The following is a 115,343-nucleotide window of genomic DNA, read 5'->3' as shown; positions in this document are numbered from 1 at the left end:
GTTATGCTGAGCGGTATCACTTCAAAATCATACTGCTGTTCCATCGCTAAATTCCGATCACACGTTGTGTCAATAATTAATTTTGTCAATTTATATTCACCTTATCCACTTGTATTTACCAAATTTTTTACCAGTATCATTTCTATTTTGACTCAGGATATGTTTCTTTCGTAAACTTTATACTAGCTTGTGCTAATTCTTTTAACACAGCTGGGTCAATATCAGAAATTTTTTTGATGTACAAACAGCTTTTCCCCATTTTGTACTTACCTAATCGGCTCAATTTTTCTGCTCTTTTTTCATCATCCGGTTGTGAAAGGTAAATGCTGAATTGTGTTTTTCTTGGAGAAAATCCAATCAGAGCCGCATCTCCTTCGTGTCCGCTTGGGTATTTATAATGATAGCGTCCGAAACCAATAATATCGGTCCCCCACATTTTAGGTTCATAACCCGAAGCGTCACTAAATAATTGAATCAACTGATGTGCATCTTGCCGCTTCTTTTCATCTTCGACTTTTTCTACAAATGCTGCAACACTTTCTGAAGTTTCTTGCGTTTTATTCTTAACCATCCTAAATCCTCCTCTTCCAAATTGGTATTAGTCGATCGTTAGCGTCTCATTTCAATCAGCGCTGCTGCTTCTTCAACAGTTAGCGATTGTGGGAAATAGTTATTCCAAATTAAAACCAAGTATTTCAAGTTGTACGTACCATAAATTTTTTGAGCATTTTCTAATTGTTGCAAAAAAAGCGATTGGTTTTTTAATTCTCCAACAACTGGAACTGGACTCATTTCACCTTTGATAGAAGAAATAAGTTCATTTGGTATGACAAGCGTCACGACATTCTTTACTTGAAAAGCCAATAAATAGCCTGATTCAATACTTGATTGGACAGCTCTAAGGGTTTCATCGGATACCACTAGTGAAGCAACTTTGGCTAGATCAGCAATTATTTGTGCTCCATTTTCATCCAACTGGGCAAAAAAATGCGCTGCATTTTTGATAATAACTGGTTTTAGCTGTTCAACCATTTTAGCTTTTGTAGCACTCTTGCGAACTGGTACCTGTTGTTTTTCAGCAATTTGTAGCAACTGACTTTTCTTGTAAGCTAATAATCCTTGCTCTAAATCACTGAAAGTTGTGCCTTTGATCAGTGGCACATTATGTATCTCTATCATTTTATCAACACTCCTATACTTTCCTCTTAGTTATAGACATTCTACCGCATTTAAGCCAATTCGTAAAATGACTAAAAAAGACGGAGTGGGAAAAAAACGTTTAGACCCGAAACTTCTAACGCCTACCTTATCTCTAAGTGGCTAGAGCCACAAGAGCAAGGGCAACTGGAATAACCATTCAAATATAGGAAAGAGGCTAGGATTTTGTCCAGCCTCTTCTCATTCTATCATTTAACTTTCCATGGCACTCATGTCCATGTACATGATTTCCCACAGATGTCCATCCAAGTCTTTGATTCGACGGTAATACATCATCTCTTCTTCCTCTTCACTCAAAGCAGTCGTCTTATCTTCACCACCATGCTCAATGGCTGTAGCAACAAATTTGTCTACCGCATCTTTTGATTCCACTTGCAAAGCTAAAATCACTTCATTTTCTTTTGAAGTATCTGCTATTTCCAGGTGAGTGAAACTGGTAAAGAATTCTTCAGTTAGCAACATCACAAAAATCGAATCATTAATGACTAAATTTGCGCCTTTATTGTCAGTAAATTCTTCATTAAATTCGAAACCAAGTGCTTTAAAAAATGAGATTGATTGTGCCAAATTTTTTACTGGCAAATTCACATAAATTGAACTTACTTTAATGGTCATTTTTCACACCTCCTTTATATGTACCTTGGTTCCTAACCTCAATTAAATTGTCTCTATTCAAGCCTAGTATACTCGTAATATTAATTTTTATCCAAGTACTTGTCCTCTTCTTTTGAACGGTATTTACTATAGCATAGGCGTTTTGTTTGATTCTTTAGCGTTAAAAGATTATGATTAGTATGCTAAACATCAAGTGGCACAAAAGTTTCGTTCAGTGCTAAAAAGGGGATAATTAATATGATTGATCCAGATATTACAATCGTTTCAGCTGCAGATGATGGTTTTGTTCCACACTTGGCTACCTTATTTTTATCGATTTTGAAAACAAAAAAAGACGAAACAAAAGTCAATTTTTACGTCATTGATGACGCTATTTCGTTGGTTTCTAAGGAAGCTTTAAACCGAATGGTAAATGAATACAATGCCTCTATTAGCTATTTGCAGATCAATACACTTAATTTTGAAGATATGGTCGAAAGTGATCGAATCCCTAGGACAGCTTACTTCAGAATTGCGATCCCTAATTATCTTAAGCATACGGACATCAAGCGTGCGATCTATTTAGACTGTGACATTGTGGCTAAAGACGATATTGAAGATATTTGGAATATCGACTTGGGCGATAATTTATTAGCAGCTGTTGAAGACGCTGGTTTCCACCAACGATTAGATGCTATGGAAATCGATGCTGAATCCAATACCTATTTTAATTCTGGTATGATGATCATCGATATCGAAAAATGGCGTGCTGAAAAAATATCCGAACAAGTATTAAAATTTGCTACTGAAAATTCAGATGAGTTGAGATTCCATGATCAGGATGCTTTAAATGCGATTCTGCATGACCGCTGGCTAGTGATGCATCCACGTTGGAATGCGCAAGCTTACATTATTACCAAAGAGAAAAAGCACCCAACCAAAATTGGCAACTTAGAGTATACCGAAGCTTGCAACGACCCAGCTTTGATTCACTATAGCGGTCATGTTAAGCCATGGCATAGCGAATCAGACCACCCTCTTCGCGATGAATACTTAAAAATTCGAGCAGAAACGCCTTTTGAAATGAAAGAAGTCTCAAACTAAAAAAAGGGAAGTGGGACAAAAAACGTTTAGACCCAAAATCTTCTAACGCATACCTTCTCTCTAAATTGGCTAAAGCCACAAGAGCTAGGGCAACTGGAACGAATAAGCGCAGTACGGTCACAGACCATCGAGCATTATTGTGGACTTTGGGTCTGCTTTTTGGAGCACGTTCTAAAATAGTTATTCGGATATAGGAAAGGGGGCTGGGAGTTTTATCCCAGCTCCCTTTTTCTATAGTTCCATTCGTTCAATGGAGTGGATCTCAACGTCTCCATTATCTTCAATTTCTTGAAGTACTTGATCCAAGATCTGCTGGCTTAATTTATGATTGTTGCTTACTACTGCAACCCCCAATACACCTTGATTCAACGTATCATGAGCTTCAACTTCAGAAATACTAACATTGAACTTGTTTTGGGTCTTTTTAATAATGCTTTTCACCACACTGCGCTTGTCTTTTAAAGAATACGAGTTGTAAATGAGAAACGATACTTTCATCCCTAAAATAATCATGCTCAACCTCCTTTAAATGGCTTATTATTCCACTATCGAACAATAAGAGCGACCGAATGAATCATGGGGTTAAATAAATGATCCTCTATTTTGAAGTTACTCTAATTAAGGCTCGTTCCCGCTACTCAAATGGAAAATCGACTTTGAGTTACTCGAACTAACCCTCGTTGCAATTACTCAAATAGAAATCGACTTTGAGTTGCTCGAACTAACGCCTGTTGTAGCTACTCGCCTCTTAAAAGATAGTTTTAAAACACACCCTAGTCAAACGGCTACTGCAACCTGAGCTTGTTTGACTAATAAACCGCTAAACAGTCGAATAACGGCTAAATCCAAGCTTATTTGTCCGATTTCGGCTAAAAATCATTTGAAATAAGGTTTCAATGACACTAGTTCTTCTGCATGCAATGCCCGATAGGCGCCAATGGGTAAGGTGTTGTCTAGTTGTAACGGTCCCATGGAAAGTCGTTTAAGGTAAATCACTTTTTTACCAACTGACAGAAACATCTTTTTCACTTGATGAAATTTGCCTTCGCTAATTTCAAGTAATACTCTACTTTCAGTATCGCTATGACTCAGGATAGTCAATTTAGCTGGTTTACATTTGACACCTCCGTCAAAGACGATGCCTTTTGTAAAAGCTGCTAGATCTTCGCTCGTGACTATTTCGTTAACTACCGCTTCATAAATCTTCGTCACTTCTTTTTTAGGGATCAACAATTGATAGCCCAACTGCCCATTATTTGTCAGCAAGAGCAGTCCTTCTGTGTCCTTATCCAGACGCCCTACCGGAAATAATCCAGGCACTCGCTGGGAAGGATCAATTAAATCAATCACCGTCTGATTCACCGCATCGGATACAGCGCTCACCACACCAGCTGGTTTATGAAGCATAAAATAGACATGCGGCTGATAATGAATCTGCTCCCCTGAGACTTTAACTTCCTGCAACTCTGGATCGACATTAAGATTATCCACCGCGATTATTTGTCCATTCACTTGAACTTGCTTGCTTTTGATCAATCGTTTGACCGTACGGCGTGAGCCGAATCCTGTCTCAAATAATAACTTATCTAACCGCATTCGCTTGCTCCTTTTTTTAACGTAACTGACTTGTTTTTTATACTTAGCATACGGGACGAAGCTTCGGATTGTCAACATACAGAATGAGAAAAGCTCAAAAACTATCCATTCATCAAAAAAGTGACCTTACTTGAATAATTTTTTGAATTCTTATTTTACAATACATACTCCCTAGGGTATAATGAAAGCTACTCAAATACTAATATACCGATGACAAACCAAAAGGAGATAGCAATGGCACAAGAATTCTATAAAAAAATCTATTCGGTCCAGGAATTTTATCCTATTCTTTATAAAGGGTTGCGGACAGTAAAGTACATGGTCAAAGCCAAAAAAGATAAATCATTGCATTCGGAACTCATTGAAAGAATCATGTTGGGTGTGACAGAGGTCAACGGTTGCGAAGTCTGTTCTTATGCTCACACGAAGATGGCTCTTGAACAAGGCTTTAGCAACGAAGAAATACAAAAGCTCTTGACCGGAACAGCTGACAGTATCCCTTCCGATGAAATGCCGGCTTTTTTGTTTGCTCAACACTACGCAGATACTCGCGGAAACCCGACTGAAGAATCATGGAACCGCATCGTATTGCTCTATGGAGAAGCCAAAGCAACAGGAATACTAGGCGCGATTCGTTCTATCATGATTGGAAATGTCCACGGCATTGCACTGAGTGCTTTATTCAGCCGTGTTAAAGGCAAAGCTATCAAAAAAAGTAGCCTTTCCTATGAGCTGAGTATGATTTTCAGCCTCATCCTTTATCTTCCTGTGGCTATTATTCAGATAATCATTTCCGATCTTTTAAAAAAACCAATCATCCAGTTCTCATAAGAAACCTGCTTGGATTATCAGAAAATTTTTATATATAAAAATTTTACTGATCTAAAAGAGGAACGAGTACCCGTCAAATAAAGGGTATTCGTTCCTCTTTTCTATTGATATATTTCGAGTTTATATAAAAAAAAGACGTTAAATACCTATTGGAAACACTAGATAATCCAACCGGTTTATACAGTATAAACTAGACAGGCGACTGGTAGTGAATTTGCTCTCCTGAGACTTTAACTTGCTTGCTTTTTAACAATCCTTTAACCGCATAGTGTAAGCCAAATCCTGTGTCAAGATTCTTCAAAGTAAGGTTCATCAAGCAAGATTGTTTTTTCATCAAAATTCACTGTTGCTTTTATTCCGTATGGTAGGGCACACTTTGGATACGCATGCCCAAAATTAATATTATACATAATTGGCAAGGTATCATCTCCTACCACTTTTAGATAAACCTCTTTATACTCTGCATAATAAGCTTCATCTTGAGGTTTCCCAACTATCAATCCGCTAATTACTGAAAAAATTCCTATTTCTTTCAACACATTCAGTTCTTTTTCTAATGTACTAGGAGTTGGTTTCTCTTCACAAGTTTCCAAAAATAGAATCTTACCTTTCCATTCGCTCAATGAAGGAAATAGCTGATATCTTTCACAAATTTCTACTTCATCTGGATACCTTTCTCCAGTTAAAATATCGTAAATACTTTCCAAACAACCGCCAAGCAACTTCCCGGTAACTACTCCACTTCCTTGCAAAACTTCATAACCATAATTTTCATCATACACCTTACGATTTTTCCCTAATGCCTGTTCGGAAAAATCTGTACGTTCTTCGTACCAAAAAGGACTCGACCGAATGTCTTGTTGCTCGCAACCTTCAAAATAACCTTGTAACGTCTCTTTTGTATACGGCAATAATTCTTCAGCTAGTTCGGCGATATCTGTAATAAAACTAGGTCCATAAAAGGAAACCATACCTAACTTGTAGAACATCAAATGATTGATCGTTGTATCAGAATACCCTGTAAACAATTTAGGATCCTCTTGTACATTATGTATAAAATTTTCATCTTCTAATAAATAAGGCAGTAACCGATAAGTATCGTCGCCCCCAATGGCAGCTATTATTCCTTTAATCGTTGCATCTTGAAAAGCCTCTTTTAAATCCTGTGCTCTTGCTTCAGGATGATTTTTCAAATAATCTGCCCCTTTAAGGGTGTTCGTCATAAATACAGGTTCTAGGCCCATTTCTCTTAATCTTTTCTTGCCCAAGTTAAGTTGATGTAAACATGATTCTTCCCCTAAAATTCCACTTGAAAGACTTACTACCGCTACTTTATCCCCTTTTTTCAACAAATGTGGTTTCTTCATGACTTACCTCCTATTTTTTCAACCCAATACAAATAAGTTTTTTGCTTGATTAAATTGATTTACCATATTTTATTATTAATTCAAAAATCATGGAATCAATTTATTGCATCGGTAAGGATCACTGAACCCTTAAGCCCTCTATATGTATAGAGGAAAAGATGGATTTGCCCATCATAGATAAATGCAGCTCTTCTTTCCTCAGAGGTAAGCCTTTAGCAAGATAAATAAACAGATTATTTTGTTGAATCAACGTAAAGTTATTATTTTGAGGTTCTTTATATGAAATATCCACATCTTCTTCACCCACGCAACAAGTAAGAGTTGCCTTAAGTGAAATAGCTATTATCGTCCGATTTTTCTTCTTCATCCACTCTTGTACTGCCTCATCCACTTTAATAGATATAGCCATCTTTTCATCACTGTCCTTTTTTTTAGAATGATCGGGATTTTATTCAATTGTATCACAAAAAATTTGGCCACTAAACTATACCCATATAAAGAGGAAGAGCGGAATCATATCTTGGACTAATAAAAAAGCTCTACCTAATAGAAACTTTAGGCAGAGCTTTTAGGACTAGAAAAATTGTATGAATAATCTATATCTATCCTCTATTCTGGAGATAATTCATCTTCTGTGACCCACTTGTGATTTTCGACCATTTCTCCACCATCAGTTGGTTGAAAGTCCAGCATATAAACGGTTGTCTCTTCAGCAGAATCTATGGTAGCAGTCACACCTTCCATGCCTTCCATATGGCTGGCCTCTAGCGTTACTTCTGTACCTTCGCTCAAAGGTTCTTCTTGATTGCGCGCTTCTGGTATTTCTTCTTTTAAGACCCATTTATGATTTTCTACTATAGAATCCCCGTTCGTCGGTTCATAAGTCACCTCATAAGCAACTGTATCAAATGCACCCACGACTGTTCCGGTAGCTCCCTCCATACCTTCCATATGATTGGTTTGAATAGTCACCCTATCTCCAACTGAATAAGTTGGATTTTCTGCTGCTTGCAAGCCTTCTGGTATTTCCCCTTCATCATCATGCATCATGTCGTCCATATCATTATACATATCTTCTGATTCATTCATCATTTGATAACCGGAACTGCTTTCAGATGACGACTGATTTTCATCTTCTTGAGGTGAGCAAGCCGCTAACAAAGCTAATGAGGATATGGTTATTACCCCGCTAATGATTCTCTTCTTATTCATAATCTACCTTCCTTTCTTCTCTTGTATACATTTAACGTTTTACTTTTATTATTGTTCCACTAGCTTATACAATTTGCCATTAAAGTCTACGATAATCAGTTCGCCTTGTTCATCCACACCAAAAGACGAAATCATCAAATCAGTATCTAATAACTCAACATTTTCTGCCTGCTGATTTTCATCTAACCACAAGCCCCAAATCGTACCAGAAATAAAATCGCCATAAATATAAACACCATTCAGACTTGGATTTTCTTCCCCGTAATAGGTGTAACCACCTGTTATGGACTGACCCAATGAACGGTCATATTCCCAAATGGGCTCTTCAAGTTCTGCTGAATCAATATCATCCGAAGCCTGATACTTCATCGTTCCTTCCATAATGTTCCAGCCATAGTTGCCGCCACTTTCGATCAAATTGATTTCTTCCATCGCGTTCTGACCCACGTCAGCTGCAAAAAGTAAGTCGCGGTTTTCATCAAAACTAAATTTCCACGGGTTTCTAAGGCCATAAGCAAAGATTTCTTCTACATATCCTGTTGTATTGCCGCTATAAGGATTGTCCTCTGGAATGCCATAATTTTTATCTCCGTCAGCCGTATCCACATCAATTCGTAATAATTTGCCATAGATTTTGGTCAGATCTTGTGCATTTCCTTGCGGATCACCGCTTGATCCTCCGTCCCCGGTCGCAATATACAAATACCCATCTGGACCAAATGCAAGATGTCCCCCATTATGATTTTGGTAAGGCTGAGGAAATTCTAACAGAATCTCTTCACTCGCTAAATCCGCTTCAGCCAGCGTGGCCGGGTCTGTTGTGAACCGAGAAATGACTGTATTATTTTCTGTTGTATAATTAACATAAAAATAGCCATTCTCTTCAAATTCCGGATGGAAAGCTAGTCCCAACAAGCCTTTTTCTTGGCCATTGAAATCAATTTTTGTGCTTAGATCAACAACTACTTTGGCTTCGGTTGCCTCTTCGTTATTTTCAAAAGTTTTGATTTCACCAGTTCGCTCAACGACAAAAACCTGATCTGTACCATCATCAGCGGTCGTATAATGTAGCGGTTGATCAAAAGAAAGATCCGGGTAAGCTTCAACTAGTTCATAATTAAGGGGCTCAAAAGAGTCTGTTTCAGTTGTTTGACTGCTTTCTTCACTGGATTCGGAGGACTTTTCGGATGAGCTAGAGCTAGATTCAGATGAGGCGACTTGACTCATGTCTTCCATTGGGGCACAGGCACCTAAAAGGACAACAGCACTTAACAAATAGATGCTCAAATATTTCATACTAAATAACTCCTTTCATATGAAATCAGCGATAACGTTTTCTTTAGTTTACCAATCATATCCTTCTATCTGCAACTCTTGGGTCTTAGCAAAACCTAAATGACAAAGAATTGCCTATCCTTACACCGATTTTCTTTATTCATGAATGAGTGAAGGCTTTTTGGGTGTTCACTTCTACGTGAAACTACCCTTGACGAATAAGTGAGGACTTTTTGCTGCGTCACTCATTCATGGCGAGCCGCTGCACGACGAAGTGACGCTGATTTTCTGCTCTACTTCTACGTGTAAGCCACTTTCACGAAAGAGTCGCCATATCTTTTTCTATCTACCCACTCTCGAGTCCTAGCAAGACTTAAATGATCAAGAAATGTCTCTTCTTACACCGATTTTCTTTATTCATGAATGAGTGAAGGCTTTTTGGGTGTTCACTTCTACGTGAAACTACCCTTGACGAATAAGTGAGGACTTTTTGCTGCGTCACTCATTCATGACGAGCCGCTGCACGACGAAGTGACGCTGATTTTCTGCTCTACTTCTACGTGTAAGCCACTTTCACGAAAGAGTTGCTCACCGCTCGCTTTCTTTTATCAAAGATCTAAGATCTTCAAGTTTGTCAAATGCATTCCAATCACTCTCCTAATAATTTCTGACGGAATTGGGTTGCTTGTAGCCGTGTAAAGGATTCAATGAGAATTACACAACGTTGGCGCTTCAGCGCTTACGCTGTGTTTGAAACTTGAAAGCTGGAAGACTTCTTTTTAGGCTTCAAGCGTACCCATGGCTCTCCACAAGCAAACCCGTCAATTCCAGAAGAAATTTTATTTTAAATCACTCTAATCCTTTAACCTAGAGCTTTTGACTTAAATACTTTGACCTAGATCCCTTGACCTAAATCCCCTGACCTAGATCCCTTGACCTTAATTCCTTGACCTAAATCCCTTGACCTAGAGCTTTTGACCTTAACCCTTTATTAAAAGTCCACAAAAAAAACAACCCATTCAAAGAATGAGTTGTTCGATTTGTGATTAGTCGCGGACAAGCAATGTAACACTTTCCACATGTGTTGTTTGAGGGAAAAGATCGACGGGTTGAACTTTTTTAACCGTATATCCACCTTCTGTTAGTAAAGCTAAATCACGTGATAACGTAGCTGGGTTACAACTTACGTAAATCATTTTAGTAGGTTTCATTGCAATAACAGCATCGGTAAATTCTTTTTCAAGACCTTTACGAGGAGGGTCAACAACTAATAAATCAGCTGTACGGCCTTCTTCAGCCCAGGCAACCATAACTTCTTCAGCAGCACCTGCTTCAAATGTTACATTATCAATGTTGTTCAATTCAGCATTTGCTTTAGCATTTTCAACTGCTGGTTCGATTACTTCGATTCCGTAAACATGTTTAGCATTTTTAGCTAATGTCAATGTGATGGTTCCGATTCCGCTGTATGCATCAATAACCGTTTCTTCGCCTGTCAATTCAGCAAAGTCTAAAACAGTTTGATACAATTTTTCTGTTTGAAGCGGGTTGACTTGATAGAATGAACGGTGAGAAATTTCAAAGGTATTGCCTAATAACGTATCTTTGAATTTGTCTTCGCCATATAAAACAATTGAGTCTTCGCCTAAAATGACATTTGTGTGTTTCGTGTTGACGTTTTGCACGATGCTGACAACTTCTGGAATAGCTTCAAGAATATCCGGAACGATTTTACTTGTTGGGAATAATTTAGCTGTTCTTGTTACAAGAACGACCATGATTTCCCCAGTGTAATACCCACGACGAACGATAATGTGACGCAAGTTCCCGATATTTTCATTTTCGTTATACGGTTTTACGCCGTATACACGCATGATATCACGGACCGCAATGATCGTTGCATCGATCTTAGGATCTTGAATGTAGAAGTTTTCCATTGGGATCACTTCATGGCTGTTTTTACGGAAAAAGCCAGTTGTCAATTTATCATCAATTTTACGTACTGGAATTTGCGCTTTGTTACGGTAACCTGATGGATTAGCCATCCCAATCGTATCATATACCGGTACATCTGGTAATTTTGCGATCCGTTGCAAGCTGTTGATCACTTGTTGTTTTTTAAAGTCTAATTGTGCAGGGTATCTCATGTGTTGTAACGGCGTGATGCCTACACGTGTGTAATTTTCATCTTGGATCACGACACGGTCTTCACTTGAGTTCAAACGGTTCATAACTTTCGCATAACCAAAAGATTTTCCCGTTTTGTGGATTTTAACTTCTACTTGTTCGCCAGGTAAGGCATTTTCGATAAAAAGTGAATAGCCTTTGATTCTGGCTACTCCAAAACCCTCATGTGTTAAATCTTCAATTTTAACGGTATGTTTTTCATTTTTTTGTACTGGTACTACTTTATCTGCTTTCATAAAAAGCTCCCTTCGATGACCTTATTTCATGTCTCTTGTTTATCCGATTGTATTTATTCTAGAACGTGTCCAAAAAGAAAAGCCACTCTCACTTCACGAATCAGGCTTCATAGTCTAGTGACCACAGCGCGCGACTCCTTTAGTTCATGCCGTTCTATCTTCTTTTTGGCACACTCCCTTTGTCAGTTAGTACGCCAGATATTTGATACTTTCTATCATCCACTTAACTGGGAGTGTTCCTGACTCGACCGGCTAAAACGGGATGGGATTAAAAATACGTCGTTATCTATTGATTCTAATCTACACGATCGCAATGACTTTTTAGTTAACTAAAAAATTTCTTCCATTTTCAAATATAGGAAAATGAGGTACTGACTCGTAATTATACAAGAAAAGCCGGCTTAATTCAAAGTTTTTTCACTATTTCTCATGAGCTTCTTTTTTTGATGAGTGAATTTCTCCGTCTCCGTTGATATCGGTGTTGGTCAATTCCTCCACTTCTTTGATAAAGGCATCTTCTAATCCTTCAGAAGCCTTATCTTTATCTTCCGTAGCATTTTGGAGATCGTCTGTAGATGCAATGATTTCAATGTGTTGGTGTAGATTTGAAAAAACTACTGGTGCGTTTCCGCCATATTCGCCATCCAAGTTGATCATCATCTTCGATGAGTTACCTGGACGTGCGATAATTTTGCTGGTTTTTTTGTATAAGATATTAGAATTGGACATGTGTTTGCCACCATTTAAAACTTGGGCTACTAAACGCAACACATCCGGTAAATTAGATGTTTTCACGATGATCAATGTGAATTTGCCATCATCTAATAAAGCATCCGGAGCAATTTGTTCAAAACCGCCAATTGAATTGGTGAGGGCGACTAAAAACATCGTTGCTTCTCCTTCAAACGTCCCATCATCGTATTCGATGTGCATCGGGATCGGCTTGATGCGTGGCAACATTTCAGCTCCTTTGACGAAGTAAGCCAAATAGCCAAAGATCGTTTTCAATTGTGACGGAACATCATAAGTTATTTCGGTCAGCATTCCGCCGCCACCAATATTGATGAAGTAGGATAACTTTTCTCCCATAACGGCTTCCCCAACATCCATAAAAAAGGTCTGCTCTTTTTGAATGATTTTTGCTGCTTCGACTAAATTATTTCGCGGGATGTGTAAAGCTCTAGCGTAGTCATTCGTTGTTCCGGCAGGGATGATTGCCAGTTTGGGTCTCTTGCTCAAACCAGCGATCCCATTTACGACTTCATTGATCGTGCCATCTCCACCTGCTGCTACAATCAAATCAAAGCCCGCTCTCGCTGCTCTTTCAGCTTCATTTTGAGCAGATTTCGGCTCAGGAGTGGTCGCATAAGCACTTGTTTCATATCCGGCTTCTTCATAAATTTGAAAGATTTCCACTAGATTTCTTTTGACTATTTCACGACCCGAAGTAGGATTATAGATTACTCTTGCTCGCATAAAATTTCTCCTTTGCTTTCACTCCAATATTAGCGTTTGCTTAATTCATCATTTAATAGTTTATTCACCACTCCAGGATTTGCTTGTCCTTTTGTCGCTTTCATAATTTGACCAACAAAGAAACCAACAGCGCGATCTTTGCCATTTTTAAAGTCTTCGATCGATTGAGCATTTTTATCTAAGATGTCATTGATAATTGGCAATAATTTCGCTGGATCACTTAATTGGACCCACCCATTTGCTTCAACGACTCCTTGAGCGTCTCCACCAGCTGTGATCAATTCGTGGAATACTTTTTTCGCTATTTTCGAACTGATCGTTCCATCGGCGATCAAATGGATCATGCCAGCTAAGTTCGCGGTTGTTAATTGCGTGTTATGCAATTCCAATTTTTCACTGTTCAAGTAAGCTGAAACTTCACCCATCAACCAGTTTGAAGCTTGTTTAGCATCTGCTCCATTAGCTAACGTGCCTTCAAAGAAATCAGACATTTCTTTTGTTGCCGTTAAGACCATAGCATCGTATTCTGGTAATCCTAGTTCACTGATGTAACGCGCACGACGATCTTTTGGCATTTCTGGAATCGTTGCTTTCACACGTTCGACCCATTTTTCATCGATCACAATATTTGGTAGATCTGGTTCCGGGAAATAACGGTAATCGCTTGAGCCTTCTTTAACACGCATCAAAACAGTATCTCCAGTTGCTTCATCGTAACGTCTTGTCTCTTGTTGGATGACTCCACCAGATAATAGAATTTTTTCTTGACGTTTTTCTTCAAAAGCTAAGCCACGGCGAACAAAGTTAAAGGAATTCAAGTTCTTCAATTCCGTTTTAGTCCCAAACATTTCTTGCCCGATTGGACGAATAGAAATATTGGCATCACAACGCATTGAGCCTTCTTCCATCTTCACATCACTTACGCCGGTGTATTGGACGATTTGCTTGATAGCTTCCAAATAAGCATACGCTTCTTCTGGCGAACGCATATCCGCTTCAGATACGATTTCGACTAGTGGTGTGCCTTGACGGTTTAAATCGACATATGAATAGCCATCGGTTCCATGAATATTTTTCCCAGCATCTTCTTCTAAATGCAATCGTTCAATGCGGATTTTCTTTTTCTTACCTGCTACTTCAATTTCGATCCAGCCATTATAACCAATGGGTTGGTCAAATTGTGAGATTTGGTATGCTTTTGGATTGTCTGGATAGAAATAGTTTTTGCGGTCAAATTTGGTATCTTGAGCGATTTCACAGTTCAAGGCTAAAGCAGCCTTCATACCAAACTCGATTGCGCCTTTATTGATGACGGGTAAAACACCTGGGTATCCCCAGTCAATAACATTTGTATTTGTGTTCGGTTCTGCACCAAAATGAGCTGGAGCAGGTGAGAACATTTTTGAGTCGGTTTTTAATTCTACGTGGACTTCTAGTCCGATTACTGTTTCAAAATTCATATCGATTCTCTCCTCCTACACACTTGGTTTTGCTTGATGAAAATCAGTTGCTTGTTCAAAAGCGTATGCCGCTTGATAAATCGTTTGTTCATCGAAATGATTTCCAATCAATTGTAAACCAACTGGTAGCTCATTTGAAAAACCACATGGAATAGAGATTGCTGGTACACCTGCTAAATTAACAGGTACCGTTAAAATATCGCTTAGGTACATCGCAATTGGATCATCGATTTGTTCACCAATGCCAAATGCAGTTGTAGGCGTTGTTGGCCCTAAAATCAAATCAAATTCTTTGAATACTTTATCAAAGTCTTGTCTGATCAAGGTTCTTGTTTGGCCAGCTTTTTTAAAGTGAGCATCATAAAAACCGGAGCTCAATGAGAAAGTCCCAAGCATGATACGACGTTTCACTTCCATACCAAAGCCTTCTGTTCGTGATTTTATGAAAACTTCATCAAGTGTTTTTGCTTCGGTTGAACGGTACCCATAACGAACGCCGTCAAAACGTTGCAAGTTTGAAGAAGCTTCAGATGAAGCGATGATGTAGTAAGCCGGTACACCATATTTTGAATGAGGCAAGCTAACTTCTTCAACGATTGCACCTAAAGATTTAAATGTTTCGATTGCTTTAAGAACCGCTTCTTTCACGCCTGTTTCTAAGCCTTTTTCATTCAAGTATTCTGTTGGGACACCAATTTTCATTCCTTTGACGCCTGCTTCAATGCCGGCAGTGAAGTCTGGAACTGTTCCTTCATAGCTCATAGAGTCATTTGCATCATGTCCGCTGATGGCATTTAAAACTAACGCATTATCTTTAACAGTGCGTGTCAATGGTCCGATTTGGTCCAAACTTGATCCAAAAGCGATCAAACCAAAACGTGATACACGGCCATAAGTTGGTTTCATCCCAACGATTCCGTTAAACGCTGCTGGTTGACGGATCGATCCACCCGTATCCGTACCTAAAGATGCTGGAATTTGACCTGCTGCTACTGCTGCTGCAGAGCCACCTGAAGAACCACCAGGTACTTTGTCCAGATTCCATGGGTTATGAGTTGTTTTATAGTAAGACGTCTCTGTACTTCCGCCCATAGCGAATTCATCCATGTTTAGTTTCCCAACAGAGATCATATTTACTTCTTTTAATTTTTTCGATACGGTTGCATCGTAAATTGGAACAAAGTCTTCCAAAATTTTACTACCGGCTGTTGTAAGTGTGCCATTGGTTACAATATTATCTTTGATCCCAATCGGTATACCCGAAAGAATATTCGTTGGGTCAATACCTGCTGCGTCAATTTCACGTGCTTGTTCAAGAGCTTTTTCTTCAGTCAGTGTAATAAAAGCGCCAATTTTTTCTTCTGTTTCGTTGATGCGGGCAAATACAGCTTTTACGACATCTTGAGCCGTCACTTCTTTTTTGACCAACAACTCATGCAATTCTTCTATTGTATAGTTTGTTATGTTCATATTATGCTCCTGCCTCCCCGTTATCCATTATTGCAGGAACTTTGATAAAGCCATCTTTTTCTGATTTTACATTTGTAAATAGCAATTCACGATCTGTTCCTTTAACCGCTTTGTCCTCGCGCATCACGTTATATGTACGCATGCCGTGGATCATGACCGGTACATTTTCAGTATCTAATTCTTCTAATTGTTCCACCATATGAATGATTGCATCCATTTGTTCTGTGAAATGAGCAATGCCTTTATCGCTAATTTCTAGTTTTGCTAATTTTGCGACGTGTTTTACGTCCTCTTCAGTAATAGCCATCGGTTTGTTCACTCGCTTTCTTAGGTAAATTATCTTAGTTCAAACTCCCTTACTATGATACCATAAACCACTTATATGCAGTATCTTAATTCTATTATAAATTTGCTACTATTTCTCTAGTAATCACAGCAGCGCTAAAAATATTGCTCAATCTGTTAATCTTTTCACTCAGTGACTCTTTTTTTTGCTATGATAACGTTGAGGTGGAAAAAATGAAAATAACCATTCGAAAAAGACTATTAGGAACCATACCCTTACTGGAAGTAGTGCCGAGCGAACAGCGCAATGATTTGCTGCCATTAGTGGTTTATTATCATGGCTGGCAGTCATCTAAAGAATTGAATGTGACGCAAGCCCGTTATTTAGCGCAACAAGGATTTCGAGTATTATTACCCGATGCCATCAATCACGGCGAACGCAAGCAACCTGTTTCAAAAATTCCTTCTCTAACCTTTTGGCAAAGCATTCAAACTAATTTGTTCGAATTCAGCTTTATCATCGATCATTTTCAAAAAAGCGGACTTGTTGGTGATGTGATTGGCGTTGGTGGAACGTCCATGGGTGGAATCACGACCTGCGCTTTGTTGACCCATCATCCGGAAATCAAGGCAGCGGCCTGCTTAATGGGTTCGCCAAAATTAGCTGCTTATAAAGACCGCATTGTGAAACATGCCAAAGAATTCAATCGGTACTTACCACAGGATTACCATGAATTACTAAATTGGATCCCCAATTATGATTTATCGCTGCATCCGGAAACATTAGACGGCCGGTCATTATTTATTTGGCATGGCAAACAAGATCTAATTGTCCCTTATCAAGACATGGCCGATTTTGCCGACGAGCACAAAGACCTAACAAATCTTTACTTCACAGACGAAGACGAAGGCCATCTCGTAAAAACAGATACCATGCGCGAAGTAACAACCTTTTTCGTGAACGAACTGCTGGAAAAAAGCCTTGACGAAGAAGTCGCACTCGAAAATGGTGCCACTCTTTCGTGAACTCGTGAAGTCGCACTTGACGAATCTGCCACTCTATCAACACTAAAAAGTATAAATCAACTAAAAGAGCCGAGACAAATAATTGTCTCGGCTCTTTTAGTTGTATAGCCAGTTCCAGTAACTTCCCTCTTTATCCCTTGAACATGGCGTCTTCCATTTTAACGGGGATCCATGTTCCAACTGCTTTTGCAATCAGTTTGCCCGTTTCTTTGTCTGTTACGGAGCATTCCACGATAATCAATAGGTTTCCTGGTTTGATCACTTCAGCCGTGGCGATAATTTCATCGGCAACCGCTGGACGAAGAAAATGCATAGTCAACTCCGAAGTCACAACTTGATAATTTTCGGGTACCATAGTAACGGCTGCCGCGCCCCCTGCTGAATCCGCCAATGCTGTGACGACTCCTCCGTGGAAATAGCCTAAATGTTGCGTCAACCATTCTTCTTTTTTCAAAGAGAGGATGGCTTTGCCTGATTCGATCTGTTCCAACTTCCCGCCAAGCGCCGTTAGAAAGGATTGCTTTTCGTTTTTACGTTTTTCATAGCGTGGATTCATAGAGACCTCTTTCCTTTAAGTTTTATTTTTTCCATTGCTTGCTGATTTTTCGCAAATGAAAATCAGGCGTTTCACCCATATTTTTTACCGATTCAGAAATACTTTTAAAATTTCTCAAAACATGATCTGCCGGAAGTGTGGCGAATCCAAAAATGCCGAGAACCCCATCAATGATTTCATTGGACACTTCCATTGCTTTAAACTTTAATTGTGTTACTTGGATCGTCGAAGGAGGCGTCTGAAGATTGATAAATGAAAAATAGTTTTCAGTGACTTCCAATTCAATTTTGTATTGTGCAAATTGCTGCTGGATATAGGGCGCGTCCATGAACCGCTGCCCAAAGCGATTGATTTCTAGCGCATGGTTGAGTCCTTGATCAAACACACTACGGGTGATGCCCAATAATTGCGCAGCCAGCAAGAGATTCCACATGTCGAGAACTTGATTGAACACCTCATGATTGTTTTGTAAACTGCCCAAAAAGTGAGCATCTCCTACAACTAGATTTTCAATCGTCAGTGCGCCGGTACGCAAAGAGCTTTCACTCTTTTTATTTTTACTATAGTGAACCGTGATACCCGGCATATTTTTTTCTAATAAAAAAAGACCATATTGATTGTTTCCTTGCGCTGAAAGTTTAATTTTTCCTAGTAAAAGGAAAAGGTCGGATTCTTGGGTACAGGCAACGTCTTCTTTCCCGCCATTAATAACCCAGCTGTCCACCTCTTTTATTGCAACCGTTTGCATTCTTCTTAATTCGAAACCGGCTTCAAGTTCTTTGCTGGCAAATGTTGCAAATAGATCTTCTTCGACTAATTTATCCAGATACATTTCTTTTTGTTTTTCTGTGGCGGAAAATTTCAATGCCAAGATCCCAAACAAAATTTTACTTAAAAAATAATACGACAAAGAAGGAAAATATTGCGCAAGCGTATAGATAAATTCACACAAAGCCGGAATGTTTTGTTCGGCCATCTTTTTTTCGGCAATTTCTTTAAATAAGCCTTTTTCTTTAAAATAATTTTTCCACTTTTGAAAATCTTCATAAGTATACGAGCGGTCAATCGTGTCTTTCTTTATTTTCTGCCCCAAGTCTCCTTGAAGAGCTTGCGTAAATGATTCAATAATAGCCATGTCCCTCACTCCTGTCCTAATCTGGGAATTCATTGGTAAAAGAATCGTATACAAACTTCTCTATACTGCTATACTTCTTTTTTACCGGAAAACACAAGACAGTCGTATAGGTGATTGGATCATTGAAGTGTTTTTCGACTACTCCGATATTGTCTAAATAATTGTAATACTTTTTAAAATTAGCTGAAGGCAGTAACGCAACCAGATTAGTACGCGTTGTGGATTCAACCATGTAATCCCAAGAATCAGACGTAATCAATACTTTTGTCTGGGATTTCACTTTTTTTAATTTGTCCATCACCATCGTATGTGTCGCAAAACCTTTATTAAATGTTGCTACGTACTGGTTGTCTAACATTCTCCAGTCCAACTTTTCTTCTTTAGTCAATGGATGATTGGGGTGCATAAAAGCGGTCACTTCACTTAAAGCCAATATGTGTTTTTCAAATTTATCTTGATGCAATTTAGTCGGATCATCCAATACAGCTGCATGAATGCGATTCTCGTTCAGCATAATGACTAATTCTTCATTATTTGCTTCGACGATATCAATTTTAATTCCGGGATTTTTCATCATGAATTTTGGAATAAATTTGGTGAAAAACAATCGCAGAATAATCGTGGAGATCCCTACTCTGATCGTTCCTTGTTGAATTTGCGCTTCTTGTTTCAACATTTCATGAAGATCATCATATTTATCGACTATTTCTAATGCCTTTTCATACAGTTTTTCCCCACTCGGTGTCAATCCGGTCAAACGACCATTTTTACGATGGAAAAGCTGTAATTCCTCTTCTCTTTCAAAATTGATGATGAATTGGCTTAGTGCGGATTGAGTCACGTGAATATTTTGTGCAGCCAACGTCAGATTTAACTTTGCATCGACAATGGCAATAAAATAATTAAGCTGTGCAATGTCTAACTTCATGTTTTCCTCCTCACAAAAATTGCTATAAAAGTGAGTACACTAGTTACTTGTACAACTTTAATTATACATCAAATCAAATACTCCCACATTAAGAATTCTAAATGAATGTGGGAGTAAAGTTCTCAATTTTTAGTTATACCCTTTTATCTTAAATATTCAAAAATTCCGGCCGCTCCCATACCCATTCCGATACACATAGTGACCATACCGTATTTGGTTTCAGGACGTTTCGCCATTTCGCCCAATAATTTGGCCGTTAAAATGGCTCCCGTTGCTCCTAGTGGATGACCTAACGCAATGCCTCCTCCGTTGACGTTCACGATGTCACGGTTCATGCCCAATTCATTCATCGAAGCGATCGCTTGTGCCGCAAAGGCTTCGTTGAATTCAATCAAGTCGATGTCTTCTAGTTCCATTCCAGCCAACTTCAAAGCCTTAGGAATGGCATACACTGGTCCGATGCCCATAAATTTAGGATCGACCCCTGCAACGTTGAAGGAGATAAAGCGGGCAATTGGTTTGACCCCCAATTCTTTTACTTTATCACCAGACATTAAGATAACAAATCCAGCTCCATCACTCACTTGAGAGGACGTTCCAGCTGTTACACTGCCATCTGCTTTAAAAACAGTGCGCAACTTCCCAAGAACATCTAGCGTTGTGTTCGGACGAATCCCTTCATCTTGATCAAACATTTCGGTTGTCACTTCCACATTGTCCCCAGTCGTTTTGACCCGATGGATCTCTACTGGAATGATTTCATCTTTAAACCGTCCGGCTGTTTGAGCATTATGTGCTTTTTGGTGACTTTCTACACTAAATTGATCTTGTTCATTTCTTGAAACATGGTATTTTTCAGCGACATTTTCTGCCGTCATGCCCATTGGGACAGCGATTTTCGGTCCATGTTCTTGCAAATACGGGCTATTTGATGGCTCGCTTCCACCCATTTGGGTCGAACTCATAAACTCGATGCCACCTGCTGCTAATACTTCTGCTTGACCAGCTATGATTGCGTTGGCTGCAGTAGCAATCGTTTGAAGTCCTGAAGAACAGAAGCGGTTCACCGTTTGACCGGCCACTGTTTCAGGCAACCCACTTCTAAGAGCAATAGCACGCGCGATATTGTTCCCTTGGAGCCCTTCTGGAGTTGAACACCCAACGATCACATCTTCAATAAGAGTCGGGTCGAAATCCCCTTCCACTCTATCGATAACCCCTTTTAAAACTTGAGCAGCGATATCTTCGGGCCGATCATAAAAATAGGCTCCGTCTTTTTTTCCTCTCGCTACAGCTGATCTTCCATATGCTACGATATAAGCTTCTTGCATTGTATCCAAATCCTTTCTGCTGACTGCGGAAAAATTCTGGTGCCTCTTTCTCCGCAGTATCCGATTAATTTCTTAGTGGTTTCTTTTTCTCTAGCATATGCACAATACGTTCATAGGTTTTTTCGTTCTTGCTCAATTTGACAAAATTATCTTCTGAAAGTTTTTGTAGCCATTTTTGATTGACTTTAGTGCCCAAAGGAACTTCTCCTCCAGCCAACACATCTGCAATAGCGCCGGTAACGACACCATCGTATTTAGAAGCAAAGTGTCCATCAATCAGTGAATCAATCTGAGCTGCTGCAATTGCTTTGAAGTTCGTTCCTAGCACCTCGTATTCAACCAAGTTGTTTGGAACATAATTATAAGCCGCTTTTAAACGCAACGTTTGCAAGGCTGCTTCAAATACAAGCTCTTCATTTTGAATGATCATGTCGGTCTCTTTCAAGAATCCGATTTGTTGTGCTTCATACGCACTCATCGTCACATGACCCATTGAAACTTTCGTTAAAATATCGGCCAATTGCCGTATTTTATCCGCTCTGGATACATCTTGACGATACACCCGGTCAGCCAATTCAGCCAGACCGCCGCCTCCAGGAATCAATCCAACCCCCGCTTCTACTAAACCAATATACGTTTCAGCCGCAGCCACTACGTAAGGTGAAGCCATCACTAGTTCTGCTCCGCCTCCAAGCGCTCTGCCTTTTACCGCTGTTACAATTGGTTTAGCAGCGAATTTCATGCGTCTGACGGCTTCATGGAATAATTCGGATCCTTTACGTGTTTCGGTATCGACCAGATTTTGATCGATCGCCATCTTCATATAGTAAAGATTGGCCCCTACACTGAAGTTTGGTCCATCTGAGTAAAGCAGCAATCCTTTATAATTTTCTTTTTCTAGCACATCGATTGCTTTGACGATGTCGCCTTCAAATCCCACCGTGATGGTATTATTTGGCGTTCTCATCGCTAACATCAAGAAGTTATCTTCCGTCGCAAATAATTCTGAATCCTCTTCTTTCCAGATTTGCTTATGGGCAAAATCTTCTGGTTTGGATGCTGGACTGATACTTTGACCTTCTTGGTAGAACGGTTCGTTACGTTCCTTGATCCATTCCGGCAGTTCACCCAATTCTTTTTCCATTCTGGCCTTCACTTTTTCTAGACCCATCATATCCCATAGTTGGAATGGTCCAACAGCCCAGTTGTATCCCCAGACCATAGCTCGATCTACATTGATGTAATCATTTGTCGCTTTAGGTACATTGCTTGCTGAGTAGTGCATCAAATTGCGCAGTGTTTCCCATAAGAAAATACCCACTTCGTCTTCCGACTCAAAAATAGTTGTTAAGTTTTTCGTCAAATCCCGACTAAATTCTTTTAAGATAGGCAATTCAACAGGCTTAGGTTCAACATACGTTTCAGTTTCCCCATCAAACACTAAGCGTTTTTTACCGTCTTTTTTGTAGAAACCTTGTTTTGTTTTATCCCCAAAATTACCCAGAACCACTAATTTTTCAACCAATTTCGGCATTTTGAAATAGGCTGCTTCTTCCGGATTAGACATCATGGTTTTTGTCACAAAGTAGCCAATATCGATTCCTACCATATCTAGTAATCTGAACGTTCCAGTCTTAGGCCGTCCAATGATTTTACCGGTGATGGCATCCACTTCGGTAATTGACAAGCCAAGTTGTTCTGCCCGATAGGCGATATCAGAAGCTGAATACGTTCCGATTCGATTCGCCACAAACCCGCTGACGTCATTGGTATCTACTGCCCCTTTGCCTAATACAGTTGAAACAAAATCTTTCAAATCTTCAACGACCACTTCATCAGTTGTTGCATGAGGAATGATTTCAACTAGCTTCATGTAACGCGGTGGATTGAAAAAATGCAAGCCTACAAATCTTGCTTTCGATTCTTTCTGAAGGGGTTGGGCAATGGCACCGATTGGAATACTGGAAGTATTAGTAGAAAGAATAGCTTCTTTCTTCGCAATAGCAGCCACTTTTTGCCACAAATCATGTTTAATAGCTAGCTTTTCAGTGACGGCTTCAATAAAGATATCGGAATCGTCGCCTTCTTTTAAATCATCTTCAAAGTTGCCATAAGTCAAATTTTTATTCCAATCGGCATTATAGAGCATGCTTTTTTTTGGATGTGTAATTCTGTCGTAGGCCCCTTTACTCAGTTTATTTTTATCGTCTTTATCTAAAACGATATCTAACAGTTTCACTTTTAGACCTGCATTGACTAGTAAGGCAGCTATTTGTGCTCCCATGGTTCCTGCGCCTAATACGGTTGCTTTTTTTATATTCATTTCTATACCTCCAAAAACTCAAGTTAATGACATTGGCATTACATTTTTGATGTAGCCTGCTTTTATAGCTTGTTCTCTCAGTTCCTCTCTGAAAGCTGGATCTGCGATTGAAATCATTTCTTCTACACGATCTTCGATACTTCTATTGAACATATCTGCTATCCCATGTTCAGTCACAATATACTGAACGTCAGCCCGTGGAACTGTTACTGGAGTAGCTTTTGGGAAAGAGAACACAATCGTAGAAGTCACTTCACCCGTTTTTTCATTTTTATTTGTAGACGGTAAACAGATAAAGCTTTGGCCACCTTTGGATTTTGTTGCTCCGCGTACGAAGTCATTGGCTCCACCAACCGAACTGATAAAGCGTGTGCCAGCTCCTTCTGAAACCACTTGCCCAGTTAAATCAGCCATCAAACAGCCATTAACAGAAACAAAGTTGTCGATTTGAGCAATTCTCGATGGATCATTTACAAGGTGCAACGGTTCGATACTGATTTGGCTATTTTTACCACTGAAGTCATACAATTTGCGCGTTCCCATTGCAAAACCGCCTCGTATCGGTCCGGAAATTACTCCTTTTTCAGTCAAATATACCATCGATTCCGTGATCATTTCAGTATGCACAGCTAAATCTTTTTTACTGTCCAGCCCATAACTGACAGCATTTGCCAAACCGCCGAACCCGATTTGGATAGTCGAACCGTCTCTGACATGAGGAACGATCCACTCAGCAATTTTTTTATCGATATTGCTGGAAGGCGTCTCTGGGACTTCAAGCAACTGTTCATCTTGTTCAACAATCATATCCACATCATCGATATGAATTTGATTATGGGTCCCATGAACGACTGGAACATTTTTGTTAACTTGAATAATAACTTTTTCAGCTACTTTACTGCCGACCTCTCCGATAGTGACGCCCATCGGCCCAAAGTTGAAATACCCGTCTGCATCCATTTCAGAAACAGTCGTAACAAATGTTGTCGGTTTGATCCGTTGTTCAATCAACAGTTTCAAATTAGAAAAGTTGACCGGATCTATCGAAAATGTACCGTATGGAATCAACTGACGTTCTAGAGGTCCCATGAAGAAAGAATGGTATCTGATTCGTTCCGCAACTTCCGGATTAGTGAAAAAATCAAACGGATGAATCACAAATGCAGAAAACAATTTGACATTTTCGTACTCTTTATACCGTTTAGTGATAGCAGTGATCAGTGAGATCGGCATAGCCGCAACTGGGTTAGACAAAATCACTTCATTGCTTTGAATCTGTGAAGCAGCTTCAGTCAGGCTTTTTAATTTAGCTTGATATTGATCATTAAAAGTCATCCTCTACACCTTCCAATCTATTTTATGCTGTTTCGCTTAAACGAAAGCAGATATACCAGTTAATTTACGTCCGATGATCAACGCATTCATTTCATGAGTACCTTCATAAGAATAGATTGCTTCTGCATCACAGAAGAATCGTGCGACATTTCTTTCAAGTGTAATACCGTTCCCACCACAAACTTCACGTCCAAGTGCAGCCGTTTCTCTTAAGCGTAAAGAGTTGTTCATTTTAGCAAGAGACGCATTGATTTCACTGAATTCGCCTCTTTCTTGTAACTCAGCTAACCGAGCACTTAAAGCTAATGCATTGACTGCATTTGCTTGCATTCTGGCTAGTTTTTCTTGTACCAGTTGGAAACTTGCGATTGGTTTGCCAAATTGAACCCGATTAGTTGTATATTCAAGAGCTGCCTCTAAAGATCCTGCCATCATCCCTGCTCCAGCATAAGCCACTCCAGCACGTGTTGCGTACAATACCTTCGCCACATCTTTGAACCCATTGATGTTTTGTAGACGATTGCTTTCAGCCACTTCCACGTTATCCAAATGAATATTTCCATTTTGAACGATGCGTAAAGCGATCTTGTCATCAATATCATCTACGCTCAACCCTTTTTGTCCTTTTTCTACAATAAAACATTTCACCTTGTTGTCAGCCAAATCACGCGCATATACTGGAATCAAATCAGCTGAGCTCGCTCCACCGACCCAACGTTTTTCACCATTTAAGATCCATTTATCTCCTTCACGGCTTGCAGTAGTTGCTAATCCTGCAGCTGTATCAGATCCATGTTCCGGTTCCGTTAAGGCAAAGCACGTTTGTAATTCGAAATTTTGCAGTTTAGGCAACCATCTCATTTGTTGTTCTGGGCTGCCGCCTAATAAGAAAGAGAAGTAGCCAAGTCCGGCGTGTACGCCAAAGAATGTTGCAATCGAGGCATCAAATTTGTACAAATCATATGCCAAGAATAAGAAGTAAGTGTTTCGCCACATAAATCGATTTGGTTGATTTTCAAACAGTGCAGGATCACTTATCAATCCTGTGTTCGCTACATGTTTAAATTCTTCAAACGGAAATTCTCCTTTTTTCCAGTAATCATTAATAACGGGTCTTAGATGTTCATCTACTGCTTTACGGACACGCTGAAGGACGACAATTTCGCCATCTGTTAAACTTTCCGAGAATTTCAAAATATCTTCTGGGTACATTTCCTTCAATATTTGTTCTCTATTTTCCAATTTCGACACTGGTTTTCTATTTTCCATGCGTACTACTTGTTCTCTATTTTCCATACTTGACACCCCTTATTTTTTATTATATAAGCGCTTACATTCTTATTATAATAGTCATTCTTTTACTTTTCTAATTACAATTTGTAATACTAAACATTACCTTTTTTAATGCTTAATTGAAAAAGCACTACTATCAAGTCTTTTGAGCCATTAGTTTAAGGAAATCGATCCATTAAAAATTAAAATTTACATAAAAAAAGAATCATCCGTTAACGATTGGATGATTCTTTTTTTTGATGTTTACTATTTTTATTTAGAGGTTTATTTTTATAACCGATAATTCATTCAAAAGGCGACTAATCTCTCTTTTGTCGATTTTACCGACTGAATTTACTGGAAATGTTTCTAAAAAAAGATACTGTTTCGGTGTTTTATACCCAGCTAAGTTGGCATATGCGTGTTGTTCCAACTCTGCTATGTTGGAACTATCTCCATCATAAATAAGAGCCGCCCCAACAGATTGTCCATATCTTGGGTGTTCATAGCCAACTACTACAGAATTCTTCACATAAGGATTGGCATTCAAAACTTCCTCTACTTCAGATGGAAAAACATTTTCTCCACCCGTGATGATCATTTCCTTTTTGCGGTCAACAATATAATAAAGCCCATTTTCATCCCTTTTCGCCAAGTCACCTGTTCTGACATATGCTCCCAAAAAGGCTTTTTGGGTTTCTTCATCTTTGTTCCAATATCCTTTGAAAGTATGTTGTCCTGCCAACAACAACTCACCTATTTGCCCCTGTTCAACTTCTTCATTATTCTCATCTACTATTTTTGCTTCAACAAAGAAGCTCGGATAGCCGATACTAAATGGCTGCTGCAAAGCGGTTTCGCTCGTTAATTTAAAATTATTAGGTCCTGCTTCTGTTAACCCGTACGAATTGATCAGTGGAATTTTTTCTTTTACAAAATAATTCACTACTCCTTTAAGCGGTGGAGAACCTCCAGCCACAAATGTGTGCACACTTTTCAAATTACTCTTACTGAAGTTCTCGGCGCTGATCAACCCATAATACATAGTGGGTACCATAAACAGCATCGTAGGTTTATATTGTTTGATTAGTTCATTCGTATGGACTCCATCAAAAAAGCGATTGATGATCACTTTTCCACCAATCAGCAACAAAGGAATAATAATACCGGAAAGGCCTGCTATATGAAACATCGGCGCACTGGCGATCGTGACATCATCATGCGTAATGTTCCAGCTCATGATCGTATTCATAGAATTGTTGACCATTCCGTTATGAGTAATGATTGCTCCTTTTGGATCACCGGTTGTTCCAGTCGTATAAATCAGCATAACTGGTGTATCCAACTCTAAGGATTCAGATTGGAATTCCACATGAGTCGAACTATCACATATATCATTGTACTTTTTACTATCAACATCTAGCGACAACAAAGAAGCCTCTACAAAAGACAAACGTTCACTGATTTGACTAGCATGCAAAATAAGTTTGGGTTCTGCATTTTCTAGTACTCTTTTGATTTCAATTGGTTTCAGACGCCAGTTCAATGGAATAAAAATGGCTCCTAATTTTATACATGCAAGCAAAACATCAAAGTAACTCAGATCATTTGGTGCATAAAGTGCAACTCTATCCCCTTTTACTACACCTTGTTGTCTAAGATAATGGGCTAAGTTCTCGGCGCGGACATTAAGGTCCTTGTATGTGCACTCTATTTTTTTTAATGGATCGACCAAAGCGGTTCTATCAGGTGTTAACACTGAACGTACTTTTATCCAATCTAAATTCACTACTATCCCTCCACAAAATTCAGAATTTTGTGTAAGCGCTTATATAAAATTATCATAACAGCATTTTTTTAATTTGTCTACCAGTATCTACCTTTCAAATATCCTTTTTAATACTCATAGATCCGGTGGATCACTTACTTTGAAAATTGCTGAAGGAATAGGGTTGCTTGTAGCCGTGTAAAGAATTCAATGCGAATTAAAGGGCATTAACGCTTCAGCGATTACGCCCTTTTTGAGGCTTGAAAGCATGAAGACTTGTTTTTGGCTTCATGCGATTCCACGGTCTATACAAGCAAACCCGTTATTCCGGAAGAAATTTTTATTTTAAACAATAACACTATTTAGCGAACAATCTATACTTTTCAATCAACTTTAAATAATTATTCCATTATACAAAAAAGGCATTAGGACAATTACCCTAATACCTTTGCTAAACAAATTTGTAATTCAACTTCATGTTTCCTGTCGAGGATAACCGACACACTCAGCATCTTCTGCGAGATTCTTTGTTTTTCTGTCGAGCCTTGACGTCGAACTCCGCATCCTAATCGAATATGTGTGAGTAGAATTCGGTTTCGCCTGCTTCTCGGGCTAGGAAGGATTCAGTTCCATTTATGGAGCCAATCGTTATTTCAATTGGAATATTTGGCACTAAGAATGAAGAAGCTTTCTCTGCAACATGTTGAGTAAAGGCAACAATTTCGCTTTCACCATAAAATTGAGTATTGATCGATAATCTCATTTCCACAATTTGGTCGTCAACGTAAAGCGCTTCTGCTGTTACTCCACTTAGATTTGGAAAGAAGTTCTCAATTTCAGCCTTGAAATTTTCAAAACTAGATAATTCATTGCTTTCCTCTCCACTTGCTGGAAAAATAACTTTCTTCTGATTAATTGTTTCCCAGTTTGTGAAACTAGTTGAGCCATTTTCACTGACTGATTCTGCAATGTAGACACCACCAGCTAAATTATCTTCAGTAGACTGTTCAAAGATACCAATTGCGATTGGAACGTCTCCAATACCTTCAGTTTCACGCAAACGTTGAACGATTTTATCAGCCATCGCTTTACCTTCTGCTAATATCTCTTCTTGTGAAATTTTTGTTTCAAAACTTGAACCGTATGCTTTTTTTGTGTAATAATCGACACTATTCATGGCTAAACCGATAGAAATTCCGCCAAGTTCAAATCCATCACCATTTTGGACCATGTAATTTTGCTCCAAAAATGAATCTAAATAAATCGGGTTGCGTTCGTCGGGTTCATTGTTTCCGTTATCTTCTGGATTCAAGCCATCTGGATTTTCTTCACTGACACGACCTAACCAGCTATTCGTTGTTCCACTATCAATGTATTGACCCTCTTGAAAATAATGAGAATCGGTTGAAAAATGTTCTTGCGATAAGTTCATCAATCCGGTCTCAAAGGCCTTCAAATTAATGGTTGAGTTTAGGCCTAACGTTATTCCTCTGTTCAAACTCGTTTGGTACGCATTATCGGTAATGATCGCACTATAATACTCATTTGATAGTTGGCTTGTTGTTTCCGTTTCTTCGGTAACCGTCTCAGTTTCATTTGTTACCTCTGCTGGTTGACAAGCACTTAACAGAAATACACTAGCAGCCAGTACAGCAATCGCTTTTTTGTTCATTGTTCTTATTCCTCTCCTTCTAATGTTTCCAACAACTGATCTTCGTCCCAGACAGAAATATTTAACGATTCGGCTTTTGCTAATTTGCTGCCGGCTTCTTCACCTGCAACCACAAAATCCGTTTTCTTAGAGACACTTCCGGTTACATTTCCTCCAAGATTTTCAATGCGTTCTTTAGCTTCCTCACGAGTGAAGTGCGTTAGTTTTCCAGTAAGTACAATAGTTTTTCCATTAAAATAAGAATCACCAGTCACGACTTCTTCCTTTTTCTTTCCTAAGTAAGTCATGTTTACTTGACTGTTTTTCAATTCCTGAATCAAAGCACTTACTTCTGGCAAACTGAAATAAGCGACCACACTTTCGGCGATAATTTCTCCGATACCTTCGATTGAAATAATGGTTTCTTTTTCAGCTTGCTGCACGGCATCTATCGTTTCAAAGCGTTCGGCGATCAATTTGGCCGCTTTAGCTCCGACATGACGAATACCCAAGCCAAATAGTAATCTCTCAAGTGAGTTGGTACGACTAGCATCAATGGCGGTCAACAAATTAGTAGCTGCTTTTTCTTTGATTTTATCTAATGTGACAAGTTGGTCAAAGGTTAACGTATATAGATCTGCCACATCATGGACCATCTCTTTTTCAAACATTTGCTGCAAAACTTTAATGCCTAATCCATCAATATTCATTGCGTTTCGCGAAACAAAGTGGGATAGACCCTCCGTAATTTGTGCTGGACATTTTGGATTCATGCAACGCAAGGCTACTTCTTCTTCCAAATGGATCAGCTCGCTGTCACAAGCTGGGCAATGGGTAGGAATCGCATAAGGCTGGCTATCTTTTGGTCGTTCATCCAAAATAACGCGGGTGACTTCCGGAATGATATCTCCTGCTTTATGCACGACAACCGTATCCAATAGACGGATATCGCGCTCGTGGATCAAATCTTCATTATGAAGACTTGCTCGTTGAACTGTGGTGCCTGCTAATTGGACGGGATCCATGATAGCGGTTGGTGTCACGACTCCCGTTCGGCCGACTGACCATTCAATGTCACGAATAACCGTGTGGGCTTCTTCGGCTTTGAATTTGTAGGCTATCGCCCATCTAGGTGCTTTAACCGTGAATCCAACTTCTTCTTGAACGGCAAATTCGTTTACTTTGATCACGATGCCGTCGATTTCGTACGGTAAGGCAGTTCTTTTTTCTTGAAATTCTTGCGTATACGCCCAAACTTCTTCAATCGTCTGGAATACTCTGCGATCATGATTGGTACGAATACCTAATTCATCCAATTGGTGAAGTGCATCTTCTTGACTGACAGCTGTTAACTCACCAAAATCACCAATCGTGTATAAAAAGGTATTTAAGTTTCGTTTAGCCGTTTCTTTTGGATCCAAATTGCGCAATCCACCAGCTGCTGCATTACGTGGATTAGCAAAAATCGCTTCGCCATTTTCTTCTCGTTCTTGATTCAATTTGATGAATGAAGCTTTAGGCATGTAACATTCGCCACGCACTTCAATCGAATAGGGATTTTTCAAGCGCAATGGAACGGATTTAACGGTACGAATATTTTGCGTCACGTTTTCGCCAACGGTCCCATCTCCGCGCGTTGCTGCACGAACAAGTTTTCCATCTTCATACTTTAACGATACTGCCAAACCATCTATTTTCAGTTCGCAGATATAACTAAACGGTTTATCCGTTAGCTTTTTGATGCGTCGATCAAAATCAAGCAAGTCGCCTTCGTCAAATGCATTCCCTAGACTTAACATAGGTGCTTCATGAATGACTTTTTCAAACCCGGGCAAAATCGTTCCACCTATGCGCTGCGTTGGAGAATCGCTACTGATTAAGTCCGGAAAAGCTTCTTCCAGAGCTACTAGTTCCTGATACAGCTTGTCGTAATCTGCATCGGCGATCGATGGTGCATCCTTCACATAATACTCATAGCTGTATCGATCTAATAATGTTCGCAAGTCGAAAACCCGTTGTTTCGCAGATTCAAAATCTTGTGTGGACATACCCCTAATTCCTTTCATACGTTAGATTTTATAAAAAACTACTAGTTACTTTTTTAAACAAACTGCGAACGGGACAAACGAGACCTTTAATTTCAGTTCTTTGTCTCAAACGCTGTCGAGCCTAAGCGTCGTTTTCTGCATCCTGTGCGTCTTTCAAGGTCTCTACGCCATCCTTTAGTTGAACTTCGTGTCTCATCCTCTCAAGAAAAAGATAAAACTTCTTCGTGGGAACAACACCCACTATGAATTTTTCCTGTTTTCTTGTCAAGGATAAACGAGACACTACGCATCCTATTTTAGTTGAGCATCAAACGACAGACTCTCGGAAAAAACATAATCTCTCCAAGGATGAAACATCCTCTACGAGATTCTTTGTTTTTCTTTCGAGCCTAAGCGTCGTTTTCTGCATCCTGTTGTTGAGCTACGTGACCCAGACACTTTGTAAAAAAGATGAATCCCGCCGAAGATGAAACATCTTCTCTGTGATTCCCTGTTTTTACTGTGTGTCTTTCAGGGTCACTCCGCATCCTGCTGTTTTTCGATGGGTGCGAAGGCGGCTAGTAGGCGTTTGATGCCTTGTTCTTTAAAGGCCACATCAAGTTGAAGGTCGTTAGCTGTACCGGTAACTTTGACAACTGTACCGACACCCCATTTTTTATGCACGGCTTTGTCGCCAACTTCCCAATCTAATTTATCTGCACCGCTTGAGGTTTTGTCGGCCACGGGTGCCTTATAAACTTGGCTGGTTGCTCGAGTTGCTTGATTGCGCTGGATAGAGCTGGTTGCTGAACGGCTAAATGGCGTATTCAACGTTTGCGCTTGCGGATTGCCGGATTCTAAGACTTCATCTGTGATTTCATTTATAAAACGTGATGCCGGATTGCTTTGTGTACGGCCATATAGCACGCGGGAATAAGCATTTGTAATGTATAATTTTTTCTCAGCTCGTGTGATTCCCACGTAGGCTAGACGACGCTCTTCTTCTAATTGATCTTCTTCCATCATCGAACGAGATAACGGGAAGATTCCTTCTTCTAATCCTATCAGGAAAACAATAGGAAATTCTAATCCCTTGGCTGCGTGAAGCGTCATTAACGTTACTTCACTTTGAGGTTCTTCTTCTAAATTATCTAAATCAGAAACCAATGCCAAATCGGTTAAGAACGTCAACAATGTTTTATCTTCCGTATTTTCTTTTTCAAATTGTTGGGTTACGGTCAGAAATTCTTGAATATTTTCTAAACGTGTCTCAGATTCAAGTGTGCGTTCTAATTCTAGCGATTTTTGGTAGCCGCTACGTTTTAAAACTTCTTGGACTAATTCCGTTACTGGAACATATTCTTGCATTTGGCGTAAGTCTTTCATCATGAAGCCAAATCCTTCAAGTTCACTCGCAGCTTTTCCGGAAATCGGTGTGATGGAAACATTTAAAGCTGTTTCTAAAAGAGACCAACCGTATTGGTTTGAAGCAGTCCTCAATTTTTCAATCGTACCGGGGCCAATACCGCGCTTAGGTACATTGACAACTCGTTCAAAACTCATATTGTCATCAGGATTAGCAATCAAACGTAGATATGCTAGGACATCTCTAATTTCTTTACGATCGTAGAATTTGTGTCCGCCAACCATTTTATAAGGAATATTTGATTTCAATAAACTATCCTCAATGACACGTGATTGGGCATTCGTGCGGTAAAGGACTGCAAAATCACCATAATTATAACGGTTTTCTTTCATTTCTTCTTGAATCTTAGAAATGACGTAACGCGATTCATCGCCTTCAGATTGTCCACGATAATACGTAATTTTTTCGCCATCGTGATTATCTGTCCACAGTTTTTTCACCTTACGCTTAGAGTTATTTCCAATTACGTCATTGGCTGCTTGTAAAATCAATTTAGTTGAACGGTAATTTTGTTCTAGCAAAACAGTCGTTGTATCTGGATAATCTTTTTCAAAATTCAAAATATTTTCCATGTTTGCTCCACGCCAGCCGTAAATACTTTGGTCAGCATCGCCAACAACACATAAGTTTTTAAATCGTTCAGCCAACATATTTACCAAGGTGTATTGTGCTTCATTTGTATCTTGATACTCATCAACATGGATGTAATGAAATTTATTTTGATAATAGTCTAATATTTCAGGACTTTCCTTGAACAAACGAATAGCCAGCATGATCAGATCATCAAAATCCAATGCTTGGTTGTGGCGCAGCTCTCTTTGGTAATCATCGTAGCAATCCGCAACGATTTTTTCAAAAAAGCTTCCTGCTCGTTTACGGTAATCGTCTGGTGTGTCTAGTTCATTTTTTGCATTGCTGATTTCACCTAAGATAGCTCTTGGGTTGTATTTTTTAGGATCGATATTACGTTCTTTTAAAATTCGTTTCATCAATGTTTGTTGTTCACTCGGATCACTGATGGTAAAGGCGCGCGTATACCCGATACGATCAATGTCGCGGCGTAAGATACGGACACACATTGAGTGAAAAGTAGATACCCAAACATCATTTCCGCCTTCTTCTAAGAGACGAACGACCCGTTCTTTCATTTCTTTAGCGGCTTTATTGGTAAATGTAATGGCTAAAATATTCCATGGGTTAACATTTTTCTCTTCAATCAAATAAGCGATGCGGTGTGTCAAGACGCGCGTTTTCCCACTTCCCGCACCGGCCATAATTAAAAGCGGCCCTTGTGTGCAAATAACGGCTTCTTTTTGTTTTGGATTCATTCCATTTAATAAGTCATCTCGTAATACCAATTCTTTACATCCTCTCTTATAACATCCTATTTTCTTACTCTAAAGATAGGATATGGACTTCCCTAGTCTAGCAAAATTTATTTAAATTTTGCATAATTTCTCAAGGATAATATTACCATAAATAAAGACACTTTGAGTGATAAATGAACAGTTTCAAATTAAGTAAGACAAAAGAAAAAAGATTCTTTAAAAAAAAGAATCTTTTTTCTTTTTGTTCTGCTCCGATTACACTTACTTTTAAATACCTTGGATCGCAATCAGACTAAGCTGGTTGACTAAAATGCGGACTTCTTTTCTAGCTAAAGGATAATCATTATTTTTTAAAAAAAGTACTATTTGATTAAAATGCTTTACTTTCGTTGATTGGATGAGTTGTAAATAATCTTTGATTTCTTCATTATTTTGTTCTTTTATACTCCTGAACGTATCCAAAAATAAAGATGTTGCATAGCTATTCTTTGCGTAACGAAAAAGACCTCTCATGTAATCAAATTCAATGGTTAAAAAAATATCTAAGTCTTTTTCATCAGCTACCCGGTTAATTTGATCAACCGTATTTTCTAAAGCATCTGTATCAAATTGAATTTCTTTGATCTGCAGAAAATGTAAATGATCAATTAGTACTAACTCCATAAAATCTAACTGTTCATGAAATTCTTGCAAGGAAATTTGTTTTTCTTGAATTCTTATTCCCTTATTGGGTTCAATGACTATATATCCTTCTTTTTCCAATCTCAAAAAAGCTTGTCGAATCGGAGTTCGGCTGATGCCTAATTCTTTAGCTAGGCCAATTTCTGTAATATGCGTTTGGGGCAACCACTGCCTGGTTAATATTTGATTTTTGCTATGCTGGTAGACTTTAGCTTCTAGTTTTTTTGGTTTAGACAATTTTACTCACCTGCCTATTTATATTATTTCCATTTCCAGTCTATACCAAAAGAATAAAATAAGGTCATTATATTTCGTGGACCTATATCAATTATAGGTTTTATCGTGCTCAATTTCAAGTTTACCACTTTATCCTGATTTTAAACCAGTCTGAAATAAAGGGGAATTCCAATAAATAACTAGACCTCTGAAGGGTGCCACTTCTTCTAATTGTTTTTTTATTTCGTCTTCTCTTTTATAGCAAAAGCTTCTTTATTTGACCATTTTATTCCTCCGATGAGCGTCGAACTCAAAATCAACAAGCCACCAATGACTTGTATGCCGCTCATTTTCTCACCTAAGAACAGGGCAGACATCGCTACTGCAGCAACAGGATCAATGTAACTCAACAGAGCAACGGTTTGACTTTTCAATTTTTGCATAGCTGAAAAATACAATACATAAGCTACGCCTGTATGAATAATCCCCAAAATGATGAGATAAGGAATCGAGGGTACTTCGATTGCTACTAAATCAAATCCTTGCGTAAAGAATACATAAGGAGCCAATGTTACAGAAGCCATCATCAATTGGATCATCGTACTCTCTAAACTGGTTAAATCTTTGACTAATTTATTCAACATGATTACACTTGCATACAAAACAGCTGCTCCTAAACCATATAGAATTCCTACCGAGTGCATATAGTTCCCACTAAGTTGTGTCCCTGTTCCAACGATTAAAAACATGCCAAGCATAGCTGCTAGAATACTAACAGCTTTATTTGGCTGCAACTTTTCTTTTAACAAAAAGGGAGAAAAGATCATGACAATTACTGGAGCAAAATAATAGCTTAATGTAGCATTCGCAATCGTTGTATAATTATAAGCTTCGAATAATAAAATCCAATTTAATCCAATCGCTGCTCCTGAAAAAAGCAAAATTAGTGCATTGCTTTTTAGTGCCATACGAGAGACCTTCTTTTTCTTTAGAAGCAAAAAGAGCAATAGAAATAAACTTCCTAGTACTCCACGATAAAGAGCGATTTCACTTGACGTCAGTTCAATATTTTTTACCATCAATCCGATTGACCCAAACAGCAGCATAGCTGTCACAACTTTCATCTTTGCTATTCCCATTTTCCCCCTCCTAACTTCTATGCTTAAATATAATAACATTAATTTTTTAATTTACTAGTGTTTTTGAGACAAGCAACTGCTTTTTTTGCTTCTGCTTGTCCTTTTTGCTCTCTTTTGGGACAAGCAACCAACTTTTTCGTCTCTGCTTGTCCTCTTTGCTCTCTTTTTGGACAAGCAAACCTATTTTTCACCTCTGCTTGTCCACCTTGTTCTCTTGCTGAACGACAAGCAGTTACGCTGTCCGTAGTTGCTCACCTTTAAAAAAGATGTTAAAAAAAGCATAAGAAAGTAAAATTTCTTATGCTTTTCCATTTTAGTTCGCTACTTTTTTTACTTGCTTTACTCTAGTATAGGTCATCCACGCAAATTTGCACGAATCATTACTCTCCTAAGCCAACTCTTTGAAAAATTTCGTCTACATTTCTTAAATGGTAATGATAATCAAAGGCATCGTCTAAATCTGCTGCAGTCAACACAGCTGTCACCTTTTCATCTTTTTCCAGTAACGGACGGAATAAGACCTGTTCATCCCACGAAATAGCCGTTTTTGGTTGGATCAGATCATAAGCTGCTTCACGGCTCATCCCTTTATCAATAAGTTTAAGCAGCACACGCTGGCTGTAGATCAGGCCAAAAGTTGCATCCATATTGCGTTTCATATTCTCCGGAAAAACAGTCAGATTTTTAGTGATCGTCCCGAAACGATTGAGCATGTAATCTAACAAAATAGTTGTATCGGGTAAGATAATGCGTTCTGCGGATGAATGAGAAATATCTCGTTCATGCCATAGTCCAACATTTTCGTACGCTGTCATCATGTGGCCTCTGATAACGCGAGCCAGGCCGGTCACATTTTCAGAACCGATAGGATTGCGTTTGTGCGGCATAGCAGAAGATCCCTTTTGACCTTTTGCAAAAAATTCTTCGACTTCGCGTGTTTCAGATTTTTGCAATCCACGGATTTCTGTAGCAAATTTTTCGATACTTGTTGCAATCAATGACATCGTGGCAACATATTCAGCATGTAGATCACGAGGAAGGACTTGCGTTGAAATTTCTTGCGCTCTCGTTCCTAAGTGCTCACAGACATACTTTTCAACAAAAGTTGGCACGTTCGCAAATGTTCCGACAGCTCCACTGATTTTTCCAGCTTCAACACCTTTTGCAGCATGTTCAAAGCGTTCAATATTGCGTTTCATCTCAGAGTACCAAAGAGCTAATTTCAAGCCAAAAGTAGTGGGTTCAGCATGCACGCCGTGAGTTCGACCCATCATTACAGTGTATTTATATTCTTTGGCTTTTTCACCAATAATTGCTAAAAAAGTTTGTAAATCTTGGCGTATCACGTCATTCACTTGTTTTAATTGATAGCCATAAGCCGTATCCACAACATCTGTACTGGTCAATCCATAATGGACCCACTTACGTTCTTCTCCTAATGATTCAGAAACTGAACGGGTGAAGGCGACAACATCATGCCTTGTTTCTTTTTCTATTTCTAAAATGCGCTCGACTTTAAATGACGCGTTCGCACGGATTTTCTTCACATCTTCTGCAGGTATTTCGCCTAATTCAACCCATGCTTCAACAGCCAATATTTCGACCTCTAACCAAGTATTATAACGATTTTCATCAGACCAAATGGCCGCCATTTCAGATCTCGTATACCGTTCTATCATCGTTTAGTAAGCTCCTTTTTGTTAAATCCCCGTATCTGTGATGGTGTCCAATGTCTTTTCGATATTTTTAGTTAATATAGTAATATGACCAATTTTTTGACCCTCTTTGGCTTGTTCCTTGCCATAATAATGAAAATTCCAATTTGGTTTTAATTGGATTTGGACTTTTGTTGCTTCTTCATGCTCAGCTAAAATAGTTGCCATAACGACTGGAGAAAGCAACTCTGTTTCAGGTAAAGGCCACCCGCAGATGGCACGAATATGAGCATCGTATTGCGACAAAGTACAAGCCTCAATGCTATAATTTCCTGAATGATGAGGTCTTGGAATAAGTTCGTTCACATATAAGGCTCCACTTGAAGTGATAAACATTTCAATTCCTAAAACACCTATCAATTCAATATTATCAGCCACAGTCCGAGCAATCCGTTCTATTTCTTCTACTACATAATCTTCGATGCGCGCGGGAACAATACTTTTAAGTAAAACGCCATTACGATGGATATTTTCTACTACTGGAAAAACGATTATTTGATTGGCTTGATTTCGTACAACTATTACAGATAATTCGCGTTCAAATGGGATCCATGCTTCTAATACACAAGTTCCTCTTTTTAATAAAAAAGCCGCTTTTGAAATATCTTCTTCACTTTGAAGAACACATCGGTCTTTTCCATTGTGACGTTCACTGATTGTCTTTAAGATACAAGGAAAGCCTATTTCGTCTATAGCTCCTTTAATATCATCAACAGTCACAATCGTGACATATGGAGCCAGGTTGATGTTGCTTGCTTCTAAATACGCTTTTTCCAATAATCGATCTTGGGTGATGGAAAGCAATTCAGCCCCTTGTGGAACAGAGACCGTTTTTTTCATTCTTGTGATAGCATCTGCATCACTATTATCATATGTGTACGTTACAACGTCACATGCCATGGCAAAATCCATTAACGCTTCTTGATCGTCATATTGAGCAGTTATTTCCCAATCTGCAACTTGTGCTGCTGGACAATCTTTTTCAGGATCCAGAACACCCACACGATAGCCCATCTTTTTAGCAGATAAAGCCATCATTCGTGCTATTTCTCCGCCGCCAATGATTCCAATTATTTTCCCAGGACTAACTAGATTAGACAAATTATCACTACCTTCTTAACGATTATTATTTTTCATTTGCTTGTTCCAAGTTTAGCAGTTATCTTGTCATCTGTCATTGACAACATTCACCATTTTCATCCTGGAACACAAATGGAATTTTGATGCGAAATGGTTAATTTTATTTTTGTTCTTCATCTCGAAGTTCTTTACGGCGTTTTTTTAATTTTCTTGTCCAAAAACCGCCATTGATGTATTTAGGTTCATAAGAGATAATAAACGATTTTGATTCAATCTCGCTGATTTGTTTGTATAATTTACGTTCTGTTTTTCTAGGTGTCAAGATTTCTAAGACCATTCGATCTCCTTCTCGGCCAAATGCCAAGCTCGTTGTCACGCCATATCCTAAATCACGTAGCTCTTCAGGCATTTTCGTTTGCACATCTGGAACAATAGCCGTGACCATAATGTATCCTAGAGCTAAAAATTCTTCTATTTTTATCCCCAGTGCGATTCCAACTCCGTATCCTAAAGCATAAACAGCAAGATTAAGGTAATTATCTAAACTATCTAATACCAATCCTAAACCAACGACATAAATCGTTACCTCAACCATTGATACGAGTGACGCAGCTAAGCGATAACTTTTCATGGTCAACATAAAACGGATCGTGTTCAAAGAAATATAAATAACATTGATGACAAAAATTAATAGTAAAAAAGGTAAATCAACTTCCATTTTTTTCTCTCCTAACTGCTCAGTAAAAATTTTATTATCCTGTCTAACATTATCAAATTTTATTTAAATAGCAAGTAAAATAACGAATAAATTCCATACTCCAATTTAAAAACTGCTCAAAAAGCAATTGTTCTACTTTTAGAGCAGCCTATTGTTAGTGATTTATTTTATTTCTTTTTCCATAAATTTTACTTGTCCTTCTTCGAATGCTCGAATACGTGCTAAAGAATAAACATCATAATTTTCTTCCTCAAGCAGCTTGCGACCAATTTGAAAAGATTTTTCAATCACGATTCCAACACCCATTACTTGAGCTTGTGCTTCGTGACATAATCTGATCAATCCTTTGGCTGCTTGACCATTAGCGAGAAAATCATCGATCAATAATACCCTATCGGTTTTCTCTAGAAACTTATTAGAAATCACGATCGTACTTGTCATTTTTTTAGTAAAGGAATACACCTCAGTAGAATAAAAATCGTCTGTTAATGTTAAACTTTTTTGTTTACGCGCAAATACTACTGGAACGCCTAAAGCCAATCCTGCGAAAACGGCTGGTGCAATACCGGATGACTCGATCGTTACGATTTTTGTGATCCCTTTATCGGAAAAATAGTTAGCAAACTCATTCCCGATAGATTGCATAAGTTTAGGATCAATTTGATGGTTCAAAAAGTTGTCTACTTTTAAAACTTCTCCTTTTAAAACAGTGCCATCTTTTAAAATACGTTCTTCTAATTCTTTCATGAAGTCCAACCTTTCTTTCTATTACTAATTTAAGCGCAGGATAAAAAAAAGCTTTTTCATTGCTTATTGATGCATAAGCAGCAAAAAAGACTTAACAATGGTTATCTACTCACCTTGAATATATGCTTTTTTACCTAAAAAGTCAATACTTTTAACGTTCATATCATCTATAAACGAAAAAACACGAATGATATTTATAATTAGGATTAAATATTTCGTTTTGAAATTTTCCAACTGTGATCACTACTTTGAAAATAGAAAAGATTGAAACCTCATTTTACTGCATTTTTATTGATTAGTATCTCACAAAAACGACTCCTAAAATAAACTAGAATTTCTATAGAGAATGCTATATTATTAAACTAAAGCGGTTAAAGGAAGGAGTTTAGCATGCGTAATAAAAATTCACTAGGATTCATTAAGCACTATTGGTATCTAGCCCTTTTATTTATCATTCTTGTTGTCGTTCTTGTTATTGGTACCACACAGGAAACAGCTTGGTCAACTAATCTTGCTGATTCTGAAACAAAATCAGCTGCTATAGAAGATAAATCTGCTGTTATTGAATCAAAGGCTAGTTCCGCTGAATCAAAAGATGAAGATGATGCTTCAAGGATAGATTCGGAATTATTTTTCTTGGAGGACTCTCAAACAGAAATTGAAGAGATAGAAATTGAAGAGACCGAAGAGGTAGCTGAGGTCGACTCTACTGAAAAAAATAATTCTAGCGATGACTATGACAATACTCAAACAAATAGAACTAACAGCTACACCCCTACTTATTCTAATGATTCTTACAGCAAACCTAAATCAAGTTTATCAACAAAAACTAAATCGACGCTCCAAACGACTCCCAAGCAATCAAGCGAAACACAGGGAGCTGAGTCAGAAGAAATAGAAGAATCGATACCTATTGTAGAATCACAACTAGAAGAAGTACCAGTAGTTGAAGATTCAGAATCAGCCGATTCAGAGCAACCAGTAGATTCTACTGTTCCAGAACAAAGCGATTCAGAAGAAACAGTAGAAGAAACCCCTACTGAAGAAAGCTCCACTATTGATACTTCCTCTATTGAAGAATAAAGGTTTTTCTCAATTCAAAAAAAGAAAGATGCGTTGTCGTTGGACAGCGCACCTTTCTTTTTTTGAGTTTTAATCCTTTAATGATTCTTTGTCTTCGTTATGATTTTCAGTATTCAATCGTTCGACATATAGACTAACGAGGCGTGAACCCTCAACTTTATTGGATTTAAGCAAATAGTTTTCGTATTCCACATTGGCATTATCACCCGGTTGAGGGATATTTCCATATTGGGTTATGAAATAACCTGCAATTGAATCCACATCGTTTGACTCTATTTCTGTTCCAAAAAATTCATTAAATTTTGATAATTGCGTTGAACCATCTACTAAGTAAATACTTTCAGATACTTTTTCGATCATCGTATACGTTTCATCGTATTCATCATCAATATCCCCAACTATTTCTTCAAGTAGATCTTCTAAGGTAACGATCCCAACTACTCCACCATATTCATCATTTAATATGGCCAATTGATTGCGCGTACGTCTTAATTCATACAATAAGTCATCCACGTGGATCGTTTCAGGAACAAACAATGGTGGATTTAAAATGTCTTTTAAATCAATATCATCAAGTTTAGTTGTTCGAGAAGCTTTCAATAAATTCTTAACATGGATGATTCCAATGATGCTATCTTTATCCTCAATATAAACCGGTACCCGAGAATAAGGAATATCTAATAATTGAGGAATGTTCACTTCATTTCCATCTTTATAATCGATCATAAAGGTATCGGTACGAGGGACCATAATTTCTCTGGCCATTTTAGTATCCATTGATAAAATACCTTTTAACATGGTAAATTCATCTGGATCGATAGCCCCAGCTAATTGACTGTTTTCTAGATAGACACGAAATTCATCACGTGTCATTTTTTCTTTCTCTTCCGTAAAATCTATCGGAGTTAATCTCTTTAAGATATTGGTTGAGAACGAGAGTAACTTTACAAATGGTCTAGCGATTTTTTGGACTACAAGAATAACACTAGAAGTCGCGCGAGCAACTTCTTCAGCTTTTTGCAAAGCAACTTGTTTTGGATATAACTCCCCAAAAACAAGGGTTACATAAGCTAGTACGATCGTTACAACTACTGTTGCTATTTGTGTCCCCCCAGGAATATTTGCTAAATATGGTTCTAGGCGAGTGGCAAAACTAGTTGCTGCTGATGCACTTGAAAAGAATCCTGCCAAGGTTATGGCTACTTGAATAGTAGCTAAGAAGTTGTCTGAATTGCTTAGCAGTTTCAAGATATTTAACGACTTCTTATCGCCTTTAGCTGCCTTTTCTCTTATTTTCCCTTGATCTATTGATACAAATGCCATTTCTGCTGATGCGAAGAACGCATTAATAGCTGTCAATATAACGATAATTAATATCTGTCCTATCATCGACTGACTATCGGGGTCTGAGTTCATTTATCATTGTCTCCTTTAAATTTTTCTGATTTCGTACAAAGTAAAAGTAATATACCATTTTTCAAAACTATTTTCAACTATCCATTCTCAGTACACACTTGTCATTATTGGAATGTATCCATTTTTTCAAGCATTGGAAGCATAGTATCGATAACTGAACCACTTGATTCTCCTTCAATCATGGCTAGCATCAAGTAATCACTATTTTCGGCATCAAAAGCTAGTAAGAAACCATTCGTTTCAGCATCTTCACCTTCTGTTTCAGCTTCTGTAGTTTCAGCTGTACCCGTTTTAGCTGCGATTTGTTGGTCAATAACGGCTAATTTATGCGAAGAACCGTACTCCTTTTCGACTGCCTGAATTAGATCCTCTTTGATTATAGCAGCCGACTCGGGTGTAACAGGTTCTTTCGACTCTGCTGTTTCTTGATCAGCAGTCAATTTAGGGTAAACCAGATTTCCACCATTTGCAAATGGTGTATACGATACCGCTTGCTGAATAGGATTAAGCAACAATTCGCCTTGCCCAAATGCTGTATCTGCCAAGTTTCCTTCTGAATTTAATGTACCACTATTTGATATTTGTGCTGGATTCATTGCGATCGGTAATTTTAAATCTTCGCCAAATATATATCTGCTTAAACCTGCTTCATATACTTCTTGACCCATTTCTAATGCTTCTCGTGCAAAATAAATATTATCTGAATACGCAAAAGCATCCGCTAAATTCACACTAGGAACATCTGTTACACGGGTGACGCGATAGTCTCCCCATGAAGCATCTTTTTGCCAAGATAATCCATCAATTGCCTGTGTTTCTTCTGGGATAATCGTTCCTGAATCTAGACCAATACCAGCTGTAATAACTTTAAAGGTTGATCCGGGTGCATATCCAGACGCATAACGTGCCAAAAATGGACTCGCTGGATCATCAACATAAGCTTGGTAATCTTCTGAACTGATGCCATTTGACATTCCGTTTGCATCATAAGAAGGCGTACTGACTAATGCTAGTAAGCTACCGTCTGTTGGATTCATGAAAACAGCTGATCCTTGCTCTCCCGTTAATTGATCGTAAGCAGCTTGTTGCATATCAGCATCAATAGTCAAAGTGATATCTTCGCCATCTTCAACTTCTGTTTCTTGCAATACCATTTTCAATTCGTCGTCACTTGTTTGAATCTCGATTCGGCCACCTTTTTGACCTCTTAACCGTTCATCATAAGTTGCTTCTAAACCAGACTTGCCAATGAGGTCTCCGGAGCTCAGTGTTGGATTTTCTTCAATATCTTCTGCGGAAGCATCTCCAACATAGCCAATCAAATGGGCAGCTGCTTCATTTAACGGATATGTGCGATTGGTTGTTTCTTGATAAAGCACTCCGGTAACTTGTGGCAGCTCTGCATCTTGAGCCAACAGTTTAAAAGGTACAAAGCTTTCTGGTGTTACCCAGCCTTGCTCTAACAAGCTCGTTAGTTCTTCCACTGTAACGTCATATGTTTCAGCAATTTCTTCTAAATTAGTTGTCCTTTGATCTCCTTCACCTAAAGCAACAGGCTGCAGACCCACTTGCCATGAGATTCCTTTAGTTGCCAATGGCGAACCATCTTTATCTAAGATTTCCCCTCGTTCACCTGCTGTTTTTACGATAGAAATTTTATCTGTTGGTTCCATATCTGGAAAAATAAGTTGTGTATTCCAATCAACTTGGTAATCGCTATCTACTTTAGAAAGGGTTGTTTCATACTGTTTTTCTTCTAATTCACCTAACGCCGTTTCCATATTTACCGTATAAGCAATCTCGTATTGATCTGTTTCCTCGTTCTGCGTAACAGCCAAATCGGATATGTCTAATTCCGCTGCTCCTATCCCACCGTACACTGTCGTATAGCGCTCTGACATTGATTCCCTTGTATAATCAATTGCGGTCAATGATTCTTCAGAAACAACCTGGCTCATAGCGGTATAATCTTGTTTTTCTAATGCTGCAATAAAGGTATCTGCCGTTGCTTGAGCGGCCTCTTCATCTCTGGCTGCAGACCAAGCGGTATATCCGATAACTCCCCCACCAATCAATGCAATCACTGCTACAATAATGCTGATTGTTGCCCATGTAGGAAGCTTTTTTCCTTTTGTGCTGCTATTTCTCATCTTTCCACACCCACTTTTAATTTTTGTTTTCTTCTTCTAACGCTTTTTGCTCATCGTAGTTAATTTCTTCTTGTTGACGGTATTTTTTCATTAAGGTGCTAAATAATTCCCCATTACTAGGCGGTGTGTACGTAATGGCATTTGCACCAGCAGCAATCGTTTCTTTGATACTTTCTTCTGTCGGTCCGCCTGTTGCAATGATTGGCACTTTTGGGAATTTCTTACGTATCTCACGCACAATATGAGCCGTTTTAGCTGCTCCGCTGATATTTAAAATATCCACACCGGCATCTAATTTTTCTTGAATATCCACATATTCTGAAACAACTGTTGATATGATAGGAATGTCAACCATTTTATTAACTTCTAGATACGTCTCATTTGGTGTAGGCGAGTTTAACACGACACCAATACAGCCGTGTGCTTCAGCAAATAGCGCAATGTTGGCCGAACGAAGCCCATTAGTGATCCCTCCGCCTACTCCAGCTAAAACGGGCATACTTGCCACATTTGTGATCCCTTGAATAACAGCTGGGTGTGGTGAGAATGGATAAACGGCAATGACTGCATCCGCATCATTATTCATAATAATAGCAATATCAGTCGTGAAGATAAGTGAACGAAATTTTTTTCCATTTATGATAATGCCACTAGCCGTATCAATTATTTCTGGAACGGTTACATAATGCTTTCTTAAATCAGTCGTAATACTTGGAGAATCTTTTTTAGCTACCATTTCCCCACCTCCATTGGTTGTCTTTATACCGCTTAGTTTAACGAATATCTGATTTGATTGCTATCACATTTTCCAATAAATAAAGCGATTACTTATCGCTAAGAGGAAAAGGTGAACTAATTTTTCTGACTCTCTTATGCTTTTTTATTCTTGATCGTACTGATTCAAGTTGTGTTGTTCAATCAATCGAATCAATTTATCTGGGTAATCAGGATCCGTAGCATAGCCGCTTTCTTGTAATGCATAAGCTGCTTCTTTGTAGTCCGTTGATGCTAAAACTTTCGCGTATTGATTTGCATTCCATGACGTTCCTGTAGTAAATAATTTAGAATGATCTTCCATTGATTCTTGCCATGTTGTATACTTCCTAAACTCTGCATTGACTTCGATCCATTCTCCATTAACAAATTCTTTAGTGGTCATTGTAACAGTTGGTTCAGCACTGTCTCCTTTGATTCCATAAAAATTATTGTTTTCCACTGAAAGTTCACTAGTGCCCCAATCTGATTCAAGTATGGCTTGAGCGATACTAATGCTTGGTAAGACACCATACCTCTTTTGTAGCTCTTTAGCGTAATCGGAAATTTGGATGATAAACCGATTTTCTTCATCTTGGCCGTTTTGAGGCACTTGGATGTCCGGTATTTCTTGTGCCAAAAAATAAAGGGTCCCAAAAAAGATGGATACAAAAATGAATAGCGTCATCAAGAAATGACTGGGCGTTATTCTTTTACTTTTCTTGTATTTCATTTTTTTGTAACTATTCTTTTTTTGCTTTTTAAGTGGCATAACTTTCTTCCTTTCAATGAAACAAACAGATTACCATAAATGAGTTTATCTGGGTTCTAGGTCAAATAGTATGGATGCTTCAAAATGAAATTTCTTCTGGAATGGGCGGTTTACTTGTGGTGCCATTTGATTTTTCACATGGCCACAAGCAACCTTATTCCTCCGAAAATTTTAGTTGAGAAATTTAATTGATTTATCAACACTAAAAATGATAGACCTTTTATTTGCCGGCCTCTTCTAATAATGCAATGTACTCTTCTAAGGCTAAATCATGCTCTTTCATATAAGCTGCATTTTCTTTTCCAACATATCGAAAATGCCATGATTCATATTCGATACCGGTCGCTTCTTTTTTGCCTTCAGGGAACCGCAAGACAAATCCATACTCAGCTGCGTGCTCCACTAACCATTGTTGCGATTCTTGCGTATCAAATTCGGCAATCAGTCCTTTGCCTGTATTCACCCATTCTGTATCCATCACGTCAATGGCAAGTCCAGTATGGTGTTCACTTCCACCTGGAATAGCAATGTAATCTTCCGTTAATTTAACGGCTTCTTCTTGAGACTTTCCTTCATCTAGATATTGTTGGATTCTACTATTGTAATTTGTGGTTTGCAGCTCCACCGAACGATACGTTGATACAGCTAGGATCTCATGACCCGCTTCTTTTCCAGCATCAATCATAGCGACATAATCAGGAATGATTCGTTCATCAACTAAAAATATCCGTTCATCGACCGGATAGCCCTCTGGCAATTCTTTTAAGGGTATTTCTACTGATTCATCTATTTTTGTCCAATTATTAACCAGGTTTAAATTCCAATCATCTGTTGAAACAGCTGGTAAAGTATCCAGCATGGCTTGTTGTTCAGCTTCAGCTGCTTGTTCTTGTTCTTCTTCTGGTGTTAGCGATTCAATAGAAGAACTGGTTTGTGAAACTTGATTAGGTTGTGAGCTAGATTCTTGATTGAATTGTTCGCACCCTCCTAATATACCGGTTGTGATCAATAGTAAGGCAAATTTTTTATTCATTATTATAAAGACTCCATTCTAATTTTGTATTTCATCTAAAAGAATCGTTTAACAACTAGTGTTGATGCTTCAAAAGAACGCTCTGTTGGAACAGAAAGTTCAGGTATGTGATTGAACCAATCCATCAACACTAAAAATTATAGACCTTTTAAGAACAACTTTATACTTAAGATAGTGTATTTTTGAGTTCACTCCTTTATAATAACATTAATATAGAATAAGGTTAACAGGAAATCTTTTGGAGGTTTGCACATGAAAAAAGAAACATTCACCGATCGACTTTACAAAGCATCCCAAGGTATTGCTGCAGCGGTTGTAGTAACTTTAGGTATTGGATTATTGATCCAAAGTATTGGAGAACTATTAGGTCTTACAACACTCGTTACCATTGGCGCTATCACAAAAACGCTATTGATTCCTGGACTAGGTATTGGGATCAGTTATTATTTAAAAACAGATATTTTAACCATGCTGAGCGCTACAGCAGCAGGTGTGATCGGTGGTCGCGCCTATATTTTGACAGATGGTGTTCTGTCTTTAAAAAGTGGTGAACCTGTTGGCGCTTTAGTAGCTATTGCCATCGCGATCGTCGTCGGTACGTTTTTATTTAATAAAACACGTTTCAACATGATTTTGGTGCCTTTTGTCAGTATATTGATCAGTGGAATAGCAGGTTATGCTTTATCCTCACCCATAGCTTTTATACTAACCTCAGTTTCATCATTGATCACTTCTTCTGTAGCCGGCTTCCCACTTTTATCTTCCATGGTTTTAGGCTTAGTTTTCGGTATGCTGATCCTATCACCCGCTTCATCAGCTGCCGTTGCTCTTGCTTTGCAATTAGATGGCTCTGCTGGAGCAGCTGCTTTAATTGGTTGCAGCGTTCAATTTACAGTCTTTGCTTTTCTCAGTCTGAAAGATAACGATGCGGGAACGTTCTTAGGTCACTTGATCATCACGCCAAAACTGCAAACTGGAAATATTATAAAACATCCTAAAGTTGCTTTATTCCCATTGTTATTGGGAACGATTTTAGCTCCTGTTGGGGTCTTAGTTTTTAATTTAGAAGCTTCCGCTGAAATTGCAGGTATGGGTCTATGTGCATTAGTATCCGTTTTTGGAATCGCCTCTTCCCAAGGACTGCCTGCAACATTTTCGTACCTTTTTGTAGTAATTATTTTACCAGGTCTATTAAGTATTTTATTCAAGCCTTTTCTGATCAAATCAAATCTATTGAAGCCCAATGAATTAAAAGTGACTATCTAATTCAAAGAAGTTACCAGAAATGTTTTCTGATAACTTCTTTTTAGTTCCGTAAATTACGGTGCGTTTAAAAAGGATTGGGAACTGAAATCAGAAATAGTTCCCTATCCCTTCTTTTTACTAGACTTGATCTTCAAAATTGTTTCTTTCTTTAACTGACCTTGTTCAGCTGTGTTCATCATACCAGGCGCAATGGTCGAAATCTGCCAGGCAATTCCAAACTGATCAACGACATTCCCATACAAAGGGCTCCAAAATGTCTCCTCAAGCGGCATCACTATTTTTCCGTCTACTTTTAATTGGTCAAAAACCTCACGTGTTTCCTCTGCTGTTTCATAAACTAAAGTGACAGATACGTTGTTGCCTTGTTTGTATCCCTGTTCACCTTCGAGCGGGTTATCGGAAAACATCAGATAGCTTCCATTTGTCAGCTGCAAGGTTGCATTCATTATCATATTTTGTAATTTCTCAGGCAAGACGGGATTTTCTGGGTTTGGCGGCATATCCTTGAATTTGCTGCTATCTAAAATCTCTGCTTTGAGAACAGTTGCATAAAAATTCAATGCTTCTTCTGCGTTGCCATTAAATATCAAGTACGGATAAGAATCGACCAACATATGAAGCCCCTCTTTCTTTATCTATTTTTCACCTTAAGGATAAGGTATTTCACTACTGTGGTCAAAAGAAAGCTCTTTAAAAATCAACTAATTTTCAAATTTGGTTGTGTCTCTCACTCTGATTTAACTGGTACTGGTATTTTAAAACAAATTTCTTCTGGAATTACGGGTTTGCTTGTGGAGAGCCATGGTAAAACCTGAAGCCTTGTTCTAGAACGTGTTCCAAAAAGCAGACCCACATCCACTTCACAAATAATGCTCATGACATTATCAATTTTCTAGTTAGTGTGTAAAATCAGATTAAAACTTGCTTTTTTTACTTTACCATTAAAAAAAGGATGAGACACACATCCTTTCTTAGTTGAGTTGTGTGTCTCATCCTTTCGAGAAAAAGATAAAACTTCTTTGTGGGAACAACACCCTCTACGAATTTTACCTATTTTCCTGTCGAGGATAAACGAGACACTTCACATCCTTTCCTCTGCGCGATTCTTTGTTTTTCCGTCAAGCCTTGACGTCGAACTCCGCATCCTGAATGTTTTTGTTGAACCATTCTAGTAGATTTAGTTTATCAGTTTTTATTTGTTGTTGGATGATTCCGGGTAAGCGTAATTCAATAATATCTTTGTAGCTCCAAAAATCATATTTAGTCTCAATAATAAGGATCGTTGTATTTTGTTTGCGGTGGTGTGCGGTCAGGTCTTCTTCAGTTTCTTTCTTGAATTCTAACTCAGCTGTACCGCTATTCACCCATTTTTGTGCTACATGAAATTTAATTGCTAGATATTCGTTCACGGGATTGGCTTTAACTTCTGGGAAAAATGTAGCGTTACGGCAAACTTTTTGTACTAGCATCCATTCGTATTCGGTAAACAAACGAGAAATTTTATTCATATTCTCAGACTTAAGTCCTTGGTTGCCTTTCTTCCAGCGGTCCCAGCTTTGTGGTGTGATGCCCAATTGTGAAGTGTAAAAAGCTTTTTCACTAATATATTGCTCCTTTATAGCTCTTAAAACAATTTCTACTAATGCTTCATGCATGATCAACATTCCCTTCCAATTAATGATTATTATCTAATAAGTGCTACCTTTATTTTACACCTATTACGTTAACTTTTAAATTTTAAACCCTTACCTTTATCGGTTTTTTGAAAAATAAAGATTTTGCTGACTTCTTCTTTCCCTCAACTGTTTTTCAATGGTAGAATACAGTTGATATTGTTTGAATAAATTTTGGGAGGCTTTCTATGAAAAAGTTAAATTGGGGAATTTTAGGTTTAGGTCAAATTGCAAATGAATTTGCAGAGACCTTTAGTGTTGAGAACGCATTATTATACGCTGCCGGTTCGCGAAATGATGAAAAAGCAGCTACATTTGCTAAAAAGTATGGTATCGAAAAATCTTATGGTTCATATGATGCATTGCTAGCAGATTCTTCTATTGATGTAGTTTATATTGCTACACCGCATAGCTATCACGCTGAATTGATTTTAAAAAGTCTAGCAGCTGGCAAACATGTTTTATCAGAAAAAGCAATCACAATGAATAATGATCAATTAACCCAAGCTATGGAATTGGCTGAAGAGAAAAAACTAGTCTTAGCTGAAGCCATGGTTATTTACCACATGCCGCTTTACCATAAATTAAAAGAGATTGCTCAAGAAGGCTCTCTTGGTAAGCTAAAAATGATTCAAGTCTCTTTTGGGAGTTTGAAAGAAGAAGATCCGACGAATCGTTTCTTCAACAAAAATCTTGCTGGTGGAGCGCTACTAGATATCGGAATTTATGCACTATCATTTACCCGCTTTTTCTTGACTAGCCAGCCACAAGAAATCCATACGACTATGAATTTTTACGAAACAGGTGTAGATGAGCAATCGGGTATTCTATTAAAAAATGATCACGATGAGCTAGCTACTATCTCGCTTACTTTTAGAGCTAAAATGCCGAAATTGGGAATTGTTGCATTTGAGAATGGTTTTTTCACGGTCAATGATTTTCCGCGTGCAGAAAGAGCTACTTTAACACACTCAGATGGCACAGTTGAAACAATTGAAGCTGGCGATACAAAACAAGCTATGAATTATGAAATAGCTGATATTACCAATTTGATTTTATCAAATCAACCAGATCCTTCGCTCCCTCTTACTCATGACGTAATGGAAATAATGGACACACTAAGAACTAAATGGGATCTTAAATACGATTTTGAATAATGCTTTCCTTTCACTCTTATAAAAAGCTAAAGAGGTCGAGACTTTTGTCTTGACCTCTTTTTTATAGCTGTATAATTATACTAGAACATGCTCCAAAAAGAATCTCGGACATTCTTTCTGCTTCAGCTATACGTCAAAGTGGTTTTCATAAGGAAGTGAAAAAAAGCACCTATACTCCTCCCATGAATAAAAATCGGAAGAACGTGGATACTTTTTTCGATAGCTCTCAGCGTGTACAGCTTCTATACCAGTTTTATGAACTCTATTAGTCTTTTAATTTATTACTTAAACAATCCTACGATAGCATCCCATATTTGACCAAAGAAATTGCCAACTTTATCTACTAAACCACTATCTTCGGCTTGCTGTAAGGCATCCCCAAATTTATCTTGAACGGTATCTGATAAGTTGCTTAATTGTTCTTTTACTTCGGCTGAGTCAATCGCACTTGTTTGTTGATACTTTTCAAATAAGGCCATCAATTGATCAATTTGATCTTGTGAAACGGCATTTTGTAAATCATTGTTTTCTAACGCTTCATTAATGATTCGCTCAACATCCTCTTTTGTAGCCAATTCACCTTGCTGTTCTTTTAAGTCTGCTAAGCTTTGTTTGATATCAATGATCGCTTGGTCAAATTTGGCTGTATCAAAGCCTTCATCTTCAACGTTTTCTTGTGCGATTTCATTAGTTGTTTCTAATTCATTTTGGGCTACTTCCATGCGTTCTTGGTCTAATTCTTCTCCGTTAACGTCGAAAGCTTTATAAATTCCAGTTAAAGCACTTTCTCCCGTTACCTTGCTAACACTTGCTACTTCGATTTTTACATCACTGACTCCTGCAGTAATCGCTGCATTTGCGTATTGGTCTTGTGTGATTTGGCTGATATTTTCTGGATTAACGATTTCGACATCGACACCTTCACCAGTATCTTGTTTCTGTACCATTACGGATGAAATCATGCTGGCTGTATTTCCAGATCCCTCGCCTAAGTAATCAATCAAATCCTGTCCTGAAACGCTACTGACAGCTACATTCTCAGAATTTTCAATCCCTAATAGCGCTTCTGTCTCAGTTATTTGACTTTCTGATAATCCACCACCGTAGATAAAAGTAGGTTTTCCCCATTTTTCATCAACAACCGTTGTATCGATCCCATCCGTTGTGGCACCGGCAGATTGTGGCAAGACAACTAAAGTTGCTCCCATTAAGCTCATTGCAGTTAAAGTTGTTAAACTCAGTTTTTTAAATCGATTCATTTTAGGATCCTCCATCATACGTTTTTTATTACTTGTTCTATCTTTAGTATACTCAATTCTTATTAAGAAATAACTAAGCTTTCTAATAAGTATTTGTACAAAAAATGACTCAGGATATAATTATCCTGAATCATTCACAACAAACTATGTGCAAGCATTACCTCTCCAAAGCAATTTTTTATGAAATGATTTAAATAAGCTATAATGATAATTGCTATTTTAAAAAAATTGTAGGGTTATTCGCTTAATATAATTACTATGTACCTTTAGAATAACAAACTCTTCTAAAGTTGTCCAAGGAAAATTTAAGGTTTTCTTAAAGAATCATTAAAAAATGATCAAACTAGTTTTAATAACGTCTTTACTTTTAACTAAACACATAAAAAAAATAGCGGATTGATAGCATTTCTAAGCTTATTTTTATTCATCATTTATTTAGTCAAAATTTTGTCACTTTTCAGAATTTATTTCAAAGTAAGCGGATTATGAAACGTTTGTTTTTTTTGAAAACTAGTTAAATAATAATCTGATTTTCATTTTCTTTTTTAGCTTGATTTAATTTCATATCCGCTATACCTTTTTCTCTTCTATGCTGACTAATAAAATCTATTTTTCTTGAATTTCTATTAAAATAATAATCGTTTTTTTAATTTTATATTTCATTATTTTCGGTTTTTGTATCGAAATTTTTCCGTTCAATTGTTCCCCATTTTTTACTACCTTTACGATAATTAAAAAATGCTGTCACTCTCCACCATACCGTCAATGGACGATAATAGAACTGCTCTAAAATACTAACCATGAATAGCAATAAAATATCTTTCAAATTGCTGTAACGTTTATAAGAAATTTCTTCAAACAGAATAGCCGAATAAGAAAATAAAATCCCCATCAAACAGGTTAGCAAAAAGATAATACCGACATAAGAAGAGAGGATGTCTAAATAAATAGCTAGTCCCATTACAATGTATCCTATCATTTCAATCATCGGTCCAAACAGCTCTACTAAAAAGAAGTAGGGCATTGAAGCTAGACCAACAGACCCGTATTTAGGATTACCCAACATTTTTTGATGTCTATTCAAAGAATCAAATAGACCTCTATGCCACCTCACCCGTTGACTTTTCAAATCTTTATAACTGTCAGGTGCTTGTGTCCAGCAAACGGCATCTGAAGCAAAATCAATGCGGTAAGGTTCACTGTTTTGATGGAACTTTTCATGTAATCTTAAAACAAGTTCCATATCTTCCCCAATCGTTCGTTCAAATCCCCCAACTTCTAATACAGCAGATTTTTTAAATAGGCCAAATGCTCCTGAAATGATCATTAGTGCATTGAATCGTTGCCAACCGACACGACTCGTTAAGAAAGCTCGAAAATATTCAATAACTTGAAACCGTTCAATCATTTTCTTAGGAACTTTGGTTTGAATGATTTCCCCATTTTTTATAGTACTGCCATTTGCGATTCGAACCATCCCGCCTACTGCAATCGTTTCTTCATATTTAAGAAATGGTGAAACAATCCGTAACAAAGCATCTTTTTCAATGATACAATCAGCATCGATCGCACAAAACAATGGGTACAAAGAGACATTTATGCCGGCATTCAATGCATCTGCTTTGCCGCCATTTTCTTTATCTAATAAAATCAAACCTGAATTTTGATGAGATTTATAAGCTTGTTTGATAAGGTTTGTTTCGATCTTTATATCACTATCTAGTTCTACAGGATATAAATCAAAAAAATGAATCAGTTTAGCCATTGTCTCATCTGTTGATCCATCGTTAACGACGATCACTTCAAATTCTGGGTAGTCTAACTGTAAAAAAGAGCGGACACTTTCCACAATTGTTTGTTCTTCATTATAAGCCGGTACAACAATAGAAATTGGTTTAGTATAATGACTGACACTTGTAATATTTGTTTGAATGATTTCAATAAATTCTCTTAATCGTTTCCAAGAAACAAGGATAAGAATAAGATACAAGGTTGTGACTATAATAGAATACCCTAAAATAAACAAACTAAAGTAGTAAATGAAATTTTCTATCAGCATCATTCAGTCCCACTTCCTTTCATTTTTAATTGTGTCAATTGATCAGCAGTTTCAAACGTCTCATATTTCTGATCAAGCATGACATTATCTGGATAACGTTTTTTCATATTATTTGTAGCATTATGGCGTACCCACCAATTTTCATCTTTTAGCATGTCCATTAGTAATTCCTGTTCACTAGGTGCGTTTAACAACGGAAGGTCTTTTGCTAGTACTGCCCGCACTTGCCAATCGCTTTCTTTTTTATATAGTTCTTGAAAAAAAGAAAAGTAAAAGTCATTTTCACTTGTAGCCAGTGCACGAATAGTAGCTATCCGAACTTCTCTTGATTCTTCTAAGTAAGGTAAAAGTTGCTTTACCAATAAGGGGTCTTCTTTTTTTAAACGGTTTCTTAAAACTAATAATAAGATGATTTTATTTTTATCTAGTGTAGCTTCACGTAAAAAATGAAGGGTTTTTTCAACATCCATTTGGAGATGATTCAACATATCAATAATGCGATCACTCATAATAGCTGACTCTAACAAAGCTTCGATATAAATTGGTAATTCTTTTTCTGATAAAGGTAAGGATGAAATAGCATAAAAAGAATTGTACTTGATTTCGAAATTTTTACTTTTTGTTCCCTTAATTAATAGAGGGAACGCTTTATGGAAGCGTAGTTGACTAAAAAATTGAATATGCTGTAAAGTTAACTTTTTCGAAGCATCTACAATCAATTCATCATAAAACCCTAGCTGCTCTAGTACCCACAAACTATTTCCAGCTGTCCCAGGCATTTGAGCATATTTAATAAGTACATCAAAGACAACTTTTCGTTCTTTTTTAGTTTCAAAAAAATTTAATTTTTCGACAAGCTGACTCGGATCATTGATTTTTTCTTCCATGATCGGTTGTATTTGTTTGCATGACTCTTGATAGCTTTTTTCATTTAATCGATACTTCTGATTAATAATGACTGTAAAAATAACAATGCATAGATTCGTAATAAATAAACTGATAACCCCTAACAAAGCAACATCAAGCAATAAATAGTTCATTGTATCTCTCCTGTCTTCTGAGGTTTGGTACAACTGTCATAAAACCTTATTCTTTTAAACGTTCTTCTATACTTTCTAAAAAAAACCCAACAACTTCAGGATCAAATTGGGTCCCTGAATTTTTTTTAATTTCAACAATAGCTTCTTCTTGAGTCATAGCTTTACGATATGGTCGATCTTGTGTCATCGCGTCATAAGCATCTACTACTGAAATAATACGAGATAATAAAGGGATATCATATCTCGTTAATCCATCTGGGTATCCCTTTCCGTCTGAGCGCTCATGATGGTGCAAAATAGGCAACGCAACATCAGCTAAACCTTGAATAGACTTAATGATTTGATAGCCAATAAAAGAGTGTTTTTTCATTTCAGCCATTTCTGCAACCGTCAACTTGCCTGGTTTATTCAAAATGGCATCATCGATCCCAATCTTACCTATATCATGCAATTCCGCCAATAAAACTAACTCATCCATTTGATAAGGTGATAATTTCATCTTTCTTCCAACATTTTTTGACAAAGTCACCAGTCTTTCTGCATGTTCCTCGGTAAACTTACTTCGTACTAATAATGTTGTCTTAATAAAAGCTAAAAGGGTATTTCGCATACTATCGTGGTTGAGCATCTTATGTTTATTCATGTAATCTTGAGCATTATTGATCACTTTTTGAATATCACAATTCATATTGCACTTTGTTTCATACCCTAATGCGATACTAATTGATACTTGGTCTTTATCTAGTTTTTCATTGTGCTCCATAATCGCATCTTGAATCCTTTGAATGTGCCAAAGTGCCCGCTGGTTATCAGTATTTGGCAATAAAATACTAAATTCATCTTCACCATAACGAGCAATATATGCATTTTTTGGAATGTTTTCACTTAGAATTTTGGTTGTTACTTTCAAAAGCTGATCACCTTCTTGGTATCCATAGTGTTGATTGATGTTTTTCAATCCATTTATGTCTCCCATAATAATAGACAATGGCAGATTTTTTTCACTATCAAACGCAACTTTTACCTTTTCAAACTTTATGCGGTTCAACAACCCTGTTAAAGGATCATGAAACATCAAGCGATTGATTTCCGCTTGTTTTGCTTTTCTTTTTGTCATATCAGCAAAAGTTAATATTCCTCCAAGTAAAGTTCCGTTACTCGTTTTTGGTTTAATAAAATATTCCACTGGATAGAGGGTTCCGTCCATTCGTATAAAATAAATTTCACTTGACTGACACGACTGTTTTCCAATCAATTTATTGAGGATGTCCTGCTTAACGGTCGTTTCTTCTGATGACAACGAATCCTTAATTAAATGATTAAAAATTGGTTGTCCTACCATTTCTGACTCTTCTTTTATCCCCAATAATTTCTTGCAATTGAGATTCAAAAAAGTACATCTCCCATTCAAATCGATCCCGCAAATTGCTTCTTCTGTTGAATCTAATATCAAACTCAATTGACTTTCGGTTTGTTTTAAATCTTCTTGTGCAACGTATTTCTGTAATAGTTCAGTTGTTGATTCTGTATAGGTTATAGCAGTATATTCCTTATCAAACGAAAATATTTGGATACGGTAAAACTGTTTCTTTAATTCAAAACAGTAGTCTGCTTTATCATTTTTTTTTGCTTTTTCACTTGCTTTTAACAACTGTATTGTTTTTAAATTTATTGACTCGGAAATTTCTGTTACTTTCTTTCCGATCAATGCATCTTTGTTCATTCCTATCAAACATTCGTAAGCAGGATTTAAATCGTTATAGATTCCATCTATAACCTTGTTATTGTTATCCTTAACTAGTTCAAAATAAACAAAGGGATTTAGACTTGCCTGAATTATTTCTGCATAAAAAGATGGTTCCATCATTCTTCCCTCCTTATACTTCACTCGCCTCTTTTGTGAAGTTTCGTATACTATTTCCTTGTTCTTTAATGCTTTATTTATCATATTCTAAAAAAGCTTCTTTTAATAAGTAATAGGATGGTTTCAATCGTTCATGGTAGGTGGGCAATTCCCACGGTTCCCATGAATAAGGTTCTAACATTATTTTATTGGGCTCAGTGGATTCCTTTTTCACTAAAGCTGCCCCTAGATAAATATTTTCTACACTAACTGCTTCAATACCTTTATTTTGATACAGATCCCCCATGATTTGTTTCGTTGAAGGATCCATGACATTCAATAACTGCCATGGTAAAGCAATTTCAACAATACCATCTTTCACTGCAAAATCAGTCAATGAATTGTACTCTTCATGTTCCGGATTCCCATCTCCTAATACTAAAGCTCCTGTTTCATACTTTGAAAAAGGGATAACTTCATTTGTTTGAGGCAATGTCAATTCTGCTGACAAAGCATGATTCATTGGGTTAAACAACCCTGAATTTTTTTTCGTGTAAACTGATTGCTTCTCGATTGCTTCTAATTTTTCTGCATACTGGTAATAATAAGAGTCGTAATAAGCATCTACCATTATGGAGGATCCCGTCGCTCCGTTTATTTTTACTAGAAAATCAGTTGGTCGAGAAAAAATCAATGAACCATCAGCCGTTTGACTATTTCCTTGCTCATCTTTTACATCAATAGCAATAACTAATTGATCTTTTTCAAAATCAAAATCTTTCGCTTCTAATTTCACATAAAGGTATTTTTCATCTGATTTTACTGAAAGGGTATTTTCTTCGTTTTTTGACAACTGATCTTTTTCACTCCACTCAGAATCATTTCCATCAACGTAGACTATGCTTTTTTCTTCCCCAGGATCAAAAGCCAGCAACCCGAAATGTTGCTCATTGGTCTGAGGATTAGACCAATATGGTCGACGATCAGACAAATCAAAATCTAATGTGTTCCAAGTTCGTTTAAACCATTCATCTTGCCACGTGAACACGAGTCCTCCTAAATAACCTTCGTCGTGTATATCCTGCATCATATCGATCAACATTTCGCCTTGTTCGGTCTCCTCAATGCCCCCTTGGTTAAACCCCGAGTACAAACTTTCATGAGCTTTCCCCCTAGAAGCCGGTATTCCAAATTCAGCCACCATAACTGGCACAGTATGTTCTTTGATCAAATCTCTTAAATAAGCTTTGTAAGTATTGACACTGCCGTCTTCATTTTTCACTTCAGCATACTCCTGCTGATGGTTCAAAAATTCTGGATAATAAGGATAAACGTGATAAGAAGCAAACAATCCCGTTTCTAATTGATCTGTGCCTTTTATATGTTCTGTGTTTACGACTGCCATATCCTCAGTGGCATCCGGTTCATTTGGATGATCTAGCATATCTGTCGTTAACCAGTTGGTATAGCTCAGTGGGCGCATAGTTTGATACTCTTGAGCTTCATAGGATAAAGTAGCGTCCCCTACTTCCGCTAAGAATACCTCAAACGGCGAAGCTCCATCTGTATACAAGTAGTCCCCTTCAAATGCAGTCATTTCTGGGTTCGCTTCATTTGTTTGGTTGACAAAATGAGGATCCCACTCAACACCTAATATCCAGCCTATAACGTACTTAGAAATATCCTTTGTATATTTCCCGTACGCGAAGCCGGCTTTTTCGGGTAAGTTTGCTTGACCGTGCAGTACATCTACTAAATCTGTAGCATCTTTTATGAAGTCTGTTTTTATTTTTTCATCTTCCGCATAGGCGTCGCTCAATTCAGCAATTCCCTCTTCATTCAAATATACACCGTGCATTAAGTATAGCGGATCGTCGTTTTGCAAGTTAAATTCATACAGTGCATCATAAAAATCCGGTTTTAAAATAGTATAAACCCGTATAACATCTGCATTCATCTCTTTGATTTGTTTAAACCAACGCAAATATTCATCTTTTGTAATAGCTAGTTCTCCTGGAAAAGTTCCTGGCTTTGCAGCCCCCATATTCACACCTGCTAAAAATGTAGTGGTCCATTCACCATCTTTATAAATATAGAATTCTTTTCCTTCAACTTTTGCTACATAAGAAAGATTATTTTCAGATTCGTAAACTGTTTCTTCAGTTTGATCCATAAAAAAAAGGCCCCCTCCGATAACTAATAAACTAATTGCTATTCCAATGATTATCCCTTTTTTTCTCACCTTTTCATCCCCTTTAGTCAATGTAACAGCTACCTTAATAATGATTTTTTATTTCAATTTACCGGTTCCGATTATCTTTCTATGTATTAAAATCCGACTATATTAATTACTATAACCGAACCTAGTCTTTAAGGATAGCAGATTTTAAATTTGTTTGAATCTTGATCCTTAATCAGTAGTTGATTCTTTTTTTGACAACAATAAATTAGCCTGCACCTAAGAAAGTCAAGACTGATTTTCTTAGGTGCAGGCTAATTTTCTCTAGCTATGTTTTATTTTTTTCCCGCTTTATAAATTGCTGAACTAACCGTATAGCCACTTGTGGTTAAAATTTCTTTGATTTCCTTTGTATCTGGATTATCCATTTGAATAATCACTTGCGTAAAATGATCTTTTCGGTAAACTGCGATTTGATTGATACTGATCTGAGCTTCGGCCAAAATAGTGGTAATATCTTCAAGGATTCCTAATTGATCTTCTGGAATGTCTATAACAACGCGACTTCCCTTATTGTTATACCCCATGACATCGATAAAGGCGCTAAAAATATCTTTATCAGTAATGATCCCTACAATTTTATCTTGGTCCTCTACTACTAGTAAAACGCCTACTTCTTGATCGCGCATTCGAGATGCAGCCTCTTCTAGCAAATCATCTGCTTGAATGGTAACAACTTTTTTATGCATAATATCGCCAACTTGCGTTTTAGTCAGCAAATAATTCATTTCATGAATACTCAAACTTGTTGCAGTGGAAGGCGAATTTTCTTGTATGATCTCTTGTGTAACTAATCCCACCATCTTTCCATCTCTTACTACAGGCAGACGGTGAAAATCATTTTCTTTCATAATATCAAGTGCTTCTAAAATTTTTGTGTCCTCTGAAATAGTCACAACATTTGGTGTCATATAACTTTTTACATCCATCAATTAACCTCCCAAATAAGCTTTTTGTACTTCGTCACTTGCGAGTAATTCTTTACCCGTACCGGTTTGAACGACATTTCCGGTTTCCAGAACATAGCCACGATTGGCAATTTCTAGCGCTACTTTTGCATTTTGTTCGATCAATAATACGGTTGTTCCTTGTTTATTGATCATTTGGATGATATTAAAAATCTCTTTAATAAATAGCGGTGCGAGTCCCATTGAAGGCTCATCTAGCAACAACAATTTTGGTCTAGACATCAAGGCTCGTCCCATAGCGACCATTTGTTGTTCCCCACCAGAAAGAGTAGCTGTATCTTGTTTTTTTCGTTCCCCTAAGACTGGGAAACGATCAAATACCATCTTTAAATCTTTTTGGATATCATTTTTATCTTTTCTTAAAAAAGCGCCCATTTCTAAATTCTCCATGACGGTCATTCCTTTAAAGACGTGACGTCCTTCTGGAACCTGAGAAATACCTAACTGAACGATTTTACGTGTCGATTCTCTTTGTATCGGCTGATTTTTAAAAATGATCTCCCCAGATTTTGGACGATGCAAACCAGAAATAGCTTTTAAAACAGTTGATTTTCCAGCACCATTAGCCCCAATCAGCGAAACGATTTCTCCTTCGTTAACTTCAAAGTTGATTTCTTTAGTCGCTTGAATAACACCATAATAAACGGATAAATCTTTTACTTTTAACATGTCTATTCACCACCCAAATATGCTTTGATAACCGCTTCGTTATTTTTAATTTCCATTGGTGTTCCATGAGCGATCATTCTGCCGTATTCTAATACATAAATGCGTTCGCACACGTCCATGACTAGAGACATATCGTGTTCAATCAATAAAATGGTGATTTTGAACTCTCTTTGGATCTGGCGGATCAAAGAGGTCAGATTAGCTGTTTCTTGCGGATTCATCCCTGCCGCTGGTTCATCTAAAAATAAGATTTTAGGTTTTGTCGCCAATGCGCGAACGATTTCTAGGCGTCTTTGTTCTCCGTAAGGTAAATTTTTTGCTAACTCTTCGACCTTGGTTTCTAACTTAAAGAGCTTTAAAAGGTCAAGTGCTTCATGATGCATTTTCTCTTCTGCTGCATAGTATGCAGGTGTTCGAAAGATGCTGGCCAATGTACCAACTTTATTTTTTTCATGCATGCCGATCAAAACGTTTTCTAGTACGGTTAAATCTTTAAACAAGCGAATATTCTGAAAAGTTCTTCCTAGGCCCATAGCGGTAATAGTATACGTTTTTTGTTTGATCAAAGAAGTTTTTTTACCGTCTACTTCTAAGTTGATTTCTCCTTCAGTAGGCTCATAAACACCAGTCAACAAATTAAATAGTGTCGTTTTCCCTGCTCCATTTGGGCCGATCAATCCAACTAGTTCGTTGTTTTCTAATTCCATATTTACCATGGAGACAGCCGAAAGTCCGCCGAAGTTTTTAGTTAATTGTTTCACTTCTAATAAACTCATTCTGCTCCCCCCTCTTTCGTAGCGGTTTTTTTGTTTTTACGGTCCAATAAACCGGAAATAGTAAATTCTTTTGTTCCCAATAAGCCTGAAGGTCTAAACACCATGATTGCGACTAGGGCAACTGAATAGATGATCATTCTTAACTGTCCAAAAGGTTGTAAATAAACATTTAAAATACCTAGTACGATAGCTGCAACGACGCTTCCTGTCATACTTCCTAATCCACCAAACACCACGATGATCAAAATATCAACAGATTTCATGAAAGTGAAGTCGGCTGGGCGGATAACACTGAAGTAAGACGCGTGCAGTCCCCCTGCTGTTGCTGCAGAAGCTGCTCCTAAAACAAATGCAATAATTTTATATTTTGTCGTATTGATTCCCATTGATTCAGCTGCGATCTCATCTTCACGAATGGAGATCGTTGCTCGTCCTGGACTACTTTTAATGTAATTCATCGTAATAATCAAAGAAATCACGATAAAGGCGAATGTGATCTGCCAATTAGCAATAAAAGGGATCCCGCTTAAACCAGCAGCTCCATTTGTAATATCATTCATATTCAAAATCACGATCCGAATAATCTCAGCTACCCCTAAAGTGGCAATTGCTAAATAATCTCCTTTTAATCGTAAAGTAGGAATCCCTACTAATAAAGCCACCAAACTAGCTATAACAATACCTAGGAGCATTCCTCCAATAAGACCTGATATGGTCGGGTATTTGATGCTGATAATTCCGGTACTATACGCACCAATCGCCATAAACCCTGCATGTCCTAAAGAAAACTGACCTGAAAAGCCTATAATCAAATTTAATCCAGTTGCTAAAATTACATTGATCAAGATAGTCATCAACGTGATTTCATAAAAAGCATTGATTATACCTGTCGTTGTGCCTATTTGAATGAGTATATAGACGGCTGCAATAAAAATGAGCCAACCGAGATTGTTTTTATTGAATTGTTTCATTTTTATCACCTACACTTTCTCTTTTACATTTTTGCCAAGCAATCCAGATGGTTTAAAGATCAGGATAATAATCAAAATCAAGTAAACGACCGCATCTTTGATCAAAGAGCCCCCATATCCACTGACCAATGTTTCAATGATCCCAATGGCGAACCCGCCAAACATTGCTCCTGGTATAATTCCAATTCCACCTAATACAGCAGCAATAAAGGCTTTCAATCCTGGAGCGTAACCCATCATTGGTTCAATCGAGTTGTAATACAATCCGACTAAAACGCCTGCTGCGCCTGCTAATGAAGAGCCAAGTGCAAACGTAAATGAAATCACATTATCAACATTGATCCCCATCAAACGAGCTGCATCTGCATCGGTACTAACCGCACGCATAGCTTTTCCCATTTTTGTTTTTTGAACAATAACCTGCAATGCTAACATCAAAATGATGGTTGTAGCAAAAATCATAATTTGTGTCTGACTAACTTGTAACCCCATAAATTCATACACTCTATTTTCAATAACTTGCGGAAAAGCTCTTGTTTCTGAACCTACTAGATAAATCATACCATTTTGCAATAAATACGACATTCCAATAGCAGTGATCAACGCTGCCACACGAGTAGCGTTACGCAAAGGTTTATACGCAATTCGTTCAATTGCTACTCCCAAAACAGCACAAAAAACCATTGAGAGAATAAGTGCTGGAAAAAAACTAAGGTTCAAGGTATTGATTGCTGTGTATCCGACAAATGCACCTACCATGTAGATGTCTCCATGAGCAAAGTTGATCAATTTAATAATGCCATATACCATGGTGTATCCTAACGCTATCAGAGCGTATATACTTCCTAAAGAAAGTCCGTTGATCAATTGTTGTAAAAATGCTTCCATTAATATGGCACCTCTTTTCATTTTTAAATACAAAAGGTGCTAAGCAAAAACTCGCTTTGCACCCTTTTGTTTGCTTCTTTATTAAGGGGTAACTTCAGTATTACCTGCCTCAACACCGTCTTGTAATTCAATAACTAGAGTTGATTTCACGGGATTGTGATCTTCATCAAATGAGAATGTCCCTGTTATACCATCAAATTCAGTGACCTCTTCAAGAGCTGCCGTTATTGCTTCTGGAGTTGTTTCTCCAGATTCTTCGATTGCTTGTGCTACGAGGTATACTGTGTCGTATGCAAGAGCAGCAAACATATCTGGTTCTGCATCATACTCTGCTTGATACGCTGAAATAAAATCTTGTACTTGAGCATCTTCGCTATTTGGTGAGTAATGAGCTGAATAATAAACATCATCAACATTTTCTACTCCAGCCAATTCAAGTAATGCCTCGTTTCCAAAACCATCTGCACCTAGTATTGGCTGAGTGATTCCCATTTCGCGAGCTTGTTTGATGATCAATCCTGCTTGATTGTAGTAACCTGGTAGGAAAATGAAATCAAAATCAAGATCTTTTATACGCGTTAAGATAGCACTAAAATCTGTATCATCTGCAGTGAAGTTTTCTTCAGCTACTATTTCTCCATCAAACGTTCCTTCAAATGCATCTGTTAAACCTAATGCATAATCACTTGAACTATCGCCAATGATCACGGCCTTTTCAGCTTCTAATTCATTTGTAGCAAATTCGGCTAAAGCGATTCCTTGAAATGAATCTTGGAATGATGTACGGAAAATGTTCGGTTGAACTTTGCCACTTTCATCAACTGTTAAACTATCATCTGTACCAGATGGAGTGACCAATGTGACACCTGCTCTTGTAACGGCTGGCGTAGAAGCTTTAACTGCTCCAGTTGTTGCCGGTCCTACGATAACAGCTACTTCATCTTGGGTTGCTAATTTCGTTGCAATACTAGCTGCTTCAGTATTGTCTGATTTTGTATCGTATTCAACTAAATTAATTTCTTTATCTAAGATTCCGCCATTTTCATTGATTTCTTTAACAGCTAATTTTACTGCATTTGCTTCGGCTGTACCGTAAGCTGAAACCTCACCTGTTTTTTCAAACATGGATCCTATTTTAATTTCATCTTCATTGCTCCCACTTTCAGCACCACATGCGGTAGCCAATAAAGAAAGAGTTGCAAGTCCCATTAGTAATCTTTTTTTCATTTCCTTTTCCCCCAGTTTACGCCTTTGCGTTAGTTAATCAAATTAATGCTGCTTACCTAATTATTAAAATAAGATAATAAAATGCTTTGTTGAAGATTAGTATAGAATATTCTGAATATTTAATCAATAACAATTTGAACTATTTTCGAAATAAAGATTTTATAGTTTAAAGAGAACAAAAAAAGGTGAGGAAAATCCTCACCTTTTTCGTTAATTAATTGTTTCCTTATTCATTTTTTTTCTGTTCATAAAAATCTTTTTTTATTTGAATGAACCGTGAAAAATCGTTTAAAAGCACAAATAATGCCGCACGATTTTCAAACTCGCTTCGTGTTTTAGGTAGATCACTATTTCTGAAGTCATTTAACATGGTTTCAAGATCTTTCATTAAGTCTATTGCAGGGTTGCTTTCGTGCAATTGATTTGCCGTTTGCTGAAACAATCGTGCTAGTGTATTATTTTGCTTCGTAGGTATTGAGCACACGCTTATATCGACCGACATTTCTGTCAATATTTTCGCTTGTTGTTGCCGCATATCAATATATTGAATCATATAATCATCATTTGGGCTTAGTAATTGATTATTAGATTCTAAATAAGCCATTTTTTCTGCAGTTTTTAATTCTGCTGAAAGCTCTTTTATAAATAGTTCTACTTGATCGTTTGAATACCCTTTTTCTAATACTACAGCAAAGTTCATTAGAACGTGTTTCATTTTTTCTTCAATTTCATCTTTTAGCTGTATCAATTGATTCTCTTTTGAAGGCATATATAAATTAAATAAAATAGCAATTCCTACACCTATTACCATCAATGATAATTCATTTACAAGCCAAGTAATGGAAGTACTTTGTTCTAATAGCAAATGTGAAACCAGTACGGAACAGGGAGCTATTCCTGCTTCTACATTTAATTTATAAGCTATGGGGATATAAATTAAAAGATAAAGCCCGAATACAATTGTATTAAATCCAACTAATTGAAATAGGATCGTTGCAATACCTAACGCCAAAATCGTTGAACCTATTCGTTGGAGAGCAGTGGTCACCGATGACTTTTTGGTATCTAATACGCTTAAGATGGCCACCACTCCTGCTGATACGCTGTATTCTAATTGAAATGCTTGGGCTATTAAGATTGCAATAGTTGTTGCTAAAGCTATTTTTATTGCTCTTAAAGATACGGTCATGCTTACACTCCTTTAATCTGAATCTACTTCAATATTACCTTATTTTCAGCAAAACTAAAAATTAATATTTGCATTACATTTATTTTCCCCTATTATTAATACTAAATGCATCAAAAACAGAATGCTATAATGCTTCTTAATAGAAAGTGATGGATATAAATGAAAATTGGCAATTATCGTATCGGTATGCGTACCTTCAAAACAGGATTATCTGTTATGTTGTGTCTTCTTTTATTTCATTTTCTCGATAGAGAACCTCCTATGATTGCTGCACTGTCAGCTGTTTTTGGTTTACGGGAAGATTGGCAAAAAAGTTTAAAATTTGGGAAAACAAGAATCTTCGGAAATTCTATTGGGGCTATTTTTGCTGCTTTCCTAGTATTATTGCAACAATTTTCGGGTCAATTTTTCTTAGTCGAAATGATTGGTGTTCCTCTTGGTGTCATTCTGCTCATAGTCTTTTGTGATATAACTAATTATAATAACGGTATTATTGGAGCAACTGCTGCTTTTTTAATCATCTATTTTAGTATTCCAACTGATGAAACGGTTCTTTATGCTTTTGCCAGAATTGTAGATACTTTTATAGGAACTTTTATTGCTATTGCCGTTAATCGTTTGATTCCTGGTGGTCCGAAACCAACCGATAAATTTGAAACTTGATGGCAAATTGTTGGTCAATAATATAAGCCTTCAGCTCTTAAATTAAAGAGTTGAAGGCTTTTTTAGTTGTGTAGTAATAAAAAGTATAGCTGTTCTAAAAAATTTCTTTTGGAATAACGGGTTTGCTTGTGGAAAGCCATAAAGTTACTTAACTATTCATGTTGATAATCTAAAAGAAATTCCTTCTGGAATAACGGGTTTGCTTGTGGAAAGCCATGGTAACACCAGAAGCCCTGTTCTAGAACGTGTTCCAAAAAGCAGACCCGACATCCACTTTGTCATGACTGTAGTTGCTTCAGCTACGTACAGGCATGATACACTTAGGCGTAGCCTACAGTGCTTTCGCTCCAGTGATTCGGGTCTAAACGCTTTTAACCACACTCCCCTCAAATAAAGCCTAATCGCTGAAGCGCTAACGCTCTGTAATTCACATTGACTACTCTACATGGCTACAAGCAACCCCTATTCCTTCAGAAATTTTGAGTAATTTAATTAGTGTGTGTTTTAAAGCTATCTTGTCAAGAGTTGAGTAGCTGAAATGAGCATTAGTTCGAGTAACTGAAAATTGATTTTCATTTGAGTAGTTGCAACGAGCATTAGTTCGAGTAACTGAAAGTCGATTTTCAATTGAGTAGTTGCAACAAGCGTTAGTTCAAGTAACTGAGAACTGGTTTTCCGTTTCTGTTGCTGCAACGAGCGTTAGTTCGAGTAACTGAGAACTGCTTTTCCGTTTCAGTTGCTGCAACGGGCGTTAGTTCGAGTAACTGAGAACTGGTTTTCCGTTTCAGTTGCTGCAACGAGCATTAGTTCGAGTAACTGAGAACTGGTTTTCCGTTTCAGTTGTTGCAACAAGCGTTAGTTCGAGTAACTGAAAGCTAGTTTTCCGTTTCAGTTGTTGCAACAAGCGTTAGTTCGAGTAACTGAAAGTCAATTTTCAGAATGAAGTGTGAAATTAGATTAAAACTTACTGGTTTCTTACTTTACTAACAAAAAAAGGATGCGCATTAGAACTTCGCATCCTGTTAGTTGAGCTATGAGACCCAGTCACTTTGTAAAAAAGATAAATCCCGCCGAAGATGGAACATCTTCTTTGGGATTTTCTGTTTTTACTGCGTGCCTTTCAGGGTCTCTCCGCATCCTATTTTAGTTGAGCTGTGTTCGACAGGCTCTCGGAAAAAACAGTATCTCTCCAAGGATGGAACATCCTCTGCGCGATTCTTTGTTTTTCTGTCGAGCTTTGACGTCGAACTCCGCATCCTATTTTAGTTGAGCTGCGTTCGACAGGCTCTCGGAAAAAACAGTATCTCTCCAAGGATGGAACATCCTCTGCGCGATTCTTTGTTTTCTGTCGAGCCTTGATGTCGAACTCCGCATCCTATTTTAGTTGAGCTGCGTTCGACAGGCTCTCGGAAAAAACAGTATCTCTCCAAGGATGGAACATCCTCTGCGCGATTCTTTGTTTTCTGTCGAGCCTTGATGTCGAACTCCGCATCCTGTTTTAGTCTACTGATTTTAGGGCTTCGATCATGTCAACTTTTTTGAGTTTGTAATGCATGGCAATCATAACGATTCCGGAGAATACGAGAGTTATGACTGCTGAGTAAAGATAACTCACTGGTTGGATAGTTGGGCTAAACATGAGTAAATCGATCTCTGATGTATCTAGTACGAAACTGTGCAGCAGGATTCCTAATAATGAACCCACGACGATTCCCATTACAGTAAGGATAATATTTTCACGATAAATATACATCGTTACTTCTTTATCAAAAAATCCTAATACTTTAATAGTAGATAATTCGCGTTCACGTTCAGAAACATTTATATTTGTTAAATTGTATAACACCACAAAGGCTAATAGACCAGCCGAAATAATCAATACTAATGTAACAATTCCTAAACTTCCCATTGTTTCTTCAAATGCTCCGCTAACATCACTTACAAAGTTGATTGATAAAACACTTGGTTGTTCCAACAATGTAGAACCTAGCGCTTCTTCATCTACGTTGGCTTCACTATAGTTCAATAATTCTGTTGTATATTCTGGAGCTTTTTCAAATACAGTTTCAAAATAATCTTTATTCATATACACATAATGACCTGTATAGTTTTCAACGATTTCATTTATGACTACTTCTACTTCTTTATTATCCGTATCAGTCAAGGTCAAGGTATCGCCTTTTTCCACATCAATTAATTCCGCTAGTTTTTCACTGATGATTGTACCTTCTTCAGGTAATGAATACGTTTGACCAGAAGAACGATCATTTAAAAGAACATAATGGTCAAAGTTTTCCGTTGTTTCAGGAATAAAAACGGTTACGGTTTGGGTATTGACTCCTTCAACATCTACTGTATAACTTTCTTGGCTAACTTTTAAAGATTCATCAATAACCGTTTGTTCTTCCGCTGCTTCATCATAATCTGCTTTTTCAGTTTCACTTGCATCTGTGTTCAGCGCCACAATAGCATCGTATTTCATAATTTTGCCATATTGTAAATCTGCCACATCTGAAATAGAATCTGATATACCAAATCCTGTTAAAATCAAAGCGGTACAACCTGCGACACCTAGAACCGTCATCAACATGCGTTGTTTATAACGGAAGAGATTTCGTGCGGTTACTTTTTGGATGAACCCAAGCTTATTCCAAATAAATGGAATACGTTCTAATAATATACGTTTCCCTATTTTAGGTGCTTTAGGACGCATCAATGTAGCTGGTGAACTTTTTAATGCTACTCGGGTAGCAAGATAAGCGGCCATAACCGTACCTAGTAGAGCTACTATAAAGGAAATAACACCATAACTAATGTAATAATTTATCAAAATAGGTGGTAAATTGTACATAGACCCATATGCGTCAAAGATAACGTTAGGGAATACTTGGTAACCAATTGCTAGCCCGATAACGGTTCCTAAGACACTCGCTACTGAAGCATATACTAAGAATTTTTTAGAAATATCCCAATTAGAATACCCTAATGCTTTCAAAGTACCCATTTGCAATCGTTCTTCTTCTACCATCCGGGTCATAGTGGTTAAACAAACCAATGCAGCAATTAAGAAAAAGAATACGGGAAATACTTGCGCAATAGCCGAAATTCTATCTGCATTATCATTGAATTCACCATATCCTGGATTCGACGAACGATCGAGCACATAATATTCAGGCATTTCTAACGCTTCTAAATCTTCTTTAGCTTCAGCAAGATCTGCCTCGCCATCTACAATCTCTGTTTCAGCATCTGCTGACTGTTCTTCAAACTCAGCCAATGCTTCTTCATAATCTGCTTGTCCATTTGCTAGTTTTTCAGAGGCTGCAGCTAGTTCAGCTTCACCGTTTGCTTTTTCTTGATCTAATTGTGCTTGAGCATCCGCTAATTGAGCTTCACCGTCAGCAAGAGTTGTTTTTGCAGCTTCGATAGCAGCTAACCCTTGAGTAACGCGTTGTTCATTAGCTGACAATTCTGCTTCTGTTGCATTTATTTGGGCACGTGTTTCTTCTAAATTAGCAACCACGCCATCTAATGCCGTTGATACTGTGCTAGATGGAACAACCCCGGCAAAATAACCTGTAAAAGCTTCGCCAAGTGTTGGGTCAAGAGAAGTAGCTGTTTGAGTGATGCTCGTTTGCGTGTCAACTGGCACACTCTCAATTGGCGTGGTTAAGATAGCTCTAGCGTTTTCAACAAATGTTTCGCCATTGGCCAACGATTGCTCTGCTGTGACTTTTTGGGCTTCAAAATTAGCACGAGCGTCAATAAGTTGAGCTTGAGATGCCTGCAAATCAGCTTCATTTGCAGCTAACTCAGCTCTCCCATCCTCTAATTCTTGACGTTTTTGATCGATAGTTGCTTGAGCATTAGCTGTTTGAGTTTCTAAGGCCGCTAATCCTTCATTGTAGTCTGCTCTACCTTGATCCAGTGTAGCTTTAGCCTCATCTAACTGTTCTTGACCATCTGCTAATTGTTGTTTAGCATCATCAATTTCAGCTTGCCCATCGTCGATTTCTATTTGAGCTTCAGAACGAATTTCAGCTAACCGTTCTTCTGGTCTTTGTTCAACTGCTTCTTCAATATCAGTTATTTGTTTTTCAACATTGTCCTCGTACTCTGACGAATAAGATACCAATGACTCATTTTGTGCAAAAGTTAAGTACGCTTCTGTATAAAATTCTGAGGTGAAATCTTCTTCAGGAATAACGGCAAATCCATCTACAGTTCCTTTTCCGACCGTACTTGTTCCTCTTGCAGAATTTTCAATGTATTGCGGACTGGTCACAAAACCGACCACTTTAAAAGTTGATGTGGCAAATGAATCTTCCACTGTTGTTTCATCGTCTTCCGAAGTAAGAGTGACAGTATCTCCAATTTTGTAAGCCTCGGTCATACTATTGTTGTTATCTAAAGCAATTTCACCGGTCTTTTCTGGCAAACGTCCGGAGTCCACAATGTATTTATTTTGTGGATTCTCCTCATCTAAAGAATAACTCATTAGTTTAGCAACTAAACTGCTATTCTCAAAGATAACATCTTGACTGTAACTCATCGTTACATTTGCGCCTTCAATACTTTCTAATGTTGTCTTATCGTCCTCATTCAGCCCGTAAGTAGATACGACTTTCGTATCCATTAGGTTTGTCTTTTCGTAATACTGATTTGCTGTATCAATCATATCTGGCCCAGTCGCTTTGATGCCGGCAAAAAAAGCTACTCCTAATGTGATAATGATAAAAATAGATAGAAATCGTGTTTTTGATTTCCCCATCTCTTTGAAAATATCTTTCCATAGTGCTTTCTTTTTCACTTTTTCTCCCCCTCTACCATTCGATATCGTCTACGGACATAGGGTTGTCATTCATTGTTACATTACGTACTTTTGCATTGTTTATTTCAATTACTCGATCAGCCATTGGAGCGATCGCCTTGTTATGTGTAATAACAATAACGGTTGTTCCTGTATTTTTACAGGTGTCTTGCAATAGTTTTAAAACTTGTTTCCCAGTTTCATAGTCTAAGGCTCCAGTTGGTTCATCACATAACAGTAATTTTGGTTGCTTAGCTAAAGCTCTAGCAATAGCCACCCGTTGCTGTTCTCCACCAGATAGTTGCGCTGGAAAATTGTTCAAGCGTTCCCCTAGTCCAACATCTTCTAAAACTTTTTTTGCATCCAATGCTTTGATAGAAATTTCTGATGCCAATTCCACATTTTCAATAGCGGTCAAATTAGGCACTAAATTATAAAATTGAAAAACAAACCCAACATCATTTCGACGGTATTGAGTAAGTCGTCTAGTATTAAAATTGGCGATGTCTATTCCATCAACAAGGATCTCCCCTTCATCTGCAGCATCCATTCCACCTAAGATATTCAGTACGGTTGATTTTCCAGCACCACTTGGCCCAACGATCACTGCGAACTCACCTTTTTCAATTTCAAATGATATCCCATCATTTGCGGCGATGATTGAATCACCCATTTTATATCGTTTAAACTCATCTTTTATCTCTACAAAAGACATTTCTACACCTTCATTTCCCTAAAATAATTATTTACAATTGTACCAAAAATCAAATTTGAAGAACCTTTAATTTCAGACTTAACCTAACTAATTTTACAGCATTCGATTAGACATTACTAGAAAAAGTGTTCGACCAAACAATAAAAAAGAGCGAGTAATTTTATTCATTTTACTTTCAAAAGACTTGACCTTTACGTTGCGTCAAGGTTTACAATTGACGTAGAGCAAAGCTATTAAGAAAGAAGGGATTTCGTTGGAATATACGGTAGATGCTTTAAGTCGCCTCGCTGGCGTGAGTAAAAGGACACTTTGGTACTATGATGAAATTGAGCTCTTGACTCCAAAACGGAAAAGTTCTAATGGCTACCGCATTTATGGCGAATACGAGATAGACCGATTGCAATTAATTTTATTTTACCGCAATTTAGATATGCCCTTAGACACGATCAAGCAACTACTGAATGATGTTGATTTCGATAGTGAAAAAGCCTTGTTGGAGCACCGTCAACGCTTATTGGCTAAAAAAGCCCAAATTGATCAACTGTTAGAAACCATTGATCAAACATTGGCAAGTAAGAAAGGAGAGATTCAATTTTCAGATAGAGAAAAATTTGTAGGATTTAAAAAAGAACTACTGGATAACAATGAAGTCTATCATGGATCAGAGATTCGCGAGAAATATGGCAATGAGACGATTGAAAAAGCTAATCAAAAGTTTGCTAGGTTAAGCCAAGATGACTACAAAAAAATGCAAGACTTAGCTGCTAAAATTTTGGTTGATTTAAAAACAGCTATACAGACAAATGATTCTGCTAGTCAGAAAGCCTTGCAGCTAGCTCAACTTCACAAAGACTGGCTAGCTTATACATGGCCAAGTTATTCAAAAGAAGCTCACCGAGAACTGGCGCAAATGTATGTAGATGATCCAAGATTCACCAACTACTACGATGAGCCTGCCGGAAGTGGAGCTGCTGAATTTCTGCGCGATGCGATTTTAAATTACTTGGGATAATGGTTTTCAACTAAATGAATCGAACAAGCTGAAGATGACGTTATTTTCTTTTTAATAGAATCATTTTCAGCTTATCGCTTGAATCCAGCTAATCCAATTAACCATTTGTGCTGAATTGCTCGAACTAGGGGCTAGTTACTCCTTCTCAAATGAAAAATTATTTTGAGTTGTTCGAACTGTGGCACATTACACGAACTCAAATGGAAAACTACTTTGAGTTGCTCGAACTAAGGCTAGTAGCGGTAACTCAAAATAGAAAGTCGCTTTGAGTTGTTCGAATTAAGGCTAGTAGCGGTAACTCAAAACAGAAAGTGGCTTTGAGTTGCTCGAACTAAACCTCAGTTACCATTTCTTAAAGAATTCTATCAAAAAAGAAACATTTCACGAATGAAATGTTTCTTTTTTAAGTTTAATGCCATTTAGTATTTAGAAGATCGTCAAAACTAAAAGGATTTTTTTCAATTAGAATCAAGACTTGTTACTTACCATTTAGTTCACTGTGTTTATATCCATAAGCGAGATAGAAAATCACGCCTAAGACCAGCCAAATAACGAATGCGATCCAAACCGATAAAGACAGTTGGATCATAAGGTAAATACACACAACAATTGAAACGATTGGGAAAACTGGTACAAAAGGTACTTTAAATTCTCCTTCGTTTGGTTCGCCGTGATCTTTGCGCAATTTAATAATTCCTATCGCAAGAATTACAAATATCATTAATGTTACGATATTCGTTAGTTCTGCTAACTTACCTAGAGGCACGATACCCGCAAGTATAGCTGAAACTGAACCAGCCAATTGTGTTGCGTATTTTGGACTTCTCGTTTTTACATCCACTTCGCTGAGTTTCTTTGGAAGCAACCCATCTCTTCCAATAGCATAAATCAAACGGCCCAATCCATAGGTCATTGAAATCAGTACTGTCAAAAGGGTCAATATAGCTCCGACAGAAATAACGCCGGCAATGAAATCTTGTCCAATAAAGCGGATGGCAAAGGCAACTGGATCTTTAATATCTAGCTGTGCGTAAGGAACGATCCCTGTCAGCACCAAAGTCACTACGATATATAAAATCGTTGCAATACCAAGCGAACCAATGATTCCTCTTGGAATATCTCTGCGTGGATTCTTCGTTTCTTCTGCAGCAGTACTAACAGCATCAAATCCTAAGAAAGCAAAGAAAACGATTGCTGCTCCTGATGCTATTCCTTCAAAGCCAAAAGGAGCAAAAGGTGTCCAATTTTCTGGTTTTACATAGAATACGCCGACAACAATAAATAATGCAATCAAACCAAATTTTATAAACACCATGATATTGTTTAAACGTAAGGCTTTTTTAGCACCTTGGATCACGACATAAGTTACTAAGAAGGTAATCAATACCGCAATTACATCCACATAAGATCCAGCATCCATATCATAAGAAGAACGTAACGCAATAGGCAATCCAAGACCAATCCCATCTAGAAATCCATTCATATAACCTGACCAACCTGAGGCTACTGAAGCATTTGCCAGTAAATACTCACAAATCATCAACCAACCGACTAACCAGCCAATCAATTCTCCAAAAACAGCGTAGCCATATGAATAAGCTCCACCTGCCACGGGAATCCGGGAAGCAAATTCTGCATAACAAAGGGCCGACAAAACGCATGAAAAAGCCGCTATAATAAATGAAACGATCAATGCTGGTCCAGCTGTTAATGCAGCAGCTGTTCCTGTGATCACAAAAATACCTGTTCCAACGATTGCACCTAAACCTAGTAGAATCAGATCCATCGTTTTTAAATCTCTTTTTAAATTAGATGGCCTTTCAACTGCTTCTAATGGTTTCTTTCTAAAATAACTCATTTCTTGCTAACCCCATCCATTCAATAATTTAACTACGCTTTAATATACCCTAATAAAACACCGCCGACAATAACTAAAATACACCCCATCAAGATATAACGAAATTCTCGTTTGGTTTTTGTTTCGCCTAAGAACCAAATACTACCCAATGTTGAAATGATGATCCCAGTTTGTGATAGTGAAAAACTAATTGCTAATCCAATTTTTGCCATTGAAATCAGCATAAAGATATTCCCTGTAGCCCATAATAAACCAGTCACCAAGTTACGCAGTGTGTATTTGCTCTTGATTTCTTGCTTAGCTGAAAAGAGTAGTGAACCAATCAACATTCCTACAGATTGTGGTAAAATAACGGCCAACGCATCTACTCCAGATGCATTTATCGTGATCGTATACAAACCGTACCCTATTGTAGAATAAAGCAAAGCTTTTGCTCCAGCTTTATTTTGCTCTTTAGAACTATCCGTTTTTTCTTTCGTATCTGTTACTGTTGTAAATGTCACTCCAAAAATTAAAATGATAATAGCAATAACTCCTAAAATAATATCTCTAGAACTTGTCCATTCTCTAAATAGAAGAACTCCTGCAAGCGTGTTGACAATCAATTGTAAGCCTGTTGAAATCGGCAATGTATTCGATACGCCGATGAATCTCATACTTTGGAACTGTTGCATTTGGCCTAATGACCAAAACGTTCCAGACAATAATCCAACTAAAATAATTTTTAGATCGATGGTTGGTTGATAGACAAAATAAACGCCGATTGCAAAAAAAGCTGCTCCAGCTGCCATCCCTACTGTTTGTTGGTAAGAGTTCCCTCCTAGTTTATTACTTACTAAGCCAATACTGCCCCAAGCCAAGGCCGGTATAAGTGCAATCAAAAGTTCCATGAAGTTCATCTTCCTTTTCGGTTTATTTTATTACCTTGTACATCATAACAGTTCAAACACATTCTTAACAATAAAAATTAGTGTACCATAAATCTAGTCTACAGGTTAATGGTACAAACTGTTAAAATATGATAAAGTAAGAGAAGAAAAATTGGACGCACGTGATCAGTAGAAATGAGGTCAATAAAAGAAATGACAAAGTATGATGTATTAGTAGTTGGCGGAGGAACCAGCGGTATGATGGCTGCTATTTCAGCAGCAGAACATGGCGCAAAAGTAGCCGTCGTTGAAAAAAATAAAACACTTGGACGTAAATTACTCGTAACTGGTGGCGGTAGATGTAATGTTACCAATAATCGTGATAAAGAAGAGATTATTTCACATATTCCTGGAAATGGTCGCTTTTTATACAGCGCATTTTATCAATATGATAACTACGACATCATGGAATTTTTCAAATCAAATGGTGTGGTACTAAAAGAAGAAGATCATGGCAGAATGTTCCCTATAACCGATAAATCGCGAACAATTTTAGAAGCCTTGATTGGGATCATGGATCGTTTAGAAATTGCTATTTATGCAGAAGCTCCAGTTGAGACGTTATTATTTGATGAGGGTAAAGCAATTGGAGTACTGTTAGAAGATGGTCGCAGTATACACGCAAGTTGTGTGATCGTTTCAACTGGCGGAAGAGCTATGCCTAGAACCGGGTCAACTGGTGATGGGTACAAATGGGCAAAGAAAGCGGGCCACACGATTGAACCCCTTTACCCTACAGAAGCTCCTGTTACTTCCGATGAATCTTTTATCCAAGAAAAAACGTTACAAGGACTTTCTTTAAGGGACATTGCTTTAAGTGTGTTGAATAAAAAAAGTAAAAAAGTCATCACTCACCAAATGGATATGATCTTTACTCACTTTGGTATTTCTGGACCAGCCGTCTTGCGTTGCTCTATGTTTGTTCATCAAACGATGAAACGCGATAAAACGCAAGAAGTTGTGATGAGTTTAGATGCTCTTCCTGATATTTCTAAAGGCGAATTGACTCAACAGCTGCAACAATTGATAAAAAATGATGGCGATAAAAGCACAAAAAACGCATTGAAGGGCCTTGTTCCTGAACGCTATTTACTATTTGCATTGGAAAAAGCTGATTTGGATGAAAATACTCCTTTAAAACAAGCTACGCCAGAAAAAGTAACGCAATTGATTGAATTCATCAAGGACTTTCGTTTTACAGCCAATGGTACTTTACCGATTGAAAAAGCCTTTGTTACTGGTGGCGGAATCAATACAAAAGAAGTGAATCCAAAAACGATGGAAAGTAAATTCACTAGTGGTCTCTTCTTTACTGGTGAAATTTTAGATTACAATGGCTACACAGGCGGATACAATATTACGGGCGCCTTTATTACTGGCCGTATTGCAGGTATGCACGCTGCTGAGGCGGCTCTGGCTCTAAGCAACGGACTATCTTGAAAAACGAAAGGGTGTTTTTGTGAAAAAGAAAATTGCAATCGATATGGATCAAGTTATTGCAGATATGGAAATTAGTTTTATCGAATTATTCAAAAAAGAGTACAACATCTCTTTTGATAGTATTGAAGACTATCTAAAAGAAAATCCGAATTTTGATCTGGTATCGACTATTAAGGAACTTTATCCTTTGATCAACACTCATGCCTTTTTCAGGAACATCCCGGTGATGAAAGATAGCCAGACTGTCTTGCGTGAATTAGCAGAAGACTATGATTTGTACATTGCAACTGCAGCTATGGATGTGCCTAAAACATTTACGGCAAAATATGAATGGCTGCAAGAGCATTTTGATTTCATTGATTCTCAGCATTATATTTTTTGCGGGGATAAAAGTATTATTCATACGGACTATCTGATTGATGATTCTATTCGTCAATTAGAACGCTTTTCTGGGACCGGTATTCTTTTTGTGAATTCATTGAATGAAACCGAAGATCGCTACATTCGTGCGAATAACTGGAAAGAAATCCGCGACTATTTCTTATCGATCAAAGAGTAACGATTAAGGTTATTAAGCGCTAACGATTTATAATTCTCATTGAATCCTATGCATAGCTACAAGCAAACCTATTCCTCCAAAAACAAAAGAACGCTAAACCAAGATTCTCATCTTGATCTAGCGTTCTTTTTGACTAGTCTACTTTTATTCTGCTTCAATGGACACAAATTCAGCTTTAATCAAATTTTTCAATTCTATTGGATTCATTTCAATTTGCATTCCTCTTTTTCCTGCTGAGACAATGACTTTCTCCATTGATTCAGCTCGGTCAGAAATAAAAGTTGGAAATTTCTTTTTCATTCCAATAGGTGAACAACCTCCACGGATGTACCCAGTTGTTTTTTCTAAATCTGTTAAAGGCAACAATTCAACCTTTTTATTGCCACTGACTTTAGCCAAAGCTTTTAAATCTAGTTCGCTAGTACCTGGTATACAAGCTACTATCACACCTGATTTATCACCAATAATCACCAAGGTTTTGTATATCCGTTCTTTAGGTACCTTTAGTTGTTCAAAGACTGCTTCAGCGCCTAAGTGGTCATCACTCCACGGAAATTCATACGTTTGATATGAAATAGTATTGCTTTCTAATTGTCTAATAGCATTTGTCTTTTGTATTTTGTTCTTTTTCATTTATACCTACTTTCTTTCCAAAGTAGTATATTTCAGATCAGTTCTCTTTGCGAATCACATATACTTTCAAATAATCGCTTTGTGGATAGTGAGGATTGTTCTTGAAATCTTCAGGAAGAGTAAATTTTTCTAAAATTTGATAAGATAGTCCTTTGTGATCAAACGCCGTTTCAATGAATTGCTCAAATCTTTCAGTTGAGATATTTGCAGCATTGGTCGAAGCAATAATCACGCCATCTTCATTCGTAATGTCGATAATATCTTCTAGTAGTGCTGTATAATCTTTAGCAACGCTGAACGTTCTTTTTTTCGAACGAGCAAAACTTGGCGGATCAACAATTACCGTATCAAATTTTAATTGTTTCCGGATAGCATATCTGAAGTAATCAAATACATCCATTACTCGAATCGTTTGCAATTCTGGATCTAATCCGTTTACTGCAAATTGTTCTTTTGTTTTTTCTAGACTACGGTTTGCTAAATCTACACTTGTTGTATGACTAGCTCCACCTTTTGCTGCAGCCACTGAGAACGCTCCAGTATAGCTAAAAGTATTTAATACGGTTTTATCCATTGAATAATTTTCAAGAATACTATTGCGAACATTGCGTTGATCCAAGAATATCCCAGTCATTAATCCATCGTTTAGATAAGTGGCATAAGTTATCCCATTTTCTTTGATCAACAAAGGTTCCGGTGCTTCTTCACCAAAAACATGATCCGTTTCTGGTTTCGTTTTTGTTTGGTATCTCATTTTTTCATAAACACCTTTAACGTCTGGAACAGTTGAAAGAAAAGCTTTCAGAATCATTTCTTGGTGTTTATAGATTCCTGCACTGTACCATGAGAAAACATAGTAATCAGCGTAAACATCGATCGTCAATCCTCCAAGTCCGTCTCCTTCACCGTTAAAGAAACGGTAAGCATTCGTTTGCTCATTAGATTTAAGTTCAGCGCGTTCAGCTAATGCTTGACTAAATACATGTTCAAAAAAAGATTGATCAATTTTTTCATTTTCATTTAACGTTAAAATCCAACCATCACCTTTATTTTGCTTAGCCAGATAACCGCGTGCAACAAACTTTTTGTTGTCATCCAAAAGTTCAACAATCGTTCCTTCAGATTCGATAGGTTCTTTTACAAAATCTTCTTTTAACAATACTGGGTAACCATCTCTAACCATTTGCGTTGCTCGTCTTTTTAATTTGTATTTTTCCACTAGTTTATAAACCCCTTTTTTCATCTTTATCTTATACAGTATACCATAAATACAGCCTAATTAAGCTGTGAGGCTACTAAGAAAACTACTTAAAACATCATAAAATCAAGTGTTTTTTTTCTTTTGCCCTTTTTTGTACAGCCATTGACTAATTTCAAATAAGCCAATACCAATTATTGTTCCAATTGTATTAAAGATCAAGTCATCAATATCCGAGACACCTGTATAGAAAAGAAATTGCATCGTTTCAATTAAAAATGAAATTGCTATTCCAATTAATAGTGAACGAAGGAAATAATACCTTTTCTTCATTAAATAAGCTGCGCCGAATCCCATTGGAATAAACCAAAGAATATTCCCGTATAAATTATAGTAGTAATCAAACAAGGATGTTCCCTCAGTTAATTTAGCCGTCTCTACAAAAGGAACCCAATTGATTTCACTTAAAGGACGCAAAATAATTGTCACATTATTAATGGAGTTTTCCCCGCGAAAGACCGTTAAATGAATTAAGAGTAGAATATAAAAAATGAATGCACTTAAAATTAGTTCTCTTCGCCATTTTATTGGTTTTTTATTTTTCATTTTAATAGCAAGAATACTGCCACGTCCAATAATCCAAAACATAAAGTAAAAAAGAGCATGATCAATACTGTAAATAACTAATTCTACTAGCGGAAAGTGATTGATTGATTCCCCAAACCTTGATTCAATCCATTCAAAGAAGGGTTGCATAAATATCATTAATTAATCCTCCTCATTTATCCTTGCAATTTATTATACCTTATTCTTAATAAATAGTTTGTTCGAAGTCGCTAAATTTTACCTAAACTTTACTTTTTATAATTCAACCCCAACATAACAGCTTTTCGGATTAAAGATAGCAACGGTTTTAAGTGAGTAAAATTGACTATAATGTAAATTAATTGTAAAATGGGTAGCGATGTAGAATTAAGGTGAACTTTCATTTAACTTGAAATTTTTTAATTAAACTATACAAACTGCGATTATTATTTAAGGAGGATTTAACTGTGAACAATATAAAAAGATTGCTACAAACCAGGCTGGGATTTTTTTCCCTTGCCGTGATTCTATTTTGGATCAAAACATATATAGGGTATCGAGCAGATTTTTCTCTTGGTGTTGAGGGAATCATGCAGCAATTTATTTTATTGATCAATCCAATTGCCGCAACGATTATTTTATTTTCGATTGCGCTTTACTTTAAGAATTCTAAAAAAGCATATATTGCTTTACTAGCTGTTTATGTTGTCATGTCAGTTTTATTTTTTTCAAATATTCTCTATTACAGAGAGTTTTCAGATTTCCTATCGGTCAGTACGATTTTGGGCGTTGGAAATGTTGCAGGTGGCTTAGGAGCAAGTACGTTTGCTTTATTGAATGCAACTGACTTCCTCTACTTTATTGATATTGTTTTCTTAATCGCTTTATTAGCCTTTAAGAAAGTAACAATGGATCCACGTCCGTTCAAAAAGCGTTATGCTTTGGCAGCCACAATTGTTGGGTTCACACTTTTTGCAGGCAACTTAGCATTAGCCGAAAGTGATCGTCCACAATTGCTAGCTCGTACATTTGACCGTAATTACATTGTTAAGTATCTTGGTATAAACTTCTTCACCGTTTACGATGGTTATCAAACTGCTCAAGCAAATCAAGTTAAAGCTAGTGCTGATGAGTCAGACATTGAAGGTGTCTTAACCTACGTTGATGAACACTTTGCTGAAGCTGATGCTGAAATGTATGGTATTGCTGAAGATCGTAATGTTATCTTTTTACATTTAGAAAGTTTCCAACAATTTCTGATTGACTATGAGTTAGAAACTGAAACTGGTGAATCTCTTGAAGTTGCGCCATTTATCAACAGTATCTACCATGATGAGGATACACAAAGTTTCAGCAATTTCTTCCACCAAACTGGTCAAGGAAAAACAGCTGATTCTGAAATGTTGCTTGAAAATTCACTATTTGGCTTGCCTCAAGGTGGTGCCTTTACACAAGTTGGAGAAAGCAATACTTTCCAATCTGCTTCACAAATCTTAAGTTCAGAAAAAGATTATACGAGTGCCATGTTCCATGGTAACGTTGGCTCTTTCTGGAACAGAGATAACACGTACAAATCGATGGGAATTGATTACTTCTTTGATGATGAATCTTATTCTTTCACCGAAGAAAATATGTTAGAGTACGGAATGAAGGATAAAATATTCTTCAAAGAATCAATTCAATATTTAGAACAACTGCCACAACCGTTTTATTCTAAATTTATTACTGTATCTAATCACTTCCCTTATCCATTGGATGAAGCGAATGCGGACTTTCCAGCTGCTACAACTAACGACGATACAGTCAACAATTATTTTGTGACAGCTCATTATTTAGATCAAGCTATTGAAGAATTCTTTAATTATCTAAAAGATTCCGGTTTATATGATAATTCGGTTATCGTTCTTTACGGCGATCACTATGGTATTTCCAATTCAAGAAATGAATCGTTGGCGCCTTTACTAGGCAAAGATCCTGAAACTTGGTCAAGTTATGATAATGCTATGTTACAAAAAGTTCCTTATATGGTTCACATTCCTGGATCTGGTAATGGGAAAATCAACACGCAGTATGGAGCACAAGTAGACAGCCTTCCCACTCTTCTCCATTTACTAGGTATTGAAACAAAAGGTAACATTTTACTTGGAACAGATTTATTCTCTGAAGATCATGATGAAACTGTTGCTTTCCGTGATGGAAATTTTGTGAGTCCTAAATACACCGTTAGCGGTTCAAGTATTTACGATACAGAAACTGGTGAATTACTTGTAGACCCTTCTGAAGAAGTTCTTGCGGAAGTTGAACAACTAAGAGAAGACGTTAGCACACAACTAAGTTTGTCTGACAGTATTCTAACAAGTGATTTATTGCGCTTCTATACTCCTGAAGGACTTGTTTCTACTGATGCAGCTGATTACGATTACCGTAACCAATTGGACCGTATGAAAGCTCTAAATGAGGGCCTAGGTACAAGCGCTACAAGTATCTATAGTCAAAACGCCAATCAATCTACGGTTGATTTGTACAAAACTAATGCCCCAGAGCTATTAGATACTCCTGAAGAAACACAAACAGTTGTTGAGACAGAGAATCCAGATATCAAGATTACAGAATAAAAATAGTTCTAACACCAAAAGTGTTAGACTGACGCTTCCCAATAACCAAAAAAACGTTAATTGCATTTTGCAATTAACGTTTTTTTGGTTATTGAACAAATAATGTTTATACTTCAAAAAAATTTCTTGCGGAATAAACGGGTTTGCTTGTGAAGCCATTGAAACCATCTGAAGCTTGAAAAACATAGTCCTTAAGGTTTTCAAGCCTCAACGGAGCGTTAACACTCTGATAGTCGCATTGGATCCAACGCACGGCTGCAAGCAAATCCTATTCTTCCAGAATTTCCAGATGAGTAAGTGGAATAAATCTATCAACATAAACATTGCAGATCCATGCTTTTTAGCTAAGCTTTTCCCAGATTCTTTTAATTAGAGATCGGATCAGTAACTTGCGAATAAGAGCAAACTTTATTTCTACCGCTTCTTTTAGCTGCATAGAGTGCTTGATCAGCATGGTCATAAAGTTTGTCAAATACGATTGTCGTATCATTATAGGTTGTAATACCTACAGAAATTGTAACATGAATAATTATAGTTCCGTTATTTACAGCAAAAAAAGAATTTTCTACTATTTTTCTTAATGCATCTGCTTTCTCATATGCTTCTTTATGGTTACAGTCATTGAGTAACACCGAAAATTCTTCTCCACCATTTCTAGAAATAGTATCGTTAGGATTTTGACTCATTTCTAAGATTGTCGCTAATTTTCCCAATACTAAATCGCCTTCTAGATGACCATATGTATCATTTATTTGTTTAAAATAATCAACATCTAAGATCATAATAGAAATATTCTCATTCGATTTTTCATGTCTCCTTTTTGCTTCATTAAAAGCCAAGTCAAAACTACGAACATTGTTTAGACCTGTCAAAGGATCTTTAAAAGCATATTTACTGTTTCTTTTAAAGATCATCTCAGTTTCATTCAAGTAATCCATTATATAAACAGAGACGAGCCCCCCTAAAATACAAATGATCCAGTATGTTGATATTAAAAGTAGATTAAGACCTTCACCTGCTGAAATAATAATGATCAATACTGTATAAACAATATTACTCAAAGTGAGCATAACTATAATGGAAACCCACCGATTTTTAATTTTTTTGAAAAAATAACGAAAGACCATCCATGATGCAAGGATAAAAATAATATTGTAAAATGAATAAATGTTTACACCTATCATAAATCTAATAAAAATAATTAAAGTAGCCGTTATAGAAGTTGCTAACCAATTTCCATACAGAATGACTAACATGAATGGGATAATTCGAAGATCAATCATAGAATTCGTGCCGGTTTCAATACTAAAGTACATTAAAACAGCAGCTAAAAGGCCACCTAATAAGCCATTTAAAATAGCTGTACTTACAGTTTGTATTTCGAAATTACTTTTTTTTACGAGTTCTTTATACACAAATAGTGCTGTAATCAACACACATAAATTTAGAAAAAATCCATCATAAAATGACAACATACTGATTATCTTCCTTCCATTTTTTATTTTCTGCAAATTAAACTATATGTATAAACTAATTATACTATAGTTAATTAAATACAATAACTAATTTAATAAAAATCATTTTATTCATTAGTTTCTTAATAACTACAACCTTTTTCTTATCGTCAGCTAGTTATATCTAAACTTAGTTTGAATATTTTCAAACTAACATACGCTCTTATTATTTGCTTCACAGTTTTTTCATATTTCTTTATTACAATAGAAAGATAATCAATCCTTGCATTGAAAGGAGAGTTATTTTTGTCAATTGTTAAACGTGCTTATCGTCATTTACAGAATCATCCTTATTTCTTGTTTTTTATGTTTAGCTTTTATCTAGTATATTTTGCTATTACGTTTTTATTTGTTTTATTAGCAAAGCAATTTTCTGATTCTTCTGTCCAGTTAAACAGCATCATTGACTCTTTAGACTCTCAACAAATCTCATCTAATAGTCAATCCTTTAAAATTTTAGAAACAATTACGTCAAAATATGTTTCGGAATACAATTATACCCTTTTAATAATAGGTATTGTAGGTACGCTTAGTTTATTGATGATTCAGCTATGGTTAAGCCAAGTTAGAAAACACGAATATCAGACCTACCTTTTGTTGGGAGAACGCGTTCATAAATTGACAGCCCAACTAATCATTGAACAATTGCTTCTAATAAATTGTGTCCTTTTGCTTATTTTTACCTCTTTCAGTATTTTTACGACTCCCATAATGAATCAGGTTTCTCAAGTAGAAGCTGCTTCTTTACAATCAAAATTAGATGTTGATCTATCTTTGAACGATTCTCAAACAACTATTTCTTCATCGGACCTAGAAAAGAGGAATTTCACACGCTTCACTATTGATCCATTTTTAAAAGGTGATTTTGTTAACAACCGATTTTCTCAAAATAATACCTTACAAATTTTTTTTATCATCGTTGCTATAAACTTATATAGCAGCGTTGTTATTGGAATGCCAAACGCTATTATTCTATCTCTAAGAAGAAACAAACTTTTTTGACCAATCTTTCACTATTTGGGAGGCTACATGATGTTTAACCACATTTATAAAAAAAACATCGATCATAACCTATTTTTGGTAGAGCCTAAAACAATTTATACTTTTCTATCTATGCAAATGGACCTATCTTCCTTAATGAAACAATTAAACAGGCAATCTGGTTCCTTTCCAGGTTTGATTACTAAAGATACGACTTTTATTGACTATCTGACGATTAGAGAAAACCTACTCGTTGCTCTATCTTTAGCACCTAATAACTCTAAAAGGGACCTTGATCTGATAGTAGATGAAGTTTTAGAGGAATTACAGATACCCGATTCTTTAGCTGACCAACATTTTGATGTCTTGCCGGTAAATCTTTCTCTTAGACTGCAATTGCGGTTAACTGCTTTATGCAATAAAAAAATCATTTTAGTAGATGATTGGCTTAGCTATGAGTCTCCTACCGCTAAACAAGACTGGCTACTTTTGTTTCGTGAATTTACAAGAAAAACAGGCTGCTCGTTTATTCTTTTCACTCCTAATGAACAGCTCTTACCTATTAAAAATCAACTTAAGATGACTTCGACCTCTTACCTCTCAAAAAAAATCAGTTAAAAAAGCTAGGAGCCGCAGCTTCTAGCTTTTTTTATTTCATTCAATTGGAAAAGATAAGGTAAAGGTTGTTCCTTCATCTGGTGAGCTTTCTACTGTAACTTTTGCATTGTGAAGATTTACCAACTGTTGGACGATTGCTAACCCTAGCCCTGATTCGCCATATTTGGTATTTTTTCTTGAAATATCGGCTTTATAGTAACGTTCCCATATACTTTCAACTTCTTCAGCGGACATACCGATTCCAGAATCTTTGATTTTAATGATGGTTTCATTTTCATTAGCATAACCTATGATATTAATTTTACCATTATCTGTAAACTGGATCGCATTTTGAATAATATTTACGATGATTTGAGAAAAGCGATCATAATCGGCAAATAAGATTAGCTCTGTTGGACAATCTAGTACCAATTCATTACCCGAATCATTCGCTTTTCCTTTTAACTGTTCTACAATCATTTCTAGTGCTTCATACGCATTGAACCGTTGCTTTTGTAACATGATTTGATTAGAACGAATTTTTTCATAATCTAAATTTTCATTTACTAAGCGAATCAACCGACGTGTTTCATTTTGCATCAATTGAATGCTTCGCTGTTTCTGGTTCTCCGGAATCATGTCATGTTCAATGCCTTCTAACAAGCCATTAATCGTTGTTAAAGGCGTACGCATTTCATGAGCAGCATCTGCCATAAATTGTCTTCTTCGATTTTCTTGCCGTTCGATTTCTTCTTGAGAATATTTTAAAGAATCAACCATACTGTTAAAATCAGCTGCTAAATCATCAAACTCATCCATTTCTTTATTTTCTAATTGGATGGTGAAATCGCCTTTAGCGACTTTATGCGTTGCGCTCCTAATACGGTTGATCCGTTTCACTTGAAACTTAGCAAAAAGATAACTAGCCACTGTAGCTCCAATAAGAGAAAAGATAAAAGCACTAAATAAATTATTTCTTATATCCTTCAAACTAGATTCAATCATACTTACAGGTGCACTAACGGCGATAAAACCATAGAAATCACCCGTACTCTGAGTGAAAAAAGGCTGATAAACAATAGCAGTATTCACTTCGTTACCAAAAAAATCCGTATTTCTTTGCGTTAATGTTAAGGGTTTTCCGTTCTTCAACTTAGCTAAATCACTGTCTGAAATGCCACTTACATAATCATCTGTTGTAATAGGATAGGTCATACTATCTGTATCATCAAACACAAAAATCGATACACCTTGATTCTTTAAAATAATTTGCCCACTTTCTATCTTATCGGTCTGCAGATTTTCATCTATTAATGCTTCAGCGTAGCCAAATAATTGCGCTTCCGTACTTTGATAAGCTGTGTTTCGTGCAAATTGTAAAAAAGAAAATCCTAGAATAACTAAGACTGTCATCACTACCGCAAAAAAGGCCAACATTTGTTGGTAAAAGTAATTTATTCTCATGAAGTAACTCCGGAATCATCGTATTTATAGCCCACTCCCCAAACCGTTTGAATCACTTGTGGACCTGTTTTATCTATCTTTTGACGCAATTTCTTGATATGTGCATCAACTGTCCGTTCGTCTCCAAAATATTCATAGTCCCAAATAATCGTTAAAAGTTGTTCTCTAGAAAAAACCTGTCTTGGGCTTTTAGCTAATGTGTAGAGCAATTCAAATTCTTTAGGCGTTAAACTTTCAATTGGTTTCTCATACAGGATTGCCTCACGCGTTCTTTTATCCATTTTAAGGTGTTTTGTTTCGACTTCATAAGCTTTACCTTCTAATTTATCGGCTTCATCATTAATTAAATCTACACGTCGGTATAATGCTTTTATACGCGCAATCAACGTTAGTGGACTAAACGGTTTTGTGACATAATCATCAGCCCCTATTTCCAATCCAATAACCTGATCACTTTCAGAGTCTTTGGCTGTCAGCATAATAATAGGAATTGTTTTTGAAACTTTACGTATCTCACGACAAATTTGCATACCATCCATACTTGGTAAATTTAAATCCAACGTAACTAAATCCCATTTTTCGGAATCATTTAAAAAAGTATCTAATCCTAATTTGCCATCTTGGATAAAAGTTGCTTTCCATTCCTCTTTCATGAAAAACATTTCCATCATTTCACACACGGATTGATTATCTTCAATCATTAATATATTCATGGAATGACCTCTTTCTTTAAAAAAATTTCTCTAGTTTATTATACTCTTTTTAAACTTGCAACTAAAGCATCTTCCAAAATCATCTTATAAACTTCTTTATTTAGTCAAAAAGAAGTCGATGGAGTTAATTACCTCCATCGACTTCTCTCTATTAATCTAATAATGTTAATTCAACTTCTTGGATACCCCAAGTAAATGATTCATCCATACTTTCCATATGCAGATCCACACGGTTTCCATTGATTGCGCTCCCGGTATCACCTGCAATAGCTTCGCCATATCCTTCCACGAATACTCTAGTCCCTAAAGGAATAAAATCAGGATCAACAGCAATAACTTGAGGATTATCTCTTAGGTCTATTCCCATTGCAGTGATATTGGTTAATGCTGGTTGATTGCGACTATAAGCAGTGGCAACAACCGTTAACGTTTCTGCTGCATCGTCAGATACAGTATCGTTTGTTTCCATTATAGAGTTTGAAAGATCAACTTCATTTTCTACCTTTTCTTTCTTTTCCCATGTCAGCTTTTCAGGCTGAATAGTTTCAGGATCTAACGCTGTTTCTATTTCAATAGCTTCATTTATTTGTAACTGAGAATTCAGTGTTACCGATTCATTCCACTCCGCTAATTCGCTTGCTTCAACCTCAAAGGCTGTTGCAATATTTACAAGTGTATCGCCAGATTCTACTATATACTTAGCGGTGTTCGTTACTTCATCTACATCTTCCTGAGCTTGATCTTTAAAACTGACTGATTCTAACCGGTTCTCCTCAAATGAGAGATTGGTCATTACCGCTTGTACAGCTAATCTCCTATTTTCTATTAGAGGATCTAAACTGCTTTGTGCAAGGAGTTCTTCTGATTTGCTGCTTTTTATATTCTCTGATGTATCTCCAATTTTAACATTTTGAGTAGCTAAACTATTTTTGATTCCTAATGTCCCCAATGCTAAAATTAATAAAGCCATGATGGGCATACCTATTTTGTTCATTAAATTTTATCCTCCTATTCAGTACGAGGAATATCATATCATGCACGATATAGGCTTTGGTTACTTGGAAATTACGCATGTGTAACACAACTTTTTTTATCACCGTTTCCATTGAAACGATTGTAATGATTCTGAATATTCAACTTTTTAATTTTTGGAATTTTTTTCTCATAATCTGTAATTATTTTAACTTAAATACTTAAAACTGAAGCTTTCATTCTTTTATTTTTTCTAATCTCAAATTCATTTTACTTGTTATTTAATTTTAATTATCTTTTTTTTGTTAAGCTAGTATTACAAAAAAAATTATTCAATGAGCTATTTTATCAGCTTTTTGTTTTTATTTATCTTTAAATTGAGGTTTGTTACAAACTCGTAACATTTTTGTCGTTTTTATCCTGCTGCTGCTGCTTCTATCTTTTTATTTTGTAAAAAATGAACTTCTTCTACAACCATTTCAACAATAAAAACAGTTTCTTCTTCTTTATTGATATACGATCTTGATTGAATTCTTCCTGTAAGACCAACCATATGTCCTTTTTCACAATAAAGGTGCATCAACTTAGCCACTTGGCCCCATGCAACGATTGGGATAAAGTCGGCTTGTGGCCCATTTTCTTTTTTAATTCGTTTTGTCACTGCTAAAGTATTATTTATTACAACCTTGTCTTCTCCAATCTCTTTTAATTCTATTTCTCTGACCAAACGTCCAACTAATCCAATTTGATTCATTTTTATTCCTCCTTTTATTTGACTCTTATTGACTATCCGCAATTTCAATGCTTTTTGTTTTTTCTGTTATAACAAATACGGTTTGTTGTTACATAGAATCAGCGCAGTAAACTAAATCTCTCTTTAAATTAAGGTGTATGCCTATAACGAATCGTGAGACCGCCTAGGGACTATTTTGGGACGTGCTATCAATTACACTAACATCTATTTTATCGTTCCTGTAGCGGCAGATATAGACTTTATACAAAAGACATCTTGACTAATATTATTTTCCATCGATAGTTGGGGAATCATTTAAATAGATCTGTCGACTCTAAGCATGCTAGAAGGCAAATACAAAAAAAGCCAAATAACCAAAACAAAGATCTTTGTTTTGATTCTTTAGCTTTTTATTTTATAGGCTGTATAAATTTAAATCAGTTGACTATAGTTGGTTTTGTAAAGTAACTGAAAATGTGGACCCATGTGTCTTTTTCAAAAACAGCAAATGGGTCACCATCACCCAACACTCCATAACCAATCATCGCTCCAACAATAAAAGCCAGAACAATTAAGACGATCACAAGTATAATTTTTAATATGAATGTAACAATTTGAAGTCCTGTTTTTTCCTTAGCCATGGGCCCACCTCACTTTGATTAATCGATTTTTAAAATTTACGCTTTTTCTTAGTCATATTTTCTAATAAGATCCCTGTTCCTAGAGCAACAGAATCTAATGGTTGTTCAGCAGCAAATACAGGTACCTTCAATTGTTCAGAAAATAGTTGGTCAATACCGTCTAATAATGCACCACCACCTGTTAGAATGATTCCACGATCAATAATATCTGCAGACAATTCAGGAGGCGTTTGTTCTAAAACATCTTTAGCTTGTTGAACGATCATCATCATTGATTCAGCTGTAGCTTTTTGAACTTCATCAGAAGTAATCGTGATTGTTCTTGGTAAACCCGTAATCATATCACGTCCTCTTACTTCCATTGAATCATCTCGTCTGCCTGGAAAAACAGTTCCTACTTCTTTTTTAATTGTTTCAGCTGTACGTTCACCAATTAACAGTTTGTGCGTTTTTTTCACATACTGTGTAATTTCGTTATCTAATTGGTCTCCAGCAACTTTTAATGAACGGCTTGTTACGATTCCTCCCATTGAAAGAACAGCAATGTCACTAGTACCGCCACCAATATCGATGACCATATTTCCACTTGGTTGGAAGATATCCATTCCCGCACCAATTGCAGCTACTTTAGGTTCTTCTTCAAGATAGATATTTTTACCACCACTTTTTTCAGCAGCTTCAATAATCGCTTTTTGTTCAATTGTTGTTATATTTGTAGGACAGCAAATCAAAATATTTGGTTTTGAAAGGAAGCCTTTTACATTTAATTTATTGATGAAGTGAGTCAGCATTGCTTCTGTTATATCAAAATCAGCAATAACTCCTCCTTGTAATGGACGAATTGCACGGATGTTTCCGGGTGTACGTCCAACCATTAAGTATGCTTCTTCTCCAACTGCTAAAACACGTTTTGTTGTTGTATCGATTGCAACGACTGATGGCTCATTTAAAACGATGCCTTTTCCTTTTACGTGAATCAATACATTGGCAGTACCTAAATCTATCCCTATATCTCTAGCCATTACTTGTTTCTCCTCTCAAGCTCTTGTTCATTTAACATTGACTGCTCTCTTTTAACTAAAGCGGCCATCTAATGTACAATTATAGCATAATTCGTTTCAATCTCAAATGCAGAATTTAGACATTTAACTAAACTTAATATTTTCAGGTCTATAATTTTTAGTGTTGATAAATTAATTCAATTTCTAAAGGAATCAGGAGGCTTCGATGTTTAAGGTTCGATGGAAATTATACAACCTTAGCTCTTTATAAGTAACTTCGCCTATTCCAGAATAAATTTATTTTTGAAGCATCCACACTATTTGATATAGAAGCACATTTCCAAAAAAAATATTCTTTTAAGGACTAAGGACGGATACTCAAAAAAAAGCCTTATAAAGTGACAAGTGTCAACTTTATAAGACTTAGTTAAAATACATTATTAAACATGCGCTTTTAAGAGAACAAACCTTCAAGTTCTGCTTCTTCCAATTTGCTTTCTACTGATTCTTCAATTCGTTCTACATCTGCGCCTAACGCTTGTAGTTTTTTATGAAACTCAAAGTATCCACGATCTAGGTATTCTAAATGTGTCACTCTTGTATACCCTTTTGAAAATAAACCAGCTATGATCAAAGCTGCTGCTGCTCTAAGATCTGTTGCTGCAACCTCAGCTCCTTGTAATTCAGTTGGTCCATAGATAACTAACGTTTGTCCTTCAATTTTAAAATCAGCATTCATGCGACGCAACTCTTCCATATGCATAAAGCGATTTTCAAATACAGTTTCTTTCATTGTACTTGTTCCCTCAGCAAATAGTTGCGCTATTGTCATTTGAGCTTGCATATCTGTTGGAAAACCAGGATGCGGCATTGTTTTTACATCTGTTGCTTTTAATTTTTTAGGACCGATTACACGTAATCCATTTCCTTTATCTTCAAACTGAACACCCATTTCTTTCAATTTAGAAATTAAAGGCTTGTTGTGTTCAGAAACAGCATCCTCAATATAAATGTCTCCTTGAGTAACTGCTGCTGCGACCATAAATGTACCAGCTTCAATACGATCCGGTATAATGCTATGTTCTACACCTTTCAACTCGGTTACACCTTCAATACGGATACTTTCTGTACCTGCACCAATGACTTTAGCTCCCATACGATTTAAAAAGTTTGCTAAATCAACGATTTCAGGTTCTCGAGCAACATTTTCAATTGTGGTTGTTCCTTTAGCCAGTGTAGCAGCCATCATAATATTTTGTGTCGCTCCAACACTTGGAAAATCTAAGTAGATGTGAGCTCCTTTTAGTTGATCGGCGAATGCTTCAATATATCCATTTTCGATATGTATTTCCGCACCCATCGCTTCAAAACCTTTTAAATGTAAATCTATCGGACGTGTTCCAATTGCACAACCTCCTGGAAGAGCAACTTTTGCATGTCCCAAACGAGCTAGTAGAGGTCCCAATACGACGATAGATGCGCGCATTTTACTCACATACTCAAAAGGAGCTTCAAAATGCAGGCCTTTAGTAGCATTTAGGTTAATTTCTTTTTTAGATTGATCAAAGTCAACAGTTAAATTCAAGTGGCTTAAAACTTCATTGATAGAGAATACGTCGGACAAGATTGGAACATTAGTTAATTTAGTTTGTCCCTTACTTGCTAGTATTGAAGCAGCTAAAATAGGCAATACGGCATTCTTTGCCCCTTCTACTTTTACTGTTCCGGTTAGGCGTTTTCCACCTTTAACAATAATTTTTTCCATATGGTGTATCCCTCCAAAATTTTTCATTGTCTTTATCACAACGGTGTGAGGTAAATGGTACTAGACAACATTGAATAGTATAGCACGAAGCAAGGTAAACGTACAAATTTAACACGTATTTTGTAATAATCTTATTCAAATCTTAATAAAACAAAAAAATAAGATTTTGCGAATTTAAGATCAAATCGATAAAGAAAGTACTTACCGGATACCCTATAGTGATAGCTAAAAATAAGTAAAGAACCCGAGCTTGCCCAACATTATTTTTTTTAATAAATTTTTCTATTCTTATTCCTTTTAATGCCCAAAAAGAAAGCAAAATAAAAAACATATGAGAGATGATTGTAATTAAAGATTGCATACCTAAAAAGTTCATTTTTTTCTCTCTCTTCCTTACTAATCTACTATGATTTTAACATAAAAATAAATAGATAGCCTTTATTTTGTCTTCAATTTGTAATATAACATAATTCCTATTACAGATTTTTATACTGCAAAAAAAAAGGTTGGAATAAATACAGACCAACTGTATTTATTCCAACCATTTTAGACTACCTTCTTTGATGTTTAGATACTGAAATTCGATTGACAGCTTTTCTCAAAGAAATTTCTGCCCGTTTCGAATGGTTCTTGTTTTCAATTGCTTCAGTTTTTCGCAATTCTTCTTCTGCTAGTTGTTTAGCAACCATAGCTCGTTCGACATCAATGTCTCTTGCTCGTTCGGCACTATCTGCAATGATGGAACAAATATTATCTCTAACTTCCATAACCCCACCGTTGACAGCGATCCAATCTTCTGCATCAATTGAAACACGTTCTACTCGAACGGAATGGATCGTTAAGGGAACAATGATAGGGATATGATTTGGTAAAATACCTATTTCTCCATCTACTGCTTTAGCAATCACTCTTTTCGCTTGGTGATTGTAGACGATTCCAGCAGGCGTAACGATATTCACTTGCATTTCACTCATCTATTTTCACCTCCTAGTATCCCATTGATTGAGCTTTAGTCACAACTTCATCAATTCTTCCTACATTACGGAAAGCATCTTCAGGTAAATGGTCGTAACGGCCATCAATAATTTCCTTAAATCCACGTACGGTTTCTTCAACAGGCACAAAAGATCCTGGTAGACCTGTAAAAGCTTCAGCTACATGGAAGTTTTGTGATAAGAAAAATTGGATACGTCTAGCTCTAGATACAACGATTTTTTCATCTGCTGACAATTCGTCCATTCCTAGAATAGCGATAATATCTTGCAATTCACGGTAACGTTGTAAAATTTGTTGTACTTCTATCGCAACTTTATAATGTTCTTCTCCAACAATTTCAGGAGACAATGCGCTAGATGTTGAAGCCAATGGATCTACAGCAGGATAAATACCTTGTTCTGTTAATTTACGTTCCAAGTTGGTTGTTGCATCCAAATGGGCAAAAACAGTTGCTGGTGCTGGGTCAGTATAGTCATCCGCTGGTACATAGATTGCTTGAATGGATGTGATAGATCCTTTGCTAGTTGAAGTGATTCGTTCTTGTAGTTGTCCCATTTCAGTTGCTAGCGTTGGTTGATACCCAACAGCTGATGGCATACGACCAAGTAATGCGGATACTTCTGATCCAGCTTGTGTGAATCGGAAAATATTGTCAATAAATAACAATACATCTTGCCCAACTTCATCTCTAAAGTATTCAGCAATCGTTAACCCTGTTAAGGCTACTCGCATTCTAGCACCAGGTGGCTCATTCATCTGACCAAAGACCATCGCTGTACGTTTGATAACTCCAGATTCTTGCATTTCAAAGTACAAGTCATTACCCTCACGAGTTCGTTCACCTACACCAGTAAACACAGATATTCCACCATGTTCTTCCGCAATGTTATGGATCAATTCTTGGATCAGAACCGTTTTCCCTACACCGGCTCCACCAAACAATCCGATTTTTCCTCCTTTTAAATAAGGGGCTAATAGATCGATAACTTTTATTCCAGTTTCAAGAATGGCCGTATTGCTACTTAATTCATCGAATGCAGGCGCATTACGGTGAATTGGATTGCGTTTTGTATCTGCTGGAAAAGGTTCTTTCTCATCAATTGTTTCTCCTAAAACGTTAAACATACGTCCTAAGGTTTCTTCACCAACTGGAACAGAGATGTATTCTTCAGTATCAATGACATTCATGCCTCGTTGCAATCCATCTGTTGACTCCATTGCAATCGTTCTGATGACGCCATTTCCTAACAATAGTGCTGTCTCTAAAACAACTGTTTCATTTGTACTCTTATTTTTTTCAACAATGAGAGCATTATTGATTTCAGGCATAGTATCGTTAATGGGAAATTCTACATCCACAACAGGTCCTATAACTTGAACAATATGACCAATACTCATTCATTTTCCTCCATTCACTTACTTAGCCGCTGAAGAACCACTAATAATTTCTGTGATTTCTTCTGTTATAGCAGCTTGACGAGCCCGATTATATACAATCGTTAAATCATCAATAATGTTTTTAGCGTTATCTGTTGCACCCTTCATAGCTGTCATACGTGCTGCATGTTCAGCAGCCTTAGCATCTAAAATAGCTCCGTATATTAAGCTTTCAGCATATTGCGGCAATATAATATCTAAAATTTCCTCTTTAGAAGGTTCATAAATGTAATCTTGTTCATAATTTTTTACTTCCATTGCATCTAAATCGGAGAGCGGCAACATTTTCTCAGCGCGATATTGGAACATGATTGTATTTACATGATGATTGTAACAAACATACAACGCATCAAAAACTTCATTTTTATACATCTCGGTTGCTGTTCTAGCGATTGTCCGTACTTCTTCAAAAGAAGGTTGATCACTGATATCATTCAACTCATAAGCAACATTCATCCCTCTGGATTTAAAAAAGTCAGCAGCTGTTGAACCAACAGCCATAAAGACATATTCATCTGGAGAAGCATGATCTCTAGTAATCATGTCGACCGTTGATTTGATTACTGAACTGTTATACCCACCAGCCAATCCTTTATCGGAACTAATAACGATGTATCCGGTTTTTTTGATTGGACGTTCGACCAACATATCATGAAAGTCGATATTAGAAGGTGAGTTCGTTCCATACATTTCATTTTCAATCAAAGAGAGCTGATTGTGAGCTAAATGAGTAACGATTTCTCTTACTTTTTGCGAATAAATTTGAAATCCAGCAGCTGTATCTTCAGCTTTAGATAGTTTTGCGCCTGAAACCATTTGCATGGCATTCGTGATTTGACTTGTCTTTTTTGTTGACGTTATTTTCTTTGTGATTTCATTTAAAGAGGCTGCCATTCTTATTCACCGCCTTTAATTGGTTTGTATACTGTTTGTATCGGTTGAAGAATCAATATAATTAGTGAAAAAATTAGTAATGAATTCATTGATAACAGCATCCAATTTTTCTGTTTTTGGCAAATCTTTAGTTTCAACAATTTCAGCTAAAATTTCAGCGTGTTGATTATCTAAGAAATCATACAATTCATCTTCAAATCGACTCAATTCACTGACCGGTACTGAATCTATGAAACCGTGCGTTAGAGCATATAAAATAATGACTTGTTTCTCGACGCTTATCGTTTGGTGTAATCCTTGTTTTAAGATTTCTACTGTTCGATGTCCACGATTTAATTTTGCTTGCGTAGCTGCATCTAAATCTGATCCAAATTGAGTAAAGGCTTCTAATTCACGGAAACTAGCTAAATCTAAACGCAATGTTCCGGAAACTTTTTTCATTGCTTTGATTTGAGCTGCTCCTCCAACACGAGAAACGGATAATCCTGCTGCAATAGCTGGTCGAATGCCTGAATAGAACAGATCGCTTTCCAAGAAAATTTGTCCATCTGTAATAGAGATAACATTTGTAGGAATATAAGCAGAGATATCTCCTGCTTGCGTCTCAACAAACGGAATAGCGGTCATTGAACCACCACCAAGTTTATCGCTTAATTTTGCAGCACGTTCTAATAGACGTGAATGCAAGTAAAAAACATCTCCAGGATAAGCTTCACGACCTGGTGGACGACGCAATAGGAGTGACAGTTCACGGTAAGCTGATGCTTGTTTAGTTAGATCATCAAAAATGATTAACACATGTTTGCCGTCGTACATGAATTCTTCTCCAATAGCAGATCCAGCATAAGGCGCAATATATAGCAATGGAGCTGGTTGAGAAGCACTTGCCGTCATAACGATCGTATAATCCATTGCACCATATTTTTTCAATACTTCTACCTGATTACGTACCGTTGATTCTTTTTGTCCAATTGCTACATAGATACAAATCGTATCTTGACCTTTTTGATTTAAAATCGTATCAATAGCTAAGCTAGTTTTCCCAGTTTTACGGTCCCCAATAACTAATTCCCGTTGTCCACGACCGATGGGTACTAATGCATCGATTGCTTTGATTCCGGTTTGTAAAGGTTCATTGACTGAATGACGGTCCATAACACCTGGAGCTTCAGCTTCTATTGGACGTGTTTTAGTGGTAAGAATTTCTCCTAGACCATCAATTGGTTGTCCTAAAGGGTTTACTACCCGCCCAATCATTGCTTCACCAACCGGCACTTGCATAATTTGACCAGTACGTTTAACAATATCGCCTTCACGAATACCAGTAAACTCTCCTAGAATAATAATCCCAACATCGTTTACTTCTAAATTTTGTGCCATGCCAAAAATTCCATTCGAGAATTCTAATAGTTCTCCTGCCATTGCATTTTCTAATCCATAAGCACGAGCAATTCCATCACCTACGTAACTAACTGTACCTACTTCATCTATTACTAATTCACTTTTGTAACTTGCGATTTGTTTTTTTATTAGTGAACTAATTTCTTCTGCTTTTACGCCCATAAATAAACTCACCTCATAACTTCTTTTATCGAATCAATTGCTTTTCTAATGCTTCAAAGTTAGAACGAATGCTTCCATCATAAACTTGACTTTCAGCTTCTATGATGACTCCGCCTAAAACATGTTTATCCACAATAGTATGCAGCAATACTTTTTTTGCATCTAATTTTACTTTCATTACGTTTATTAAATGTTCTTTTTGTCCATCCGTAAGTTCAATTGCTGTAGTAACTTTAGCTACGACTGTTCTATTTTTATAATCGTATATTTTTTCAAATTCATTTACAATATCTCTGATATTACTAATTTGATTATAGTCATAAAGCATATGGAAGAAACTTTGCGTATTTGTTGGAAACTGTTTAATTAAGTCTGCAAGAAGATGGTCTCGTTTAAACTTATCCAATCGATGGTCTACTAAAATCGCACCCAAATTAGGGATCTCTTCTAGTACTTGACGAACATCCATTATATTGTCGAATGAAACATCAACCAATCCTTTTTCTTTTGAATCTTGGTAAAAGGCATCAGCAAGCTGGCGAGAATTCATATTTCTATTTAACTTCATTATTATTCGCCAACCTTTCGATATACTCTTCTATTAATTCAGCATGCCCTTCATTAGATAATTCTTTGCCAATCAATTTCTCAGCAATATCAAGAGAAAGACGACTGATATCATTTTGTGCACTTGCTAATGCTTGTTTTCTTTCTAATTCTATTGATTTTCTTGCTTCTTCTTTTAATCGAGCAATTTCTACTTTAGCAGCTGCCAATTGTTCTTTTTCCAATTTATCAGCCGTGTCTCTAGCTTGTTCAATAACCGCACTTGCTTTATTACGTGTGTCTTCTAATTGTTGTTGTTGCTCTTTAAGCAATCGTTCTGCGTCTAATTTTTTTGATTCAGCATCATCAATATTTCTTGCAATCAACTGTTCTCGTTTTTCCATCATTGCCATCAGAGGTTTCCAAGCAACCTTCTTCAATGCCAACATTAATAGTAGAAATGAGACCAAAGTAACGATTGAATCTCCAACTGTTATTTGCCCTACAACCAACGGACTAAGCATTTTCCACACTCCTTCACCTATACTTCAATGGTGCTTTAAAAGAACAGGTAAAGAGACTGTTTATTCTCTACCTGTCAATTTTTAAAAAAATATTTTTATTGGAAAACTAAAATAAAGGCGATAACAACTGCCATGATTGGAATAGCTTCTACTAATCCAACACCGATATACATTAATGTTTGTAATTGACCTTTCATTTCTGGTTGACGTGCGATTGATTCAATTGTTTTTGCTACAACCTTACTTGAACCTAGTGCTGCCCCAATGGCTGCTCCTGCTACTGCTATTGCTGCTCCTATTAAACCCATAATCTATTTCCTCCTAATACTTATCTTTACTATTTCTGCTTGTTTATTATTGATATTGATACTATTTCAATTTGATTACCTTATGCTGCTTCTTTCAGATGTTCTGTACTCTCTTCGTGTTCAACTTTATGAGAAAGATAAACCATCGTCAGTGTTGTAAAAACAAATGCTTGTATACTTCCGATAAAGATAGAGAATCCTTGCCATGCCATTCCTAAAGGAATACCAACTATCCAAGTGAATACTCCTTGGCTTTGAGCTAAAGAAGCGATCAATCCAAGTAAAATTTCTCCAGCATAAATGTTTCCATAAAGACGTAGCGCTAAAGTTAATGTATTTGTAAATTCTTCAAAGATTTTAATTGGAAATAAGAAAGGAACTGGTCTAACAAAACTATTCATAAAGTAGTTTTTTGCTCCTTGTTCTTGCACTCCAAAATAATGTGTCATGACAATTACCATAGCTGCTAATGTTAATGTGATTACTGGATCAGCCGTTGGACTTTTCCACATTTGATAACCATCAATCGTTAGCATTAAAGGTAGCCCCATCATATTTGAGACAAATACAAATGTTAAAATCGTAAAACCTAGTAATCTGAATTTTTCTGATTGTTGCTTAGACATCGCACTTGAAGCAATGTTTCCAGTAAAATCGACTACCCATTCAATAAAATTCTGCTTACCTGTTGGCTTTATTTGTAAATTTCTCGTACAAATAAACGCAATCAAGAATACAATCACGCACGCTGATACTGTTACGATTGTATTGGTGACATTAAAACCTAAGCCAAACAACGTAACAATCGGATTTTCGTGATCCACAACGTTCACCTCTTTCCATAATTAAAATCTATAATTGCAAATAACAAATTGAGAAATACATTTTGTGAAAATTATTATTCCACTGATTTCACATGCTCATTTTAGCATATACTAGCTTTCTTTCCTATTCAAATGGATTAAGTAAAATTCACTTTGATTCATTTAGCAATGTAAAAAATACTGACTAATTCCTAAAACAATTCCTCTTTTTTCACTGGCATTTGTTATCATACCACCATTCGATTTAAAATACAAAAAGAAAATGAAAAACATTTCTAATTTTCAACAAATCGTTACCACTAAGCGTTTTCCAAGCATTTAATTTCAAAAAATAGTCTGCAGATTTCTATCTTTTTTGTATTGATTTGCTTTAAAAACATTCTTTTTAATCTATCTCCCATTTTATTAAATGACAATTTTCAGGCGTCCGTTTATGTCTTAAATATTAAATAGGTTTTGTATTCGTTCTCTTTTTCACTATATCTCCTTTTTATTCACTTTTTTTCTATTAAATTCATCTTTTTTTATTACATTTGTAAAAAAACAAAATTGAGCATTCTCATTTTTGTCTTTTTTCATTAACTTTTTATATTTTCTATTTAAATATCATAGGAGAAATGAAAACTATTTTAGCTTTATCCGAACTCCAACTTTTTAGACCACCTTAATAAGAAAAATTACATTGGGAAAACAAAAAAAAGAGCTACAAACTATAATTTAGTTTGTAACTCTTTTTATGGTTGGTTGTTTATTTATCGGTTAAAGGTGATATATTTTCTTTGTTGCTATTACATTGTGCCGAATAATCGATCGCCGGCATCTCCTAGTCCAGGTAAAATATAGCCATTTTCATCTAACCGTTCATCTAAAGCTGCTGTAAAAATATCTACATCAGGATGAGCTTTTTCTAAAGCTGCTACACCTTCTGGAGCTGCAACTAGGCAGACAAATTTTATCGTTGTAGCTCCACGTTTTTTCAATGAATCGATTGCTGCAATAGCTGATCCACCTGTAGCAAGCATTGGATCAACAACTAGTAATAAACGTTCATTGATATCTGATGGCAATTTAACGAAATACTCTACCGGTTCCAAAGTTTCATGGTCACGGTACATTCCAACGTGTCCAACTTTTGCCGCAGGAATTAAATCTAACATTCCATCGACCATACCCAATCCAGCTCTTAGAATCGGAATGATCGCAACTTTTTTACCAGCCAATTTCTTTTGAACAGATTTTACTAAAGGAGTTTCGATTTCTACATCTTGTAAAGGCATATCTCTAGAGACTTCAAATGCCATTAAACGTGCAATTTCATTAACTGCTTCTCTAAAATCTTTCGTTCCGGTATTCTTATCGCGAAGAATGGTTAATTTGTGTTGGATTAATGGATGATCCATAACTTGAACTTTCGACATTGTATTCAGCCCTCATTTTTCAGTATTTTTAAACATTTCCATTGTAAAGGATATCAGCTTTCAGTGCTACCTTTTTAACGGTTTTTTCATTCTATTTGTTCTACTAATTTAAGGCTATTTACTTTTTGAATCATATAAAGGGTGTTTAGCAGTTAATTGATGAACTTGCGTTTGGATAGCTTCCATTTTTTCAGCATCTCCATTAGCTGTCAATGTTTCAATAATCAATTCTGCCACTTTTTTAGAAGCTTCTTCATCAAAGCCTCTTGTTGTAATAGCAGGCGTTCCAATTCGAATGCCGCTTGTTTTAAAAGGACTCAACGTTTCAAATGGAATCGTATTTTTATTGACCGTAATGCCTACGTTATCTAAAAGAACTTCCGCTTGTTTGCCATTTAGACCAAAGTTTGTGACATCGAATAACAACAAGTGGTTGTCAGTTCCGCCACTTATCAAATGACCTTTAGATGCGGTAAAAACGGCTTCCATTGCTTTTGCATTTTTAATGACTTGAGCTGCATAAACTTTGAATTCTGGAGCAGACGCTTCTTTTAATGCAACGGCTTTAGCTGCGATAACGTGTTCCAATGGTCCACCTTGAATGCCAGGAAAAATGGCACTATTTAAAGCTTTACGGTATTTTTCTTTAGCTAAAATCATTCCACCGCGTGGTCCTCTTAACGTTTTATGGGTTGTCGTTGTGACGACATCTGCAAAGGGAATTGGATTTTGATGTAATCCGGCGGCAACTAATCCGGCTATATGAGCCATATCGACCATCAAGTATGCTCCAACTTCATCTGCTATTGCTCTAAAGCGTGCAAAATCTATTTTTCTAGAGTAGGCACTCGCTCCAGCGATGATCAATTTCGGCTGATGTTGCTTGGCAAGACCCTGAATCACTTCGTAATCTAGTTCTTCTGTTTCTTTATCTACACCATAAGAAATAAAATGATAAGTTTTTCCGCTGAAATTTACAGGAGAACCATGTGTTAAATGTCCGCCATGTGTTAGATCCATTCCCAATACAGTATCTCCAGGAGTCAATAAAGCATTGAAAGCTGCCATATTTGCACCAGAACCTGAATGGGGTTGAACATTTACATATTCAGCTCCGAAAAGTTTTTGTGCCCGCTCAATAGCTAGATTTTCAATAACGTCGACAAACTCACAGCCACCATAATATCTTTTTCCAGGATAGCCTTCTGCATACTTATTAGTTAAAATGCTTCCTTGTGCGGCTAGTACTGCTTCAGATACAAAGTTTTCTGAGGCAATTAATTCAATATTCTGCTCTTGACGATTGTTTTCTTTTTCAATAGCTTCAAATACTTCATTATCAAAATTCATGTTGTTCTTCATAAACCAACCACATCCCTCAATAGTTTTAATTGCTACTTACTTACTTACTTACTTACTTACTTACTAGCTTGCTTAACTTTTTTGATCTACTCTTGTTCAAAAAAATGATTGCCTGCTGCCTTTTGGAGCCGATTCATATACGCTTCTCCCAAACCATTTTGAGTATACGCTTGGGCTAAAATTATTGTGGCCTCTGTTGTTTCAAAAGACCTTAGTCCTGAGTATAACAATCTTGAAGCCTCATTGATATTTTTATTTTCGCCTAATGAATAGATAGCACTTACATTTGCTTGAAATTGGTGCAAAATCTCTTGATCTGCTAATAGTCCAATTTTCTCCCCTTGCCTTTGATACGTTTCAATTGCTTTCTCCCATACGCTCTTATCCCCAGTGACGATCACTACCGGTTCATTTGGACTATAATGGGTGTATTTCATCCCTGGAGCTTTAGGTGCCTCATCGCTTGACAACAGGTGTCGATCGACATAAACCGTCCCAATAACCTGCTCCAAAGCTTCTTTCGTCGTTGCACCTGGCCGCAAAATCATAGGGCTATCCGGATCTGTGATGTCTAGAACCGTTGATTCTAATCCTACCCCTGTTTCCCCATCATCTAGCACACCAGCTATTTTTCCTTTCAAATCATGGAAAACATGTTCTGCCGATGTTGGACTGGGTTTACCAGAAGTGTTGGCGCTAGGTCCGACAAGTGGTTTTCCCGACTCTCGGATCAACTGCAACGTTAACGCGTTATCCGGCATCCGTATGGCTACACTATCCAAACCTGCCGTAACGGTTGGTGCAAAAACATGTTCTCTAACTTTAAAAATCAACGTCAATGGTCCCGGCCAGAAAGCCTTCATCAATTTCTTAGCTACTTCAGGTACTTCTTGGACATACTGCTCAACTTCTTCGATTGCCCAAACATGCACGATCAAAGGATTATCAGTCGGTCTTCCCTTTGCTGAATAAACTTTTTTTACTGCTGCTTCATTTGTGGCATCTGCTCCTAATCCATAAACGGTTTCTGTAGGAAAAGAAATCAGTTCACCTTGTTGCAGTTTTAGAGCCGCTTTAAATACTTCTGAAGGTCGATAGATAATAGTTTCCACAATTAGTCCTCCGTTCATTTCAAAAAAATCATTCTGGTTCTATAACTATGTTGAATTTTTTAGCTCGTTTTAACTCGGATCAAGCGGTCATTTCGACTCATATCTTTTTCAATGGTCACTTTAGCATTAGGGAAAGCCTGTTGAAAAATTTTTTGAACTCTCTCCCCTTGTTTAAATCCAATCTCTAATAAAATTTCACCACCTGGATTTAAAATAGCTGGCGTTTCTTCAGCTAATCTTTGATAAATGGCTAATCCATCATTTTCAGCAAATAAGGCTACATGCGGTTCATAATGTAAAACACTCTCATCCATAAGGCTGATCTCATCATTTGAAATATATGGCGGGTTCGAGAGAATAACATCGAACGTTTCTCCTTTTACCGGTTGGGTCAAATCACCTGCTAGAAAACGAACTTCTGCCTGTAATAAGGCAGCATTTTCTTGGGCCACCTTTAGAGCTCTAGAGGATAAGTCAGTCGCCGTTACTTCAAAAAGAGGTCGCTCTTTTTTGATGGTGATCCCAATGATTCCTGAACCCGTTCCAATATCTAAAACTGATAATTTTTGATCCGAAAACGTTTCCTTCAAAAATTTATCCACAATTTCTTCTGTTTCCGGTCGCGGAATCAATGTATCTTTAGTTACTTTAAATTTACGTTCATAAAACCAGCCATATCCTAGTATTTGTTGAACAGGCATCCCTGAACCATGGTTGGAAACATCTTGTAACAGCTGGTGTTTCACATCCGAGGGCATCACTTCATTTAACTGCATCATAACGTCTGTTTTAGTCCAGTTTAGCCGTTCTTTTAATAAAAGTTCAGCAGCATTGGGTTCTCTTTTACACATTTCTAAAAAAGAAGAAGCCCATTTCAGGACTTCTCTATAGGTTGCTTTACTCTTCATGTTGCAATTGCTCCATTTTGGCTGTTTGATCATTCAAAATCAACGCATCAACAATTTCATCTAATTTACCCGATAGAATTTGATCCAATTTTTGAATCGTTAATCCGATACGGTGATCGGTCACTCGACTTTGTGGGAAATTATAGGTACGGATGCGTTCCGAACGATCTCCCGTTCCAATAGCTGATTTCCGTTCTGCATCATACTCACTTTGAGCTGCTTGTCGGATATGATCAAACACTCTGGCACGCAATACTTTCATTGCCTTCTCACGGTTTTTAATTTGCGAACGTTCGTCTTGCATTGCCACAGCGATTCCTGTAGGTAAATGCGTCAACCGAACGGCAGAAGCGGTTTTATTAACGTGCTGTCCACCAGCTCCACTTGCGTGGTAGATATCTGTCCGGATGTCTTTATCTGGCAGATTCAATTCCACTTCTTCAGCTTCCGGCATGACCACTACTGTCGCAGTTGAGGTATGGATACGGCCTTGCGATTCAGTTGAAGGGATCCGTTGAACACGGTGAGCGCCGTTTTCATATTTTAATTTAGAATAAACATTTTCTCCCGTGATCATTAAAGTGATCTCTTTGTATCCACCGATATCCGTAATATTAGCAGCTAAAACTTCAGTTCTCCAACCTTGTGCATCAGCATATTTTTGATACATATTAAACAAATCCCCAGCAAACAATTGGGCTTCATCTCCACCAGCGGCTCCACGAATTTCCATGATGATATTACGATCGTCATTTTCATCTTTAGGCAACATCAAAACTTTCATCGCTTCTTCGATCTCTGTTTTTTCTTTTTTTAAATCACTTAATTCTTCTTTAGCCATTTCAGCCATTTCATTGTCTAATTTTTCACCAAGCATTTCTTCAGTGTCAGAAATAGCTTGACCAACTTCTTTGTAACGGCGATAAGTTGCAACAGTCTCGCGAATTGCTGCTTCTTCTTTCGTCAGTTTCATCAATCGTTTTGTATCAGTAACAACCTCTGGGTCACTGAGCAATTCATTTAATTCTTCGTAACGTCCTTCAACGCTTTCTAATCTATCAAACATAGTTATTCTCCTCTTCTTCTAAGCCTATTGTATCGTTGTGTCTTTAGCGGTGCTTCTTTCGCAACACCACTAACGTTACAAATCGTCCTTCAATAGGGGATTGAAGTAATGTTTGCGACATACCGGAAAGTAACTTTCATTGCCCCCTATTTGGATTTGTTCTCCTGAATAAACGGGCTTTCCATCGATCATACGCATGTTCATCGTTGCTTTTTTATGGCAGTACCAGCAAATTGTTTTCATTTCTTCAATCTTATCTGCGTATAGCAATAGGTATTTTGAGCCTTCAAACAATTCATTTTTAAAATCATTTTTCAATCCAAATGCCATAACTGGAATTTCTAATTCATCTACAATATGAGCCAATTGGAGCACATGCTCTTTTGTCAAAAATTGCGATTCATCGATCAATACACATGCAGGGACATCTTTTAATGCTTTGATCGTTTCAAAAATATTGGTTTCTTCAAATATAGCAATACCTTCACGTCTTAAACCGATCCGACTTGATACTAGCCCAATCTCATCTCGATCATCTAAACCGCTAGTCATGATTGCTACCGGCTTATTTTGTTCTTCATAGTTATAGGCTACTTTTAAAATTTCAATCGTCTTTCCACTGTTCATTGCTCCGTATTTAAAAAAAAGTTGTGCCATATCGTTTTTCCTCTTTTCTCTCGTAGGAATCCATTATGAATTATACGTTAAAACCAACCAAAAGTGAAGCCCTCTATCCTACCTTTATAATAGAAGATTCTTACACCAAATAGAAAAAAAGAGCTGAATTTTGCCTTTAAAGGACAAGTTAGAGAATATTTAACAATTTCACAAGAAATATATGCTAGAATATCTAAAGTAGCAAAAAAAGTATTTTAAGTAATTGGAGGAAACTCAATTGAGTATACGTAGTGCATTTGCCATCGCAGTAGGAAGAACAACGAGATGGGGACTTCATACTTTTCTTAAAGGTGGAAGTAGTTACCCTGGTCAGCTAACACAAAAAATAGATCCTACCGTATTAGGTACTTTATCAAGAAATTATGATGTGGTTATCGTTACGGGAACAAATGGTAAAACGTTGACGACCGCTTTAACCTATCAAGTGTTGAAACAAAAATACCCTGAAATCATCACAAATCCCACTGGAGCAAATATGCTACAAGGGATCATCTCAACTTTTCTTGAGCATCACTCTTACACAAAAAATGGTGAGAAAAAAGCGGCTGTTCTTGAAGTTGATGAAGCTAGTTTGATCCATGTGACGAAATATATTAAACCGAAAGCAATCATTTTTACAAATGTTTTTCGTGATCAAATGGACCGTTATGGGGAAATTTACACGACTTATCAAATGATGCTGAATGGTGCAGCTTTAGCACCTGATGCTTTGATCGTCAGCAATGGCGACGCGCCCATTTTTAATTCTAAAGAGACCGTTAATAAACGCGTTTACTTTGGTTTTGACCATCTTCCAGATGGGGAATCGAAAGCTCATTACAACACAGATGGCGTATTATGCCCGATCTGCAACAACATTTTACATTATAAATTTTTAACTTACAGCAATCTTGGAAAATACTATTGCCCGAATTGCGATTTCAAGCGTCCAGATTTAACATATCGTTTAACGGAATTGACTCATATGGATCACGAATCTTCTAGCTTTAAAATTGAAGGAGAAGATTTTGAAATTAAAATCGGTGGACAATACAATATCTACAATGCTTTAGCTGCCTATAGTGTTGGCCGTATTTTAGATGTCTCTACGGATCAAATTCGTGCCGGATTTGCCGCATCAAAACGTGTTTTTGGTCGTCAAGAAGTCATTCAGATCGAAGACAAAGAAGTTACCATCAATTTGGTGAAAAATCCAGTTGGGTTAAATCAAGTCTTAGAAATGATGAAACTTGATCCAGAACCGTTTTCGCTTGTTTCTATTTTAAATGCTAATTATGCTGATGGAACAGATGTCAGCTGGATTTGGGATGCCAATTATGAAATCGTTACGGATATGAATATAAAAGCAGTTACTGTTGGTGGCGAACGAGTGGAAGATATCTCGGCTCGCTTAGAAGTAGCTGGCATTCCTGAAGAAGAACTCCAAGTCATTCCAAGTATTCCTGAAATAATCAAAAATTTTAAAAATGCTCCAACGAAAAAAATATACGTTCTAGCTACTTATACTGCTGTCTTACAATTGCGTAAAGAGTTAGCAAATCAAGGGTATATTCAAGGAGGTATGTAAGATGGTTGAATTAACGATTTGTCATCTTTATGGTGATCTATTAAATACTTACGGAGATAATGGCAACTTATTGATGTTAAAACATCGTGCTAAAAAAAGAGGCATTCAATTTAATATTGACATCGTCAGTTTGAATGACGATTTTGATGCTGCTAAATATGATTTAGTTTTCTTCGGCGGCGGACAAGATTTTGAACAACGAGTTGTTTCAAGAGATATCCAATTTAAAAAAGAGGCTATTATTGATTATATTGAAAATGATGGTGTGACAGTCGGTATTTGTGGCGGATTCCAATTACTGGGTCACTACTATGTTGATGCTGCTGGAAATCGCATCAATGGAATCGGTGCTCTAAACCACTACACGTTAAATCAAGACAACAGTCGTTTTATTGGTGATATTGTCATTAAAAATGATGAATTTGGCGAAACGTATAAAGGTTTTGAAAATCATAATGGACGTACTTTTCTTGGAGAAGGGGTAAAACCTTTAGGCGTCGTTGAAATGGGTTACGGCAATAATGGCGAAGATAAAACAGAAGGCGCTCATTACAAACAAACGTATTGTTCATACTTCCATGGACCACTGTTGGTTCGTAACACTACATTGACGGATCGCATCCTAAAAGAAGCAGTAAAAAAACGATTCCCTAAAGAAGCCGAAGAATTATTCGGTTAACAAAAAAGAGTTCAAAAAATGATTTTATCATTTTTTGAACTCTTTTTTAGTTATATGACAAATAGTGTTTATTCTTCAAAAAAATTTCTTGTGGTAGGCAAATAGGACAAACTTTTTCTGTTTTCTGGCTTCTTTGTCCACTTATCAGGTAAACGGGACAAGCAACTGCTATTTCTTGTCTTCTTTGTCCACTTATCAGGTAATTGGGACAAGCAACTGCTATTTCTTGTCTTCTTTGTCCACTTATCAGGTAATTGGGACAAGCAACTGCTATTTCTTGTCTTCTTTGTCAACTAACAAGGAAATCCCGGCTAAGATATACCATCTTAGCCGGGATTTCCTAAAGCGTCGCTTTTGTTTTTCTATCGAGACTAATCGTCGAACTTCGCATCCTAGTCTTAGTTGAGCTTCGTTCGACAGACTCTCGGAAAAAACAGAATCTCTTCAAGGATGGAACATCCTCTGCGAGATTCTTTGTTTTTCTGTCGAGCCTAATCGTCGAACTTCGCATCCTTTAGTTGAGCTACGAGACCCAGACATTTTGTGAAAAAGATAAATCCCGCCGAAGATGAGACATCTTCTCTGGGATTTCCTGTTTTTACTGCATGTCTTTCAGGGTCTCTTCGCATCCTTTAGTTGAGCTTCACTTCCCAGTCACTGGGCTATTTTCAAGATTTGACGCAATGCGCGGGATGCTCTTGCTTTCAATTCTTGAAAATTGCTGCGTGCCTAAACGGGAAGTTCAGCATCCTAGTTGTTTGATGCGATGATTTCTAAGTTGCCTTCTATTGTCCATTTTTTGATGTCGTTGGGTAGGATAAGGTGAGTTCCTTTGGTCAATGGATATTCTCCTGCTTCGACAATCAATTTACCCTCTCCGTCTAACACACTAACAAGGGTGTAAGGAGCTGTTGCGTTGAAATCGGCTTTGCCTTTTATTTCCCATTTATAAACATCAAAAAATGCAGTCTCTACAAAAGTTGTGATCGTTGCGTCTTGCTGTTTTTTTATTTTCATTTCAGGAGTCGCATCTACATGAGGGATAGTTGTCACATCGACGGATTGTTTAACGTGTAATTCTCTTAAGTTTCCTTGATCATCTTTACGGTCATAATCGTATACACGGTAAGTCGTATCGCTAGATTGTTGGGTTTCAAGAATCGTGATCCCACCACCAATCGCATGGATCGTTCCGCTTGGGACATAGAAAAAATCGCCTTTTTTTACTTTGATGCGATTCAATAAGTCATCCCATTTGCCGTCAAGAATCATCTGTTCTAACTCTTCTTTTGTCTGAGCGTGGTGACCATAAACAATTTCCGCACCTTTATCAGCATCGATGACATACCAGCATTCTGTTTTACCTAATTCGCCTTCATGCTCCATACCGTATTGATCATCCGGATGAACTTGAACAGATAAATCGTCGGCAGCATCTAAAATTTTGGTCAATAAAGGAAAAACGTCACCTTCCGCGTTTCCAAATACTTCACGATGTTGGTCCCATACTTCGGCTAGATTCAATCCTTTGTAAGGTCCATTTCCGACTAGACTTGGCCCATTCGGATGAGCGCTTATGGCCCAAGCTTCTCCCGTTTTATCACTTGGCAAATCATACCCGAAAACTTCACGTAATTTTTTGCCACCCCAGATTTTTTCTTGTAGAACAGGTTTTACTATTAAAGGTTCATTCATTACTTTTATTCCTCCTAAAATCTCATTCATTAGTCATTGCTTCTTTTTCAGTTAAATAACATTCTATTAAATGATCGCGCTGGTTAAGGTAATCCAATCTATTATCATTCGTTGGATGAACGCGATTAGATAAAAATACAAAAGCTTCCTTTTCCAAAATATCTAATACAATAAATGTTCCTGTAAATCCAGTATGAAACAAATAGTTTTTTCTGCCTCTGGTTATTATATCCCATCCTAAAGAACGGTTCAATTTGCCTTTTGGCGTCCAGTCTTCTAATAATGATAGCACAGTTTTTTCATTAAGAATACGTTTTCCCTTGAGGTAACCGGTATTTAACATCATTTGACAAAAGGTCAAGCATTCAGCTAACGTTGAAAACAACCCCGCACTCCCACAATGGTCTCCAAGTATATAAGCCTTAGGATCATGGACTTCTCCTCTGATCAATCCTCTTTTAGGATCTATCTCCGTTGGGGCACATGCTTGTTTATCTCGATGATAATAAGAGGTATCCCCTAAATTCAGCGGTCCGCTGATACGCTCAGCGAACACATTGGCTAGGCTCTTATTTTCAATTGCTTCAATGATAAATCCTAATAGAATGAAACCTATATCCGTGTAGTGCACTTCTTTTTCAAATGACTCTCCTATTGGCAAATGGAGAATGGCTTCATGCAACTCATTGGCGGACAAAGCATTTCGATTGGGAATATAACCTTCTATACCTGATGTATGGGTCAATAAGTGCCTTAGCGTTACCTTTTGGTCTGTGAAACTTGTCAAATAAAGGCTGACCTTATCATCTGGAGCTAATTTCCCTTCCTGCCATAATTGCAAGATGATGGTGGTCGTTACAAACACTTTAGTTAATGAGGCAATATCATAGATTTGATTTTCTTTGATAGTTTCTCTTTCCGGAGAAATTGCAGCTAAACCTTCACGGTATTCCATGCGTTCATTAGCTGTGATAAAGCCAAAACTTGCTCCAGGAATGATCTGATCTTCGATTAATTGATGAATAAAAGCTTTTGTTTTTGGATACATTTTTTTATCCTTTCTACTATTTTCTCTTTTAGTGGTGCTAATTTTTTTCTTTCTAGTTCATTATAATCGAAGTCCCTTACTTCTACACTGATTTTAATTGCTTATTTTATAGTAAGACACAAAAAAACCGGCAAGCAGCTTAGCTTACCGGTTAGACTATTTATTAGTGGGTTGTTGTAATTTTAATGGCTATTCCATTTGTATCTTTTAAAGAGAGGGTTTGCGTTGCCTCATCCAATTGATAACTATAATTTTTTGCATCAAGCTTTTCTTTCACTTGTGTTAATTCATCAGCTGATGAAACAACGATTGTAAAGTAATCTAACCCTCGTAAGCCTTTTTGAGCTGCTGGAATATTTTTTCCAGCCCATACATTGGTTCCAATTTGATGATGATACTCTCCTGCTGCGAAAAATTTTGCTTGAGGACCAAATCTAAATTTTAAATCAAATCCTAGAACATCTTTGTAAAAAATTTCTGTTTTATCTAATTCAGCAACAAATAAATGAATGTGCCCCATGTAAGTTCCTTTAGGCATGCCAAGGAACGCTTGCTTAGCTTCTCCAATCACGCCTTCTGCATCCATTTCTTCTGTAACTCCAGCAATCTGACCGTCTTCTCTAATGTCCCACATTGATTTTGGTTTATCCGCATAGATTTCAATTCCATTTCCTTCTGGATCATCTAGATACAAGGCTTCACTGTATCCATGATCACTTGCACCGGTCAAAGGATATTTTGATGTTAAAATATGATACAAAATTTCACCTAAATCTTTTCGTGTTGGCAATAAAAAGGCCATATGATACATGCCTGTTGCAGTTGGTTTTTCTCCAATTGGTGCAACTGATTGTAATTCTAATAAGACCTCTTCTTCATCAAATGCTCCCAGTTGAAGCACTTGATCGGTTTCATTTTTAATTTCTAATCCAATAATAGTTGTATAGAATTGTTTCATATTCTCCATATTTTCAACATTTAATACTACTTTTCCAATGATTGTTTTCGCTGATAAGGTCATCTATTCATTCCTCTTTTCATTTTACTAAGTGTTCAAATTATTTGCTTACTTTTAATAAGTATACATGGAACATTATTTGTTTGCAAGCTTTTAAATTATTCTACCTAAAAGTTGTTTAACAACTAGTAATGACCATTCTCAAGAACTTTTTCTAACATAAACGGTTTTGTGTCTCTTTTTTCTATTTGGCTCTACTAAATACATAAGTTTCATTTAAAATATGCTTTTTCGTCACACTTCTTTCATAATTGGCTTCTATACTATAAATATACCAAAACAACAAACCAACTTTTTTATTTTTTTTACTCCTCCAAAGTAAAAAAACCTTTCCACTTTAGCGTTCCCCGCTAAAGTGGTTTTTTTATGGAAACAGTCATCTAAAGTCATTTAAATAGATAAAAAGACTGAGAAAAATTAAATCATCTCAGTCTTTTTTGAAATTATCTTTACCTAAAAAAAGGGTTAGTCCTTTTCTCATATCCAATAGTTGTTTCATCTCCATGCCCAGGGTAAACTCGCATATTATCGGGTAAGTTAAAAAGCTGTTCTTCGATTCCTTTTAATAATGCTGCTGGATCACTACCGGTTAAATCAGTTCTTCCAACACTTCCTTTGAATAGTGCATCCCCAGAAACAACAAAATCGTCAAATACAAAACTAACTCCACCAGGTGAATGCCCTGGAGTTGGGACGACTTTAAATTGAAATCCTTCAATGGCATAGGTTTTACCTAATTCAAATTCATATTCAGCAGGTTCAGCTGTAATTGGATGCCCTGAATGGATTGAAAGATTCAAAATAGGGTTTCCAAGCCAAGCTTGTTCTAAATCACTAACGTATACTGGAACAGAGTATCTTTTTCTGACTTCTTCTAGTGCCCCAATATGATCATAATGCGTATGCGTTAATAATATGGCAGTTGGTGTCACATTCAACTCTTCTAATTCTTCTTTTATCGCTGAAAAATCATCTCCAGGATCAACAATCAATGCTTTTGCTTCTTGATGGATAACATAACAATTCTCTTCAATTCTTCCAGTTACAATTCTTTTGATTTGTGTCATATATTGATCCCCTTTTTTATAAAACTTATGTTGTAAGTTTAGCAGATTTTAAAAAAATTGAAAGGAACGCATGTTAGTTGTTTTTAGCTAC

General features: G+C 36.9%; 101 protein-coding genes (1 of these 101 cut by a window edge). 15 read left to right on the top strand and 86 right to left on the bottom strand.

Annotated elements, in window-relative coordinates:
• The 4 genes from BP17_RS04545 to BP17_RS04530 all read right to left on the bottom strand — a co-directional run.
• Positions 1-89, bottom strand: the beginning of a protein-coding gene (locus BP17_RS04545; protein WP_035052105.1) for a DegV family protein. Its footprint begins 781 nt before the window's first position; 89 of the gene's 870 nt are visible here — the first part of the coding sequence; its start codon is at positions 87-89; the stop codon falls past the left edge of the window.
• Positions 90-142: 53 nt separating this feature from the next.
• Positions 143-571: a DUF1801 domain-containing protein gene (locus tag BP17_RS04540; protein WP_035052103.1), complete on the bottom strand. Its 429-nt coding sequence runs from the start codon at positions 569-571 to the stop codon at positions 143-145.
• A gap of 38 nt (positions 572-609) precedes the next feature.
• On the bottom strand, positions 610-1,179 hold the full coding sequence (locus tag BP17_RS04535; RefSeq protein ID WP_035052101.1) for a hypothetical protein: 570 nt from the start codon (positions 1,177-1,179) through the stop codon (positions 610-612).
• A 231-nt stretch (positions 1,180-1,410) separates the two neighbouring features.
• Positions 1,411-1,833, bottom strand: a complete 423-nt coding sequence (locus BP17_RS04530) for a VOC family protein (RefSeq protein WP_035052099.1) — start codon at positions 1,831-1,833, stop codon at positions 1,411-1,413.
• A gap of 237 nt (positions 1,834-2,070) precedes the next feature.
• Here BP17_RS04530 and BP17_RS04525 point away from each other — a divergent pair, with 237 nt between their 5' ends.
• The gene (locus BP17_RS04525) at positions 2,071-2,916 is read left to right on the top strand and encodes a glycosyltransferase family 8 protein (RefSeq protein ID WP_035052097.1); all 846 of its coding nucleotides are present in this window, start codon (positions 2,071-2,073) and stop codon (positions 2,914-2,916) included.
• A 231-nt stretch (positions 2,917-3,147) separates the two neighbouring features.
• Here the strand turns inward: BP17_RS04525 and BP17_RS04520 are convergent, their stop codons facing one another.
• A complete protein-coding gene (locus BP17_RS04520) occupies positions 3,148-3,429 on the bottom strand; it encodes a DUF503 domain-containing protein (RefSeq protein ID WP_035052094.1) in 282 nt (93 codons plus the stop codon).
• A gap of 363 nt (positions 3,430-3,792) precedes the next feature.
• Complete coding sequence (locus BP17_RS04515; RefSeq protein ID WP_035052092.1) at positions 3,793-4,512, bottom strand: pseudouridine synthase; 720 nt, start codon at positions 4,510-4,512, stop codon at positions 3,793-3,795.
• Positions 4,513-4,746: 234 nt separating this feature from the next.
• Between BP17_RS04515 and BP17_RS04510 the strand changes: the two genes are divergently transcribed.
• Positions 4,747-5,343: a carboxymuconolactone decarboxylase family protein gene (locus tag BP17_RS04510; RefSeq protein WP_035052089.1), complete on the top strand. Its 597-nt coding sequence runs from the start codon at positions 4,747-4,749 to the stop codon at positions 5,341-5,343.
• A gap of 287 nt (positions 5,344-5,630) precedes the next feature.
• On the opposite strand, the gene BP17_RS04505 is transcribed toward BP17_RS04510, so the two are convergent.
• From BP17_RS04505 to gatC, 9 genes are all read right to left on the bottom strand, one after another.
• A complete protein-coding gene (locus BP17_RS04505) occupies positions 5,631-6,710 on the bottom strand; it encodes a S66 family peptidase (RefSeq protein WP_035052087.1) in 1,080 nt (359 codons plus the stop codon).
• 118 nt (positions 6,711-6,828) lie between these two features.
• Positions 6,829-7,119 carry a hypothetical protein gene (locus BP17_RS04500; RefSeq protein ID WP_035052085.1) on the bottom strand — a complete coding sequence of 97 codons (291 nt, stop codon included), beginning with the start codon at positions 7,117-7,119 and terminating at the stop codon, positions 6,829-6,831.
• A 200-nt stretch (positions 7,120-7,319) separates the two neighbouring features.
• Complete coding sequence (locus tag BP17_RS04495) at positions 7,320-7,922, bottom strand: YdhK family protein (protein ID WP_035052083.1); 603 nt, start codon at positions 7,920-7,922, stop codon at positions 7,320-7,322.
• 48 nt (positions 7,923-7,970) lie between these two features.
• Positions 7,971-9,218: a PQQ-dependent sugar dehydrogenase gene (locus BP17_RS04490; RefSeq protein ID WP_232219597.1), complete on the bottom strand. Its 1,248-nt coding sequence runs from the start codon at positions 9,216-9,218 to the stop codon at positions 7,971-7,973.
• A gap of 1,025 nt (positions 9,219-10,243) precedes the next feature.
• Entirely contained in the window at positions 10,244-11,620 is a 1,377-nt protein-coding gene (rlmD, locus tag BP17_RS04485; protein ID WP_035052081.1) for a 23S rRNA (uracil(1939)-C(5))-methyltransferase RlmD, read from the bottom strand.
• 420 nt (positions 11,621-12,040) lie between these two features.
• Positions 12,041-13,096, bottom strand: a complete 1,056-nt coding sequence (locus tag BP17_RS04480; RefSeq protein ID WP_035052079.1) for a diacylglycerol kinase — start codon at positions 13,094-13,096, stop codon at positions 12,041-12,043.
• Between the two features lie 29 nt (positions 13,097-13,125).
• Entirely contained in the window at positions 13,126-14,556 is a 1,431-nt protein-coding gene (gene gatB / locus BP17_RS04475; protein WP_035052077.1) for an Asp-tRNA(Asn)/Glu-tRNA(Gln) amidotransferase subunit GatB, read from the bottom strand.
• Between the two features lie 15 nt (positions 14,557-14,571).
• Positions 14,572-16,026 carry an Asp-tRNA(Asn)/Glu-tRNA(Gln) amidotransferase subunit GatA gene (gatA, locus tag BP17_RS04470; protein WP_035052075.1) on the bottom strand — a complete coding sequence of 485 codons (1,455 nt, stop codon included), beginning with the start codon at positions 16,024-16,026 and terminating at the stop codon, positions 14,572-14,574.
• Between the two features lies 1 nt (position 16,027).
• On the bottom strand, positions 16,028-16,333 hold the full coding sequence (gatC, locus tag BP17_RS04465; protein WP_035052073.1) for an Asp-tRNA(Asn)/Glu-tRNA(Gln) amidotransferase subunit GatC: 306 nt from the start codon (positions 16,331-16,333) through the stop codon (positions 16,028-16,030).
• Positions 16,334-16,545: 212 nt separating this feature from the next.
• On the opposite strand from gatC, the gene BP17_RS04460 reads away from it, so the two are divergent.
• Positions 16,546-17,337: an alpha/beta fold hydrolase gene (locus BP17_RS04460; protein ID WP_051910447.1), complete on the top strand. Its 792-nt coding sequence runs from the start codon at positions 16,546-16,548 to the stop codon at positions 17,335-17,337.
• 130 nt (positions 17,338-17,467) lie between these two features.
• On the opposite strand, the gene BP17_RS04455 is transcribed toward BP17_RS04460, so the two are convergent.
• From BP17_RS04455 to BP17_RS04375, 18 genes are all read right to left on the bottom strand, one after another.
• Positions 17,468-17,893, bottom strand: coding sequence for a PaaI family thioesterase (locus BP17_RS04455; RefSeq protein WP_035052070.1), 426 nt, complete (start codon positions 17,891-17,893; stop codon positions 17,468-17,470).
• Between the two features lie 22 nt (positions 17,894-17,915).
• A complete protein-coding gene (locus tag BP17_RS04450) occupies positions 17,916-19,028 on the bottom strand; it encodes an acyl-CoA dehydrogenase family protein (protein WP_232219596.1) in 1,113 nt (370 codons plus the stop codon).
• A gap of 16 nt (positions 19,029-19,044) precedes the next feature.
• On the bottom strand, positions 19,045-19,956 hold the full coding sequence (locus BP17_RS04445) for a LysR family transcriptional regulator (RefSeq protein ID WP_035052068.1): 912 nt from the start codon (positions 19,954-19,956) through the stop codon (positions 19,045-19,047).
• A gap of 143 nt (positions 19,957-20,099) precedes the next feature.
• A complete protein-coding gene (locus BP17_RS04440; protein WP_035052066.1) occupies positions 20,100-21,287 on the bottom strand; it encodes a thiolase family protein in 1,188 nt (395 codons plus the stop codon).
• A gap of 64 nt (positions 21,288-21,351) precedes the next feature.
• Positions 21,352-23,610: a 3-hydroxyacyl-CoA dehydrogenase/crotonase FadB gene (gene fadB, locus BP17_RS04435; protein WP_035052064.1), complete on the bottom strand. Its 2,259-nt coding sequence runs from the start codon at positions 23,608-23,610 to the stop codon at positions 21,352-21,354.
• Between the two features lie 18 nt (positions 23,611-23,628).
• Positions 23,629-24,945, bottom strand: a complete 1,317-nt coding sequence (locus tag BP17_RS04430) for an acetyl-CoA hydrolase/transferase family protein (protein WP_035052062.1) — start codon at positions 24,943-24,945, stop codon at positions 23,629-23,631.
• 36 nt (positions 24,946-24,981) lie between these two features.
• Positions 24,982-26,187, bottom strand: coding sequence for an acyl-CoA dehydrogenase FadE (gene fadE / locus BP17_RS04425; RefSeq protein ID WP_156956049.1), 1,206 nt, complete (start codon positions 26,185-26,187; stop codon positions 24,982-24,984).
• 307 nt (positions 26,188-26,494) lie between these two features.
• Complete coding sequence (gene fadD, locus BP17_RS04420; RefSeq protein WP_035052060.1) at positions 26,495-28,006, bottom strand: long-chain-fatty-acid--CoA ligase FadD; 1,512 nt, start codon at positions 28,004-28,006, stop codon at positions 26,495-26,497.
• Positions 28,007-28,550: 544 nt separating this feature from the next.
• Positions 28,551-29,657 carry a CamS family sex pheromone protein gene (locus tag BP17_RS04415; protein ID WP_035052058.1) on the bottom strand — a complete coding sequence of 369 codons (1,107 nt, stop codon included), beginning with the start codon at positions 29,655-29,657 and terminating at the stop codon, positions 28,551-28,553.
• A 5-nt stretch (positions 29,658-29,662) separates the two neighbouring features.
• Positions 29,663-31,684 carry an NAD-dependent DNA ligase LigA gene (gene ligA, locus BP17_RS04410; RefSeq protein WP_035052055.1) on the bottom strand — a complete coding sequence of 674 codons (2,022 nt, stop codon included), beginning with the start codon at positions 31,682-31,684 and terminating at the stop codon, positions 29,663-29,665.
• 516 nt (positions 31,685-32,200) lie between these two features.
• The gene (pcrA, locus tag BP17_RS04405; protein WP_035052053.1) at positions 32,201-34,447 is read right to left on the bottom strand and encodes a DNA helicase PcrA; all 2,247 of its coding nucleotides are present in this window, start codon (positions 34,445-34,447) and stop codon (positions 32,201-32,203) included.
• A gap of 237 nt (positions 34,448-34,684) precedes the next feature.
• Positions 34,685-35,335 carry a GntR family transcriptional regulator gene (locus tag BP17_RS04400; RefSeq protein ID WP_035052051.1) on the bottom strand — a complete coding sequence of 217 codons (651 nt, stop codon included), beginning with the start codon at positions 35,333-35,335 and terminating at the stop codon, positions 34,685-34,687.
• Positions 35,336-35,553: 218 nt separating this feature from the next.
• On the bottom strand, positions 35,554-36,453 hold the full coding sequence (locus BP17_RS04395; RefSeq protein ID WP_035052049.1) for a DMT family transporter: 900 nt from the start codon (positions 36,451-36,453) through the stop codon (positions 35,554-35,556).
• 38 nt (positions 36,454-36,491) lie between these two features.
• Positions 36,492-36,644 (bottom strand): hypothetical protein, encoded by a 153-nt coding sequence (locus BP17_RS13360; protein ID WP_156955998.1) that lies wholly within the window; start codon positions 36,642-36,644, stop codon positions 36,492-36,494.
• 189 nt (positions 36,645-36,833) lie between these two features.
• Positions 36,834-38,132 (bottom strand): adenylosuccinate lyase, encoded by a 1,299-nt coding sequence (purB, locus tag BP17_RS04390; protein ID WP_035052047.1) that lies wholly within the window; start codon positions 38,130-38,132, stop codon positions 36,834-36,836.
• A 21-nt stretch (positions 38,133-38,153) separates the two neighbouring features.
• Complete coding sequence (purK, locus tag BP17_RS04385; protein ID WP_035052045.1) at positions 38,154-39,269, bottom strand: 5-(carboxyamino)imidazole ribonucleotide synthase; 1,116 nt, start codon at positions 39,267-39,269, stop codon at positions 38,154-38,156.
• A 139-nt stretch (positions 39,270-39,408) separates the two neighbouring features.
• Positions 39,409-39,966 (bottom strand): DUF2179 domain-containing protein, encoded by a 558-nt coding sequence (locus tag BP17_RS04380; protein ID WP_035052042.1) that lies wholly within the window; start codon positions 39,964-39,966, stop codon positions 39,409-39,411.
• 162 nt (positions 39,967-40,128) lie between these two features.
• Positions 40,129-40,713 carry a xanthine phosphoribosyltransferase gene (locus tag BP17_RS04375; protein WP_035052040.1) on the bottom strand — a complete coding sequence of 195 codons (585 nt, stop codon included), beginning with the start codon at positions 40,711-40,713 and terminating at the stop codon, positions 40,129-40,131.
• A gap of 390 nt (positions 40,714-41,103) precedes the next feature.
• On the opposite strand from BP17_RS04375, the gene BP17_RS04370 reads away from it, so the two are divergent.
• On the top strand, positions 41,104-41,796 hold the full coding sequence (locus BP17_RS04370) for a hypothetical protein (protein ID WP_035052038.1): 693 nt from the start codon (positions 41,104-41,106) through the stop codon (positions 41,794-41,796).
• Between the two features lie 69 nt (positions 41,797-41,865).
• Here the strand turns inward: BP17_RS04370 and BP17_RS04365 are convergent, their stop codons facing one another.
• The 5 genes from BP17_RS04365 to BP17_RS04345 all read right to left on the bottom strand — a co-directional run bounded on the left by BP17_RS04365 (position 41,866) and on the right by BP17_RS04345 (position 47,920).
• Positions 41,866-43,212, bottom strand: a complete 1,347-nt coding sequence (locus BP17_RS04365) for a hemolysin family protein (RefSeq protein ID WP_035052034.1) — start codon at positions 43,210-43,212, stop codon at positions 41,866-41,868.
• A gap of 104 nt (positions 43,213-43,316) precedes the next feature.
• Positions 43,317-45,362, bottom strand: a complete 2,046-nt coding sequence (gene pbp4, locus BP17_RS04360) for a penicillin-binding protein PBP4(5) (protein ID WP_035052032.1) — start codon at positions 45,360-45,362, stop codon at positions 43,317-43,319.
• Between the two features lie 16 nt (positions 45,363-45,378).
• Positions 45,379-46,098 (bottom strand): beta/alpha barrel domain-containing protein, encoded by a 720-nt coding sequence (locus BP17_RS04355; protein WP_035052029.1) that lies wholly within the window; start codon positions 46,096-46,098, stop codon positions 45,379-45,381.
• 144 nt (positions 46,099-46,242) lie between these two features.
• Positions 46,243-46,887 (bottom strand): glycoside hydrolase family 73 protein, encoded by a 645-nt coding sequence (locus tag BP17_RS04350; protein ID WP_035052027.1) that lies wholly within the window; start codon positions 46,885-46,887, stop codon positions 46,243-46,245.
• Positions 46,888-47,107: 220 nt separating this feature from the next.
• On the bottom strand, positions 47,108-47,920 hold the full coding sequence (locus BP17_RS04345) for a M15 family metallopeptidase (RefSeq protein ID WP_035052024.1): 813 nt from the start codon (positions 47,918-47,920) through the stop codon (positions 47,108-47,110).
• Positions 47,921-48,172: 252 nt separating this feature from the next.
• On the opposite strand from BP17_RS04345, the gene BP17_RS04340 reads away from it, so the two are divergent.
• Positions 48,173-49,186 (top strand): PTS sugar transporter subunit IIC, encoded by a 1,014-nt coding sequence (locus BP17_RS04340; RefSeq protein WP_035052022.1) that lies wholly within the window; start codon positions 48,173-48,175, stop codon positions 49,184-49,186.
• A gap of 101 nt (positions 49,187-49,287) precedes the next feature.
• Here BP17_RS04340 and BP17_RS04335 read toward each other — a convergent pair whose 3' ends face one another.
• Both BP17_RS04335 and BP17_RS04330 read right to left on the bottom strand, forming a co-directional pair.
• Positions 49,288-49,800, bottom strand: coding sequence for a VOC family protein (locus tag BP17_RS04335; RefSeq protein WP_051910446.1), 513 nt, complete (start codon positions 49,798-49,800; stop codon positions 49,288-49,290).
• A 504-nt stretch (positions 49,801-50,304) separates the two neighbouring features.
• Positions 50,305-50,841: a hypothetical protein gene (locus BP17_RS04330; protein ID WP_035052020.1), complete on the bottom strand. Its 537-nt coding sequence runs from the start codon at positions 50,839-50,841 to the stop codon at positions 50,305-50,307.
• Between the two features lie 206 nt (positions 50,842-51,047).
• Here BP17_RS04330 and BP17_RS04325 point away from each other — a divergent pair, with 206 nt between their 5' ends.
• On the top strand, positions 51,048-52,016 hold the full coding sequence (locus BP17_RS04325; RefSeq protein ID WP_035052018.1) for a Gfo/Idh/MocA family protein: 969 nt from the start codon (positions 51,048-51,050) through the stop codon (positions 52,014-52,016).
• A 281-nt stretch (positions 52,017-52,297) separates the two neighbouring features.
• On the opposite strand, the gene BP17_RS04320 is transcribed toward BP17_RS04325, so the two are convergent.
• The 12 genes from BP17_RS04320 to BP17_RS04265 all read right to left on the bottom strand — a co-directional run bounded on the left by BP17_RS04320 (position 52,298) and on the right by BP17_RS04265 (position 67,144).
• Positions 52,298-53,275 carry a DUF1002 domain-containing protein gene (locus BP17_RS04320; protein ID WP_035052016.1) on the bottom strand — a complete coding sequence of 326 codons (978 nt, stop codon included), beginning with the start codon at positions 53,273-53,275 and terminating at the stop codon, positions 52,298-52,300.
• A gap of 652 nt (positions 53,276-53,927) precedes the next feature.
• Positions 53,928-55,337 (bottom strand): glycosyltransferase family 2 protein, encoded by a 1,410-nt coding sequence (locus BP17_RS04315; protein ID WP_035052013.1) that lies wholly within the window; start codon positions 55,335-55,337, stop codon positions 53,928-53,930.
• Positions 55,334-56,374, bottom strand: a complete 1,041-nt coding sequence (locus BP17_RS04310; RefSeq protein WP_035052011.1) for a HEAT repeat domain-containing protein — start codon at positions 56,372-56,374, stop codon at positions 55,334-55,336. The genes BP17_RS04315 and BP17_RS04310 overlap by 4 nt, the downstream gene beginning before the upstream one ends.
• 46 nt (positions 56,375-56,420) lie before the next feature.
• Positions 56,421-58,241 carry an HD-GYP domain-containing protein gene (locus BP17_RS13040; protein ID WP_198022507.1) on the bottom strand — a complete coding sequence of 607 codons (1,821 nt, stop codon included), beginning with the start codon at positions 58,239-58,241 and terminating at the stop codon, positions 56,421-56,423.
• Positions 58,242-58,311: 70 nt separating this feature from the next.
• On the bottom strand, positions 58,312-60,390 hold the full coding sequence (locus BP17_RS04300) for a family 2 glycosyl transferase (RefSeq protein WP_198022506.1): 2,079 nt from the start codon (positions 60,388-60,390) through the stop codon (positions 58,312-58,314).
• 341 nt (positions 60,391-60,731) lie between these two features.
• Positions 60,732-61,385: a CBS and ACT domain-containing protein gene (locus tag BP17_RS04295; RefSeq protein ID WP_035052007.1), complete on the bottom strand. Its 654-nt coding sequence runs from the start codon at positions 61,383-61,385 to the stop codon at positions 60,732-60,734.
• A 3-nt stretch (positions 61,386-61,388) separates the two neighbouring features.
• Positions 61,389-62,099: an ABC transporter ATP-binding protein gene (locus BP17_RS04290; protein WP_198022549.1), complete on the bottom strand. Its 711-nt coding sequence runs from the start codon at positions 62,097-62,099 to the stop codon at positions 61,389-61,391.
• Positions 62,096-62,869: an ABC transporter ATP-binding protein gene (locus BP17_RS04285; protein WP_035052003.1), complete on the bottom strand. Its 774-nt coding sequence runs from the start codon at positions 62,867-62,869 to the stop codon at positions 62,096-62,098. Before BP17_RS04285 ends, BP17_RS04290 begins: the two co-directional genes overlap by 4 nt.
• Positions 62,866-63,840, bottom strand: coding sequence for a branched-chain amino acid ABC transporter permease (locus tag BP17_RS04280; RefSeq protein WP_035055105.1), 975 nt, complete (start codon positions 63,838-63,840; stop codon positions 62,866-62,868). Before BP17_RS04280 ends, BP17_RS04285 begins: the two co-directional genes overlap by 4 nt.
• A gap of 9 nt (positions 63,841-63,849) precedes the next feature.
• Entirely contained in the window at positions 63,850-64,728 is an 879-nt protein-coding gene (locus tag BP17_RS04275) for a branched-chain amino acid ABC transporter permease (RefSeq protein WP_035052000.1), read from the bottom strand.
• Positions 64,729-64,809: 81 nt separating this feature from the next.
• Positions 64,810-65,955, bottom strand: coding sequence for an ABC transporter substrate-binding protein (locus BP17_RS04270; RefSeq protein ID WP_035051998.1), 1,146 nt, complete (start codon positions 65,953-65,955; stop codon positions 64,810-64,812).
• Between the two features lie 226 nt (positions 65,956-66,181).
• Positions 66,182-67,144: an aromatic acid exporter family protein gene (locus BP17_RS04265; protein WP_035051996.1), complete on the bottom strand. Its 963-nt coding sequence runs from the start codon at positions 67,142-67,144 to the stop codon at positions 66,182-66,184.
• A gap of 159 nt (positions 67,145-67,303) precedes the next feature.
• On the opposite strand from BP17_RS04265, the gene BP17_RS04260 reads away from it, so the two are divergent.
• Entirely contained in the window at positions 67,304-67,807 is a 504-nt protein-coding gene (locus tag BP17_RS04260; RefSeq protein WP_035051994.1) for an FUSC family protein, read from the top strand.
• Between the two features lie 1,498 nt (positions 67,808-69,305).
• Here the strand turns inward: BP17_RS04260 and BP17_RS04255 are convergent.
• Both BP17_RS04255 and BP17_RS04250 read right to left on the bottom strand, forming a co-directional pair.
• Positions 69,306-72,617 carry an FtsX-like permease family protein gene (locus BP17_RS04255; RefSeq protein ID WP_035051992.1) on the bottom strand — a complete coding sequence of 1,104 codons (3,312 nt, stop codon included), beginning with the start codon at positions 72,615-72,617 and terminating at the stop codon, positions 69,306-69,308.
• A gap of 13 nt (positions 72,618-72,630) precedes the next feature.
• A complete protein-coding gene (locus BP17_RS04250) occupies positions 72,631-73,332 on the bottom strand; it encodes an ABC transporter ATP-binding protein (protein WP_035051990.1) in 702 nt (233 codons plus the stop codon).
• A 253-nt stretch (positions 73,333-73,585) separates the two neighbouring features.
• Between BP17_RS04250 and BP17_RS04245 the strand changes: the two genes are divergently transcribed.
• Positions 73,586-74,344 (top strand): MerR family transcriptional regulator, encoded by a 759-nt coding sequence (locus BP17_RS04245; RefSeq protein WP_035051987.1) that lies wholly within the window; start codon positions 73,586-73,588, stop codon positions 74,342-74,344.
• Between the two features lie 478 nt (positions 74,345-74,822).
• On the opposite strand, the gene BP17_RS04240 is transcribed toward BP17_RS04245, so the two are convergent.
• Entirely contained in the window at positions 74,823-76,202 is a 1,380-nt protein-coding gene (locus BP17_RS04240; RefSeq protein ID WP_035051985.1) for an amino acid permease, read from the bottom strand.
• Positions 76,203-76,234: 32 nt separating this feature from the next.
• The gene (locus tag BP17_RS04235; protein ID WP_035051983.1) at positions 76,235-77,092 is read right to left on the bottom strand and encodes a GRP family sugar transporter; all 858 of its coding nucleotides are present in this window, start codon (positions 77,090-77,092) and stop codon (positions 76,235-76,237) included.
• Positions 77,093-77,284: 192 nt separating this feature from the next.
• On the opposite strand from BP17_RS04235, the gene BP17_RS04230 reads away from it, so the two are divergent.
• Both BP17_RS04230 and BP17_RS04225 read left to right on the top strand, forming a co-directional pair.
• Entirely contained in the window at positions 77,285-78,571 is a 1,287-nt protein-coding gene (locus BP17_RS04230; protein ID WP_035051981.1) for a BaiN/RdsA family NAD(P)/FAD-dependent oxidoreductase, read from the top strand.
• A gap of 19 nt (positions 78,572-78,590) precedes the next feature.
• Entirely contained in the window at positions 78,591-79,130 is a 540-nt protein-coding gene (locus tag BP17_RS04225) for a 5' nucleotidase, NT5C type (RefSeq protein WP_051910444.1), read from the top strand.
• Positions 79,131-79,274: 144 nt separating this feature from the next.
• Here the strand turns inward: BP17_RS04225 and ybaK are convergent, their stop codons facing one another.
• The 3 genes from ybaK to BP17_RS04210 form a co-directional block, all read right to left on the bottom strand.
• Positions 79,275-79,763: a Cys-tRNA(Pro) deacylase gene (gene ybaK, locus BP17_RS04220; RefSeq protein WP_035051979.1), complete on the bottom strand. Its 489-nt coding sequence runs from the start codon at positions 79,761-79,763 to the stop codon at positions 79,275-79,277.
• Positions 79,764-79,800: 37 nt separating this feature from the next.
• On the bottom strand, positions 79,801-80,982 hold the full coding sequence (locus BP17_RS04215) for a class I SAM-dependent rRNA methyltransferase (protein ID WP_035051977.1): 1,182 nt from the start codon (positions 80,980-80,982) through the stop codon (positions 79,801-79,803).
• Positions 80,983-81,087: 105 nt separating this feature from the next.
• Positions 81,088-81,726: a VanZ family protein gene (locus tag BP17_RS04210; protein ID WP_035051975.1), complete on the bottom strand. Its 639-nt coding sequence runs from the start codon at positions 81,724-81,726 to the stop codon at positions 81,088-81,090.
• Positions 81,727-82,013: 287 nt separating this feature from the next.
• On the opposite strand from BP17_RS04210, the gene BP17_RS04205 reads away from it, so the two are divergent.
• Positions 82,014-84,161, top strand: a complete 2,148-nt coding sequence (locus BP17_RS04205) for an LTA synthase family protein (protein ID WP_035051973.1) — start codon at positions 82,014-82,016, stop codon at positions 84,159-84,161.
• 365 nt (positions 84,162-84,526) lie between these two features.
• On the opposite strand, the gene BP17_RS04200 is transcribed toward BP17_RS04205, so the two are convergent.
• Complete coding sequence (locus BP17_RS04200) at positions 84,527-85,636, bottom strand: GGDEF domain-containing protein (RefSeq protein WP_035051970.1); 1,110 nt, start codon at positions 85,634-85,636, stop codon at positions 84,527-84,529.
• 285 nt (positions 85,637-85,921) lie between these two features.
• Between BP17_RS04200 and BP17_RS04195 the strand changes: the two genes are divergently transcribed.
• Together BP17_RS04195 and BP17_RS04190 are read left to right on the top strand one after the other, a co-directional pair.
• A complete protein-coding gene (locus BP17_RS04195; protein ID WP_035051968.1) occupies positions 85,922-86,677 on the top strand; it encodes a hypothetical protein in 756 nt (251 codons plus the stop codon).
• A gap of 30 nt (positions 86,678-86,707) precedes the next feature.
• Entirely contained in the window at positions 86,708-87,274 is a 567-nt protein-coding gene (locus BP17_RS04190; RefSeq protein WP_035051966.1) for a P-loop NTPase family protein, read from the top strand.
• Between the two features lie 36 nt (positions 87,275-87,310).
• Here BP17_RS04190 and BP17_RS04185 read toward each other — a convergent pair whose 3' ends face one another.
• The 22 genes from BP17_RS04185 to BP17_RS04080 all read right to left on the bottom strand — a co-directional run bounded on the left by BP17_RS04185 (position 87,311) and on the right by BP17_RS04080 (position 108,157).
• The gene (locus tag BP17_RS04185) at positions 87,311-88,717 is read right to left on the bottom strand and encodes a sensor histidine kinase (RefSeq protein ID WP_198022504.1); all 1,407 of its coding nucleotides are present in this window, start codon (positions 88,715-88,717) and stop codon (positions 87,311-87,313) included.
• The gene (locus BP17_RS04180) at positions 88,714-89,430 is read right to left on the bottom strand and encodes a response regulator transcription factor (RefSeq protein ID WP_035051964.1); all 717 of its coding nucleotides are present in this window, start codon (positions 89,428-89,430) and stop codon (positions 88,714-88,716) included. The genes BP17_RS04185 and BP17_RS04180 overlap by 4 nt, the downstream gene beginning before the upstream one ends.
• Positions 89,431-89,581: 151 nt before the next feature.
• Positions 89,582-90,424: a 3D domain-containing protein gene (locus BP17_RS04175; RefSeq protein ID WP_035051962.1), complete on the bottom strand. Its 843-nt coding sequence runs from the start codon at positions 90,422-90,424 to the stop codon at positions 89,582-89,584.
• 393 nt (positions 90,425-90,817) lie between these two features.
• Positions 90,818-91,156 (bottom strand): single-stranded DNA-binding protein, encoded by a 339-nt coding sequence (locus tag BP17_RS04170; protein WP_035051960.1) that lies wholly within the window; start codon positions 91,154-91,156, stop codon positions 90,818-90,820.
• A gap of 416 nt (positions 91,157-91,572) precedes the next feature.
• A complete protein-coding gene (locus tag BP17_RS04165) occupies positions 91,573-91,776 on the bottom strand; it encodes a DNA-directed RNA polymerase subunit beta (protein ID WP_035051958.1) in 204 nt (67 codons plus the stop codon).
• Positions 91,777-91,805: 29 nt separating this feature from the next.
• Positions 91,806-92,798: a rod shape-determining protein MreB gene (gene mreB / locus BP17_RS04160; protein WP_035051957.1), complete on the bottom strand. Its 993-nt coding sequence runs from the start codon at positions 92,796-92,798 to the stop codon at positions 91,806-91,808.
• A 433-nt stretch (positions 92,799-93,231) separates the two neighbouring features.
• A complete protein-coding gene (gene murA, locus BP17_RS04155) occupies positions 93,232-94,542 on the bottom strand; it encodes a UDP-N-acetylglucosamine 1-carboxyvinyltransferase (protein WP_035051955.1) in 1,311 nt (436 codons plus the stop codon).
• A 142-nt stretch (positions 94,543-94,684) separates the two neighbouring features.
• Complete coding sequence (locus BP17_RS04150) at positions 94,685-94,918, bottom strand: DUF1146 family protein (protein WP_035051953.1); 234 nt, start codon at positions 94,916-94,918, stop codon at positions 94,685-94,687.
• A 175-nt stretch (positions 94,919-95,093) separates the two neighbouring features.
• Positions 95,094-95,516, bottom strand: coding sequence for a F0F1 ATP synthase subunit epsilon (locus BP17_RS04145; RefSeq protein WP_035051951.1), 423 nt, complete (start codon positions 95,514-95,516; stop codon positions 95,094-95,096).
• 13 nt (positions 95,517-95,529) lie between these two features.
• On the bottom strand, positions 95,530-96,936 hold the full coding sequence (gene atpD / locus BP17_RS04140; protein WP_035051949.1) for a F0F1 ATP synthase subunit beta: 1,407 nt from the start codon (positions 96,934-96,936) through the stop codon (positions 95,530-95,532).
• 18 nt (positions 96,937-96,954) lie between these two features.
• Positions 96,955-97,869 carry a F0F1 ATP synthase subunit gamma gene (locus tag BP17_RS04135; protein WP_035051947.1) on the bottom strand — a complete coding sequence of 305 codons (915 nt, stop codon included), beginning with the start codon at positions 97,867-97,869 and terminating at the stop codon, positions 96,955-96,957.
• A gap of 15 nt (positions 97,870-97,884) precedes the next feature.
• On the bottom strand, positions 97,885-99,432 hold the full coding sequence (gene atpA / locus BP17_RS04130; protein ID WP_035051945.1) for a F0F1 ATP synthase subunit alpha: 1,548 nt from the start codon (positions 99,430-99,432) through the stop codon (positions 97,885-97,887).
• 25 nt (positions 99,433-99,457) lie between these two features.
• Positions 99,458-100,000 (bottom strand): ATP synthase F1 subunit delta, encoded by a 543-nt coding sequence (gene atpH / locus BP17_RS04125; RefSeq protein ID WP_035051943.1) that lies wholly within the window; start codon positions 99,998-100,000, stop codon positions 99,458-99,460.
• Positions 99,987-100,502, bottom strand: coding sequence for a F0F1 ATP synthase subunit B (atpF, locus tag BP17_RS04120; protein ID WP_035051941.1), 516 nt, complete (start codon positions 100,500-100,502; stop codon positions 99,987-99,989). The genes atpH and atpF overlap by 14 nt, the downstream gene beginning before the upstream one ends.
• A gap of 95 nt (positions 100,503-100,597) precedes the next feature.
• The gene (atpE, locus tag BP17_RS04115) at positions 100,598-100,810 is read right to left on the bottom strand and encodes a F0F1 ATP synthase subunit C (protein WP_007720713.1); all 213 of its coding nucleotides are present in this window, start codon (positions 100,808-100,810) and stop codon (positions 100,598-100,600) included.
• An 80-nt stretch (positions 100,811-100,890) separates the two neighbouring features.
• Complete coding sequence (atpB, locus tag BP17_RS04110; RefSeq protein ID WP_035051939.1) at positions 100,891-101,634, bottom strand: F0F1 ATP synthase subunit A; 744 nt, start codon at positions 101,632-101,634, stop codon at positions 100,891-100,893.
• 788 nt (positions 101,635-102,422) lie between these two features.
• Complete coding sequence (gene upp, locus BP17_RS04105; protein ID WP_035051937.1) at positions 102,423-103,052, bottom strand: uracil phosphoribosyltransferase; 630 nt, start codon at positions 103,050-103,052, stop codon at positions 102,423-102,425.
• A gap of 114 nt (positions 103,053-103,166) precedes the next feature.
• Positions 103,167-104,414 carry a serine hydroxymethyltransferase gene (gene glyA / locus BP17_RS04100; RefSeq protein WP_035051935.1) on the bottom strand — a complete coding sequence of 416 codons (1,248 nt, stop codon included), beginning with the start codon at positions 104,412-104,414 and terminating at the stop codon, positions 103,167-103,169.
• 86 nt (positions 104,415-104,500) lie between these two features.
• The gene (locus BP17_RS04095) at positions 104,501-105,526 is read right to left on the bottom strand and encodes an L-threonylcarbamoyladenylate synthase (protein WP_035051933.1); all 1,026 of its coding nucleotides are present in this window, start codon (positions 105,524-105,526) and stop codon (positions 104,501-104,503) included.
• 59 nt (positions 105,527-105,585) lie between these two features.
• The gene (gene prmC / locus BP17_RS04090) at positions 105,586-106,434 is read right to left on the bottom strand and encodes a peptide chain release factor N(5)-glutamine methyltransferase (RefSeq protein WP_035051931.1); all 849 of its coding nucleotides are present in this window, start codon (positions 106,432-106,434) and stop codon (positions 105,586-105,588) included.
• Positions 106,424-107,500, bottom strand: coding sequence for a peptide chain release factor 1 (prfA, locus tag BP17_RS04085; protein WP_035051929.1), 1,077 nt, complete (start codon positions 107,498-107,500; stop codon positions 106,424-106,426). The genes prmC and prfA overlap by 11 nt, the downstream gene beginning before the upstream one ends.
• A 75-nt stretch (positions 107,501-107,575) precedes the next feature.
• On the bottom strand, positions 107,576-108,157 hold the full coding sequence (locus BP17_RS04080; RefSeq protein WP_035051927.1) for a thymidine kinase: 582 nt from the start codon (positions 108,155-108,157) through the stop codon (positions 107,576-107,578).
• A 238-nt stretch (positions 108,158-108,395) separates the two neighbouring features.
• Between BP17_RS04080 and BP17_RS04075 the strand changes: the two genes are divergently transcribed.
• On the top strand, positions 108,396-109,745 hold the full coding sequence (locus BP17_RS04075) for a Mur ligase family protein (protein ID WP_035051925.1): 1,350 nt from the start codon (positions 108,396-108,398) through the stop codon (positions 109,743-109,745).
• A 1-nt stretch (position 109,746) separates the two neighbouring features.
• Entirely contained in the window at positions 109,747-110,424 is a 678-nt protein-coding gene (locus BP17_RS04070; protein WP_035051922.1) for a type 1 glutamine amidotransferase, read from the top strand.
• A 750-nt stretch (positions 110,425-111,174) separates the two neighbouring features.
• On the opposite strand, the gene manA is transcribed toward BP17_RS04070, so the two are convergent.
• The 4 genes from manA to BP17_RS04050 form a co-directional block, all read right to left on the bottom strand.
• Positions 111,175-112,119 (bottom strand): mannose-6-phosphate isomerase, class I, encoded by a 945-nt coding sequence (gene manA / locus BP17_RS04065; RefSeq protein ID WP_035055099.1) that lies wholly within the window; start codon positions 112,117-112,119, stop codon positions 111,175-111,177.
• Positions 112,120-112,141: 22 nt separating this feature from the next.
• On the bottom strand, positions 112,142-113,167 hold the full coding sequence (locus BP17_RS04060; protein ID WP_035051920.1) for a serine hydrolase domain-containing protein: 1,026 nt from the start codon (positions 113,165-113,167) through the stop codon (positions 112,142-112,144).
• A gap of 163 nt (positions 113,168-113,330) precedes the next feature.
• Positions 113,331-114,188: a VOC family protein gene (locus BP17_RS04055; RefSeq protein WP_035051918.1), complete on the bottom strand. Its 858-nt coding sequence runs from the start codon at positions 114,186-114,188 to the stop codon at positions 113,331-113,333.
• 446 nt (positions 114,189-114,634) lie between these two features.
• Positions 114,635-115,252 (bottom strand): MBL fold metallo-hydrolase, encoded by a 618-nt coding sequence (locus tag BP17_RS04050; RefSeq protein WP_035051916.1) that lies wholly within the window; start codon positions 115,250-115,252, stop codon positions 114,635-114,637.
• Between the last annotated feature and the right edge of the window lie 91 nt (positions 115,253-115,343).

Origin of the sequence: Carnobacterium pleistocenium FTR1 (assembly GCF_000744285.1) — a bacterium.
GTDB lineage: Bacteria > Bacillota > Bacilli > Lactobacillales > Carnobacteriaceae > Carnobacterium_B > Carnobacterium_B pleistocenium.
The sequence above is the reverse complement of the archived record's forward strand: the minus strand, read 5'-3'. Positions and strand labels throughout refer to the sequence as shown.

Bases quoted from the DNA above. Each gene is read 5' to 3' on its own strand.
- BP17_RS04540 (WP_035052103.1), bottom strand. From the start codon at position 571: ATGGTTAAGAATAAAACGCAAGAAACTTCAGAAAGTGTTGCAGCATTT.
- BP17_RS04535 (WP_035052101.1), bottom strand. From the start codon at position 1,179: ATGATAGAGATACATAATGTGCCACTGATCAAAGGCACAACTTTCAGT.
- BP17_RS04530 (WP_035052099.1), bottom strand. From the start codon at position 1,833: ATGACCATTAAAGTAAGTTCAATTTATGTGAATTTGCCAGTAAAAAAT.
- BP17_RS04525 (WP_035052097.1), top strand. From the start codon at position 2,071: ATGATTGATCCAGATATTACAATCGTTTCAGCTGCAGATGATGGTTTT.
- BP17_RS04520 (WP_035052094.1), bottom strand. From the start codon at position 3,429: ATGATTATTTTAGGGATGAAAGTATCGTTTCTCATTTACAACTCGTAT.
- BP17_RS04515 (WP_035052092.1), bottom strand. From the start codon at position 4,512: ATGCGGTTAGATAAGTTATTATTTGAGACAGGATTCGGCTCACGCCGT.
- BP17_RS04510 (WP_035052089.1), top strand. From the start codon at position 4,747: ATGGCACAAGAATTCTATAAAAAAATCTATTCGGTCCAGGAATTTTAT.
- BP17_RS04505 (WP_035052087.1), bottom strand. From the start codon at position 6,710: ATGAAGAAACCACATTTGTTGAAAAAAGGGGATAAAGTAGCGGTAGTA.
- BP17_RS04500 (WP_035052085.1), bottom strand. From the start codon at position 7,119: ATGGCTATATCTATTAAAGTGGATGAGGCAGTACAAGAGTGGATGAAG.
- BP17_RS04495 (WP_035052083.1), bottom strand. From the start codon at position 7,922: ATGAATAAGAAGAGAATCATTAGCGGGGTAATAACCATATCCTCATTA.
- BP17_RS04490 (WP_232219597.1), bottom strand. From the start codon at position 9,218: ATGAAATATTTGAGCATCTATTTGTTAAGTGCTGTTGTCCTTTTAGGT.
- rlmD (WP_035052081.1), bottom strand. From the start codon at position 11,620: ATGAAAGCAGATAAAGTAGTACCAGTACAAAAAAATGAAAAACATACC.
- BP17_RS04480 (WP_035052079.1), bottom strand. From the start codon at position 13,096: ATGCGAGCAAGAGTAATCTATAATCCTACTTCGGGTCGTGAAATAGTC.
- gatB (WP_035052077.1), bottom strand. From the start codon at position 14,556: ATGAATTTTGAAACAGTAATCGGACTAGAAGTCCACGTAGAATTAAAA.
- gatA (WP_035052075.1), bottom strand. From the start codon at position 16,026: ATGAACATAACAAACTATACAATAGAAGAATTGCATGAGTTGTTGGTC.
- gatC (WP_035052073.1), bottom strand. From the start codon at position 16,333: ATGGCTATTACTGAAGAGGACGTAAAACACGTCGCAAAATTAGCAAAA.
- BP17_RS04460 (WP_051910447.1), top strand. From the start codon at position 16,546: ATGAAAATAACCATTCGAAAAAGACTATTAGGAACCATACCCTTACTG.
- BP17_RS04455 (WP_035052070.1), bottom strand. From the start codon at position 17,893: ATGAATCCACGCTATGAAAAACGTAAAAACGAAAAGCAATCCTTTCTA.
- BP17_RS04450 (WP_232219596.1), bottom strand. From the start codon at position 19,028: ATGGCTATTATTGAATCATTTACGCAAGCTCTTCAAGGAGACTTGGGG.
- BP17_RS04445 (WP_035052068.1), bottom strand. From the start codon at position 19,956: ATGAAGTTAGACATTGCACAGCTTAATTATTTTATTGCCATTGTCGAT.
- BP17_RS04440 (WP_035052066.1), bottom strand. From the start codon at position 21,287: ATGCAAGAAGCTTATATCGTAGCATATGGAAGATCAGCTGTAGCGAGA.
- fadB (WP_035052064.1), bottom strand. From the start codon at position 23,610: ATGAATATAAAAAAAGCAACCGTATTAGGCGCAGGAACCATGGGAGCA.
- BP17_RS04430 (WP_035052062.1), bottom strand. From the start codon at position 24,945: ATGACTTTTAATGATCAATATCAAGCTAAATTAAAAAGCCTGACTGAA.
- BP17_RS04415 (WP_035052058.1), bottom strand. From the start codon at position 29,657: ATGAACAAAAAAGCGATTGCTGTACTGGCTGCTAGTGTATTTCTGTTA.
- ligA (WP_035052055.1), bottom strand. From the start codon at position 31,684: ATGTCCACACAAGATTTTGAATCTGCGAAACAACGGGTTTTCGACTTG.
- BP17_RS04395 (WP_035052049.1), bottom strand. From the start codon at position 36,453: ATGGGAATAGCAAAGATGAAAGTTGTGACAGCTATGCTGCTGTTTGGG.
- purB (WP_035052047.1), bottom strand. From the start codon at position 38,132: ATGATAGAACGGTATACGAGATCTGAAATGGCGGCCATTTGGTCTGAT.
- BP17_RS04380 (WP_035052042.1), bottom strand. From the start codon at position 39,966: ATGGAAGTTGATTTACCTTTTTTACTATTAATTTTTGTCATCAATGTT.
- BP17_RS04375 (WP_035052040.1), bottom strand. From the start codon at position 40,713: ATGAAAGAATTAGAAGAACGTATTTTAAAAGATGGCACTGTTTTAAAA.
- BP17_RS04370 (WP_035052038.1), top strand. From the start codon at position 41,104: ATGCGTAATAAAAATTCACTAGGATTCATTAAGCACTATTGGTATCTA.
- BP17_RS04365 (WP_035052034.1), bottom strand. From the start codon at position 43,212: ATGAACTCAGACCCCGATAGTCAGTCGATGATAGGACAGATATTAATT.
- pbp4 (WP_035052032.1), bottom strand. From the start codon at position 45,362: ATGAGAAATAGCAGCACAAAAGGAAAAAAGCTTCCTACATGGGCAACA.
- BP17_RS04355 (WP_035052029.1), bottom strand. From the start codon at position 46,098: ATGGTAGCTAAAAAAGATTCTCCAAGTATTACGACTGATTTAAGAAAG.
- BP17_RS04350 (WP_035052027.1), bottom strand. From the start codon at position 46,887: ATGCCACTTAAAAAGCAAAAAAAGAATAGTTACAAAAAAATGAAATAC.
- BP17_RS04345 (WP_035052024.1), bottom strand. From the start codon at position 47,920: ATGAATAAAAAATTTGCCTTACTATTGATCACAACCGGTATATTAGGA.
- BP17_RS04340 (WP_035052022.1), top strand. From the start codon at position 48,173: ATGAAAAAAGAAACATTCACCGATCGACTTTACAAAGCATCCCAAGGT.
- BP17_RS04335 (WP_051910446.1), bottom strand. From the start codon at position 49,800: ATGTTGGTCGATTCTTATCCGTACTTGATATTTAATGGCAACGCAGAA.
- BP17_RS04330 (WP_035052020.1), bottom strand. From the start codon at position 50,841: ATGCATGAAGCATTAGTAGAAATTGTTTTAAGAGCTATAAAGGAGCAA.
- BP17_RS04325 (WP_035052018.1), top strand. From the start codon at position 51,048: ATGAAAAAGTTAAATTGGGGAATTTTAGGTTTAGGTCAAATTGCAAAT.
- BP17_RS04320 (WP_035052016.1), bottom strand. From the start codon at position 53,275: ATGAATCGATTTAAAAAACTGAGTTTAACAACTTTAACTGCAATGAGC.
- BP17_RS04315 (WP_035052013.1), bottom strand. From the start codon at position 55,337: ATGATGCTGATAGAAAATTTCATTTACTACTTTAGTTTGTTTATTTTA.
- BP17_RS04310 (WP_035052011.1), bottom strand. From the start codon at position 56,374: ATGAACTATTTATTGCTTGATGTTGCTTTGTTAGGGGTTATCAGTTTA.
- BP17_RS13040 (WP_198022507.1), bottom strand. From the start codon at position 58,241: ATGATGGAACCATCTTTTTATGCAGAAATAATTCAGGCAAGTCTAAAT.
- BP17_RS04300 (WP_198022506.1), bottom strand. From the start codon at position 60,390: ATGGATCAAACTGAAGAAACAGTTTACGAATCTGAAAATAATCTTTCT.
- BP17_RS04295 (WP_035052007.1), bottom strand. From the start codon at position 61,385: ATGGATGTAAAAAGTTATATGACACCAAATGTTGTGACTATTTCAGAG.
- BP17_RS04285 (WP_035052003.1), bottom strand. From the start codon at position 62,869: ATGAGTTTATTAGAAGTGAAACAATTAACTAAAAACTTCGGCGGACTT.
- BP17_RS04280 (WP_035055105.1), bottom strand. From the start codon at position 63,840: ATGAAACAATTCAATAAAAACAATCTCGGTTGGCTCATTTTTATTGCA.
- BP17_RS04275 (WP_035052000.1), bottom strand. From the start codon at position 64,728: ATGGAAGCATTTTTACAACAATTGATCAACGGACTTTCTTTAGGAAGT.
- BP17_RS04270 (WP_035051998.1), bottom strand. From the start codon at position 65,955: ATGAAAAAAAGATTACTAATGGGACTTGCAACTCTTTCTTTATTGGCT.
- BP17_RS04265 (WP_035051996.1), bottom strand. From the start codon at position 67,144: ATGACCGTATCTTTAAGAGCAATAAAAATAGCTTTAGCAACAACTATT.
- BP17_RS04260 (WP_035051994.1), top strand. From the start codon at position 67,304: ATGAAAATTGGCAATTATCGTATCGGTATGCGTACCTTCAAAACAGGA.
- BP17_RS04250 (WP_035051990.1), bottom strand. From the start codon at position 73,332: ATGTCTTTTGTAGAGATAAAAGATGAGTTTAAACGATATAAAATGGGT.
- BP17_RS04240 (WP_035051985.1), bottom strand. From the start codon at position 76,202: ATGAGTTATTTTAGAAAGAAACCATTAGAAGCAGTTGAAAGGCCATCT.
- BP17_RS04235 (WP_035051983.1), bottom strand. From the start codon at position 77,092: ATGGAACTTTTGATTGCACTTATACCGGCCTTGGCTTGGGGCAGTATT.
- BP17_RS04230 (WP_035051981.1), top strand. From the start codon at position 77,285: ATGACAAAGTATGATGTATTAGTAGTTGGCGGAGGAACCAGCGGTATG.
- ybaK (WP_035051979.1), bottom strand. From the start codon at position 79,763: ATGAAAAAGAACAAAATACAAAAGACAAATGCTATTAGACAATTAGAA.
- BP17_RS04210 (WP_035051975.1), bottom strand. From the start codon at position 81,726: ATGATATTTATGCAACCCTTCTTTGAATGGATTGAATCAAGGTTTGGG.
- BP17_RS04200 (WP_035051970.1), bottom strand. From the start codon at position 85,636: ATGTTGTCATTTTATGATGGATTTTTTCTAAATTTATGTGTGTTGATT.
- BP17_RS04190 (WP_035051966.1), top strand. From the start codon at position 86,708: ATGTTTAACCACATTTATAAAAAAAACATCGATCATAACCTATTTTTG.
- BP17_RS04185 (WP_198022504.1), bottom strand. From the start codon at position 88,717: ATGAGAATAAATTACTTTTACCAACAAATGTTGGCCTTTTTTGCGGTA.
- BP17_RS04180 (WP_035051964.1), bottom strand. From the start codon at position 89,430: ATGAATATATTAATGATTGAAGATAATCAATCCGTGTGTGAAATGATG.
- BP17_RS04175 (WP_035051962.1), bottom strand. From the start codon at position 90,424: ATGAACAAAATAGGTATGCCCATCATGGCTTTATTAATTTTAGCATTG.
- BP17_RS04170 (WP_035051960.1), bottom strand. From the start codon at position 91,156: ATGAATCAAATTGGATTAGTTGGACGTTTGGTCAGAGAAATAGAATTA.
- BP17_RS04165 (WP_035051958.1), bottom strand. From the start codon at position 91,776: ATGGCTAAGGAAAAAACAGGACTTCAAATTGTTACATTCATATTAAAA.
- mreB (WP_035051957.1), bottom strand. From the start codon at position 92,798: ATGGCTAGAGATATAGGGATAGATTTAGGTACTGCCAATGTATTGATT.
- murA (WP_035051955.1), bottom strand. From the start codon at position 94,542: ATGGAAAAAATTATTGTTAAAGGTGGAAAACGCCTAACCGGAACAGTA.
- BP17_RS04150 (WP_035051953.1), bottom strand. From the start codon at position 94,918: ATGAACTTTTTAGGTATGCAATCTTTAATTACAATCATCTCTCATATG.
- BP17_RS04145 (WP_035051951.1), bottom strand. From the start codon at position 95,516: ATGAGTGAAATGCAAGTGAATATCGTTACGCCTGCTGGAATCGTCTAC.
- atpD (WP_035051949.1), bottom strand. From the start codon at position 96,936: ATGAGTATTGGTCATATTGTTCAAGTTATAGGACCTGTTGTGGATGTA.
- BP17_RS04135 (WP_035051947.1), bottom strand. From the start codon at position 97,869: ATGGCAGCCTCTTTAAATGAAATCACAAAGAAAATAACGTCAACAAAA.
- atpA (WP_035051945.1), bottom strand. From the start codon at position 99,432: ATGGGCGTAAAAGCAGAAGAAATTAGTTCACTAATAAAAAAACAAATC.
- atpH (WP_035051943.1), bottom strand. From the start codon at position 100,000: ATGAAGTTAAATAGAAATATGAATTCTCGCCAGCTTGCTGATGCCTTT.
- atpF (WP_035051941.1), bottom strand. From the start codon at position 100,502: ATGCTTAGTCCGTTGGTTGTAGGGCAAATAACAGTTGGAGATTCAATC.
- atpE (WP_007720713.1), bottom strand. From the start codon at position 100,810: ATGGGTTTAATAGGAGCAGCAATAGCAGTAGCAGGAGCAGCCATTGGG.
- upp (WP_035051937.1), bottom strand. From the start codon at position 103,052: ATGTCGAAAGTTCAAGTTATGGATCATCCATTAATCCAACACAAATTA.
- glyA (WP_035051935.1), bottom strand. From the start codon at position 104,414: ATGAAGAACAACATGAATTTTGATAATGAAGTATTTGAAGCTATTGAA.
- prmC (WP_035051931.1), bottom strand. From the start codon at position 106,434: ATGAAGAGTAAAGCAACCTATAGAGAAGTCCTGAAATGGGCTTCTTCT.
- prfA (WP_035051929.1), bottom strand. From the start codon at position 107,500: ATGTTTGATAGATTAGAAAGCGTTGAAGGACGTTACGAAGAATTAAAT.
- BP17_RS04080 (WP_035051927.1), bottom strand. From the start codon at position 108,157: ATGGCACAACTTTTTTTTAAATACGGAGCAATGAACAGTGGAAAGACG.
- BP17_RS04070 (WP_035051922.1), top strand. From the start codon at position 109,747: ATGGTTGAATTAACGATTTGTCATCTTTATGGTGATCTATTAAATACT.
- manA (WP_035055099.1), bottom strand. From the start codon at position 112,119: ATGAATGAACCTTTAATAGTAAAACCTGTTCTACAAGAAAAAATCTGG.
- BP17_RS04060 (WP_035051920.1), bottom strand. From the start codon at position 113,167: ATGTATCCAAAAACAAAAGCTTTTATTCATCAATTAATCGAAGATCAG.
- BP17_RS04055 (WP_035051918.1), bottom strand. From the start codon at position 114,188: ATGACCTTATCAGCGAAAACAATCATTGGAAAAGTAGTATTAAATGTT.
- BP17_RS04050 (WP_035051916.1), bottom strand. From the start codon at position 115,252: ATGACACAAATCAAAAGAATTGTAACTGGAAGAATTGAAGAGAATTGT.